This is a genomic window from Nesterenkonia flava (genome assembly GCF_031432335.1).
In the GTDB taxonomy this organism is placed as follows: Bacteria; Actinomycetota; Actinomycetes; order Actinomycetales; family Micrococcaceae; genus Nesterenkonia; species Nesterenkonia flava.
This window is the reverse complement of the sequence record NZ_JAVKGT010000002.1, coordinates 1-115,343: the sequence shown is the minus strand read 5'-3', so window position 1 is coordinate 115,343 and position 115,343 is coordinate 1. Positions and strand designations below refer to the sequence as shown.

At 65.8% G+C, this 115,343-nt stretch carries 90 protein-coding genes, 1 tRNA gene and 2 pseudogenes (1 of these 93 running past the window's edge); 68 read left to right on the top strand and 25 right to left on the bottom strand.

Annotation, left to right across the window (positions count from 1 at the left end; translation table 11 throughout):
* Positions 1–1,740 carry the 5' portion of an AAA family ATPase gene (locus RH857_RS01390; protein WP_310536185.1) on the bottom strand. It extends 33 nt beyond the left edge of the window, so only the first 1,740 of its 1,773 coding nucleotides appear in the window; it begins with the start codon at positions 1,738–1,740; the stop codon falls past the left edge of the window.
* 669 nt (positions 1,741–2,409) lie between these two features.
* On the opposite strand from RH857_RS01390, the gene RH857_RS01385 reads away from it, so the two are divergent.
* The 6 genes from RH857_RS01385 (at position 2,410) to RH857_RS01360 (ending at position 8,395) form a co-directional block, all read left to right on the top strand.
* Entirely contained in the window at positions 2,410–2,682 is a 273-nt protein-coding gene (locus RH857_RS01385; RefSeq protein WP_310536184.1) for a hypothetical protein, read from the top strand.
* 119 nt (positions 2,683–2,801) lie between these two features.
* Positions 2,802–4,112: a 5-(carboxyamino)imidazole ribonucleotide synthase gene (locus RH857_RS01380; protein ID WP_310536183.1), complete on the top strand. Its 1,311-nt coding sequence runs from the start codon at positions 2,802–2,804 to the stop codon at positions 4,110–4,112.
* An 89-nt stretch (positions 4,113–4,201) separates the two neighbouring features.
* Positions 4,202–4,759 (top strand): 5-(carboxyamino)imidazole ribonucleotide mutase, encoded by a 558-nt coding sequence (gene purE / locus RH857_RS01375; protein WP_310536217.1) that lies wholly within the window; start codon positions 4,202–4,204, stop codon positions 4,757–4,759.
* A gap of 7 nt (positions 4,760–4,766) precedes the next feature.
* Positions 4,767–6,464 (top strand): LCP family protein, encoded by a 1,698-nt coding sequence (locus RH857_RS01370; protein WP_310536182.1) that lies wholly within the window; start codon positions 4,767–4,769, stop codon positions 6,462–6,464.
* A gap of 96 nt (positions 6,465–6,560) precedes the next feature.
* Entirely contained in the window at positions 6,561–7,802 is a 1,242-nt protein-coding gene (gene manA / locus RH857_RS01365; RefSeq protein ID WP_310536216.1) for a mannose-6-phosphate isomerase, class I, read from the top strand.
* A complete protein-coding gene (locus RH857_RS01360) occupies positions 7,799–8,395 on the top strand; it encodes a GtrA family protein (RefSeq protein WP_310536181.1) in 597 nt (198 codons plus the stop codon). The genes manA and RH857_RS01360 overlap by 4 nt, the downstream gene beginning before the upstream one ends.
* A 32-nt stretch (positions 8,396–8,427) precedes the next feature.
* Here RH857_RS01360 and RH857_RS01355 read toward each other — a convergent pair whose 3' ends face one another.
* Entirely contained in the window at positions 8,428–9,261 is an 834-nt protein-coding gene (locus RH857_RS01355; protein ID WP_310536180.1) for a TIGR03089 family protein, read from the bottom strand.
* A gap of 232 nt (positions 9,262–9,493) precedes the next feature.
* On the opposite strand from RH857_RS01355, the gene RH857_RS01350 reads away from it, so the two are divergent.
* The 6 genes from RH857_RS01350 to ahcY all read left to right on the top strand — a co-directional run bounded on the left by RH857_RS01350 (position 9,494) and on the right by ahcY (position 18,268).
* Positions 9,494–10,090, top strand: a complete 597-nt coding sequence (locus RH857_RS01350; RefSeq protein WP_310536179.1) for a WhiB family transcriptional regulator — start codon at positions 9,494–9,496, stop codon at positions 10,088–10,090.
* The gene (locus tag RH857_RS01345) at positions 10,036–13,704 is read left to right on the top strand and encodes a glycosyltransferase family 2 protein (RefSeq protein WP_310536178.1); all 3,669 of its coding nucleotides are present in this window, start codon (positions 10,036–10,038) and stop codon (positions 13,702–13,704) included. The genes RH857_RS01350 and RH857_RS01345 overlap by 55 nt, the downstream gene beginning before the upstream one ends.
* The gene (locus RH857_RS01340) at positions 13,701–15,926 is read left to right on the top strand and encodes a DUF5719 family protein (RefSeq protein ID WP_310536177.1); all 2,226 of its coding nucleotides are present in this window, start codon (positions 13,701–13,703) and stop codon (positions 15,924–15,926) included. The genes RH857_RS01345 and RH857_RS01340 overlap by 4 nt, the downstream gene beginning before the upstream one ends.
* 129 nt (positions 15,927–16,055) lie before the next feature.
* A complete protein-coding gene (locus RH857_RS01335) occupies positions 16,056–16,520 on the top strand; it encodes a DUF3499 family protein (RefSeq protein ID WP_310536176.1) in 465 nt (154 codons plus the stop codon).
* 90 nt (positions 16,521–16,610) lie between these two features.
* On the top strand, positions 16,611–16,796 hold the full coding sequence (locus RH857_RS01330) for a Trm112 family protein (RefSeq protein ID WP_310536175.1): 186 nt from the start codon (positions 16,611–16,613) through the stop codon (positions 16,794–16,796).
* Entirely contained in the window at positions 16,793–18,268 is a 1,476-nt protein-coding gene (gene ahcY / locus RH857_RS01325) for an adenosylhomocysteinase (RefSeq protein ID WP_310536174.1), read from the top strand. Before RH857_RS01330 ends, ahcY begins: the two co-directional genes overlap by 4 nt.
* Positions 18,269–18,391: 123 nt before the next feature.
* Here ahcY and RH857_RS01320 read toward each other — a convergent pair whose 3' ends face one another.
* Positions 18,392–19,204 carry an RDD family protein gene (locus RH857_RS01320; protein ID WP_310536173.1) on the bottom strand — a complete coding sequence of 271 codons (813 nt, stop codon included), beginning with the start codon at positions 19,202–19,204 and terminating at the stop codon, positions 18,392–18,394.
* A 19-nt stretch (positions 19,205–19,223) separates the two neighbouring features.
* On the opposite strand from RH857_RS01320, the gene RH857_RS01315 reads away from it, so the two are divergent.
* The 3 genes from RH857_RS01315 to RH857_RS01305 all read left to right on the top strand — a co-directional run bounded on the left by RH857_RS01315 (position 19,224) and on the right by RH857_RS01305 (position 22,573).
* Complete coding sequence (locus tag RH857_RS01315) at positions 19,224–20,213, top strand: stage II sporulation protein M (RefSeq protein WP_310536172.1); 990 nt, start codon at positions 19,224–19,226, stop codon at positions 20,211–20,213.
* 156 nt (positions 20,214–20,369) lie between these two features.
* Positions 20,370–22,025, top strand: coding sequence for a lipoprotein intramolecular transacylase Lit (locus RH857_RS01310; RefSeq protein ID WP_310536171.1), 1,656 nt, complete (start codon positions 20,370–20,372; stop codon positions 22,023–22,025).
* A 101-nt stretch (positions 22,026–22,126) separates the two neighbouring features.
* A complete protein-coding gene (locus RH857_RS01305) occupies positions 22,127–22,573 on the top strand; it encodes a hypothetical protein (protein ID WP_310536170.1) in 447 nt (148 codons plus the stop codon).
* Between the two features lie 29 nt (positions 22,574–22,602).
* Here RH857_RS01305 and RH857_RS01300 read toward each other — a convergent pair whose 3' ends face one another.
* Positions 22,603–23,508, bottom strand: coding sequence for a hypothetical protein (locus RH857_RS01300; protein ID WP_310536169.1), 906 nt, complete (start codon positions 23,506–23,508; stop codon positions 22,603–22,605).
* A 289-nt stretch (positions 23,509–23,797) separates the two neighbouring features.
* Between RH857_RS01300 and RH857_RS01295 the strand changes: the two genes are divergently transcribed.
* From RH857_RS01295 to RH857_RS01275, 5 genes are all read left to right on the top strand, one after another.
* Positions 23,798–24,514 (top strand): inositol monophosphatase family protein, encoded by a 717-nt coding sequence (locus RH857_RS01295; RefSeq protein WP_310536168.1) that lies wholly within the window; start codon positions 23,798–23,800, stop codon positions 24,512–24,514.
* 49 nt (positions 24,515–24,563) lie between these two features.
* Positions 24,564–25,997: an N-acetylneuraminate synthase family protein gene (locus RH857_RS01290; RefSeq protein ID WP_310536167.1), complete on the top strand. Its 1,434-nt coding sequence runs from the start codon at positions 24,564–24,566 to the stop codon at positions 25,995–25,997.
* An 11-nt stretch (positions 25,998–26,008) separates the two neighbouring features.
* A complete protein-coding gene (locus tag RH857_RS01285) occupies positions 26,009–28,021 on the top strand; it encodes a tetratricopeptide repeat protein (RefSeq protein WP_310536166.1) in 2,013 nt (670 codons plus the stop codon).
* Between the two features lie 70 nt (positions 28,022–28,091).
* Positions 28,092–29,573 carry a 3-deoxy-manno-octulosonate cytidylyltransferase gene (kdsB, locus tag RH857_RS01280; protein ID WP_310536165.1) on the top strand — a complete coding sequence of 494 codons (1,482 nt, stop codon included), beginning with the start codon at positions 28,092–28,094 and terminating at the stop codon, positions 29,571–29,573.
* A 10-nt stretch (positions 29,574–29,583) separates the two neighbouring features.
* Complete coding sequence (locus tag RH857_RS01275; protein ID WP_310536164.1) at positions 29,584–30,903, top strand: glycosyltransferase; 1,320 nt, start codon at positions 29,584–29,586, stop codon at positions 30,901–30,903.
* Positions 30,904–31,044: 141 nt separating this feature from the next.
* Here the strand turns inward: RH857_RS01275 and RH857_RS01270 are convergent, their stop codons facing one another.
* The 3 genes from RH857_RS01270 to RH857_RS01260 form a co-directional block, all read right to left on the bottom strand.
* Positions 31,045–32,826, bottom strand: a complete 1,782-nt coding sequence (locus RH857_RS01270) for a glycosyltransferase family 2 protein (protein ID WP_310536163.1) — start codon at positions 32,824–32,826, stop codon at positions 31,045–31,047.
* 7 nt (positions 32,827–32,833) lie between these two features.
* Complete coding sequence (locus RH857_RS01265) at positions 32,834–35,938, bottom strand: glycosyltransferase (protein ID WP_310536162.1); 3,105 nt, start codon at positions 35,936–35,938, stop codon at positions 32,834–32,836.
* Between the two features lie 96 nt (positions 35,939–36,034).
* The gene (locus RH857_RS01260; RefSeq protein ID WP_310536161.1) at positions 36,035–37,165 is read right to left on the bottom strand and encodes a glycosyltransferase family 2 protein; all 1,131 of its coding nucleotides are present in this window, start codon (positions 37,163–37,165) and stop codon (positions 36,035–36,037) included.
* Positions 37,166–37,274: 109 nt separating this feature from the next.
* Here RH857_RS01260 and RH857_RS01255 point away from each other — a divergent pair, with 109 nt between their 5' ends.
* From RH857_RS01255 to RH857_RS01215, 9 genes are all read left to right on the top strand, one after another.
* Complete coding sequence (locus RH857_RS01255) at positions 37,275–38,294, top strand: glycosyltransferase (protein ID WP_310536160.1); 1,020 nt, start codon at positions 37,275–37,277, stop codon at positions 38,292–38,294.
* 5 nt (positions 38,295–38,299) lie between these two features.
* Positions 38,300–39,658, top strand: a complete 1,359-nt coding sequence (locus RH857_RS01250; protein WP_310536159.1) for a polysaccharide pyruvyl transferase family protein — start codon at positions 38,300–38,302, stop codon at positions 39,656–39,658.
* A 2-nt stretch (positions 39,659–39,660) separates the two neighbouring features.
* The gene (locus tag RH857_RS01245) at positions 39,661–41,166 is read left to right on the top strand and encodes a tetratricopeptide repeat protein (protein WP_310536158.1); all 1,506 of its coding nucleotides are present in this window, start codon (positions 39,661–39,663) and stop codon (positions 41,164–41,166) included.
* Positions 41,167–41,253: 87 nt separating this feature from the next.
* Complete coding sequence (locus tag RH857_RS01240) at positions 41,254–42,369, top strand: hypothetical protein (protein ID WP_310536157.1); 1,116 nt, start codon at positions 41,254–41,256, stop codon at positions 42,367–42,369.
* Positions 42,366–43,370: an ATP-grasp domain-containing protein gene (locus tag RH857_RS01235; protein WP_310536156.1), complete on the top strand. Its 1,005-nt coding sequence runs from the start codon at positions 42,366–42,368 to the stop codon at positions 43,368–43,370. Before RH857_RS01240 ends, RH857_RS01235 begins: the two co-directional genes overlap by 4 nt.
* 19 nt (positions 43,371–43,389) lie before the next feature.
* Entirely contained in the window at positions 43,390–44,139 is a 750-nt protein-coding gene (locus tag RH857_RS01230; protein WP_310536155.1) for a histidine phosphatase family protein, read from the top strand.
* Positions 44,140–44,238: 99 nt separating this feature from the next.
* On the top strand, positions 44,239–45,984 hold the full coding sequence (locus RH857_RS01225; protein WP_310536154.1) for a hypothetical protein: 1,746 nt from the start codon (positions 44,239–44,241) through the stop codon (positions 45,982–45,984).
* A 12-nt stretch (positions 45,985–45,996) separates the two neighbouring features.
* Positions 45,997–47,964, top strand: coding sequence for a hypothetical protein (locus RH857_RS01220; RefSeq protein WP_310536153.1), 1,968 nt, complete (start codon positions 45,997–45,999; stop codon positions 47,962–47,964).
* 38 nt (positions 47,965–48,002) lie between these two features.
* Complete coding sequence (locus RH857_RS01215; RefSeq protein WP_310536152.1) at positions 48,003–49,679, top strand: tetratricopeptide repeat protein; 1,677 nt, start codon at positions 48,003–48,005, stop codon at positions 49,677–49,679.
* 9 nt (positions 49,680–49,688) lie between these two features.
* On the opposite strand, the gene tagD (RH857_RS01210) is transcribed toward RH857_RS01215, so the two are convergent.
* Positions 49,689–50,210: a glycerol-3-phosphate cytidylyltransferase gene (gene tagD / locus RH857_RS01210; RefSeq protein WP_310536151.1), complete on the bottom strand. Its 522-nt coding sequence runs from the start codon at positions 50,208–50,210 to the stop codon at positions 49,689–49,691.
* A gap of 21 nt (positions 50,211–50,231) precedes the next feature.
* Positions 50,232–50,726, bottom strand: a complete 495-nt coding sequence (gene tagD / locus RH857_RS01205) for a glycerol-3-phosphate cytidylyltransferase (RefSeq protein ID WP_310536150.1) — start codon at positions 50,724–50,726, stop codon at positions 50,232–50,234.
* Between the two features lie 233 nt (positions 50,727–50,959).
* Between tagD (RH857_RS01205) and RH857_RS01200 the strand changes: the two genes are divergently transcribed.
* Positions 50,960–52,045 (top strand): LCP family protein, encoded by a 1,086-nt coding sequence (locus tag RH857_RS01200; RefSeq protein ID WP_310536149.1) that lies wholly within the window; start codon positions 50,960–50,962, stop codon positions 52,043–52,045.
* Between the two features lie 57 nt (positions 52,046–52,102).
* Positions 52,103–53,959 carry a variant leucine-rich repeat-containing protein gene (locus RH857_RS01195; protein WP_310536148.1) on the top strand — a complete coding sequence of 619 codons (1,857 nt, stop codon included), beginning with the start codon at positions 52,103–52,105 and terminating at the stop codon, positions 53,957–53,959.
* 178 nt (positions 53,960–54,137) lie between these two features.
* Here RH857_RS01195 and RH857_RS01190 read toward each other — a convergent pair whose 3' ends face one another.
* Together RH857_RS01190 and RH857_RS01185 are read right to left on the bottom strand one after the other, a co-directional pair.
* The gene (locus RH857_RS01190) at positions 54,138–55,277 is read right to left on the bottom strand and encodes a CDP-glycerol glycerophosphotransferase family protein (protein WP_310536147.1); all 1,140 of its coding nucleotides are present in this window, start codon (positions 55,275–55,277) and stop codon (positions 54,138–54,140) included.
* Between the two features lie 87 nt (positions 55,278–55,364).
* On the bottom strand, positions 55,365–56,009 hold the full coding sequence (locus RH857_RS01185; RefSeq protein ID WP_310536146.1) for a VOC family protein: 645 nt from the start codon (positions 56,007–56,009) through the stop codon (positions 55,365–55,367).
* 103 nt (positions 56,010–56,112) lie between these two features.
* On the opposite strand from RH857_RS01185, the gene RH857_RS01180 reads away from it, so the two are divergent.
* The 9 genes from RH857_RS01180 to RH857_RS01140 all read left to right on the top strand — a co-directional run bounded on the left by RH857_RS01180 (position 56,113) and on the right by RH857_RS01140 (position 68,163).
* The gene (locus RH857_RS01180) at positions 56,113–56,991 is read left to right on the top strand and encodes an SURF1 family protein (protein WP_310536145.1); all 879 of its coding nucleotides are present in this window, start codon (positions 56,113–56,115) and stop codon (positions 56,989–56,991) included.
* Positions 56,984–57,574 carry a DUF3817 domain-containing protein gene (locus RH857_RS01175; protein ID WP_310536144.1) on the top strand — a complete coding sequence of 197 codons (591 nt, stop codon included), beginning with the start codon at positions 56,984–56,986 and terminating at the stop codon, positions 57,572–57,574. The genes RH857_RS01180 and RH857_RS01175 overlap by 8 nt, the downstream gene beginning before the upstream one ends.
* A 184-nt stretch (positions 57,575–57,758) precedes the next feature.
* A complete protein-coding gene (locus RH857_RS01170; RefSeq protein WP_310536143.1) occupies positions 57,759–58,766 on the top strand; it encodes an SMP-30/gluconolactonase/LRE family protein in 1,008 nt (335 codons plus the stop codon).
* Positions 58,763–60,400 carry a glycoside hydrolase family 43 protein gene (locus RH857_RS01165; RefSeq protein WP_310536142.1) on the top strand — a complete coding sequence of 546 codons (1,638 nt, stop codon included), beginning with the start codon at positions 58,763–58,765 and terminating at the stop codon, positions 60,398–60,400. Before RH857_RS01170 ends, RH857_RS01165 begins: the two co-directional genes overlap by 4 nt.
* Before the next feature lie 188 nt (positions 60,401–60,588).
* On the top strand, positions 60,589–62,139 hold the full coding sequence (guaA, locus tag RH857_RS01160; RefSeq protein ID WP_310536215.1) for a glutamine-hydrolyzing GMP synthase: 1,551 nt from the start codon (positions 60,589–60,591) through the stop codon (positions 62,137–62,139).
* Positions 62,140–62,180: 41 nt separating this feature from the next.
* Entirely contained in the window at positions 62,181–66,530 is a 4,350-nt protein-coding gene (locus RH857_RS01155; protein WP_310536141.1) for a DUF4011 domain-containing protein, read from the top strand.
* 67 nt (positions 66,531–66,597) lie between these two features.
* On the top strand, positions 66,598–66,753 hold the full coding sequence (locus RH857_RS01150) for a hypothetical protein (protein ID WP_310536140.1): 156 nt from the start codon (positions 66,598–66,600) through the stop codon (positions 66,751–66,753).
* Positions 66,754–67,395: 642 nt separating this feature from the next.
* Positions 67,396–68,007, top strand: coding sequence for a Flp pilus assembly protein CpaB (gene cpaB / locus RH857_RS01145; protein ID WP_310536139.1), 612 nt, complete (start codon positions 67,396–67,398; stop codon positions 68,005–68,007).
* 18 nt (positions 68,008–68,025) lie between these two features.
* Positions 68,026–68,163 carry a hypothetical protein gene (locus tag RH857_RS01140; protein ID WP_310536221.1) on the top strand — a complete coding sequence of 46 codons (138 nt, stop codon included), beginning with the start codon at positions 68,026–68,028 and terminating at the stop codon, positions 68,161–68,163.
* A gap of 14 nt (positions 68,164–68,177) precedes the next feature.
* On the opposite strand, the pseudogene RH857_RS01135 reads toward RH857_RS01140, so the two are convergent.
* From RH857_RS01135 to RH857_RS01125, 3 genes and pseudogenes are all read right to left on the bottom strand, one after another.
* Positions 68,178–68,318 (bottom strand): annotated as a pseudogene (locus RH857_RS01135) (FmdB family zinc ribbon protein); the annotation flags it as partial.
* 43 nt (positions 68,319–68,361) lie between these two features.
* Positions 68,362–69,069, bottom strand: coding sequence for a 5-formyltetrahydrofolate cyclo-ligase (locus tag RH857_RS01130; protein ID WP_310536138.1), 708 nt, complete (start codon positions 69,067–69,069; stop codon positions 68,362–68,364).
* Entirely contained in the window at positions 69,066–70,832 is a 1,767-nt protein-coding gene (locus RH857_RS01125; RefSeq protein WP_310536137.1) for a dolichyl-phosphate-mannose--protein mannosyltransferase, read from the bottom strand. Before RH857_RS01125 ends, RH857_RS01130 begins: the two co-directional genes overlap by 4 nt.
* A 55-nt stretch (positions 70,833–70,887) precedes the next feature.
* On the opposite strand from RH857_RS01125, the gene rsmI reads away from it, so the two are divergent.
* From rsmI to RH857_RS01090, 7 genes are all read left to right on the top strand, one after another.
* Positions 70,888–71,832: a 16S rRNA (cytidine(1402)-2'-O)-methyltransferase gene (gene rsmI, locus RH857_RS01120; protein ID WP_310536136.1), complete on the top strand. Its 945-nt coding sequence runs from the start codon at positions 70,888–70,890 to the stop codon at positions 71,830–71,832.
* 43 nt (positions 71,833–71,875) lie between these two features.
* Positions 71,876–73,738: an AMP-dependent synthetase/ligase gene (locus RH857_RS01115; RefSeq protein WP_310536135.1), complete on the top strand. Its 1,863-nt coding sequence runs from the start codon at positions 71,876–71,878 to the stop codon at positions 73,736–73,738.
* 193 nt (positions 73,739–73,931) lie between these two features.
* On the top strand, positions 73,932–74,858 hold the full coding sequence (locus RH857_RS01110) for a hypothetical protein (RefSeq protein ID WP_310536134.1): 927 nt from the start codon (positions 73,932–73,934) through the stop codon (positions 74,856–74,858).
* Between the two features lie 167 nt (positions 74,859–75,025).
* Positions 75,026–76,093, top strand: a complete 1,068-nt coding sequence (locus RH857_RS01105; protein WP_310536133.1) for a 2,3-butanediol dehydrogenase — start codon at positions 75,026–75,028, stop codon at positions 76,091–76,093.
* A 103-nt stretch (positions 76,094–76,196) separates the two neighbouring features.
* A complete protein-coding gene (locus RH857_RS01100; protein ID WP_310536132.1) occupies positions 76,197–77,252 on the top strand; it encodes a TatD family hydrolase in 1,056 nt (351 codons plus the stop codon).
* A 7-nt stretch (positions 77,253–77,259) separates the two neighbouring features.
* A complete protein-coding gene (gene rsmA, locus RH857_RS01095; protein ID WP_310536131.1) occupies positions 77,260–78,252 on the top strand; it encodes a 16S rRNA (adenine(1518)-N(6)/adenine(1519)-N(6))-dimethyltransferase RsmA in 993 nt (330 codons plus the stop codon).
* Between the two features lie 108 nt (positions 78,253–78,360).
* Positions 78,361–79,365 (top strand): 4-(cytidine 5'-diphospho)-2-C-methyl-D-erythritol kinase, encoded by a 1,005-nt coding sequence (locus tag RH857_RS01090; RefSeq protein WP_310536130.1) that lies wholly within the window; start codon positions 78,361–78,363, stop codon positions 79,363–79,365.
* 44 nt (positions 79,366–79,409) lie between these two features.
* Here RH857_RS01090 and RH857_RS01085 read toward each other — a convergent pair whose 3' ends face one another.
* Positions 79,410–80,171, bottom strand: a complete 762-nt coding sequence (locus tag RH857_RS01085) for a TSUP family transporter (RefSeq protein WP_310536129.1) — start codon at positions 80,169–80,171, stop codon at positions 79,410–79,412.
* 169 nt (positions 80,172–80,340) lie between these two features.
* On the bottom strand, positions 80,341–80,982 hold the full coding sequence (locus tag RH857_RS01080) for an MBL fold metallo-hydrolase (protein ID WP_310536128.1): 642 nt from the start codon (positions 80,980–80,982) through the stop codon (positions 80,341–80,343).
* A gap of 37 nt (positions 80,983–81,019) precedes the next feature.
* Between RH857_RS01080 and RH857_RS01075 the strand changes: the two genes are divergently transcribed.
* From RH857_RS01075 to RH857_RS01050, 6 genes are all read left to right on the top strand, one after another.
* The gene (locus tag RH857_RS01075) at positions 81,020–81,409 is read left to right on the top strand and encodes a hypothetical protein (protein ID WP_310536127.1); all 390 of its coding nucleotides are present in this window, start codon (positions 81,020–81,022) and stop codon (positions 81,407–81,409) included.
* Positions 81,410–81,551: 142 nt separating this feature from the next.
* A complete protein-coding gene (locus tag RH857_RS01070) occupies positions 81,552–83,507 on the top strand; it encodes an ABC-F family ATP-binding cassette domain-containing protein (RefSeq protein ID WP_310536126.1) in 1,956 nt (651 codons plus the stop codon).
* A 185-nt stretch (positions 83,508–83,692) separates the two neighbouring features.
* Positions 83,693–84,097 (top strand): hypothetical protein, encoded by a 405-nt coding sequence (locus RH857_RS01065; RefSeq protein WP_310536125.1) that lies wholly within the window; start codon positions 83,693–83,695, stop codon positions 84,095–84,097.
* 30 nt (positions 84,098–84,127) lie between these two features.
* Positions 84,128–87,055, top strand: a complete 2,928-nt coding sequence (locus RH857_RS01060) for a prealbumin-like fold domain-containing protein (protein ID WP_310536124.1) — start codon at positions 84,128–84,130, stop codon at positions 87,053–87,055.
* A 99-nt stretch (positions 87,056–87,154) separates the two neighbouring features.
* On the top strand, positions 87,155–88,555 hold the full coding sequence (locus RH857_RS01055; protein ID WP_310536123.1) for a serine/threonine-protein kinase: 1,401 nt from the start codon (positions 87,155–87,157) through the stop codon (positions 88,553–88,555).
* 12 nt (positions 88,556–88,567) lie between these two features.
* Positions 88,568–89,758, top strand: coding sequence for a serine/threonine-protein kinase (locus RH857_RS01050; RefSeq protein ID WP_310536122.1), 1,191 nt, complete (start codon positions 88,568–88,570; stop codon positions 89,756–89,758).
* On the opposite strand, the gene RH857_RS01045 is transcribed toward RH857_RS01050, so the two are convergent.
* Entirely contained in the window at positions 89,742–90,680 is a 939-nt protein-coding gene (locus RH857_RS01045) for a hypothetical protein (protein ID WP_310536121.1), read from the bottom strand. The two genes, RH857_RS01050 and RH857_RS01045, sit on opposite strands and share 17 nt — an antisense overlap.
* A gap of 75 nt (positions 90,681–90,755) precedes the next feature.
* Positions 90,756–92,186, bottom strand: coding sequence for a hypothetical protein (locus RH857_RS01040; RefSeq protein ID WP_310536120.1), 1,431 nt, complete (start codon positions 92,184–92,186; stop codon positions 90,756–90,758).
* Between RH857_RS01040 and RH857_RS13640 the strand changes: the two are divergent.
* Positions 92,162–92,215, top strand: a pseudogene (locus RH857_RS13640) (hypothetical protein); the annotation flags it as partial. The gene RH857_RS01040 and the pseudogene RH857_RS13640 overlap by 25 nt on opposite strands.
* Positions 92,216–92,343: 128 nt before the next feature.
* Here RH857_RS13640 and RH857_RS01035 read toward each other — a convergent pair.
* Positions 92,344–94,413 (bottom strand): vWA domain-containing protein, encoded by a 2,070-nt coding sequence (locus tag RH857_RS01035; RefSeq protein ID WP_310536119.1) that lies wholly within the window; start codon positions 94,411–94,413, stop codon positions 92,344–92,346.
* 285 nt (positions 94,414–94,698) lie between these two features.
* Here RH857_RS01035 and RH857_RS01030 point away from each other — a divergent pair, with 285 nt between their 5' ends.
* The 6 genes from RH857_RS01030 to pth all read left to right on the top strand — a co-directional run bounded on the left by RH857_RS01030 (position 94,699) and on the right by pth (position 99,340).
* Positions 94,699–95,220: a helix-turn-helix domain-containing protein gene (locus tag RH857_RS01030; protein WP_310536118.1), complete on the top strand. Its 522-nt coding sequence runs from the start codon at positions 94,699–94,701 to the stop codon at positions 95,218–95,220.
* A gap of 187 nt (positions 95,221–95,407) precedes the next feature.
* Positions 95,408–95,478, top strand: a tRNA-Gln gene (locus RH857_RS01025).
* Positions 95,479–95,529: 51 nt separating this feature from the next.
* A complete protein-coding gene (gene glmU / locus RH857_RS01020; RefSeq protein WP_310536117.1) occupies positions 95,530–97,005 on the top strand; it encodes a bifunctional UDP-N-acetylglucosamine diphosphorylase/glucosamine-1-phosphate N-acetyltransferase GlmU in 1,476 nt (491 codons plus the stop codon).
* Positions 97,006–97,012: 7 nt separating this feature from the next.
* A complete protein-coding gene (locus RH857_RS01015) occupies positions 97,013–97,993 on the top strand; it encodes a ribose-phosphate diphosphokinase (protein WP_310536116.1) in 981 nt (326 codons plus the stop codon).
* Positions 97,994–98,088: 95 nt separating this feature from the next.
* Entirely contained in the window at positions 98,089–98,733 is a 645-nt protein-coding gene (locus tag RH857_RS01010) for a 50S ribosomal protein L25/general stress protein Ctc (RefSeq protein ID WP_310536115.1), read from the top strand.
* 28 nt (positions 98,734–98,761) lie between these two features.
* The gene (pth, locus tag RH857_RS01005) at positions 98,762–99,340 is read left to right on the top strand and encodes an aminoacyl-tRNA hydrolase (protein WP_310536114.1); all 579 of its coding nucleotides are present in this window, start codon (positions 98,762–98,764) and stop codon (positions 99,338–99,340) included.
* A gap of 78 nt (positions 99,341–99,418) precedes the next feature.
* Here pth and RH857_RS01000 read toward each other — a convergent pair whose 3' ends face one another.
* A complete protein-coding gene (locus tag RH857_RS01000) occupies positions 99,419–99,925 on the bottom strand; it encodes a DUF2505 domain-containing protein (protein WP_310536113.1) in 507 nt (168 codons plus the stop codon).
* Between the two features lie 117 nt (positions 99,926–100,042).
* Here RH857_RS01000 and RH857_RS00995 point away from each other — a divergent pair, with 117 nt between their 5' ends.
* Positions 100,043–101,278, top strand: a complete 1,236-nt coding sequence (locus tag RH857_RS00995) for a calcium/sodium antiporter (RefSeq protein ID WP_310536112.1) — start codon at positions 100,043–100,045, stop codon at positions 101,276–101,278.
* A gap of 47 nt (positions 101,279–101,325) precedes the next feature.
* On the opposite strand, the gene RH857_RS00990 is transcribed toward RH857_RS00995, so the two are convergent.
* Both RH857_RS00990 and xseA read right to left on the bottom strand, forming a co-directional pair.
* A complete protein-coding gene (locus tag RH857_RS00990; protein WP_310536111.1) occupies positions 101,326–101,577 on the bottom strand; it encodes an exodeoxyribonuclease VII small subunit in 252 nt (83 codons plus the stop codon).
* On the bottom strand, positions 101,574–102,890 hold the full coding sequence (xseA, locus tag RH857_RS00985) for an exodeoxyribonuclease VII large subunit (RefSeq protein ID WP_310536110.1): 1,317 nt from the start codon (positions 102,888–102,890) through the stop codon (positions 101,574–101,576). Before xseA ends, RH857_RS00990 begins: the two co-directional genes overlap by 4 nt.
* 51 nt (positions 102,891–102,941) lie before the next feature.
* Between xseA and RH857_RS00980 the strand changes: the two genes are divergently transcribed.
* From RH857_RS00980 to RH857_RS00960, 5 genes are all read left to right on the top strand, one after another.
* Positions 102,942–103,865, top strand: coding sequence for a hypothetical protein (locus tag RH857_RS00980; RefSeq protein ID WP_310536109.1), 924 nt, complete (start codon positions 102,942–102,944; stop codon positions 103,863–103,865).
* A 66-nt stretch (positions 103,866–103,931) separates the two neighbouring features.
* Positions 103,932–105,053 (top strand): 4-hydroxy-3-methylbut-2-enyl diphosphate reductase, encoded by a 1,122-nt coding sequence (locus RH857_RS00975; RefSeq protein ID WP_310536108.1) that lies wholly within the window; start codon positions 103,932–103,934, stop codon positions 105,051–105,053.
* 83 nt (positions 105,054–105,136) lie between these two features.
* Positions 105,137–105,901: a TSUP family transporter gene (locus RH857_RS00970; protein WP_310536107.1), complete on the top strand. Its 765-nt coding sequence runs from the start codon at positions 105,137–105,139 to the stop codon at positions 105,899–105,901.
* A gap of 34 nt (positions 105,902–105,935) precedes the next feature.
* A complete protein-coding gene (locus RH857_RS00965; RefSeq protein ID WP_310536106.1) occupies positions 105,936–107,129 on the top strand; it encodes an MFS transporter in 1,194 nt (397 codons plus the stop codon).
* A gap of 119 nt (positions 107,130–107,248) precedes the next feature.
* Entirely contained in the window at positions 107,249–108,919 is a 1,671-nt protein-coding gene (locus tag RH857_RS00960) for an SLC13 family permease (protein ID WP_310536105.1), read from the top strand.
* Here RH857_RS00960 and RH857_RS00955 read toward each other — a convergent pair.
* Positions 108,916–110,148 (bottom strand): DNA recombination protein RmuC, encoded by a 1,233-nt coding sequence (locus tag RH857_RS00955; protein ID WP_310536104.1) that lies wholly within the window; start codon positions 110,146–110,148, stop codon positions 108,916–108,918. The two genes, RH857_RS00960 and RH857_RS00955, sit on opposite strands and share 4 nt — an antisense overlap.
* 182 nt (positions 110,149–110,330) lie before the next feature.
* Between RH857_RS00955 and RH857_RS00950 the strand changes: the two genes are divergently transcribed.
* Positions 110,331–111,011 carry a hypothetical protein gene (locus RH857_RS00950; protein WP_310536103.1) on the top strand — a complete coding sequence of 227 codons (681 nt, stop codon included), beginning with the start codon at positions 110,331–110,333 and terminating at the stop codon, positions 111,009–111,011.
* An 83-nt stretch (positions 111,012–111,094) separates the two neighbouring features.
* Entirely contained in the window at positions 111,095–111,844 is a 750-nt protein-coding gene (locus RH857_RS00945) for a histidine phosphatase family protein (protein WP_310536102.1), read from the top strand.
* 205 nt (positions 111,845–112,049) lie between these two features.
* On the opposite strand, the gene RH857_RS00940 is transcribed toward RH857_RS00945, so the two are convergent.
* Positions 112,050–113,645: a GMC family oxidoreductase gene (locus tag RH857_RS00940; RefSeq protein WP_310536101.1), complete on the bottom strand. Its 1,596-nt coding sequence runs from the start codon at positions 113,643–113,645 to the stop codon at positions 112,050–112,052.
* Positions 113,646–113,780: 135 nt separating this feature from the next.
* Complete coding sequence (locus RH857_RS00935) at positions 113,781–115,262, bottom strand: aldehyde dehydrogenase family protein (protein ID WP_310536100.1); 1,482 nt, start codon at positions 115,260–115,262, stop codon at positions 113,781–113,783.
* Positions 115,263–115,343 lie beyond the last annotated feature (81 nt).

Genomic DNA, 115,343 nt, shown 5'->3' with positions numbered 1-115,343 from the left:
TTCCTCGGCCTTGGCCGGTTCGTCGAACCAGTATTCATCGAGCAGGGGAATGAGCTCGTCTTCGACGACGGAGGTCAACCAGATATCTTCTTCATCCCCAGGAGGGCTAGAGAGATAGCTGTGCCCGATGGCGAAACCCTGCCCAAGCGCTGGGTCCTTGGCAATCGTCTCGTTGAGGTTGATGACTACCTCAACGAGACGATCTAGTATGGGACTCCCAGCATCTTGCTGCCATTGGGCGAACCCGGATGAGTCAAAGCCGGGGGCCATCTCGAAGAACCCAAAACGTCGACGCAGCGCATAGTCAAGTACTGCCAGACTGCGGTCCGCGGTGTTCATCATGCCAATGATGTGAACGTTGGCAGGGACAGAGAAGTCCTCGTTCTTATAGAGGAGGCGCAACGCTTGTTCGCGTTTCCCGGCTTCGATGAGCATGAGTAATTCACCGAAGATTTTTGAGATATTGCCGCGGTTAATCTCGTCGATAATGAAGAAGTACGGCCGGTCATCGTCGTCAGCGCGGGCCGCTTCGCAGAAGCGATAGAACGGTCCCTCAGCAAGGGTGAAACCGCCCGCTTCGGTGGGCCGGTATCCCATCATGAAGTCTTCGTAGGAGTAGCTCTGATGGAACTGGACCATCTGGACCCGACTTGGGTCTTTGACACCCATGATGGAGTAGGCCAAACGCTTAGCGGCAAAAGTCTTCCCCACACCGGGCGGTCCAGCGAGGATAACGTTTTTCTTGCGGGCCAGCAGGGAGCGCAGTCGTTCGTAGCGCTCCTCAGACAGGTAAACCTCCTTGAGAAAGGCCGCTCGGTCGTAGGTCGGAAGCGGCGTTGCCTGGAGAGGTAGCTCTAGCTCGACCTCGCCTGCAACCAGCTCCTCAAGCTGCGCGACGTAGTCGTGATAGGCCGTGATATTGGTGAGCGTCTTGGTCGCGGCGTCCCCCGGGTGCTCCCACGTCCCCGTGTGCGTCCACTTCACTGACCGGATGTGCCGGAATGACGCACGATCTGGCTCGAATCGAGCATCGGAGGTGACCTCCCCTCGCCCGACGATCTCTCTCCGACCGCGTTTAGCGTAGACAATGTCGCCCACCGCGACCTCATTCTGGAACTGCCACAACGCAAGAACCGCGTTCTTCATCGACCCGCCGGTCCCGTCGACATCGAGAGCCTGCCGTATGGCCTTCCGACTCGGATACGTTGCAAGGTCATCGAGCTGGTCCCATCCGATCGCCATGACTCCGCTGGCGGAGAACTCCTCCCATTCTGAGGCTTGCGAGCCTGGGGAGTAGAGCCAGTAGTGCCGGGGGCGTGGTTCAGGCACTTGTGCAGTCTCAACAACTGTGGAGGCCGACTCGGGCTCAGTCGAGCCCCAAAGTTCCGCAATTCCGGGAGACCAGAAATTGAACGGCCCTTCGATTTCCGGAGCCAATGCTGCACGGATCGCGAACAGATCGCGGTCTATCGCGTCAGGGGTGTTGCCAGTCCCACCCCGGATGCGGTCCGCAAGACTGTCGCGGATCTGGGTCTTCATCTTCGACGAGGAGATCGGTTCGAACGCGTATGGGCGGGCCAGGAACTGTATCGCGTTACGGATGTCAGAGCGGTCGTCCCCCGAAGCGAGCATCACGCGTTGTAACTCCCACGGGTCGGTGCGCGCTGCCTCACGCTCGACCTCCGGCAGATCATTCCAGTACTGGACGAATGTCGATGCCCAGATGAGGTGTCGCCACATCGCGCCGTTGTACCATGCCCCTGGTTCAAAACCAGCAGTCCCGGTCGGACGAGCCAACCATGCTGACATCGACTCGGGGATCTCCAAAGGAGAGTCAGAATGAGCGAGAACCCGGTTGACATGCTCCAACCGAGTTTCAGGGCGGGCTGACCGCACCGGATGCTCTCGCAAGAAGACAAGTTCGGCGGCAAGGAGCACCACCTCCCGGGAAGCCCCCTCGAGTTGAAGGTCGAGCTTTTCCCACTGGTTATGCCCGTGCCGACGATGGGGTTGCCGCCGACTCTGGCTTGCAGATCCGCAGCCGCTTCCGCGGTCCAAATCGTCGCCTCAGGATCGATCACGGATCTGCCATCGCCGAGCATATGCGTAATGACCTCGCCAACCTCCTGGGCGATCGCCGTGTCAGCGGGTGGCCTAGACGCTTTGGTCGTTTCGTCTGAGTCATTGTTGAGGCGCGAGCTCGTCATAGCTACATTCTGCCCGTTGGTCTTCCGTAAGCTCGTGAACTCGAAGAATCTTGTCGACCGTCACCTAATCGACGGGACTTCCCCTCCTTCAAGGGGAAGCCTTAAGGGTCAGGCGACTTCCGCTGTGTGAGTGATCACCAGCGGGGAACTCTTGGACTACGAAAGTTGAGCCCGTGGCGGCCTGGCCGATAGGTTGCCCGTGATGGCGCAGACGCATGATGACACCGACCCCGCAGCGGGGAGAACGCCCCCGCGGTGGGTTCGGCGCTTTTACGGGGAGAGAACCAGCTTTGGGCACATCCTCTTCATCAGCATCTGCTTCAGCGTGGTAGGCATTGCCGGTATCTACCTGGCGCTGAGCGCCACCAACCTGGTGGGGCAGGTCTTCGCGATCCTGCAGTCAGCGATGCTGGCCTTTGCTGTCTTCAGTTTTATCGCCGCCGGCCACGTGAAGAAGGCCAGCTCACCGCGCTGAGGCCCCGCCCCTTCTTCCGCAGAACGCCGCGGTAGGCCGGGCCAATTGAGGGGCGCGCTCCTCACCCGCCGGTGTTGCGCATCGTTCCCAGGAGCCAACAGCGCGCATAATGGGGGACTGTGAGTGGAACCCAGAGCGCGCGCAGAACTGACGGCACAGCACCCAGGGTCGGTGTTCTCGGAGACGGGCAGCTTGCTCGCATGATGGCCCCAGCCGCCGTCGAGCTGGGAATCGACCTTCATCTACTGGCCGGCAGCCCCGCCGCCTCCGCCGCCCAGGTCATCCCCGCCACCACCATTGGGGACTACCGCAGCGTCTCCGATGTGCTTGCCTTCACCGAGGGGCTCGACGCCGTCACCTTCGACCACGAGCACGTTCCCTCCGAGGTGCTCACCGCGCTCGCCGACGCCGGCATCACCATGAACCCGGGCCCCGAAGCGCTGCTCTACGCCCAGGACAAGCTGGCCATGCGCCGCGCCGTGGCCGAGCTCGGCCTGCCCAACCCCCTGTGGACCGAAGTGCACAGCACGCAGGACCTCGTCAGCTTCGGAAACTCCGCCGGATGGCCCGTGGTCCTGAAGACCCCACGCGGCGGCTACGACGGCAAGGGCGTGATGATTATCGACGACGCCGCCACCGCCTCCTCCAGCGCAGAGGTCGCCGACTGGCTGACTCGCGCCGCTGAGCAGCAGACCGGCCTGCTCGCCGAACAGAAGGTCCCGTACACCCGCGAGCTCTCCGCGCAGGTCGCCCGCCGTCGCAGCGGCGAGATCGCCGCCTACCCCGTGGTCGAATCCACCCAGACCAACGGAGTGTGCGACGAGGTGATCGCACCGGCACCGCGCACCAGCCCCGCTCACCTGGCCGAGGCCGAACGGATTGCGCGCACCATCGCCGAAAAGCTCGGAGTCACGGGCATGCTCGCGGTCGAGCTCTTTGAGATCTCAGAGACCGCCGGGGCCGACGTGACCCCCGGCATCTACGTCAATGAGCTAGCCATGCGCCCCCACAACTCCGGGCACTGGACCATGGACGGCTCCGTGACCAGCCAGTTCGAACAGCACCTGCGTGCGGTCCTGAACCTCCCGCTGGGCTCCACCGCGGTCACCGGCGGCGCGGGGGGTTACGTGGTGATGAAGAACCTCCTCGGCGGGGCCAACCAGGATCTGCACTCCGCGGTGCCCGCCGCGATGCGCCGCTCTCCGCATTCGAAGATCCACCTCTACGGTAAGGAGCCGCGTCCTGGCCGGAAGATCGGCCACGTGAACATCCTCTCCCAGACCTCCCGGCCCCACGAGGACTTCGACGCCGCCCGCACCCGTCTGGAGCGCAGCCGCAAAGCCGCCGCCGAAACCGCCCGCATCATCGTGGAGGGCCCCGAGACCGGCAGCGCTCCCACCGACGCCACCAGCAAGGAGCCCACCGCGTGAGCACCCAGAACACCCTGGACCAGGGCCTCGAATCGCCCACCAGCCCGGCCGCCGGCAACCCGAGCGGCGGACCGCTGGTGGGGCTCGTGATGGGCTCCAACTCCGACTGGCCCACCATGAAGCTCGCCGCTGAGGCCCTCGAGGAGTTCGGGATCCCCTTTGAAGCCGATGTGGTCTCCGCTCACCGGATGGCCCAAGAGATGATCGACTACGGCAAACAGGCGCACACGCGCGGCCTGAAGGTCATCATCGCCGGTGCCGGGGGAGCGGCCCACCTGCCCGGCATGCTGGCCTCGGTGACCCCGCTTCCCGTCATCGGCGTGCCCGTGCCGCTGAAGCACCTCGACGGCATGGATTCCCTCCTGTCCATCGTGCAGATGCCCGCCGGGGTTCCGGTGGCCACCGTATCGGTGGGCGGTGCACGCAACGCCGGCCTGCTGGCCGCACGAATCCTCTCCACCGGCAGCGACGAGCTCGCCGCCGCCCTGCAGACCAAACTCGTGGACTTCCAGGCCGAGCTGGCGGCGTCGGCCCACGCCAAGGGCGAGGCTCTGCGTACTGAGGCAGCGCAGCTGAGTAGCTACCGTCCCGCACCTGCTCACGCGACCCCGGGCCGCACCTCGGCGGAACACGACGACGTCGCCTGAACCGCCCGTGAATCAGCCGAACATCACCTACCACCGGTTCGACAGTCAGCAGGACGTCGTCCGCAACCCGGCTCTGGCCAGCGACACGGAGCGGACCCGGCGAGCGGTCATCCTCACCGCGCTGACCACGTTCCTCCCCGGCGGGGCACAGATCACCGCCGGTTCCCGCCGCATCGGACGGGCGGCCCTGGCCGTGACCGTGGGCTGCTGGTTGACCCTGCTGCTGGGCGTGCTCATGTACCTCACCATGCGCGGAGTACTGCTCTCCGCGCTCACCCAGCCGTTCATCATGTGGCTGGGCAGCGTGATTCTGGTGCTGCTGGCCCTCGGCTGGCTCTTCCTCTGGCTGGACACCGCCCGCCTGGTGCGCTTCGCGAAACTGGCCCCCGGACTGCGCCCCATCCTCGGGGTCGTGATGGTGGTGCTGATGGTCATCACCTCCGGCGGTCTGGCCTACGGAGCCCACGTGCTCAACCAGTCCCGCCACGCGCTGGCCGGAATCTTCAGCGCGGGCCCGGCCATCGATGCGACCGACGGGCGCTACAACTTCCTGCTCATGGGTGCCGATGCGGGGGAGGGGCGCGAGGGCGTGCGCCCCGACTCCATCCATGTGGTCAGCGTCAACGCTGAGACCGCGGAGACCATCATCTTCTCGATCCCGCGCAACTTCCAGAACGCCCGCTTCTCCGAGGATTCGCCCATGCGGGAGGTCTACCCCGAGGGCTTCAACTGCGGCAACGACTGCATCATCAATTTCCTCTACACCGAGGTCACCAACAACTACTCCCACCTCTACCCGGAGGCAGCCGATCCCGGTGCCGAGGCGATGATGGACGCCGTCTCCGGCACCCTGGACTTACCCGTGGACGGCTACGTGATGATCGATATGGCCGGCTTCGAGCAGCTCATCGATGCCATGGGCGGGGTCACCGTCCAGTCCGACGGCTGGGTGCCCCACCGCGGGCACCGTCCCGACGGCACGTGGGGCTGGGCCTGGTGGGAGCCGGGCACTTACACCTTCAACGGTCAGGAGGCCCTGGGCTTCGCACGGTCCCGCGAGTGGAGCTCGGACTACAACCGTATCCAGCGCCAGCAGTGCATCCAGCAGGCCATGGTCTCCCAGTTCAGTCCCCAGACCCTGCTGACCCGGTTCACCGAGATCATGCAGGCCGGGGAGAACCTCGTGGAGACCAACCTGCCCCAGTCGCAGCTGGGCTCCCTGCTCGACCTCGCGGTCCAGGCCCAGCAGAACGAACCCCAGCGGCTGGTGCTCGGTGCTCCCGACTTCGGCAGCTCCGGGGACCTGTTCTCCACCTACCCGGACTTTGACCAGATCCACGCCCGTGTGGACCAGTTGATGGCCGCCGAGGGCGGGGGCGAGGAGGAGTCCGACGACGAGGCCTCCGCTCCCGCAGATCCCGCACCGGAGGGCGACTCCGGCAGTGCGGATGGCGGCAGCGGCACCGACGGCGGAAGCTCCGGCTCTGCTCCCGGGCCGACCCCTGAGCACAGCGACGAAGCGGTCGCCGGTGACGAGGCCGCAGTGGAGGAGCCCTCGGTCCCGACTCAGCCCGACGGATCCCCGTTGACGGAGGAGTACCTGGTCCAGGTCTACGACGAGGCCCAGGCTCGCGGAGAGTACCTGCCGGAGAACCCCATCCTGCTGGAGGCGGCCAGCACCAACGGCGGCTGCGCCCCGGCCTGAGCGGGCCCGTGGGCGTAGTCCAAGATCACAACCGGAAGCCGCCCCAAACCCCCGGAATCATAGGCAAGCGCTGGTAGGGTTTCTGCAGTGTTCAGGATGATCAACTCCGTGCGCGATTACGCCTGGGGATCCACGACTGCGTTCAGCGAGCTCTTCGACTGGGCGCCGTCGCCGTCCCCTCGGGCCGAGATCTGGATGGGCGCCCACCCCACGGCACCCTCGAAGGTCCTGCTGAGCGACGACGACGCCGCAGTCGACCTGGAAACCCTGCTTGACGGGGAGCTTCCTTTCCTGCTGAAGATCCTTGCCGCGGAACGTCCGCTCTCCATTCAGGCGCATCCCACCAAGGAGCATGCGGAGGCGGGATTCGCCGCCGAGAATGCCGCGGGCCTGGCCGCCGATGCTCCCGAGCGTAACTACGTGGACGCCAACCACAAACCAGAGCTCATCGTGGCGATCACGGAGTTCTCCGCCCTGTGCGGCTTCCGTCCTCACGCCCAGGCCCATGCCGACCTCACCGCCCTGCGCGGCCCGTTGGTGCCGCATCCGCGGGCGCTGGACTTCCTGGATCAGCTGCTGCAGCACATCCGCGAGGAGGACTACGCCGCCGCCCTGGACTGGACGCTGACCACCGCCGCCGAGGACGCGGCGACTGCGGCCAGGCTGCTGGCCGAGCACCTGGCCGGTGAGGCCGATCAGGAGCCGGAGACCGTGACCACTACCGGTATCGCCGTGGTCTCCGGGACACTGCCGGACACCCTGGCGCGCATCACCGAGTTCTTCCCCGGAGACCCGGGACTGTTCGTGGCCCTCATGCTCAACCGTGTTGACCTGGCGCCCGGCGAGGCGCTGTTCCTGCCCGCGGGCAACCTTCACGCCTACCTCGCCGGCGTTGGCGTGGAGATCATGGCAAACTCCAACAACGTCCTGCGCGGTGGACTGACGCCCAAGCGCATTGACGTCGCGGAGCTGCTCAGCGTGGCCGAGACCCATGTGCTGCCCCTGCCGCGGTGCGAGCCCCAGGAGATCGCACCCGGCCACTACCTCTACCGGCCCCCGGTGGAGGAGTTCCAGCTCCATCGCCGCGACCTGGGGACCCAGGGCGGCACCCACCCGTTCACGGCCCAGACCCCGTCGATCGCCGTCGTCGTCTCGGGCGCCATGACCGCTTCCACCGACAGCGTGGGCGAGATGAGGCTCGCCGCCGGCGACTCGGTGTTCCTGCGCCCGGGGGAGGACGTGACGTTCTCCGCCGAAGGCCCAGCACAACTTTTCATCGCCGCCGCCGCGGATGCTGCGCGGCCGGCAGTTCAGCAGAAAGAAGCACCTACTCGATGATCCTGACCCTCTGGAACAAGGCCACCACCCTGGTCCGCCTGCTGTGGCGGGAGGTCGCGAAATTCGGCGTGGTGGGGGGTGTAGCGTTCGTCATCGACTCCGCGATCTTCCTCTGGCTGATCTCCGGTCCCATGGACGATTCCCACGTCAAGGCCAAGGCGATTGCTGTGGCCCTGGCCACCCTGTTCTCCTGGATGGGCAACCGCTACTGGACCTTCCGGCACCGCCGCACCAAGACGCGCAGCCGCGAGCTGGTGATGTTCGTGATCATGAACGTCATCGGCCTGGGCATCCAGTCCGGTTGCGTGGCGTTCTCGTTCTACGTGCTGGGGCTGACCTCGGCACGCGCCTCCTTCATCTCCGGCAGCATCGTGGGCATGATCCTCGCCATGTGCTTCCGGTTCGTGGCGTACAAATTCTGGGTCTTCACCGGAGACGAGGAGACCGCCCGCTCCGCCGAGGTGACCGGCTCCCAGGAGCCGCCGCACATGATCGGTGACGTGGACCTGGCGGCCCCGAAGGCCGGGTCCGGGCAGAGCAGCGCCCCGCAGGCGCCCGCATCGAGCTCCACCGAGGGCGATCCCCGCAGTTAACGGCTGCTCACCGGCAGGCGGTGAGGGACGCGCTAGGCGAGGCCCTCGTTGCGCAGCATCTGCTCCCACACCTCGCCGCGGGGTTCACCGGCAAAGAGCACGACGACGCCTCCGCGCGCCCAGGCGCCCACCATGGCCTCAGCGGTGTCCTGCCCCCAGCCGGAGATCACCAGCGGGTTGGCTGGCTCCACGGACAGCTCCGGCAGCAGCACCTCGGGCAGCCGTACCGTGAGCTGATCGGGGTGCTGACGGACCTCCGCGGAGACATCCAGCACCCACGCCGGCAGCGCATGTCCCGTAGCCTCCTCGAAGGAGGCATCGAGCATCCCGGGGGAGACGGCCGCCAGCTCCGCGTCCGCCAGGGCCTCGGAGTCCAGCCAGGCCTCGGGGCGGTCGGTGACCACCAGGACGGCCGACCCCGACTGAGGCAGCACGGGCGCACCGTCCTCGTCCACGAGAGGCTTCTGGCCCCCGTGGGCGTCTCCTGCGCCGGAGGCGTGGCCGCCGAGCTCATCCCGCCGTGCGACCTCGGCGCTGGCCTGGGGTTCCACGCGTACCCGGGCGCCCATTGCCCCGACCGCCAGCAGCACCGCGGCGGCCTTCCAGTGCGGGGTCATGTCCACCAGGACCTCGTCCCCGGGCTGCAGGTCCTGCTCGGCCTCGAACAGCCCGATGAGCTTCACCGCCCAGTTCTGCAGAACCCTGCCGGAGAGCTCCACGCGCTCACCCGAGGGCGCTCCGGAGGGCGCGGGGCGCCCGTCGTACCAGACCAGTGCCGGCTGCGGGCGGGAGCCCAGCACCTCGAGCAGCTGGCCGAATTCAGTGGGCACACTGGCGGCACCGGATCCCAGGGACAGAGGGCTCATCAGCAGTCTCCAATCGGGGCGAATACAGGGAAAATTCAGGGTCGACGACGACACGCCCGGGCCGTCGTCGAAGGGTCAGCACCACTTGACGAATGGTTACTTACGCCAGTGTAATTAGAGGCAGCACGGCGGCCTGAAGCCTCACGGCCACAGCCGCCATCATCCCACTAACCCACCAAAGAACGCAGCGTGACGCGTCAATACGAGAACCGATTCGGGGGAGGCCCAATCCATGGGGAAGGCACAGCGGCTGAGCGAGGGGAACCTCAAGCTCAACCAGCAGAGCCCAGAGCAGGAGGCACCGACCAGACGGAGCGGACTCGACGTCCCCACCGACTGGTTCGTGGATCCGGCTGACCCGGCCGCCGCCGACCGGCTTGAGCACGGTCTCTCTCTGGAGGACCAGGCCACTGCATTCCTGGCCGCCCACGAGGCCGCCGAGAAGAACGCCGAGGCCGGCGCTGAGGCACCCGTCCAGGGCGCCGCCGAGGTCACGGCGCTCACCGAGGCGCCCTCGCGACGCACCGAGTCCCAGCCCACGCCCGGCCAAGAGCAGGACAACGTGTGGCTGGGCATCCCCACCCTCATTCCCGCCGAACAGGTCGAGGGCGAGCTCGCCTGGCAGGTGGATGCGCTGTGCGCCCAGACCGACCCGGAAGCATTCTTCCCTGAGAAGGGCGGCTCCACCCGCGATGCCAAGAAGGTCTGCGCCGCCTGCAACGTCAAGCAGGAATGCCTGGACTACGCGCTGGCCAATGACGAGAAGTTTGGTATTTGGGGAGGTCTCTCGGAGCGGGAACGCCGCAAGCTTCGGAAGCGAGCGCTCTGATCAGTACCGTCGCCGAGCTCCACATCGCCGCTGTCGTCCTGCACGACGGCGGCGGTTTAACGTCTGCGGCCCGCGCCGCCCTTGAGGCTCAGACTCGGGCCCCAGACACCATCATTGAACTCACGGCGCCCAGCTACTCGGGCCCGCAGGACCTGTCTCGGTCCCTGCGATCCGGACTGCTGAGCAATAAGCGTCACGCCAAGCAGACCGCCACCTCAGGACCTTCGGGTGTGACCACTACGCACCTGTGGCGGAGCCTGGAGCGGCAGCTTCCGGAGGGCTTCACTCCGCGGTACCAGTGGCTGTGGATCCTCCCCGCCGGAGCGGTGCCCGCCCTGGACGCCCTGGAGCGGCTGGAGGACCGGCTCTTCACCGTGAAGGACGAGGCCACCCACGGTGCCATCGAGATCGTCGGAGCTAAGCAGCTGCATTCCGTTGAGGGTGCCGACGACGTCGACGCACGCCTGGTCAATGTGGGCCTCTACCCCGGACCCACGGGCGAGGTGCTGTCGCTGACCGAGCCCAAGGAGCTGGACCAGGGCCAGTACGACGGCCGCGACGCGGTGCCCGCGGTCTCGGCCCACGGAATGCTCGTCCACGCCCCGCTGTTCGGCGACCTGGGCGGCTTCGACCCGAGCCTCAGCGGTGACTATGCCGCGGCGCAGTTCTGCCGGCGCGCCCGGGAGGTCGGCGCGGAGATCGTCATCGCTCCCGAATCCTGCATCTTCCGCGAAGACCCTCCGCGGCGGGAAGCCATCCACCGTTTCGGTGGAGCTCTGTACCTGCCCACCGAGCAGCGCATCGGTCAAATCCGCAGCCGCCTGGGCCAGGCCCGGCCGCTCGCCGTGCCGGTGCTGTGGCTGGGCGAGTGGTTCCTCGCGCTGCTGCGCCTCCTGGCCCTCACGGCCATCAAAGCCCCCGACGCCGGTGCGGCCCAGTTCGCCGCCGCGGTGCGGGCCCTGCTGAACCTCGCGGCGCTGGGCGCGGCGCGCAAGCACGAGAAGATCGGGCGAGGAGCCGCGCTGGCCCGCCTGCTGCGCAGCAAACGCATCAAGGATGAACGAGCAACCCTCAGCGCAGGCCGTGCCGCCCACCGAGACCTCATCCTGACCCGCGAGCGGATTCGCCAGCAGCGGCAGAAGGACCTGACCGCCGAGACGGTCGGTCTGGAACGCCTGAGCCCCGGAGCCGAGGCCAGCCGCGACCGGGACGAGGAAGCGCTGCTGACCGTAGGCTCCTCCGACGGCGAGTTCGACCAGATGCCTGCCCGCCGCTCCGAGGACCGACTCGGCCTCTTCCTCATGCTCGTGGGCCTGGGCGGGGTCAGCCTGCTGGGCTTCCGCGATCTCCTCACCGCCCCGGCACTGGGCGGGGGCGCGGCACTACCCGTCTCGCCCTCGCTGGCGGAGCTGTTCACGAACTCCATCAGCTTCATCGCTCCCGACACCCTGGGCGAACGCGCCGCCGCGGACCCGTTCAACCTGGTGCTGATGCTGCTGAGCGTCTTCTCCGTCACCCACGTCTCGGCTCTGCTGCTGTGGATCACGATCCTCTCGCTGCCGCTCAGCGCCGCCACCGCGTGGTGGGCTGCCGGCTCCTGGACCTCCAAGGGATGGCACCGAGTTCTCGCGGGCCTGCTCTGGGCCCTGCTTCCGGCCTTCCACACCAGCATCGGCCAGGGACGCCTGGGGCCCGTGCTGGCTCACATCCTGCTGCCGGTGGCCGTGGTCGCGGTGACCCGTGCCCTGGCGGCCCGCCGCCGCACCCGGGTCGAGGCCGACCCGGAGTCACCGCGCCGGGTGGCCTCCATCCGCCTGGCCGCCGGCTGGGAGCACGCTGCGGCGGCCGCACTTCTGCTGGTGCTCATCACCGCCTCGGCGCCGGTGCTGCTGCCCGTGGTCGTGCTGCTGTGCCTGGTGGGCTCGGTGGTCATGGGCCGCCCGGGTCGCATTCTCTGGCTGTTGCCGCTGCCCTCACTGGCGCTGTTTGCGCCCATGATGGCCTCATCCCTGGACAATTCCGGAAACATGATCGCCACCCTGCTGGCCGAACCCGGGGTGGTGGTCAGCACCGCCCAGGCGGGCGCACCGGCTCCGGTGTGGCAGCAGCTGCTGGGCTTCTCCGTGGCGTTTGACCCCGCCGCCGGACTGCCCGCCGCTGACGGATCGGCCGCCAGCTGGCTGCCCAGCCTCTTCGCCGATGATCTCTGGGCCGTACGCGCAGCCCTGCTGGTGGGCGGACCTCTGGTGCTGCTGGCACTGCTGGGCATTCTGGCGACCCGCGGCCGCCGCACCCCGGCGGTGGCAGGACTCGTGGCCGTCGTCGTCCTGGTTATCTCCGCTGTGGTCACGGAGTTCGCCGTGGGCGCTGCCGCCGGTCAGCTTGTCCCGGCCTACAACGGGCCACTGGTCTCTGCCGCAGCCCTGGCGCTGATCGCCGCGGCGCTGAGCGGCATCGACTCCATCGGCCGCACCTGGCAGAAGCTGGGTGGCCTCGTCAGCTCCGTGGCGGTGACCCTACTAGTGCTTTCCCTGGCGGCCTCGGCAGTCTTCTGGGCCGTGCCCCGGCTGACGCCCAGCGCAGACCTGAGCGATCAGCCGTTGACCGCCGTCAACCCGCAGCAGACCCTCATCGAGCGTGGTTCCGTGCGCGGCCTGCCGGCCACCGCCGCGGACCAGGGCACCGGCCCGGCCCAACTGCGCACCCTGGTCCTCAGCGCCGGGGACCACGGGGTCACCGCGGAGCTGGCCTCGGCCCGCGGGCGCACCCTGGACAAGGACCGCACCGCGATCGACACCGTGGACCTGCCACGGTGGGCCTCCCACGCCGGACTCTCCCAGACACTGGGCCTGTCCGGGGATCCGGATGCGCGCACACTGGATGACCTCTCGCTCTCGGAGCAGCGGCTGGCCGACCTGACCGCGGCCCTGCTGACCCCCGGCGCCGAAGGAATCCCGGAGATGATGGCGGAGCTCGGCATCGGCTACGTGCTGCTGGAGGAGCCTGCCTCCGCGAGCCTCGCAGAGGCCATGGACACCGCCGGAGGCATGGTCAGCGTGGGCTCCACCGACCGGGGGCTGCTCTGGCGCACAGCCACACCCGATACGCTGCCCGCCGCCGCCCCCGAACTTGCCGGCGCTGCCACCGCCTGGGCACGGATCGTGGACGCTGAGCGCAACATCGTGGCCCTGCTGCCCAGCGAGGACCGCCGCATCAGCACCGACCTGTCCCGGATCACCGACAGCAACGGTGATCCCCTCGACGTGGAGCCGGACCAGGATTACTTCCTGGAGCTTGCCTCGGAGCGGGCCGGGGGCTGGCACGCTGAGCTAGACGGCACGCCGCTGCGAGCCGCCACGGAGACCAGCACCGGGCACCAGCAGATGCCCTGGACCCGTATGTTCCACCTCAGCGGCGAGCACGGGGTGCTCGATGCACAGGACGGACTGCGCGGCGAGCTGACCGTAGAGCACCGTTCCACCTACCAGTACCCGATCCTCTTCGGCGTGGCGGCCTTCCTGCTGCTGGTCGCGCTGATCGCGGTGCCGCTGCCGCGCTCCTGGCGCATCCTGCCTGTGGCGTCCACCGCCGAGCTGGAAGGACGCCCCCTGTGAGCGCCAAGAAGGTCTCCAAGTACATTCGCGAGCAGCGCCGCGAGCGTCGTCGCGCCATCAAAGAGCAGGAGCGCGCCGCCAAGCTGCGCGCCAAGGAAGAGGCGGCCCGCGCCCGGGCGGAGCTGAAGGCTGAGGCGGCCGCCGAACGTGCCGAGCGCAAAGGCACGAAGCCGGCGAAGACCCAGGAGACGACTCAGGCTGCCGCAGGGAAGACGACGACCGGCACCGCCAAGACCGGTGACATCGGGACTGCCGACGCCGGGAAGACCACGGGGGCACGCCGGGGCAGGCACTCCCGCGGAGTCACCGCACCGGCGGGACCACCCGCTGCGGCCGGCACGGACACCGAACCCGAGACCACCGCGGTGAATCTTGCCGCACCCGCACACGAGACCTCACCGCGGGCCGCAGACCATGCCCCCGAGGCCCCAGCCGGCGCCGACAAACGACCCCAGCGCGCGCAGAAGCGTCAGGCCGCCGCCGGGCGCAGCAGGTCGCGCGCCGGCCGGGGACTGGGCCTTGCCGCCGCTGTTGCGCTCATCGGCGCGGGTGCGGTCTCGGCCGCCGTGGACTTCCAACGCCCCGGTGCGCTAGCCGGCGTGCGCGCCACCGCAGAGGCCCCCGGCGTGCAGGTGCCCGCGGCCGAGGCGCCTCGCATGACGGTCTGCCCGCCGCCGGCCCGTCAGCCGGCGAGCGTGACCTCTGAGGGTCTGCTGGACTACCGGGACGTCGATGAGACGGCCTCCACCGGATACACCGCGCTGCTCTTCAGCGATGCCGGGGGCGAACACGGGCACGTGCAGCGGATGGACTTGACGGAGGACGGGCTGGGGGAGCCCGAGGAGCTCACCGAGGCCCCCGACGCGCAGGAGCCGCCTTCCTCCAGCACTCCGCTGACCGAACGCGAGCTGCTCACCCAGAGCGCCACCGAGGTGGATTCGCCCGCGGTGCTGCTGCAGTCCCCGCATCCGGGAGGCATCCCGCCGGCTGCCGGGCAGGTGACCTATCACGCCGAGGCCGGGCCCATCGCCGGACTGGCCTCGGCCGAATGCCTCCAACCCCAGCGCCACCAACTCTTCCTCGCCGCAGAGACCCGCAGCGGAGCCGCCTCCCTGCTGACGCTGTCCAATCCTTATGCGCAGGACGCCACCGTGGAGATCACCACCTACGACGCCGAGGGGCAGCGCGGGGCGACCGGGGCCACCACGCTGCTGGTGCCTGCCGAGACGGTGCGCACCGTCAACATCACGGCCCTCGCGGAGACCGGCGAGCAGCTGGCCGTGGACGTCGCCGCCTCGGGAGCACCGGTGGTTGCCCAGCTGCAGAGCGCCCGAGCCTCCGGCACCAACGGCCTGGGCGTGGAGTACCTGCCCGGACTCAGCACGCCCGAACAGGCCCACCACTTCACCGCGGTCCCCATGCCGGACAGTGAGTCCGGTGAGCCCGAGCGCAGCCCTGCCCAGCTGTGGCTGCACGTTCCCGGCACCGAGACCACCACCGTGGAGCTGCAGGTCTTCGGCCCAGACGGCCAAGTCGCCCTGGAGACCCCCGCCGTCTTCACCGTCAACGGGGGAGAGGTGGACGTCATCGACCTGGAGGGCATGCCCTCCGGGCTCTACACCGTGGTGGTCCGCACAGACCAGCCCTCCTATGCCGCGGTGCGCAGCGCCGGCACGGGCGAGCCGCTGACCCTTTCCGCGGTGGAGCAGCTGGAGACCTACGAGGGCGAACTCATCGATCCCGACACCGGGCTGCCCTACACCGATGAGGACCTGGCTCTGCTCCAGGAGGTGCCCCCGGCACTGGACTTCAGCGTCACCACCGGCGCCCCCGTCCTGGGCCCGGGCTACGGCGCCGTGCTGCCCAGCCTGGGTGAGACGGAGCTGCACTTGTTCACCCCGCCCACCGAGGGGTCCATTGCTCAGGTGAGGTTCCGCCTCGTGGACGCCGAGGGGCAGCTCAGTGATGAGGCTCAGGTGGATCTGCCCAGCGGTTCGAGTGTGGTGCTGGATCCCGAAGAGCTTGCTGAGCTCACCGGGTCCGAGGTGACCGGAGCCGGTGCGGAGGAAGACGGAGAACCCCTTGCCGTGCTCATCACCGACGCCGGCCCAGCAGAGATCTACGCGGGCTTCCGCACCCAGGATGAATTCGGCCGGTTCACGCTGGGGCGGCTCGGGGCCTTTGAGCAGGACGCTCAGCACCTGCGTCTGCACCTGCCCTAGGCGGTCCCCGCCCGTCGCCCTCTGGGGCAAAGTCTTGACTCGGCCGAAGGCGATCCGCGTCCTCGCGTCACGGACACGGCCGCCTCGCCTCCGCACCAGAACCCAGACCCCTAGGTAGGCTGGCTCACCGTGGACTCCAAGCGACGATGCACCAAGACCAGCTGCGACCGCCCCGCCGCGGCGACGCTGACCTACGCGTATAAGGACTCCACCATTGTGGTCGGGCCCATCAGCCTCTACTCGGAGCCCCATACCTACGACCTCTGCAGCGACCACGCCGACCGGGTGAACCCACCCCGCGGCTGGGAGGTGCTGCGTCTGGACTACAGCGGCACCACCCCTGCCGAGGGCGACGACGACCTCCTGGCCCTGGCTGACGCCGTGCGCGCCCCGCGCCACACCGGCCAGCCCCACACCTATGACGACTCCGGCGCGGCGGCACCGCATGACGCCGGCACCCCCGGTTCCCGCCGTCCGATCGTGACCGACCCGCAGGCGGAGCCGTCCACCCCCCGCGCCCCGCGCACACCCCTGGAGCCCCCCGCGGGCGACCCGGGCATCTCGCGCCGGCAACTGCGCCTGATCCGCGAGTAGCTTCGACGGCGGCGCGGTGCGTGACGCCGAATGACGCCGACGCCTCAGTTCCTGTCCCGCACAGCACACACCCGCGATAGGCTGGGACCTATGCCCAGCACGCCCGAAGGCAGCACTCTGCTGCCCGATGAGATCCTGACCATACTGCGCTGCCCCGTCACCGGCAGCCCGCTGCGGCGCGAAGGCGATGAGCTGATCGCCACCGCCGATGAGTCCCGCCGCTACCGCATTGAACACGGCGTCCCCAACCTTCTTCCCGAGGAAACCCCCGCATGAGCTTTGACTACAAGATCGCCGATATCTCCCTGCACGAGGCAGGCCGGCACCAGATCCGCCTGGCCGAGCACGAGATGCCCGGTCTGATGGCCCTGCGCGAGGAGTACGCGGAGTCCCAGCCCCTGGCAGGTGCCCGCATCGCCGGGTCCCTGCACATGACGGTGCAGACCGCCGTGCTCATCGAGACCCTGACCGCCCTGGGCGCAGAGGTTCGCTGGGCCAGCTGCAATATCTTCTCGACCCAGGATGAGGCGGCAGCCGCCGTCGTCGTCGGCCCTCAGGGAACTCCAGAGAACCCCCAGGGCGTGCCAGTCTTCGCCTGGAAGAACGAGACCCTGGAGGAGTACTGGTGGACCGCCTCCCAGATCTTCGCCTGGCCCGGTGCGGATGAGGATCCCTCCAAGGGCGCCAACATGATCCTCGACGACGGCGGGGACGCCACGCTGCTGGTGCACAAGGGTGTGGAGTTCGAGGCGGCCGGCGGTGTGCCCTCGGCTCAGGAGGATGATCCGGAGGAGTACCGGATCATCCTGGAGACCCTTCGGAAGTCCCTCAGCGAGAACCCCCAGCGCTGGACCGGAGTGGCGGAGAACCTGCGCGGCGTCACCGAAGAGACCACCACCGGTGTGAACCGTCTCTACCAGCTGGCCCGCCAGGACGCCCTGCTGTTCCCCGCGATCAACGTCAACGACTCGGTCACCAAGTCCAAGTTCGACAACAAGTACGGCATCCGCCACTCCCTGCCCGACGGCATTATGCGCGCCACCGATGTGCTCATCGGCGGCAAGGTCGCCGTGGTCTGCGGCTACGGCGACGTCGGCAAGGGCGCGGCGGAGGCGCTGCGCGGCCAGGGTGCGCGGGTGATCGTCACCGAGATTGACCCCATCAATGCACTGCAGGCAGCCATGGATGGCTACCAGGTGGCCAAGCTCGACGACGTCATCGAGCAGGGCCATATTTTCATCACCACCACCGGCGGCAAGGACATCATCTCTGCCGAGCAGATGTCTCGCATGCGGGACAAGGCCATCGTGGGCAATGTGGGCCACTTCGACAACGAGATCGACATGGCCGGCCTGGCCGCCACCGAGGGCATCCAGAAGATCGAGATCAAGCCTCAGGTCCACGAGTGGGTCTTCCCCGCGGGCCACTCGATCATCGTGCTCTCCGAGGGCCGTCTGCTGAACCTGGGCAACGCCACCGGGCACCCCAGCTTTGTGATGAGCTCCTCCTTCGCGAACCAGACCATCGCCCAGATCGAGCTGTTCGCCAAGTCCTGGAAGTCCGGCTACACCGGTGAGGACGCTTATGCCTCGGACGTCTACACCCTGCCGAAGGTGCTGGATGAGAAGGTCGCGCGACTGCACCTTCAGGCTCTGGGCGCCGAGCTCTCCGAGCTGACCAAGGACCAGGCCGACTACCTGGGCGTGGACGTGGCCGGTCCCTACAAGCCGGACCACTACCGCTACTGAGCTGAGCGCGAGGGGTAAGACCCCTCAGCACGACGACGGCCCCGCACCGGACTATTCAGTCCCCGGTGCGGGGCCGTCGCCGTCGAGGCGTGCGGTCGCGAGGGCGATCGGCAGTGGGCGGCGTCAGCTGTACGGCAGGGCGTGCAGGCGCGCCGTGAGCCGCGACTGCCGCTGCTGCTGGGCGCTGAGCCGCTGGTACTCGCGGTTGCGCCGCGCGGCCATGACCGCGGCCAAGAACTCCGCGGGCAGGCAGGGCGGTGCGGGAGGGGTGGCGTAGCGGCCCACGTCACGGGCCAACCGGTCTGCCGTAGCCAGCAGTGCGGGCACGTTGCGGGCTTTGCCGCCGGTCTCATAGACCCGCAGCAGCCGGGCCACCTGGGCGGCCAGGGGATCCGGAATCTGGCCGATGTCGGCGATCTCTGCCCAGGAGCGCAGATGCTGGGGGACAGGAAGCATCAGGGGTTCGTGCTTGGCCTGCCGCGTCCGCACGCCGAACGTACCGGCCATCAGGTCACCCAGTCGCTGTCCGCGGCGGGTGAAGACGGCAAACAGCAGGGCCCCCAGTCCCAGGGTGAAGTAGACCTCGCCGATGAAGACGAGTCCGCGGATCAGAGCATGCCGGAAGCGAATGGCTCCGCCATCCTCGCGGACCACACGGATGCCGAAGATCAGTTTGCCCAGGGAGCGTCCCCGCGAGAGCGTCTCCACGGTCACCGGCGCCACGATCAGGCACAGGAAGAAGATGAGGAACAGCAGCGCGGTTGACATGGCCTCGTCCAGGCCCAGGGGGATGCCGAAGAAGCCGAGCAGGATCATGATCACCAGCAGCGCGCCCCAGTAGACCACCAGGTCCACCAGGAGGGCGGCGCCGCGGGTCAGCGGAGAGACGGCTGGAAGATCCAGTTCTACGGCTTCGCCGGTCACCACAGTGCGCATACCGAGTAGCCTAGCGTCTATGGATATCGAGGCTTTCGCGGCGGTGAACCAGCCCCAGTGGCAGCGCCTGCACCAGCTGGCCGCCAGGCGCCGGCTCAACGCTGACGAGGCTGATGAGCTGCTGCACCTCTACCAGCGCGCCTCCACGCATCTGTCCATGATCCAAGCGGTCGAGCAGGACTCCCCGGTGGCGGCGTCGCTCTCTGCCACCATTGCCCGTGCCCGCGCCCACCTGACCGGCGCGGGGGAGAACGTCTTCACCTCGCTGGGGCAGTTCTTCACCCAAACGCTGCCGGTGGCTTTCTACCGGCTGCGCTGGCTGACCGTCATCATTGGTGCGGCCTTCGTTGCCCTGGGCGTCGCCTCCGGAGTCTGGGCCTACCACCACCCGCAGCTTGACCTGCTTATGCCCGAATCCGCGCGGATTGCCTACGCCGAGCATGACTTCGTCAACTATTACTCGGAGCACCCCAACTCGTCCTTCGCCGCGCAGGTGTGGACCAACAACGCCTGGGTTGCCGCCCACTGCGTGGCCTTCGGGGTCACAGGCATTTGGCCGATCGCCATCCTGCTGCTCAATGCCCAGGGCGTGGGCGTCGCCGGAGGGGTCATGGCCGAGCAGGGGCGCATGGCCGACTTCTGGCTCTACATCCTCCCTCACGGGCTGATGGAGCTGACCGCGGTGTTCGTCGCCGCCGCTGCCGGCCTGCGCATCTTCTACTCCTGGGTGGCTCCCGGGCAGAAGCCCCGCGTGATGTCCTTGGCGCAGGAGGCCCGGCGCCTGATCACCGTGGTGCTGGGACTGACGGTGGTGCTGTTCATCTCTGGACTGGTGGAGGGCTTTGTCACCCCCTCGAACCTGCCCTACTGGCTGAAGATCACCATCGGCGCCCTGGTGCTGGCGGCATTCTGGACCTACACCCTGGTTCTGGGCCGCCGTGCCCACCAGGCGGGTCTGACCGGGGACCTGAACAGGTACGACGCCGGCACCCACCATCTCACCGCCTAAGCCACCAGGAGTGGTTCAGGCCACCACCAGCAGACTCCCAGCTCAGGGGCGGAACCGTCCGTAGAAACCACCGACTCTCCGGCCCTGCTGCGGCTCAAATCCGGCGCCCGGCCATAGGCTGGAAGCAAGTTAAGTGGATGTGTCGAGAGGTGAACCATGAGCCAGAATCCTGACCAGCCGCGCCGCGAGAGCACCGATGAGGAGAAGGACTTCGAATCGGGCCTGGACTACGGCGCCTTCGCCTCAGATGAACCTGACTTCCCTGAGGATCACGATCTGACCCCCGGCGGCCAGAAGGCCGCCAGTGACGACGCCGGCACCGCCGCCACTGACGCCGCTTCGGTGTCTCAGTCTGAGGGGACCGGCGCTGCCTCATCCGGCACCGGGTCGCCGAGCACAACCGATGCCGCCCAGCCCGGTAGCCCCAGCCCCGAGGCTTCCCAGCCGGCAGAGTCCCAGACCGCCGCGAGCGGCTCCGGCTCGGGGGAGACGGTCACCAGTCAGAGCGATGGCGAAACTTCTGCCCCCAGCGCAGACGAGGGGACGGGGCCCGCAGTGATGGGCACCCCCGCCGCTTCGGGCTCCCAGCCCCCCGGTCCGCGAGGTGCGGCTGACGAGCAGGAGACCACGGTGGTGCCCGCTGCCGGAGAGCAGAGGACCCGCTCGCTGTCGGAGGAACTCGCCGCCCAGGAGCGTTTCTCCGGGGTGTCTCCCGCTGCCGGCACCGCCGCGACAACCGCCGTCGGCACCGCAGCGGTGACCGGGGCAGGCACGACGTCGTCGGACGCTGCCTCCGGCACCTCCGCTCAGGCTGCCGCGCAGCCAGTCCATGGACAGCCCACCCAGACGCTGTCGAAGAAGGAACAGAAGAAGGCGGAGAAGAAAGCCGCCAAGGAGCGCAAGCGCGCCGAGAAGGAGGCGAAGAAGTCCGGAGGCGCGGCGTCCTCGGAGCAGGGGCCCGCCACCTATGGGAACTACCCGGCGGCCCCTGCGGGCTACCCCCGGGAGAACGAGGAGATCACTGATGCAGACATCGATGAGGAGGTCGCGAAGTCCAAGCGCGGCATCTCGCGGTTCCTGCAGGTGCTGGTGGCCATCTTCTTCCCGGTGCTGCTGATCGTCGCCGCGGTGCGTCTGGTGGGAACTCCCGCGTTCCTCATGGGTGTCTACCGCCGTCCGGGCTTCCCGGAGGATGACTTCGGGTTCAGCCTGGCAGACCGTATCCTCTACGGCTCCTACGGGATGGACTACCTCTTCAACGGCGCCAACTCCCGCTATCTGGCCGAGCTCGCGCCCGGCGGTGAGGCGCTGTTCACCACGGACGAGGTCTCTCACATGACCGACGTGAAACTGGTGATGTGGTACGTCATGCTCGGCGGCCTGGTGCTTCTGCTGCTGACGCTGATCCTGATGTGGATGATCAAGGCATGGCGGCCCGGGGGAGTGGCACGTGCCCTGTTCGCCGGGGCATGGGTGACCATCGGCATGGCTGCCGCCGTCGCCGTTCTGGCCATCCTGGACTGGAACCAGTTCTTCAACCAGTTCCACGAGATCTTCTTCCCGCAGGGCAACTGGCAGTTCGCCTCCGATTCCACGTTGATCCGCCTCTACCCGGCGCAGTTCTGGGTGGATGCCGGCATCACCATCGGGGTACTCGTGCTGCTGGCAGCGATCATTACGCTGATCGCCACGTGGCCCACTAAGCGCCGCCGGGCACGCCGCCAGGCCCGCCTGGAGGAAGTCCAGGACCGGCGCCGTGAGAAGCTCATTCGCGAGCTGAACAAGGACGCGGAGGTGCAGGCCAGCCACTGAGCTGCGTCAGCCTAGTAGTAAGGGCCCGGCCGGAACTGAACTGCTCCGGCCGGGCCCTTACCATGACGAGTGAAAGTCAGTTCTAGGTGCAGGGATGGTTAATGGCGGGGAACAATGCTGGTGCCAGTAGCACTCCGGTTCTGAGTCTCTTCTCCGATATCTTCTTGGCGTTACTTTCGCTGTTCGCCGCACTTGACGCATTGACCATCATGCATGGCCTCGCCTCTGGTGAAGATGAAGATGTATTGATTGACATCATCGGGCATTTTGTATCGGATTCAATTTTCATCCCGATGCTGGCGATTGGCGCCGTTGTGAGCAGCCGTGTCACTAGGGCATTGCAGTCGCCGACGGCTAAGGATCCAGATTCCGCGGCCGGTGTCGGATGGATGGTGTTTGTCGCCTTCTACCTGACCGGTGCCGCGACCTCAGGCACCCTGTACCCCGGATCCGTACCATGGCTTACTGTATTCACTCTGCTGGCAGTTTTGTGCCTCGTTATCGAACCAGCGGTCGAATATGTTGCTGGTGGGGATAAAACTAGATAGCGCCAGCTAACAAGACCAAGCGCCCCAGATCAGCGTGCGGCCTCCACCATGTGGTCAATCATGTGTACGGCTACGCGGCGGCGCTGCCCCAGGACCGGGTACCGGAATTCTGCGATTTCGGCCCCTGGGTCCACGTCGAGCACCACTGCGCCTTCTGCGGAGTCCAACGCGGGGGTGCGGATGTCCACCGCTGCAGCGTTCAGGCCGGGAAAAGCCCACATGGCATCGACTGCCAGCTGCCCGAGAGCGCCGTCGATCTGGCCTTCGAGTTCTACCGTGAAAGAGGCCCCGGGTCCGGTATTGCGGGTGCTGGTGAGGTGGACCACCTGGCCGGGACGGGGAATGTCGGTGGCAGCTCGCATTGTCCAGCGCAAGTAGTTCTCCAGCTGTTCCTGCGAGGGCAGACGGAGGTACTCGTTGGGCCTGAGGAGCTCATGGAGCTCCTGGAAGAGTGCGGAGATACTGTCGCGTCCGTTGCCGACGACGAACAGAGGCAGGCGCAGCAGCGTTCCTACGACTCTCTCTCCGATCACGAACAATCGAAGGTCGAGCCCGGGTTGTGGCTTTTCAAGAACCACGTGCTGATGAAGCGGAGGGAGGATTTCACTGGCCAGAGCGATTTTCTCCCAGGTCCGGACCAGCTGCTCTTCTGAATGGACCAGAGAGCGGGAGCTTCGCCAGGTCCTGCGCGCGCCCGGAAGCACGTACATGGGTTCGTCACGTGCCGCGAGAAACCTGACCGCAGCGCTCATTTCATTGACGTGCAGGATCTTCCGCTCTGGCTGCGGAACCTCGGAGGTCTTGAGATAGGTCTGCATCATCTGCCGAGACGTGCAGGCCTGCCGGGCCTGGTGGCTGGCCAAGGAGCTCATGGAGCGCTCGAAGCTCCCCACCACGCGTCCGGAGTGGAAGAACAGAAAGTGGCCGGAGCTCATTCGCTTGGGCGTGACCTTCCGATTCCTGGAGGTTCGCGCCAGCATTTCTGAGGGCTCCAGCACGTTGTCCCACGCATTGCATTCCTCAAGGCGGGGTACTACCGATTCCAGGAGAAAGCGGTCACAGGCATCGTTCAATCCATGGGTGAGCCCAGGAGACGCCGTTGGGGCGGGTGGTGCGTCAGACGCACGGGGCCGGGATGACATACCTCTAACAATAGCGCTGGCCCTCAACCCGAGGGTGAAGCCTCCACGCTGCTCAAATGTGCCCTCTGTATACTCGCCGCTGATGGAACGGACTATTCAGGCGAGGGGAACCCTCGAAGGGGCATACAGCGTCATCATGGAACTGGTGCCGCGGTTAGACGCCCTGCGGACCGATGTGACACTCAAGGGAGACGACACTCCCGTCACGAAAGCCGACCTTCTGATGCAGCAGGCTTTGGCGGAGTACCTCGATGCTCAATTCGAGGACCTCACATTCGTGGGGGAGGAAGGCAGCTGGGATGCTGAGGCAGACCCTGTGGGCTGGACCGCCGTCGTGGACCCCATTGACGGAACGGAGAACTTCTCCTCAAGTTTGCCGGAATGGGGGGTCTCCGTCAGCATCTTCTATGATGCTGATCACGTGGCGAGTATGATCGCCCTCCCGGACCTGGGACAGCGTCTTATTACCGGAGACAGGGTGACCTACGCCCAGTCTCGTATTACAGCCTTCTCCTCCGGAATATCTGAAGGCCTCGTCCGGCGAATCGCCGCCACGCCGCAGTCAAGGCTTATCGGGGCGGCTGTGTACAATCTCTTCGGTGTCGCCACGGGGCGGTTTACACGATTCATTAACCCGGTAGGGGCTTACTCCTGGGATCTGCTGGCAGGTCTCGCGCTCGCTCTCGAACACAACTGTGAGGTATTGGTAGATGACGAACCCTACGACGGAAGCTATCTCAAGCCTGGCCGCAAGTATCGGGTCGACGTACAGCACCGACACGATCGTCATCCTAGGTAAGGGCCCCTCCGCAGATTCCGTCTCGCCACGAGTTTTCGAAGGAAACCTCGTGATCGGCATCAACGACGCCGAGCGAATCCAACCCGTAGACATCACCATCTTCCACGAGGAATGGGTCGCCGACTCCCTCAAGGACGACGGTCTGCGCTCCAAGGCATACCTGACCGCCATCGATTTCGAAGCCGAGGGCCACGAAGTCGTCAAACTGCCGTATAAGCCCCTGAGCAACGATGAAGAAGACATCATGCTCAGCCGCTTCCAGTCCCGGGAGGAGATCTCCATTGAGGAGGTCATGTTCCTCACCGCCCTGGAGGTCGCGCGGACCGTCGCCGACGTGAAGGGCAAGAACCAGACCGTCTACATGGTCGGCTTCGACTTCACCCCAGAATCCGGAAACGCCCGTGCCGCCAACACGCAGTACACCCCGGCGCTGACCTCGCACCGCAAGGCCGGTGTGGAGCTGCAACAGTACATCCTGCGCAACGCGCTCTACGCGCTCGAGGACTCCAACCTCGAAGTCCACCACGTGGGTACCCACGAGTTCTCGGACCTCACCACCGAGGCGCTGAACGAGAAGTTCCACGTCAAGGTCTCTGAGCCTGCTGTGGTGGACGATGAGGGCGAGGAGCTGGAGATCCCCACCGTGGAGATCACCGCGGAGATCACCACCAATCACTTCGGTGACCTCGATCGCCTAGAGAAACTGGTCCGCGCCGCACACGCCGCCGGTGCCGACTGGGTCAAGGTCCAGAAGCGCGACGTCGACCACTTCTACACCGCCGAGCAGCTTGCGGCCCCCTATAAGTCCCCCTTTGGCACCACCTTCGGCGATTACCGCCATCAGCTGGAACTCGACAAGGAGGGCTTCCTCTTCCTGGACGAGCTCACCAAGGACCTGGGCATCAAGTGGTTCGCCTCCGTGCTGGATAAGCCCTCCTTCGAGTGGATGACCAGCGAGCTGGATATTCCGCTGGTGAAGCTTCCTTCCACGATCTCCCGGAAGAAGGACTACCTGGAGTATGTGGCCAATAACTACACCGGTTCCCTGGTGATCTCCACCGGCATGACGGACAAGGCCTACGAGGACTGGCTGCTGGAGACCTTTACCAAGCAGGACACTCTCTACCTGCTGCACTGCAACTCCGCCTACCCCACCCCGGATGAGCACACCAACATCGGTGTGGTCCGTCACTACGCGCAGCTTGCCGAGCAGCAGGCCTCCAAGCCCGGTCCGCGCATTGTGCCCGGTTACTCCAGCCACGACTTCGGCTGGATGGCCTCTGCGCTGGCGGTGGCTGCCGGTGCAGGCATGGTGGAGAAGCACGTGAAGCTCGGCAACACCGAATGGGCCCACTTCGATGCCGTCGCCGTGGACCTGACCACGGACAAGTTCAAGGAGTACGTGGACAACGTCCGCAAGGCACAGGTCCACGTGGGCTCCACCGAGAAGAAGATCACCGCCTCCGAGCACCACAAGTACTGAGGAAGATCCCCATGGCAGCAGGCCTCCCGTCCACCGTCAAGAAGGCAGTACGAGGCGCTGAGAAGAGCGCCGTCGCTGCCGGTGTCAAAGTCCTGGGGAAGGTACCGTCCGCTGGTAGCTTCCCCGGGGGTGAGATCCTCCTGGCCCGAGAAGCGGTGAACCGGAACAAGGGCTTCGTTCCTCGTGCCAGGGCCCTGATGGAGGGCAAGAGTCGCCGTCAGGGGAGCAGCCTTCCTCTGCTCATTCTTAGCAACCTTCCTCATACCGAGGTTGAGCTGGCGGATGTAGCTGACCGTGAGGGATTTGCTACCCCAGACTTCCTGGACCGGGTAGCGGCCCGGGCAGCCGGCGAAGGCGACCTGGCCGCAGCAGTCCGGCTCCGTCGTCGTGCCGTGGAGCTGGACCCCGAGACGGCCCATCGTCACTTGGCTCTGGCGCAGACGCTCAGCGAGGAGCCCCAGGAGGGCGTGGTTCACGACTGGATCCTGGGCCTGGCCAAGGGCAAGGTGCCGGCACACTCCGCCGAGGCCCTCCAGCATTTCCAGCGTGCTTATGATCTGGCCCCGGAAAATCCCTACGTCATGCACGAATACGGTGCAGCTCTGGTGGCTTCAGGAAACGTCGCCGAGGCCCTCCCGCTGATGGAGATGGCGGTGCTTAAGCGCCCCCAGCAGAACTGGTTCCTGGAGCTGGCGGAACTGTACCGTCGCCCTGACGTGGCCAAGTTCGAGAAGGCCATGACCTACTACGAGCGGGTCTTCGAAAGGGACCCGAAGAACATGAAGGCGCTCTCCGGCATCATCAACGCTGGTACTCGCGGTCCCATGGACTGGGCGCGCATCTGGCGCAGCGTCCGCACCCTGGAAACCCGCAAGAAAAAGAGCCCCAGTCCCTATCACGACCCCGATTTGCGGGATCAACTGGACCAGTTGTTCTGGCGGGATGGCAACCCCGAGCCCGACCAGGTCGAGACGCTCGTGGCAGGTCTCCAGACCCAGGCCAATATCGATTCCAGGCTCCACCCCACAGCCCTCGGAGTGGTGATCGCGAGGCTGCAGTTCGCCAGGTTCTTCGCCGCAGGCTTCGCACTACGCGCCCAGATCGCCGAACAGCGCACGGGCGAGCTGCGCAAACGCCCGGTGGACAGCCCCACCAAGTTGCGCCAGCTGATGAAGGCCCACACTTACCTCGACGACGCCGAGACCGCCGCTGGTCTTGCTGACGCCCGGTTCTGGGGTTCAGAGGATCCCTTTGAGGCTCTGCAGATCCAGAAGATGCATGCGGATGCTGTGCTGATGACCGGAGATGCTGAGCCATACATCAAGTACTCGCGTAAAGCGCGCAAGCGCATGCCGCTGACTGCCGATGACACCATGTCTAAGCTCATCAAGGGCAAGCGCGTAGCGTTGGTGGGTCCCGCGGAGACCGGAGATCGTCTGGGTGAGGTCATTGACGGATTCGACGTCATTGTGCGTCCCCGGTACCAGCCCGAGTTCATCGCCGAGAATCGCGAGGCGCAGGGCAGCCGCACCGACATCACCTACTACTCCGGCCAGGACCTCACCTCGCTCTTCGAATCGATCACCGACGCCGCCGAAGCCGGCGAGGTGAAGGTAGTCAACGCGCGTCCCTTCAGCCACGCGGCCCACGCGCACCGGAACCTCCCCTGGTTGCGGTTCTACCGGCAGGACTTCTCCCTGTGTTTCCACGGCGGATCGCTCGGAATCCAGCGTATGGCCTATGACCTGCTGCAGTTTGAGCCGGCGGAGATCTGCGTCTTCAATTCCGACCTTTACACCGGTAACTCCATGTTCACCACCGGCTGGCGGCAGGGCGACACCTTCGCCCCTTACTCTCATATCAACGACATCGTGATCTCCCATGATGTGAAGTGGGAGTTCAAGTTCATGAAGGCCCTGATGAGCACCGGTATTGTGACTGCGCAGGGACGTGCTGCTGAAGTGCTGGCACAGACCCCTGATGAGTATGTCCGCGCCGTGGAAGAGGCCGGGGTGCTGCGCTGACGCGTGCGCCCGGCCAGTCACAACGAAAGTAGAGGGATCAATGGCGTTCCGAGGCCATAAAGTCATTGCGATGGTGCCCAGCCGTCTCGAGTCCACCCGCCTTCCTCGCAAGGCGCTGGCGGATATCTGCGGCTTGCCGATGGTCATCCATGTGCTGCGTCGCGTGCAGATGTCGCCCATCGTGGACGAGGTCTACATCGCCACCGATTCCGAGGAGATCAAAGCCCTCGTTGAGTCCTACGGCGGCCGGGCTATCATGACCAGCTCGGAGCACACCACCGGCATCGAGCGCATCACAGAAGCCTCCGCAGGCATGGACTATGACGTGATCTGCCTGATCAACGGTGATGAGCCGGCGCTGAACCCGGAGCACATCCAGTCCAGCGTGGAAACTCTCTTGGACTCGGATGCCCCCACCGCTCTGCTGGCCTCACGCTCGACCACTGTGAACTCGCCCTCAGACTTCAAGGTCGTCACCAACCGGGTCGGAGAGGCTATGTACTTCTCCCGGGAGGACATCCCCTCGCCCTCCCGGTCGGGGAAGACGGACTTCCTCAAGGCATACCACCTCATTTCCTTCCGCAAGGGCGCGCTCGATGAGTACTCAGCGCTGGAAAAGACCCCTCTGGAGGCCGTGGAAGGTCACGACCATCTCCGTTTCCTGGAGAACGGGCTGAAGGTGCAGATCGGCGTCGTCGAACATGATTCCTTCAGTGTGGACACCCCGGAGAATCTGGTCGAGATGATCGGGCAGATGAAACAAGACCAGCTGTTTACCCAGTATCGACACGAGGCAAAGCCTCAGCCTGAAACGGCCCCAGCTGTGCGGCGCTGGTCCAGCAGCCCGGTGACCGCGCTCGTGCCCTGCCGGGCGGGTAGCGAGCGAGTGAAGGACAAGAACACCCGGCCGTTCGCTGGATTCGAGGGAGGCCTGCTGGAGCTGAAGCTGCAGCAGCTGGTCAACGTCCCTGAGATCGACAACATCATTGTCTCCACCAATGACCCGGTGGTCATGGACTTCACCCGCAAGTTCGCCGCCACCACCGACAAGCCCATCGAGATCAATGAGCGCCCCGATGAGCTGGCCGACTCTTCCACCCCCATGAGTAAGTTCATCCAGTACGCCGCGGAGCTGCAGGAGGAGGGCACCATGCTGATGACGCATGTGACTCACCCGTTGGTGACCGCCAAAACCTTCTCTGAGCTGATTGCCGCGTGGCGCGAGGCCGAGGCTGCCGGGCACGACAGCCTGATCACCGCCACCCGCTTGCATGCTTTCTTGTGGGATGCTGACGCTAAGCCGTTCAACTATGACGACTCACAGGAGAAATGGCCGCGCAGCCAGGACATTGACCCCCTGTTCGAGATCAACCATGCGGCGTACCTGATGCCGTTCGCCCGCATGCGCGAGGTGGGGGACCGGGTCGGAACCAATCCTTATATCTATGAGATGGATCAGTCCGTAGCCATGGATATCGACTGGGAGCATCAGTTCCACCTGCTAGAAGACATCGTCACCGCGAAGCGTCAACGCGGGCTCGATCTCCTGTAGCCCTGCAGCCATGACACTCTTCCTCGGTCATACGCGTTTCAGCATCGACGCGTTCGGATCTGCCTGGTTCAATGCCACCAGGACCCGACCCGGCGGGTTAGACCTCTTCAGCAGCCGCCAGGAGTATCTGGACTGGCTCTACGATGCCGATCGCCTTGAGCGCCGCACCCAGATCCTTCTGGAGTGGTCTCTGCCGCAACTCGGGTACGCAGTGGAACGGGCGCGCTCACGGGGACACACAGTGCAGCACATTGTCTCCTATTCGCCCACATTGCCGCAGGAGTACCAGGAGCGTCTGCAGCGCGCTGCCCAGAGATATGACTTCCTGGCATTGCATACGGCAGACGACGTCGTCGATGCTTTTCTGCCTCCACACGCACTGGTTCAGCAGTTCCTCGATGAGCAGCACAAGGATGCGGCCGCGCAGTCCGAACTGTTCGCCGCCTACAGGCTCGACGACGACGACGTCCTCTCTGCGGACTATTTCGAACTGCTAGCCCCGTACGTGACAGAGTCGCACATAGGCTTCCGAGTATCACTCGGCCTGGGAATCTCCGGTTTGTGGAGAAACGGCAGGATCTATGCCGCACGGGAGACTTACTACCCGAAGATTTCCATGGGAATGGCGTCGGTGTGTGCACGCAACCCGGGCGGCGACCTGACCGTTCCGCAGCGATTCGTTGACGCGAGCGAGGACAATCACGATTTTGCCGACCGGGGTGCACCAGTCATTACCGATGCCCGCGAAACTGCCTATTTGCGAATCCTGCATGCCACACAATCTGGGGTTCTGCACCGGACGAAGGCGTTGAGCCGGCACTGGTACTCGGATGCCATGAGCCGAATCCATCACGCCCGGCCTGCAGATATGGAGATTGTGGCAGAGAAGTTCCCGGTGCTGGCCCAGCACGTCAGCACGTCCCACGGGGAGCCCGAAGAGACTAGGCACCTGCTGGGGGAGCCGCTGGTGCTGGGGGATCAGCGCGTACCCTTCAGCGTGGATATGCGCGGCCCGTTCATCGTCGAGGTTGACTTCGCCACCGAACAGGAGGCTCTGAGTCAGGACGTCGCGGTGAAGTGGAACGTGGAGGGCCTAGGCGGCTTCGACGTGCACGGAGAGGAATGCGTAGGTCACTTTACGGCCTCAGGAGTCCGATACCACAAGAAGTACGGCTACAGCACATGGTTGCCCACGCACCGTCAGCGGGGCCGTACCCGGTATGCCCTGGTGAACGTGCACTCCCAGACACGTATTAGCTCGCTTGTGGTGCTTTCAAGGAACCAGCAGAAGACAAGTGTGCAACAAATTCGACTGACGGCCATCCCATAGCTGTAGGGTTCTTCGCACATACTGTGGACGGTTTTATCAGACACAGCGATTCGGACGCCACCAAAGAGGGTCAGGTGATGCCAGACTCAAATTTTTAGCGGTAGAATCCCATGTTCAGTTGCACCGTCAACGATGTGGCTATCAGCCCCTGGCAATCGATGTGATTTGCAAGGACGAATCTAAATGAAGCAAGTTAACTACTAGGTCGTCCACATTGTCAGCTGAGCTGTGCATAACTGCACATCGTGCGGAAACCACGCTTTGGACTGAATCACAGAGTGCCAGGGCATCTGCGTCCACGATATGGGCGATGTCGGCTACCGTCTCATCACTCCAAGACAGTAGTTCCACACCTGAGGTCCGCGTGAGGGCAGCCATCTCCTTGCTGACAGTTTTAGCTAAAGGTCTCAAGCCATCGACGTGCAGTAGTCCTACTGTTTTTCCTTCACTCAGTTGTTCCTCAGCAAGAGCGATTATCCTAGCTTCGTTGGGATTGCCTAGGGCGCAATCACCGATGATGAGAGAGTTGACCCTAGTTTCAATCACTGTTTGCTTGCTTTGCTTCAGGCCCAGGGGCGCAGCGTACGGACGAGCCAGTCCTGTGCCTGCACCCATGTATATGCTTGTTCCTATTGCCACGCTACGATCGTGCCATTCAGCGGAGAGCCAGTTCTGCCAGCGCCGCGATTGCTCGCTGTAGCCTTCCCAAACTTCTGCAGAAGAGAGACTTCCATCCCTATCACGCTGGAGCATGAGGGGTGCCCGTCCCTGGTCGCGAGTCAATTTACCCGCCCGATGGACCCTACGAATATACTCGGCGTCTGAATTTCGACGGACCGGGTCCCAGTAACCATGCTCGCTGAATGTAGCGCGGGCAATCATCGTCGACGGGTAACCTCTGCGAATGAACGTAGATGCTCTCCGGACAAACCTTACGTCTTCCGTGACCCTGGCTGCGCGGCACATACCCAATGCGAGACCTTGAGACTCGCTGAACGAAACCTGTCTTTCAATGCGCTCTGGGTGTGACCAGTCGTCGTCGTCTTGGATGGTTACGTAAACCCCTCGAGCGTGTTCACGGACAGCGGCGTTACGGGACGCGTAGGTCCCCTGATTCTCTCGACTGGTAATGACTCTAATTCGTGAATCCATGGAAAGCAGACAGTTAAGCAGGGGTTCGAATTGAGGACCAGAACTATCATCCATGACCAGAATTTCCTGATTACCATAGGTCTGCTGAGTTAGAGAACGCACTGCCGTCCACAGCCACGGTCCGGGGTTCCATGTAGTCAATACAACGGTAACTAGAGGGCCGTCCACGCTGGCTGCGGCACTAGTTGATTCCAGACGGTCGAGGACAGGCGCAGTTCCCGGGCTCAACGTCAGAGGTGCGAGTCCATCCATGGACAGCACAGAATTAAAGGCCTTTAGCCACTCTTCTGAACCCGCTCCGTTACGCGTTAATGCGGCGTTGGCGACAAGTGCTGCAGCGTCTACAGGTGAGTGCTGGGCTACACGCAGGGACTCCACAGCCGCGCCGACGTCATCAGCCCGGCCCGCCCGGTCAAGCAAATCGAGATATACCAGTTGATCTTCCTGCGGAAGAACCGATTCACCGTAAAGCCGCACTAGACATTCGTATATAACCAGCGAATTCCAAAAGTCTTCGGGAAACAATCTCTGACCGGCCACGATACGAGCAAGCAAAACCGCAACTCGAGGTTTCAGCATGACGCGCAAGTGGCTACTTCTGAGGGACCCGATCAGCTCACCATACCCATGGGTGCCTCCGGTAACGATCTTGGCCAAATAATCACGGATAGTAAACGACCGAGTTTGTAACGCCAGAGCTTGCAGGCGCGGTTCTGACAGCTGCGAAAAAGTACCATACAAGGAACTATTGTCACTAGTACCGACACTCATGCTCGGATCACCGCCCATTGGTCATAACTAGTGGACCAACCATCTGGCGGAATAGCGCCATGATGATCTCGGCCCGTGTCATCAATAGTCCCTCTTTGAATACCAACGCATCATTTTTCTGCCGCACGGCGGGAAGGACTCCCTGGTGGGCTGCCCAACACATCTCGGTGTAGAACTTCTGTCCTGCAGAAAGGTCATCGTACGGTGACACATGGGGCGGACGATATTTAGGACGTCCTGCCGCGCGGTAGAGAAGCATAGCCGCGGTTCGTCGACGTAGAGGCGTTCCCGGTTTCCACTCTGGAAGTGGTCCCTCTTCTTGTACCCTGGTTGGGGCCGTCATGATTTTGCGTTCCACGGCCCAGGCGATGGCGGGATCGTTGGGATCGAGATCGCGATAGATTGGCTGTTCGGTCCTAACACTCGGTGTCCCGGCCGTCCTGTAGAGCATGCGAATGAACTCATGTCGGGAAACTGTCCGGTCCCCTTCGAACAGCGGACGATCGGAGGTTTCAATTATACCCGCGTCTAGAGCCCATGCTGCGGGAACGGCGGCCTCATGCGTTACTGGCAGATCCTCGAATATCGGCGTCAAAGAAGGCGCGAAAGGTTGAGCACCCTGTCTTGCCCAAAGAGGCCAACGTCCGTCCTTTTGCCCGTAGTCCTTTACATGTGATTGTTGAGGCTTCCTTCGAGTAGCTGCAGACCGTCCCTTTTCCACTTGCGCAATTAGAGTCTCGAGTTCTTGATGCTGTGCCCGGCTTTCGGACAGGACTCGCTTGAGCTGCGACAGTCCCTTACGCAAAGTAGCATTCTCACGCTTCGCGGTACGCAGTTCACCAGAAACGCGTCTATGCATTTGGCCGTAGAGGCGATAGAGTTCCTCCATCACCGACACAGGAATTGTCATCGTGGAAGATCGGGAAGGATCAGCAGGTCCGTAACCAGTACGTGTCCGGCGATCGGTCTGAACTTCGTCAACTATCGCAAGCAACTGCGCGCTGTAGCTCTCTTTTGAGAACTTTCGCACAAAATCCTGGCCAGCGGTACCTAACTTATTCGCTTCTTCGGCATCATTTAAGAGACCGACAGTCACCTCAGCAAGGTCAGATACCGCACCCCAATTTACAGAAACAATACCAGGGTTCCCAGACACGGTCTCGAGGTACGGTAAGTCGTACATGACCACCGGTAGGCCCGACGCCTGCGCTTCAACCAATGTGAGATTAAAACCTTCAATAGTCGCGGTAATCAAAAAGACCTTAGACGCGCGGTACCAAGCCCCGACGTCGTTGGAGGGCCCTGCGAAAATTACTTGATCGCGTATGCCTAGTCCCTCCGCTAATCGTTCCAGTCGTGCGAGTTCGCCAGGATTCTGCTCCCCCCCCACGATCGCCAGGGTAGTTCCTGGGCGCAGGGCCACGATTTGGGCAAACACTTCGAGCGCGCCGCTAGCATTCTTTGTACTGTCATGTAGACGCCCGAGCCACAGCAGGTCGACGTCGGTCGCAGGCGAGCGTACAGAGACCGACCCATCCTGAACGTGTGCCTCCGCGGCAACGTCAGCAACTAGCGCGAAGTCAGTGAAGTTTGGAAGCGTTCGTACCCTATGGACGCCGGAGGCCTCCCACCACATGGTGTCTGCTTCGGACAGGGTCACCGTCAAGTCATAGTTCCCCGCGACTTGGGGAAAGTGAGCGAATGTATCTCTGAAGTCGAGCATCGAGCGCAGTGCGAAGTTATGGACAAACAGCACACTGGAAGCACACCCTGTACGGGTGATAATTGGAATCCAGGGAAACAGGACGCTGTAGTTGTCGTGGTTCAATACCACCGACGGTCTATGCTCTCGGAGAGCTTCTACCAGGCCGGACACAGCAGCCCCAATATTGCTTCCGGAACCAATCTGGCGGTGGGTAACGCTACTGGGAAACGCATACATGACCTCGTTTGGGTCATGATCGAAGGATAAGACGGTTACAGAGTAACCGGCGCGATCTAGCAATTCAGCTTGAGCAGAAATGATGCGCTGGACACCTCCGGCACCGGCGATGTTTCCTAGAATCGCAACAGACTTCTTGTCCACTGCCGTTTCCCCCCAGCTACTAGCGTGAGTGCGGGGCGTAGTTAGTCTTCGAAACGCTTCCAGGGCTGGCTGTTCCTTGCCGTTGAACTTTTGTGCCAACACCTTAAGAATGGGAACGGATCCCCATTCGCTTACTAAATTTCTAAAAGTCTGGTCCGCGGGTTGAGGTAAACGGAGCCAGTAATTCAACTGATTCTCAATCAGTTGTGCACGAAGTCGATCCAGCATTTCGTCAGTATCGAAATCTTCTGGCGCTAGCCACGCAGCAGGATCTGTGTGCTCCTTGAACACTCTGTAGGTGTGAACTGAAGACAGGAAATGCTGAAAAGACTCGCTGTTTGCAATGTTACCGGACTTGCCCGCGCCAAAGTTATAACGGTAAAGACGCGAATACAATCCGCCATATCGTTGAGCACTAGAGAGAATCAGGAACGTTTGAAATAAATCTTCCGCACGCGTAAGACGAAGCTCTGGGTCGATCTTTGACCAGGCTCTGCGAATCAGCTTTCGTTCATACAGCTTATTCCAGATATTTCCTTCGATCTTAGCACCAGGTTGTCCAAAGGAGCTACGTAGTAGTATCTCTGGCCCGAAAAGCTCCGGTTCGAAAGGACTTAAGGCGCGTTCCCACGAGTCATATTTCGAACCTGTAGTTCCTACAATGGACACACTGAAATGTACAACGTCGTAGCTGCCGCCCTGAGCGAATGCGCTCGCTTCTTCCGCCGCCCGAGGTTCGAGTTCGTCGTCGGCGTCGCAGAACATTATGTAGGTTCCGCGCGCCTCTTCCGCCCCAATTCGGCGGGCTTGGAAAACGGAATGATTCTCATTCAGTGTGATCAAACGGATACGATCATCTAGAGTCTGAGCTTCCCGGCATAACGAATTTGTGGCGTCCGTGGAAGAATCGTCAACTACGATGATCTCGATGTGGCGTAGAGTCTGCTCAACGACACTGTTGAGAGTGCGCACAATGGTAGCTTCGCTGTTATGAGCGGGAATGATGATGCTGACGAGTGGCTTCACGTCGACAGCCTAGCAAGACTCTAGGAGTGTGAGCTGCGTTTGTAGTCGAGATGACGCGGTATCGAAGGGGCAGGGTGCTTTGGTTGCGCCCGGAGGTTACATGGGACTTTCGTCCTTGACTGTTTCTTCGCTATGGGACGAGAGACGGTGGATGGCTCGGTACAGGCGGTCATTTTGACGTAAGTTCGTTCCGTCCAAGGCTTCGAGCACTGCCTCAGGGCCCCAAAGCCGCAATAGTTTCTTGAGTGCATCGTCTGCGGGCGGCTCGAGGCGGACCCAGTAGCTCAACTGGTTCTCGATGAACTGGTCACGAAGGCGTCGTAATAAGACGTCTGTATCGAAACCTGCCGGAGTTGCCCGCTGGTCAGAGTCCAAATGCGTTGCCATAGCGTCATAAGCGCAGGCCGATTCCAGGAAGTAATCGAAGGATTCGAGGGTGCTAATGTTACCGGCCCTTCCTTTTCCGAAGTTGTACCGGTATAGGGGCAGGAACAGCCCCCCGTAACGGGCGGCGTTGCATAGCAGTAAGAGGGTCTGGTATACATCCTCGGCGCGCGTGAGGCGCAAATCGGGATCGATGGATTTCCACGCTGCTCTGACCAGCTCTCGTTCGTAGAGCTTGTTCCATATATGTCCGTTAATTTGTCTTCCTGCCTGCGCGAATGGACTGGCGAGGAAGATGTCATCTCCGTTAAGTTCTGCAGCGAACGGGTCCAGAGCCCGCTCCCACGCGTGGTGGCGGTTGCCGGACGCGCCTACGATCGTTGTGCCGAAATGAACAATGTCGTAGCCACCAGCCCGAGCTAGCACCGAAGCTCGTTCAGCGGCGTCTGGTTCGAGTTGGTCATCCCCGTCGCAGAACATCACATACTTGCCCGTTGCTTGCTCGACTCCGATTCGGCGGGATTGAAATACCGACACGTTCTCTTTCAAGTCGACAAGGGTAATTCGGGTATCTGTCTGTTGCGCTGCCCGGCAGAGTGGCAAAGTGTTGTCAGTTGACGCGTCATTCACTATAACGATTTCGATACTAGTCAACGACTGTGCGGAGATGCTGTCGAGTGTCCTTCTTATCGTGGCTTCGTTATTGTGCGTCGGGACTATGATGCTAACTAGCACATTCACGGTACCGAGGTTATCGCGTGTGCTCTGAGCCCGGTAGAGATACGTATCGGTTACTTGGCGCGTTGGGACGATCTCGGCGTCAAGATTCAGAGGGGAAAGCATAAGGGGGTGCAGTGGCGACGTCGGGGGAACGGTTCAATTCGCAACTGTGTTAGGTCATGTGCTTCGGTAGAGTGAGAGATGCTCGTTTATCAAACTTCGTGGAGGCACCTTGGCACAGCGTGTGGTGGCGTATGCCGCCGGCGACCACCGGATCGTGTTCCCCGCTGTGGTGGCCCTGACATCCATCGAAAAGCACAATCCCGGAAACTTTCACAAACTCATCGCTTTCGATGGCTCCCACCTCACCGACGAGCACTCAGCCCTGATGAGTCGCTACGACATCGAGTTCATCGACGCCCGGACCGTGCCGGACTTCAATCGGGTGAAGTCCATGCCGTTGATGCAGGAAGGGCGGTGGCCGGCAGAGGTCTTTCTCAACTGGGCTATGCCCGAGCACCTGGCTACGCTGGGGCACCGCTACTCCGTCAAGATTGACTATGACGTCGTCTGCGTCGCGTCTTTCCAGAACATCGTCGAAGAAGCCATCGCTCAGGAGCACTATGTCGCATACCGGCGTCTGAAGCCCACTTACAAGGCGCCCACCCCCGAGGTGGCGCAGCAGTTCCTTGCCGCGACTGGGCGGGAGTTCCCGACCATCCAGAAGATCAACGTCGGAGTGGCTCTTTTTGATAACGAAGCGCTCCAGCGGGGCCGCTACTTCGACGAGTTCCTCAAGGCTTACGGAGCCCTGATGGAGATTGCGCCCCAGATGCACGCCACAGAGCAGGTCGCCCTAGCTGCTGTGAGTACGGATTACGGCCAGCACTTTGTTCCGCTGCCGGCAAGCATGAACCGGTTCGCCAGGCCCTTCAAATCCAAGTTTGAACCCGAAGCCGACGTCCGCATCGTCCACTACAACGGTGACTTGAAACCCTGGAAGGTGATTGAGCCGCGTCACCACCGTATGGCTGAAAGGCGCGGACAGATCTCGCCGCTTCTGCTGCGGGAGCTGTGGCTGAAACAGGCGGAGACCGTTGACGGATTCGAGGACTACACCGACGCTCGCTCCGTGGGGCCGATGGAATTGCTGATAATGGCAAGGCGGTTGGAAAAGAACGTCGAATCGCTGAAAGGACAGACCGAGTCAGGAAGCGGCGCGACCGGCGCCGAGGACGAAGCAGGGGATTAACCGAGATGGCCGTCCAATCCACCGACCCTCAGTTGCTGGAGCAGCTCAACAAGACCGCGCGCACCACGCCCAGCCTGATAGCGCTGGGTGCAGAACCAGAGATTGTCTCCAGCCACCACATGGTTCGTTTCCCCTTCAACGTTCCCACCGGCAGCGCCGTAGCTTACCTGCAGGTTCACAACGGTGCGGTGACCCTCAATTTCAAGGGGCATGACAAAGCTACCCGCCAAGCCCTGCGCCGCATCCTGCTGGGAGCAGCCCGTCTCGCCCCCACCCCTGCGGAGCGCCACGAAGTCATCACCTTCGACGCCGGCACCAGTCCCCGGGTGATCATGAAGTCTCTCTCTGCCTGGCTCCAGTCTGTCCAGAACGAAGCCCAGATGCGCCATGACCTAGCCCGTGGCGCTCAGAAGCCCAGCAGTGACGATGTCTTCGGTTTCTGGGCGGACGTCCGCTCGAACTTCGGAGACCAGATCGGCCCGTGGCTGGTGCAGGAGCTGACCGGTAAACGCATCATCAATAGTCGATACTCCAAGCAGGACCATGGACGGATGCTCGCCACTGTGGGCTCGATTATCCAGATGCTTCCCACATCGGCCACTTCCGCTGCAGACATCTGGGGGACGGGCCTCATGCGCAAACCCTCTGCAGAGGAACTCGAGGGCCTGAAGAAACTGCAGGACGTCACTGTTCACGCGGTGCGGGGAAAGCTGACCCGGGAACTGCTGATCGAACACCTCGGATGGGATGTCCCCGAGGTCTACGGTGACCCGGCTCTGCTCTTCCCTCGCTTCTTCACCCCGGACCGTGACCCCGCGCTGGCGGAGAAGGTCGCTTTCGTGCCGCACTTCAAGCACATTGAACACCACTTTGCCAACGCTGCGGAGTTCCAGGAAGCGCTGGGGGAGCGGGCGCACGTGGTGGATGTCCATGCGGATCTGCGGGACGTGATCACCCAGATCGCTTCTGCCCGCGCATGCGTCTCCTCGTCCCTGCACGGCATCATCATCGCCCAGGCCTACGGAGTACCTTGGGTGTGGCTTTACGCCCCGGACAAGAACATCGGCGGTAATCGCTTCAAGTTCGATGATTTCTTCTCCACGCTGACTGACCCTGAGAACGTGGCCACCCATTCAGCGCCCGTGGACGAATTTCCGGCCCTGGACTTTACCGCGCTCGCGGAACAGGCCACTCTCCCCGCCACGGAAATCGACCTCGACGCCCTCCAGCAAGCCTTTCCCCTGGCCCCAGCAAAGACCGCACAAGCGCCGCTGCAACCGCGCTTCCGGTGGAGCCGCTTCTCCGCCGAGGAGCGCTTTATGTCGGACGTTCGCGCGGCCTATCGTCTGACTCACTGCCGTTGAGCGTGACCGAAGATTCTGCGGGTCCGTGGATCACCCAGGACTGGGTGGTCGGACTGACCCGTGGGGAGGCGCCAACCCCTCAGGCCCCGCGAGCGCAGGTTCTCCACGAGCTGGAGACAGCCTCCGCGGCCGACCCCGCTGACCTTGACCTCCTGAAGAAGCTTGCGGAAGTGTACCGACAAGACGGGCAATTTGATGCCGCTATGAGGGCCTGGGAACGTGTCCTGGCCGTCAACCCCACCTACCGACGAGGTCTCTCCCGCCTCGTCTCCGTGGGAGCCCGTGGCTGCATGGACTGGCCGCGCATTTGGTCTGCCGTGCGGCACCTCGAGCCGTTGAAGAAGGGATCTTCCCCCTACCGAAACCCCGCGCTGCGCGCCCAGCTGGACGCGCTGTTCTCTCACCCGCACGCTCACCCAGAACGGAGAGCCATCAGCGCTGAGGAGGCGGAGGCCGTCGTCGCCGGGCTCGAGGATATGGCCCAGGGCGGGCGCCAGCTGAAACCGACCACCCTGACGCTGGTGCTCATGCGGCTGCAGTTCGATGGGCACTTCCGTGCAGGCTTCCGATTACGCGAGTTGGGCGCCCGTCGGCGGATCGCCGAGGCTCTGACGAAGCCGGTCACACCGGAAGTCCGGGCGGTGCGTGACCTGCTGAAGGCGCTGACTTACGTGGGCCAGCCCGCCGCCGCCGCAGAGTTCGCGGGAATGCAGCGCTGGGCCAAGGACGAGCCCCGGGTACAGCAGCGGCTGAACAAGATGCAGGCCGACGCGCTACTCGCAGCTGGCAAGCCCGACCGCTACGTGGCCTACTCCGCAGGGGTGCGTGACGACTTCACCCTGCCGGGGGAGGAGCATATGAGGGCGCTGGTCGAGGGCAAGCGCATAGCCGTCGTCGGCCCGGCTGACACCGGCGATGAACTGGGAAGTGTGATCGACGACTACGACGTGGTCGTCCGTCCTCGATATCAGCCCGACTTTCTCGCCCAGCACACGGCGAGCATGGGAAGCCGAACGGACATCGCCTATTACTCGGGTTTTGATATGGGCGATTTCCTCCACACCGCAGCGGAGGCTGTGGCGCGCGGGGAGTTACAGCTCGTCAACGCACGCCCTTTCACTTATGCCAGCCATCACCACCTCGGGCACGCGTGGCTGCGCTTCTACCGGCATGACTATTCGCTCTGCCCAGCCGGTGGTCAGCTGGGGGTTCAACGGATGATCTACGACATTCTGCAGTTCAGTCCCCTCGAAATCACCATCTTTAACTCTGACTTCTACACCGGGTCCCAGATGTTCACCCCCGGTTGGCGGCCGCAAGACAGGTTTGCTCCTGGCTCACACATCAACGACATCGTGGCAGCCCACGACATCCGCTTCGACTTTCAATTTACCCAGGCGCTGATTCGCTCCGGTAAGGTGACGGCTCGAGGACGCGCCGCAGCGGTCCTGCAACTTAACATGGAGCAGTACCTGGATGCCGTGGAAGCAGCCCGGGTCCTACGTTGATCGCGCGTCGGAACGCCGCCCTGTCGCGCCCATTTGACACTTGCGAGACTCGAACCAGATGTCCGCACTCAAGGAGGAGAACACGAGTTGAAAATCGCCGCCCCGCGCCTGGAGATTCAAGGCGAGCGCCTCGTCTATTCCGCCGAGCTCACCCGGGACAAGGGAGACAAGTACCTGCTGAGATTCGAGGTCCCTGCCGCCTACCAGGACTGGGTGAGTGCCCGCGCCGACGCGGCGCTGCTGACCTGTCTGATGCCGGCTATGCGTCGGGGCGAAGATATTGTGGTCGAGGGCGAGCTCACGGATGAGCTGTGGTTTCAGCTCAACCACGACTACCAGATCCTCTTGCGGCGGCAAAAGCGCAAACTCAATAAGGTCAGTGTTACCGCCGAGGCTCTTGTGCCCGCCGCAGAGCGGGACCAGCGGGAAGTGGTCACGGGATTTTCGGCGGGGGTGGACTCCTGGCAGGTGCTGGCGCAGTACTACTACGCCGATGACGTTCCCGAGAACCTGCGTATCAGCCACCTGCTCTACAACGACCTGGGTTCCCACGGTCGCGGTGGATCCGAACTGTTCGAGCGTCGGTTGAAGAACATCACTGCGCTCGCCGGGGAGGTGGGTCTTCCGGTGCTTCCGGTGCAATCCAATATGGAGCCCCTCTACGGGAGGGAGCGATATGTCAGCACGCACACCATTCGCAACGCAGCGGTGCCATGGCTGCTGTCGGAGAAGGTCCGGCACTTCTACTACGCATCCGCCTACGACTACTCGGCAGTGCGTATCGGCCCCACCCGGGCCATGGCTGAAGCCGATGTGGCAGCGCTCCCGCTCTTCTCCGCCTCGAGATTGACGCTGCGTTCGGTGGGATCTTCCTCCACACGGGTGCAGAAGACCCTAAGCCTCGTGGACATTCCCTCTACCTACGAGGGCCTGGACGTCTGCATTTCCCCGGGGAAGAACAACACCAATTGCTCCCGGTGCTGGAAGTGCCACCGCACCATGCTCACACTGGACATCGCCCAGGTACTGGACCGGTACTCGAAGACGTTTAACCTCAAGCTCTGGGAGCGCACGCGCCGGGACGCGTGGAACTATGCCGTGGAAAAATCGCCGGCCTCCAAGCTAGAAAAAGAGGTGGTTCGGTTTGGACGTCTGCGCAATTACGATCTTGCTCTGGAACAGGCGGAGGAGAACCCGGAGTGACCTTCAGCGACGCCGAGCTGAGCGCTGCCCAGGAAGAGATGACGCGGCACGGGATCCGGAAACGACTTGAGTTGTGGACCGACGTGGCCATCGTCGCCGGTGCCCTTAAGCGCGGCATCGAACTGCAACCATCGCCCAAACGGCACATCGTGCTGCGCCATGCCGGTAAGAACTTCCGCTGGCCCGAAGGCCTGAATGTCCCCCTGGCCCGCCGGGCAACACAGCTGAAAGAAGTCACCAGCCGCCTGCTACGCTCCAAGGGCATCAATGCTCCGGAGAACGCGGTCTTCGGACCCGAGGATGTGGCCCGCGCTCTGGCCTGGGCTGCTCCGATTTTTCCCGTGGTCGTCAAACCCTTTGAAGCCAATATGGGCCGCGGCGTACACGTGAACATCAACAACGAGACCAGCTTCCGCCAGGCCTTCTCTCGTGTGGCGGCCGACTTCGGCCACGTGCTCGTGGAGGACTTTGCCCCCGGGGTGGAGCACCGGGTGCTGGTGGTGGACTACACCGTGGTGGCGGCCACCCGCCGGGTGCCTGCCAACGTCGTCGGAGACGGCGAGCAGAGCGTTGCAGAGCTCGCTGAGATCAAGAGCCAAGATCTTGGTCGGATTCACAAGAAGATCGTGCTTGACGATATGGTCGCCGATTATCTGCGCCGACGGGGCTTATCAATAGATAGTGTGCCGGCCGCGGGAGAGCAGGTGTTCCTGCGCGGGACAAGCAACCTCCACACCGGGGGAGACGCCGTTGACGCCACTGAGCAGCTCAAACCCGAAGAAATAGAGTTTGCCGAGCGGGCGGCCCGCGCGATTCCAGGACTGCGACTCGCAGGGCTGGACCTCTTACTGCCGCGTGGAGGCCAAGGATCTGAGCCCAGCGTGCTGGAGATCAACCCCAAGCCGATGATCTCTATGCATCACTTCCCTCGTGAGGGCACGCCGCGGGACGCCGCAGGCGCGATCCTCGACGTGGTCTTTCCTTCCACTCGGGCACAGTGACGCCGATAGGCTTAAAGCCATGATTCGAGTCATTTGCGTCCGTCACGGTGAGACGGAGTGGAACAAGGCCCACCGGCTCCAAGGGCAGTCGGAGGTGGCGCTCGCCGAGACCGGCATCGCCCAGGCACGCGCCGCCGGACTCTATGTGCGCGGGCAGAACCCCGCGGCCGGCTACGTCTCTCCGCTGAAACGCACCCACGCCACCTTCGCCGAGTTCGGTCTCGGCTTCCAGCCGGTGGAGGTCCCCGGCCTCATCGAGCAGAGCCTCGGTGACTGGGAAGGCATGAAGACCGCCGCGGCCAAGAGCGAGTACGCCGAGCTGTACAAGGCGTGGAAGAAGGGGGAGGGAACTCCGCCGAACGGCGAGGAGCCCGGTGACGTCGTCGACCGTATGACAAAGGCGTTCTTCCAGATTGTGCGGGGTGCGGCCGACCTGGAACCGACCCCCTCGGTGGACACCGACTACGATCTGCGCACCGTGGTGCTCGTCTCCCACGGCACCGCCACCAAAGCCCTGTTGGAGGGGCTAGGCCTCATTGAGCGCTCCAACGTCATCTCACTCACCGCGGCGGCGATCTCCGTGGTGGATGTGCCGCTGCACGGCGGACCGCTCTCCAGCTCGTTGCCGAAGGGCGGCGTGGAGATCGCCGGCGGACCCGAGGCAGAGGCTGAGGTGATCCGCAACCTGACCGATGAACAGATCCGGCAAAACGCGAAGCTGCGCATGTATAACCTCTCGCCCGAAGTGCTGGCTGCCGCGCGCGGCTGAGACCTCACAAGGCTGTTGCGTACGTCATAGGGTGTGTCCGGGCCGGCTCCTAGACTGTGAGCGGAACCAAGGCAGCCAGCAGACGGGAGAGTGAGGATCGTGACACCACGACGACGTCGCCCCCGTGCGCTTTTCCCCGCCGGGATTCTGCTCACCGCCACGCTCGCCACGGGCGTGATGCTGGGCGGTGCGGCGCCGGCGTCGGCCCACTCCAGCCCTTCCGCGGTCCCCAATCCCTTCCAGGACTACTCGGCTCAGGACTATGCCGACGCGCTGTGGAATCTGGAGACCGAAGTCTTCGTGCGCACCCATGAGCGTGAGGAGCACGGAGACTGCGACACCGTGACCTACGAGGTGAGCCATCCTCTGGGCAGCGAGCCCACCAGGACGTTCGCCCACGTGGCGGATCCCGAGAACTGGTGGTGCTTCGGCGAGCAGGGCGATGAGCTCCGCGCCGAGCTGGAGGAGCAGGACGAGGCCAGCGAGCACTTCTTCCACGGCCGGCCCTACGAGAACGTTACCCAGCGGGTGCCCTACTACGGGACCTGGGCGGACGTGAACGGCAACGGCGTGACCTCCCGGGTGGAGATCCACGCCCGAGACCTGGGTAACTCAACCTTCACGGTCTCCGGCACCTACTGGGACCACTACAGCGGCCAGCGCGTCAATATCGGCAGCACCGAGACCCACGGCGAGCACATGATCCCGGTGGGGCACACCTGGCCCGAGATGCAGCACCGCAGCCGCAAGGCTCGGGTGGCCTACTACAACGACCCCATGAACCTCACCAGCACTATCGGCTGGATCAACCGGGAGAAGGCAGGTCAGACGCCGTCGGAGTGGATGCCCTCCAACGAGGAGGCCTGGTGCGCCTACGCGATGACCTGGACCCATATCTCCGCCAAGCACGAGATCTCCCAGTACGCCTCGGACATTGACCATCTGCGTGGGGTCCTCTGGGACTGTCTTGAGGAGCAACTCGAGGGGCACGATGACGCGACCTTGCCCGAGGGGCGCAGCGGTGACCTGGACTGGGCGAGCCTGCCGCCGTCGTCGTACCCGTTGGCAGCCACCGAGCAGGTTGCCCCGCGGGAGGCTGAAGGGGAGGACCACTACACCCAGGCCCTGCGACGCTTGGAGCGCGAGGTGCCGGTACGCAGCGTGGAGCGGGAGTCCCGCGGAGACTGCGACGTACAGACCTTCACCACCCAGCATCCCAGCAACGGGCGGACCGCAACTTATGCGCGCGTCATCTCGGAGGACAACGGGTACTGCGCCGGCTCAGAAGCAGAAGAGTTACGTGCTGAGCTCGATGAGCGGGCCGAGGAAAGTGAGGAGTTCTTCCACGGGAGCCCGTTAGCCGGCCGTAGCCGCGACTACTTCGGGTACTGGACGGATATGGATGGCGACGGGGTCAACACGCGCAATGAAGTGCTGGCCCGGGACCTGCACGAAGTGGAATGGAACAGCACGGAGACTGGCGTGGTGTCAGGGGCTTTCCACGACCCCTACACCGGCGAGTTCATCAGGTTCTCTCCTGAACGGGCAGCGCTGGATCACATCATCCCGGTGCCCCACGCCTGGATCGAGATGGAGCACCGTGAACCCGGCGAGCGGGAGGCGTTCTACAACGACGCTGGCAATCTACTCGCGGTATCGGACGCCGCGCGCCAGGAGAAGGCAGCAGATGCACCGCGGAACTGGATGCCGGAACACGAAGGCTTCCGATGCCGCTACGCGGTGGCCTGGGCGGAGACCGCGGCTGCCCACGAGATCTCGCTCTACGCCTCAGACATTGCCGTGCTGCGCGAAACCCTTTATCGGTGCCTGACAGAGGAGGGATAGACTGGCTCAGCCATGGTGAAACCTCTCTTAGTCGGTGCTGAATTCGGCAGCAAAGCGGTCCGTGCGGCAGGCAAACTCCCGGGAGTAGACGTGCTGCTGGCCCGGGCGATCGTCGCTACCTCCAGCGTGGTCCCCGAAGCCGCTGAGGTGCAGCTGACGGGCGAATCCTCCGGCCTACGGTCTTTCCAGGAACGCGCCGCCACTGTCCTTTTCAGCGCCAATGCCGGTGGCGCAGAAAAGCTCCTCAAGCGACTGGATATCGACTCCATCGACGATCCCGCGTATCTAGAGCGCCTAGCTGCCAGGTACATCAAACTGCGGCACTACACCGCGGCGCTGAAGATGCGGCAGCGGGCCGCCCAGCTTGAGCCCGGCTCCGCCCAGCGATGGATCGCGCTGGCACGCTCGCTCGAGCGTGCCGATTACGGGGCCGTGGTTCACGACTCAGTGGCCGGATTGGCTGAGGGCACGCGAGCTCGCGTCGACGAAGCCAGAGCTGCTCTTGAAACCGCCGAGAAGCTTGAACCCGGCAACGCTTATGTGCTGTACCAGCGGGGTCGCTTGGAGTTTGAATACGGTGACGCCGCGACCGGTCTGGACCTCATGGAACAAGCGGCAACCCAGGCACCCGACGCCGAGAAATGGCTGGCAGTCGCCTCCAGTTACCGCAAACCTCACATCGCAGACTACGACCGTTCTCTGCGGGCCTATGAGCGAGCGCTAGAACTCAAGCCCGCATCGGCCAGCGCCCTACGCGGCATTGTCATCATGGGGTGCCGTGCCGATCAGGATTGGGCGCGCCTCTGGCGCAGCGTGCGGCTCTTCGAAGCCCAGAAGCGACGTAGGAAGGTCCAACGTTTGGCGCTGGTGGATGCCTTGGCCCCGCTTTTCAGCCCCGAGGTCACGGATGCGCAGATCGACGACGCCGTCACCCGTTTGAACCGCGCGCAGGATGGCGGGCTGCGTCTGTCCTGGATCGCTACTTCCCTCATCGTCTACCGACTGCACTTCGCGCGCCGCTTCCGCGATGGATTCCGGCTGCGGGAGGGCCTGGCCGAGCGCACCCTGGCGTGGCTGGGCACCCGGTCTGCAGGCAACGCTCGTCACCGCCAGAAGGTGCTGGCCGCGCTGCTGTACCTGGGGCGGAATGAAGAGGCTCTTTCGCTCATCGAGCCCATGCCGTGGGAACCAAAGGACAAGCTCGAGAAGGAGCGTCTCCAGAAGATGGCGGTGGACGCGCACCTGCTCACGGGTGACCTGCAACCTTATCTGGATTATTCCGCCCAGCGGCAGCGTGAGGTTCCGCTCCCCGGGGATGACAGGATGCGCCGGATGATCGAGGGGAAGCGAGTCGCCGTCGTCGGGCCTGCGGACACGGGCGACCGTTTGGGGGAGATCATTGATGCCCACGACGTGGTCATCCGGCCCCGGTACATCCCGGAGATTCTCTCGGCCCAGGCCGATCAGCTGGGACGGCGCACCGATATTGCCTACTTCTCGGGGCGGGATCTCGGAGAGTTCTTTGAGGCAGCCCGAGAGGCCGTGGATTCGGGCGACCTTCAACTGGCCATCGGTCGCGGTTTAAGTGCCGAACTGTACCGCGACAACGCCCCAGAGTGGTTGCGGTTCTACCGCCACGACTACAGCCTGTGCCACCACGGAGCGCCCCTGGGCATTGCGCGGATCATCTACGACGTCCTGCAGTTCAATCCTTCCGAAGTCTCAGCGTTCAACGTGGACTTCTACACCGGTGCCAACGTCTTCAGCTCCGGCTACCGCAGGGGAAAGGACGCCGCCCTGGGGCCCTACTCCATTGTCAACGAGATCCTCTTGGCCCACGATCTGCTCTTCGATTTCCGTTTGATGAATGCGTTCATCGCCACCGGACGCGTCACTCCCCACGGGGTGTCCGCGCAGGTTCTGGCGCTGGACGCAGAGCACTACATCGACAAGCTCGAAGCCTCACCGGCGCTGCAGTAGTCAAGAATGTTTAGTGATGTGTCGAAGGACCTGCTGACATGGGAGTGAACTTACGTCGCCTGCGCGGCAAGATCGCGGCCGCCGCACTCGTCAAAGGAGCCGCCTTCCAGCTCAGCCGGGTTCCAGGCGGTCCTCGTTTGGTGAGCCGAGGTGCAGCGGCGCTGGGGCCCACGATTGCCGGGGGAGCGGCGGCCGCCGGAAGCTACCGCACACTGTTGGCCCAGCTGCTGCGAGATGTCCTTCCGGACACGGGAAGCGCGATGGTCTACGACTCTATCGCGGGACTGATCCCGGGCACGCAGAAGCCGCAGGCTGACATAGCTGCGTTGGAGCGTGAGGCCAGAGAGGGCGGCAGCGCCGGTGCGTATGTGGCCCTTGCCGCGGCCTACCGCAAGCCCTACGTGGGCCGGTTTGAGGAGGCACTCGGCGCTTACGAGAGAGCTCTGGCGCTGAACCCGCACGATCTCCGGGCAGTCGAGGGCATTCTCAACACGGCGGCACGGACCACCTACGACTGGCCGCGCATCTGGAAGGCCGTCACGGTCCTGCGCCCCTCCGCGGGTCTATTTTCTTCAGACACAGAATGGCAGCGGCTGGGGGGTCTCTTCGCCGCCGAACCCCCGCGGGAATCGGTCCAGCGGGCTGTAGACCTGCTGCAGGAGCACCGGGAGCAGCTTCCCGGCCTTCACCAGCTGCTGCTGGAGGTGCTCAGCGTGCGTTTGCAGTTCCTGGGTCGATTCCGGGCCGGGGCAGAGCTTCGGGCAGCCATGGCGGAGAACCGCATTCGCGAGCTCTCCGGCATCCCCTTGGAAAGTCCGCTGTGGCTCAGACATCTCCTCGGGGCATATGCGCATCTGGGAAGAACCGACGACGCCGCGCGCAAAGCTGCCCGCCCGCTGCTCACCTCCGCAGACCCGCGGACCCGGCAGCAGTTGGAGAAGCTGCGCGCCGACGTCGCGCTACTCAGCGGAGATGCAGCCCCGCTTCAAGAGCAGATCGTTGCGCGAGCCCAGACTCTTCCACTGCCCGGCGAGGCCCGTATGAGGGAACTGGTCAGAGGCCAGCGGGTCGCCGTCGTCGGACCCGCGGACACCGGAGACCAGCTGGGGGATCTGATCGACCGCTACGACGTAGTGGTCCGTACCCGCTATCAGCCTGAGTTTGTCGCCGAGCATGCCGCACGGTTGGGGACTCGCACCGATATCGCCTACTACTCCGGCCGGGACCTGCATTCCATGCTCGATGACGTCAGCGACGCTGCTCGCGCAGGGAAACTTCACCTGGCGGTGGCGCGGCCGTTCAGCGGCCCGCTGCTCAACGAGGGGCTATCCGAGGACGAGCGGGGGTGGCTGCGTTTTGCCCGCACCGAGTTCGGCCTGTACTTCCGCGGTGCGTCTTTGGCGGCTCAGCGGATCATCTACGACCTGCTGCAGTTTGCCCCGGCCGAGATTGCGCTGTTCAACATGGACTTCTTCAGCGGTGCGAACGCCTACGCCGCCAACTACGGCAACCGTGGCTCAGCGTTTGGCCCCTATGAGCCGCTCAATGACGTGGTGGCAGTCCATGACCTGCTCACCGAGTTCCGGCTCACCAAGACTTTCGCGACCACGGGACTCCTCACTGCCCACGGGGCGGCTGCCGAGGTGCTCTCGCTCAGTGATGACGAGTACCTGACGCGGCTGGAGACCAGGAGCCCCCTGCGCGCCTCCGACTGATGCGGCGGTTCAGTCCCTGCGGTGCGGGGGACGGGGCAGGCGAGTCTCCGGCTGGGTGCCCAGGCTGGGCATCTGGGCGGTGCGGACCTCCGCCTCGCGGTGGGCCTGTTCCTCCTTCTTGTACTGCATCGCCTCAAACAGCAGGTCCCGCCGGATCTGGCTGGTGGAGGTGCCCTCCGTGCGCGGCAGATAGGTCACATCGCAGTAGTCCCGCAGGTACTCAAACCGCGGCGAGCCCTCCCAGTCAGAACCCATGACGACGACGTCGATCTCATAGTCACGCACGTCATCGACCTTCTGCTCCCAGGTCACCTCCGGGATCACCAGATCCACGTACCGCAGAGACTCCAGCATCATCTTGCGGATCTCATAGGAGTGGTAGCTGGGCTGCTTGCCGGGCTTGAGCTCATTGAACTCATCGGTGCTCAGCCCCACCACCAGATAGTCGCCGAGGTTCTTGGCCCGCATGAGCAGCCGGATGTGGCCCCAGTGGAGCAGATCAAAGGTGCCATAGGTCAGCACGTGCCTCACGAGCAGGGCTCCAGGGGATGCTTAGGCGGAGAATCGCAGCGCCAAGGGGCCTTGGCGTCGTCGTGCCTCATGGTCTGCCTCTGAAGTGTCCCCGTCCTCATCAGAAGGGAACGTTACCGCATCGGTGAGCAGATCACGGCGGATTTTGGAGGTGGAGACCCCGTCGGTACGCGGCAGGTAGACCAGCTCACAGTAGTCGCGGAGGAACTCGAAGCGCTCAGAGCCCTCCCAGTCGGATCCCATGACCACGGTGTCGACCTGGTACTTACGGATGTCGTTGAGCTTCTGCTCCCAGGTCTCCTCGGGTATGACCAGGTCCACATAGCGCACGGCCTGCAGCATCGAACGGCGCACCTCGTGCGGGTGGTAACTGGCACGGTGGGCCTTCTCCACCACGAACTCGTCGGTGCTGGCGCCGACGATGAGGTAATCGCCCAGCGCCTTGGCCCGCTTGAGCAGGCGAATGTGCCCCCAATGCAGCAGGTCAAACGTGCCGTAGGTGAGTATCCGCTTCATCCTGAAGTCTCGAATCTCCTCGAGGGCGCAGGCGATGAGAGGACGCCTTCGCGTAAAAGTAGAGGTCTGTGTCAAGCAACGTTCTCAGTGTGCGCATCATAGCAATTCAGAGAAAAGGCAATGTTTCAGGCTTCAGTTGAAGCATTATTCCGAACGGGGGAGTCTACCTACGTAATTTACGGTTCTACGGGGCGCATTCGCTGTGATATGGGGATGTGCCCTACCCTAAGAGAGTGACTGACGAGCTGTTCGGCCCCCGCCATGGCGCCCCGGTCGAGGATGAGAAGCCCCGGAAGAGCCGCGGCAAGAAGATCGGCATCATTGTGCTTTCTTCCCTTCTGGTGCTCATGCTGGCCGGCGCAGCCACGGCGTTCTTCTACCTCAACTCGCTGCGCAACGCTTACGAGGAGTCAGTCCACACGCTCGACCCCGAAGAGACCTTCCCCGAGGAGCGCCCCGAGCGGCCCACCCGCACCGAGGTGGACGAGGACGGCAACGAAGTCGAGGTCGAGGACCAGCAGCTGAACATCTTGCTCATCGGCTACGACGTCGGTGGCGGCTCCGGTGAGAGCGAAAACCTCGCCTGGGTGCCCAACGCCGGGCGCGCCGACACCATGATGTGGATCCATATCCCGCACGAACGCGACTCCGTGCAGGTGATGTCGATCATGCGTGACACGTGGGTCACCATTCCCGGCCACGGCGAGCACAAGATCAACGCCGCCTTCAGCCTGGGCGGAACCGCCACCGCGGTGCACACACTGGAGAGTCTCTTCGGCGTACGCATCGACCACGTGGCGGCCGTGAACATGTACGGCTTTCAGGACATCGTCTCCACTCTGGGTGGGGTCACGGTGAACTCGCCGGTGGCCTTCACCTCCCGTGATGGCTACCAGTACCACGGAGGCCCGCAGTACATGAATGCCTCCGAAGCCCTGAGCTTTGTGCGGGAGCGTCGGGCATTCGACGGGGGCGACTACCAGCGCGTGGCCAACCAGCAGGCCTTTGTCCGCGGGGTGATCGGTGAGGTGCTGACCCCGGGTACGCTGGCCAACCCGGCGCGGGTGCACAACCTGGTCTCCGGCTTCAGCCCGTACATGACGGTGGACCAGGGACTGGGCGATGCTGACTACCTCGCTGAGATCGGCTGGGATATGCGCAACGTGCGCAACTCGGACATCGAGTTCTTCACGCTTCCGAACAACGGCATCGGCAGTGCGGGCGGACAATCCGTGATCTGGCCCAACTACGGTGCCATTGCTGAGGCGGGCGAGGCCATGCGCGAAGGCTGGTTCGACGAATACGCCTCCCAGCGCTGATTCCTTCTGCCGGGGTGATTATCAGGGGCAGAAGGGCCGGGGATATGCTGGATGATAATGAGCACCCCCGACTACCACGCATCCGAGCTGGAAGCACTCGCCTCTGATCCCCAGACTGACTGGGATGTGCTGCACTGGATCGCCGAAAACTATCCCGAGCTGCGCCCTGCCGTGGCCGCAAACCCCGGCACCTACCAGGAGCTGATTGAAGCCCTGGGATCCCTGGGTGACCCCGCCATCGACGAGGCCATCGCCCTGCGCGGGACCAGCGGTGTCTACAGCTCCACCGCTGCGACCAACCCCCTGGCTGGTATGTACGACACCGCCACGCATGACTTCGCGCCCCTCTCCGATGAGTACTACGGCGGCTACGACGACGAGGCTCAGGACTACGAGGCTCAGGAGCCCCAGGACTACGAGGCCTATCGGGCTGCCCGCAGCGCACACGAGCGCGAGACCGAGTCCGCCGTTCCCTCCTCCACGCAGGAGCCGGAGACCCATCAGTACCCCGAAGACCATGAGGCGGATGCGCAGACGCACGAGGACCCCGCCTCCGAGGCGGAGTCTCTTCCCGTCCCGCACGCCGGCGAGTTCCGAATGGACTCACGCTCCGCAGAGGCCTCGGGCGGTGATGAGGATGGCCCCGCAGCAGCTTCCGCCGAGACCCCGGCCCCTGCTGCCCCCGTCCCGGATGCGGCAGCGCAAGAGCACCATGTCCCAGTGCCGGAGGACCGTGACACAGTGCCGGCGGAGGGTGGCACAGCGCAGGATGATGTCCCGGCAGCGGACACGGAGGCGGAGCCGTCCGGTCGCGAAGCCGAGGAGGATTCCGAGGACGACGACGTCGTCGCCCCGCTCGAGCGTGATACCGCGGCCGCCGCTGCCGCAGCACCGGTGCCCGTCGCCGCCCCTGCGCTGGAGGTAGCCCAGGGGCACCCGGCCGCGGACCCGGAGCCAGTCTCCCAGGCGCCTGGGGCGGAAGCTCCCGCCCCTGAGCCCGTTGCGGCTCGCGAGCACCGTCCCGCACCGATCCTGGCTGGCGCCGGAGTTCCCCCGGAACCTGAGCAGGATGGAGGAGCGGGAGCGCGCCGCTGGCTGCCGATAGCGGCCGTCGTCGTGTTCGCCCTTGCCGCCATCGGCGTGGTCGCCCTAGTGCTGAATCTGCTCGGCGGCGAGGAAGACCCGGTCGCTGAACCCGGCCCGACGCCCACGCAGGCGCCCGCGCCCTCCCCGGCCGCGGAGGAGACCGATGAGCCTCAGACCTCGGAGGAGGAGCCGTCCGAGGAAGACGCCGAAGCTCTGGTGACCGCCCAGGCGGCACTTGCCGCTCTGCCCGAGGAGTCCTCCTGTGAAGCCCCGTTAGAGGATGGTTCCACCGTCGCCGAGTACCTCGGGCTGGCACAGGGCGAGGAGCTGGATGAGGACCTGCTGGAGGACACCTTCACGGAGCTTCAGAGCTCTTGCTCCGCCACTCACGCTGCGGCGGTCTTCACCGAGGCGCGTACCAGCGAGGCCGGCGGGCAGCTGATGCAGACCGTGGGCACCGACTGGGTCAACCAGCAGATGTCCACCTCGGGTGCTCAGACCATGTCCGGATTCGTGACCCCGGATGGCAACGCCGCCTGCGAGTTTGCCGACGGTCTGCGCTGCACCGTCTTCGAGCAGACCTCCGCGGCACCCGCCGGCTGCGGATCCGGCGCCACCTTCCACATGCCCGTGGACGCCTCCGCCTCCCTGGACTGCGACAACCACCCCATCGATGACAGCGACTTCGACACCCTGGGCTACAACCAGAGCGCGACCGATGGCTTCGCGGCCTGCGTGTCGCTGGATGACCGCATCAGCTGTTTCAACGCCCTCAATGCGCAGGGTTTCGAGATGTCCGAGCGGGACCACTACACCGTCTCGTACTGATACACCGTCTTGTACTGACACGCACCAGGATGTGCCCTCACGCAGCACATCGAGTGGAAAGATCGTTCCGTAATTCCGCCGTATTCCCCGCGATTAGCGGTACAGATCTTCCACTCGATGTGCGGGGGAGGGGGTGGTACCGGGCGGCAGGGGACGACGGCGTCGTCGTCGCGTCCTGCTAGCCCAGCTCGAGGGCGTCCACGATGCGGTCGGCGCAGCGCGGCGGCGTCGCCGGCAGAGACCCATCGGGCTCGGTGACGAAGTCCAGGTGGCGGGAGCGGAAGCGTCGGTAGTCCGGCGTTCTCGGCTTTAGGGCCTCAGAGATGGCCTCAGCGGCTGAGGAGACGATGGGGCCGGGAACTTCCGCCTCGTAGTCCAGGGCCAGCCCGCGGGCATCGATGTACTCATGCATGTCATAGGGCCAGAAGACCAGGGGAATGTCCCGCAGTGTGGCCTCGTAGGTCACCGCGGAGTAGTCGGTAATCACCGCGTCGGCCACGGCGAGCCAGTCCAGGACGCTGATGCCGTTGCCGATGATCACCCCGGGGCCCTCAGGCACCGGCGACTTATCGAACGGATGCGGCAGCAGCACCAGGTTGCCCTGGGCGGGATCAAACCCGGCCGCGAGCTTGGTGTAGGGGATCAGGCGTCCACGTCGGAACGTCGGAATGTAGAGCACCGTCTTGCCCTGTGCCAGCTGGGGGAAGCGCTTGAGGATCCGCTTCCTGCGGGCCGCGTTGCCCTCATCGTCTAAAAGGTAATCCACCCGCGGCATGCCCAGTGGCTGAATCATCGAGCCGGGGATCCCGAAGGCCGCGGTGTAGATCTCCGCCGGGACGGTGCCGGCAGCGCACACGAACGTGTAGTTCCGGTGCATCTTCATGGCCTCAGCGACCTTGGGGTGCGGGCCCTCACGGGTGCCCGAGGCCAGATGGCCGAAGTTCTTGATGGCTCCCAGCGCGTGCCAGATCTGCCCGATACGCAGACCCTGGCGGTGACTGAGGATGCTGACGGGAATGATGTAGCCGTCCACCAGACAGCCGGCGCAGGTGGCCAGGTGGTACATCTCGCGCAGCGCCTTGCCCAGGTACCCTGCGGAGAGCTTCTTGTGCTTGATCACCACGATCCGGTGATCGGGGTATTTCCGCTGGATCGCTTCCTGGATGAGCGTGAAGTCCACGGTGATCTGGCGGGGCTCACGGGTGATGAGCACCACCTTGCGCTGGACTGGGAGCAGCTTGAGCACGGCGTAGATCAGCCGGGCGCCGCCGACCAGCACGCTCAGCGCGTGGGGGAGGACCTTACGCTTCAGACTCACATCCTCCTTGTGCGGGCGCGCAGCGCATGACGGCGCGTGGACTATTTGCCACGGCTACCCTAACGTACGCGAAAAGAATGCTGAGGATTAGATGGTCACGACACCATTGGGGCAGGAGAACGTCACGCTCATCAGCCCCGGGGTGCCGGAGGGTGCTACCCAATCGACCTCGACGTCTTCGAAGGGGTCGGCGTCGGGGGAGCCCAGCCAGTCCGCCACGCGCTGCGGGGAGCCGGCGATCGAGAGTTTCGTCAGGGACGCCTGAGGCGCGTAGGCGCGGGAGGGATGCAGGTGCTCGGTGCCCTGGTCCCAGCGCAGCAGATACGGGACCTGGGGGTCTGCGATGAGCCCCTTGATGCCGATCTGCTGCCAGGTCAGCTCCTGGCCGTCAGGGAACTTGCGGTTGCCCGGCACGGCCCGGCGGCCCAGACGCTCCTCGAACGGAGCCAGGTCATCGACCGTCACGCACCAGCCCATCCATCCGCCGCCGATCTGGGAGCGGTTGCGCACCGCCTGCCCGAACGGAGCCTTGTCGGCGCTGGGGTGATCCAGCACCTCCACCACCTCCAGGTATTGCCGGCGGTCCAGAGGGATGATCGCGTTGCGGGTGCCGAAGCGGGGGTGAATGCCGCCCCGGACTCGCTCCACGCCCAACGCAGAGGTGATCCTCTCCACGGTGGCCTCCATGCCGTCCGGGCCCACTGCGTACGAGACATGGTCCAAGCGCATCATGTGACTATCCTGACACCGAGGCTCCGAGACCCGAAATCGAGGGGAAAACAGCGTCATTTTCTACCAGCTGTAGAAGTTGGCCGCAGACGCGTATTCTTGTGGGGTGCCTTCTACCTCGATGATGGCGACAGCCCGCCAGCCCAAATGGATCGCGATGCTTGCGCTGGCGCTGCTGCTGGCCACCGTGTTCGTGGTCCTCTCCGTCTGGCAGTTCGGTGTCTCCCGCAGCGAAGGCAATCCGGTGCAAGACATCACCGAAGAGCCGGTGCAGCTCACCGAGATCTACGAACCCGAACGCTCCATGAGCATCTACGAGGCCGACCGGATCGTGGACCTCTCTGGTGAGTTCCTGCCGGAGACGGAAGTGCTCATCGACGAGCGGCTTCGCGAGGAGGAATCCGGCTATTGGCTCGTGGCGGCATTCCGCGTCGACGGGGCGCCGGATGACGAGGTCATTCCCGTGGTGCTGGGCTGGACTCAAGACGCTGAAGCCCGCGACGCCGTCTCGGACCTCACCGGGCAGGACCTGCAGATCCGCGGTCGCCTCCTGCCCCCGGAGGCCCCCGGCGTGGGCCCCTACGAACTCCCCGCCGGCGTCCTTCCGACCCTCTCCTCCGCCGAGCTGATCAATCTCTGGGACGTGCCCTCCTACTCCGGGTTTGTGGTGTCCTTTGAGATGACCGACGCCTCTGGGGCAGAGGTGGGAGCGCCCGCAATCGAGGGCCTCGAGCCGGTCTGGGTGGATCCCCAGCCCGAGCCCGGTGCCATCAACTGGCTGAATCTCTTCTACGCCGTCGAGTGGATCGTCTTTGCCGGCTTCGCCTTCTACCTGTGGTGGCGCCTGGTCAAGGACGCCCACCTGAAGGAGCTGGAGGAGGAAGAGCGCCTGGATCGGGAATGGGAAGAGCAGTGGAAGCACGAGCAGCTGGCCAAGCGCCGCGCCGAGCAAGCAGCAAACGGGACTAAGGACAGTGATGACTGAGCACTCCAACGCCGGGCGACCCAAGCCCACCCACGACGACGCCACCTCGTCTGCCCCGGATCCCACCGCGCAGGCCAGCGAGGCCGAACTGGCGGATCTGCCCCCGGCACCTCCTCGGCCCAAGGACTTCCAAGCCGCGCCCAAGAAGCGCCGCTTCCAGGGCACAGTTGCGCAGATCAGCGGATCGCTGACTCTCTATAAGGTTTTCGCGTTCGTCACCGGCATCATGCTGCTGATCCTGGTGGCGAAGATGATCATGGACTACGGCTTCGGCTACGAGCTCTACGCCGGAGGCACCACCCTCGAGGGTGCGGAGAACACCCTGGGCTTCTACCCGAAGGACTCGGTGGCCGACGGCACCGGCATCTCCTACTGGATCGCGGTGATCCACGGATGGATCTACGTGCTCTATGTGATCTTCGGGTTCCGCCTGTGGTACCTGATGAGCTGGCCGCTGGGACGCCTGATCGTCATCGTCCTGGGCGGTGTGGTGCCGTTCTTGAGCTTCATTGTCGAGCGCAAGATCGCCGGCGAGGTGCGCAAGGAGCTTGAGGCCAACCCGCAGGCCGCCCGCCGCTACTGAGCCGGCGCCCTGCGCGCCATGCCGGCATGGCGGAGGGAAAGAGGGGCCGTGCGCCTTGTTTCCGAAATTTGAGTCACCGTGGAGGCCTTCTGGGTCTGAAAATGGCGCCTGCGTGACCCAAAGTGCGGAAGCAATCCGCCGGGCGGGGGTTTCGGTGCGGTGTCACCCGTTCTAGGGTGGCGATATGAGCACTGCATCAGTTGTCACCGGAGAATTCGAAGCCGTAGACCAGCAGCGCTTTGCGCTGAGCGAGGGCTCCCGCTTCATCGGAGCAGAGGCTGCCGCCGCGGCAGGGTTCGCCGAGCAGGCGTTCATCTGCGTGGACATTCCCACCGGCCGGCTGTTCTCCACCACCGGTGAGCCCGGCGCGGGTCTGCACCTGCGCGCCGACCTGGACGTGCCCGTCGGTGCCGCGGCCCGCACTGCCGCCGGGGGCTGGATCGCCGCGGCCGGAACATCAGTCATCCGGCTCGTGCAGGAGGGCGGCCTGCTCCGCGCCGGCCAGACTCTGGCTGAGCTCCCCGTGGCCAACACCGAGGACGGATCAGCCAGCAGCACGGCCCCGGCACAGCGCGTCAACGACGCCGTCGCCGACCCTCACGGGCGCTTCTGGCCCGGAGCCATGGGTCTGGAGGGCGAAGAGGGGTACGGATTCATCACCCGCGTGGACCCTGACGGACAGTGCCGCCGGGTCACCGACGCCATGACCATCCCCAACGGTCCAGCCTTCAGCGCCGACGGCGCCACCATGTACTTCGCCGAGACCAGCCAAGGGCGGATCATGCGCGCAAGCATCGACGTGGCCACCGGGCATGTCGCAGAACCCGAGCTTTTCGCCCAGGTCGAGGAGGGCAACCCCGACGGGATGACCGTCGACGCCGAGGGTTGCCTGTGGCAGGCCGTCTACGGCGGCGGCTGCGTGCTGCGCTACGCCCCCGACGGCAGTCTGCTGGAGAAAATCTCGGTGCCAGCCCGCCAGCCCACCTCGGTGGCGCTCTCGGCCGAGGCGCCCTACCGGGTCATCGTCACCACCGCCGCGCAGGAGCTGGAGTCCCCTAGTGGCCACGACGGCCGCGTCATCACGGCCCCTGTCTCCGTGGCCGGGCGCGTAGCCGACGTGTTCGCCGGCTGCCCCCGGGCTCCACGGGGGAGTGGCCTGCGCCCTGTGATGCGCATTACAGTTCTGGGGTGACTGTCGTTGAGAACCCGCTACTGCGAGGCTGCTACCCGGACCCCAGCCTGTGCCGCGCCGAGGACGGCTACTACCTGGTCGCCTCCACCTTCGAGTACTTCCCCGCCCTGCCCATCTTCCGCAGCAGGGACCTCGCCCACTGGGAACAGATCGGCCACGCTGTGGACCGCCCCGGCCAGATGGACTTCGACGGCATCCCTAGCTCCGGAGGCATCTACGCTCCCACCATCCGCTTCCACGAGGGCACCTTCTACCTGGTCTGCACCCTGGTCAACCCGCGCCAGGGCGCGCCGGGAGGGAACTTCCTGATCACCGCCACTGACCCGGCCGGTCCTTGGTCGGATCCCGTGTGGCTAGACGTGGAGGGCTTTGACCCATCCCTCTTCTTCGACGACGACGGCCGAGTCTGGCTCCACGGCAATCGCCTGGTGGCAGACCCCGAATGGGAGCAGCAGAGTGAGATCTGGCTGAGGGAGCTCGACCTCGTCACCGGACGGGTCTCCGATGAGGAGACCATCCTGTGGACCGGAGCGCTCATCGGCGGCATCTGGTCCGAGGCCCCGCATCTGTTCCGCAAAGACGGGCGGTACTACCTGCTGACCGCCGAAGGCGGCACCGCGCAGGAGCATTCGGTGATGATCGCGGCCGCCGACGCCGTGCAGGGCCCCTACCGAGGAAACCCCGCCAACCCGGTGCTCACCCACCGCCACCTGGGTAAGGGCGCTGACGTCATCGGCGTCGGCCACGCCGATCTGGTGGAGGCCCCCGACGGCTCCTGGTGGGCCGTCGCCCTGGGCATGCGCCCCTACGGCGGTTACCACTACAACCTCGGCCGCGAGACCTTCCTCGTCCCAGTCACCTGGGAGGACGGCTGGCCGGTCTTCGCCCCGGGGCAGGGGCGCCTCCCAGCGGCGGTGGAGGTGCCGACGACGGCAACACACGTGCCCGGGGGCGCCCACACCCCTGCTGTCTCTGCCCCCTCCGCCCAGGAGAGCGCCGGCGGGGTGGCCGGACAGGAGGCCGGCGTCGTCGGCCCTGACGACCTGCGCTGGACCGCGCTGCGCGCCCCGATCGAGAGCTTCGCCGAGCCGCTGCCCGCCACCGGTACGGGTGAGGTCGCCGGCTGGCGCCTGCGGGTGCAGCCGGCCGATCTGACTCAGCCCACCACGCCCTCTTTCCTCGGTATCCGACAGCAGCACATGAGCTTCGATGCGGTAGCCACGCTGGAGCTGAGTGGGCTCGCAGCAGGCGAGCGAGCCGGCGTCGTACTGCGCCAGTCCGAGGATCACCACATCACCCTGTCCGTGCACCGCACTCCGGAAGGTGATGTGCTGCGGGCTGTGCGCCGGCTGGACGGTGACGAGACGGTGATCTCCGAGCACCGGCTGCCTGAACGCATCCAGGAGCAGCAGGAACAGCAGGGACACCTGGTGCGCCTGGGCATCAGCGCCCGCGAACAGGACTACGCTCTGAGCATCGACGGGGAACACATCGCGGCGGTGGACGGGCGGGTCCTGGACACGGTCTCCACGGGCGGATTCCTGGGGCTGTGGGTGGGAGTCTTCGCCACCAGCGACGGCGCCCCCACCAACTCGACCATCACGCTGGAGCGCTTCGAGTACCGACCCGCCTGAGTACCCACACGCCTGAGCAGCGGCCTGTCTGAGGAGCTACCCAGCTGAGGAGCACGCAGCACGGGTTGCTTGGGCGGGGCGGGCGGCGCCCCGTGCCCTGGCCGTGCGGACACGTCCTTTAGGATGGAGCGGTGACATCCGAGACTTCTCAGCCTGCCGCCGAACGTCCCGACAACACCGCACAGACCGTGCTGGTGGTCGACTACGGCGCCCAGTACGCCCAGCTGATCGCCCGCCGCGTCCGTGAGGCGCGCGTGTACTCCGAGGTGGTGCCGCACTCGCTGCCGGCCGAGGAGATCATCGCCCGCAAGCCCGCCGCAGTCATCCTCTCCGGCGGCCCCTCCAGCGTCTACGCCGAGGGCGCCCCCACCGTGGAGCGCGAGCTGTTCGAAGCCGGTGTGCCCGTGCTGGGCATCTGCTACGGCTTCCAGGCCATGGCTCACGCCCTGGGAGGGGAGGTGGCCCGCACCGGCGACCGCGAGTACGGCAAGACCGAAGTCCGGGCGACCAGCGTTCCGCACGGCCTGCTTGATGGCACCGACCAGGTCCAGACCACCTGGATGTCCCACTCCGACTCCGTGCAGAAGGCCCCCGAGGGGTTCGAGGTGCTCGCCGTCTCCGACGCCGCCCCCGTGGCCGGCTTCGCCGACGAGGAGCGCAAGCTCTACGGCGTGCAGTGGCACCCCGAGGTCAAGCACTCGCCCCAGGGCCAGCGCATCATCGAAAACTTCCTCTACGCCGGTGCCGGCCTGACCCCGGAGTGGACCGCGGGCAACATCGTCGAGGAGCAGGTGGCCGCGATCCGCGAGCAGGTCGGCGACGCGCGCGTCATCTGCGGCCTCTCCGGCGGCGTGGACTCCGCCGTGGCCGCAGCCCTGGTCCAGAAGGCCGTCGGCGACCAGCTGACCTGTGTGTTTGTGGACCACGGTCTGCTGCGCGAGGGCGAGGCCGAGCAGGTCGAACGTGACTTCGTCGCCGCCACCGGCGCGAAGCTTTACGTGGCGGACGAGCGCGAACGCTTCCTGAACGCGCTCGCCGGGGTCACCGACCCCGAGGAGAAGCGCAAGATCATCGGCCGCGAGTTCATCCGGGCCTTCGAGGCCGCGGAGAAGGCTGTGCTCGCCGAGGCTGCTGCCGAAGGCGCCAAGGTGGAGTTCCTGGTCCAGGGCACCCTCTACCCCGACGTCGTCGAATCCGGCGGCGGAGAGGGCGCGGCCAACATCAAGTCCCACCACAACGTGGGTGGTCTGCCCGAGGACATGCAGTTCAAGCTCGTGGAGCCCTTGCGTGCGCTGTTCAAGGACGAGGTCCGCGCCGTGGGTGCCGAGCTCGGCCTGCCTGCCGAGATCGTCCAGCGTCAGCCCTTCCCGGGCCCGGGCCTGGGCATCCGCATCATCGGTGAGGTCACCGAGGACCGCCTGCGGATTCTGCGCAAGGCCGACGCGATCGCCCGCGAGGAGCTCACCCGTTCTGGCCTGGACCAGGAGGTCTGGCAGATGCCGGTGGTGCTGCTGGCCGATGTGCGCTCTGTGGGCGTCCAGGGCGATGGCCGCACCTACGGTCACCCCATTGTGCTGCGCCCGGTGTCCTCCGAGGACGCGATGACCGCCGACTGGTCGCGCCTGCCCTATGACCTGCTGGCCACCATCTCCAACCGCATCACCAACGAGGTCGAAGAGGTCAACCGAGTAACCCTCGACGTGACCTCGAAGCCCCCGGGGACCATCGAGTGGGAGTAGGGGTAATCTCCTCCTAATACCTGTACGCGTTGGAGGAATCGGTGAGCGAAAAGTCCGCTGCTTCTGCAGACAGTCCCCAGCAGGCTGCTGTCGAGGAGAACGAGACGACGACGTCGGAGAACCCCACTCCGCAGGGAAACGGCGAGCCTCCCCGCAGCCCCGCCCAGGCGGATCGCGCCGCGGAGGAGGAGCCTGACGAGGCCGGTGGCGCAGAGCGGGTCAGTGACTCTGAACAGGCCGGTGACACTGACCAAGTCAGCGGCACAGGGCCAGCCCGTGAGGCCGAGCAGGCCGCAGAGCCTGAGGCCGACGACGAGCAGCCCACCGGGCCCGTGGATCGCGTGGACCCGGGGAACCGTACCGGCGAGGTGGAGCGAACCGAGGCTGAGGAGCTCTCCTCGGACGAGGACGCCCCTGCTCGCACCGCGACGAGCCCGGTCGAGCTGCGCAAGGCCTCAGGGCGGGAGACCGACTCTCACGGCTCCGGGCAGGAGTCCGGCGGCGCCTCTGTAGCGGCGTGGGTGGAGTCCCTGGGCACCGACGCCGAGAACGACACCATGCTGCGCTTCACCCCCAGCGCGCACAATGCGATCGATCTCACCGACTCCAACGCTTCCGGGCTGATGCAGCTGCTGGGCGGGCGCAAGACGCGTCTGTCCACGCTGCTCAACGACGACGCCACCTTCACCCTCGGTGCCAAGGCCGCGGCGAACATTCGCGCGAAGGTTCGCGAGATGCGTGAAGAGCGCGGCATCGACGTCGGATACCTGGCCGCCGGCGTCGCCTCCTGGACCGAGTCCACGCCTGCCGGCTCTGAGGCCTTCACCGCACCCGTGATGCTCGTGCCCATCAGCCTGCGGGTGCGTCCGGACACCCACGACTATGAGCTGCAGTTCACCGCGCCGGCGCGGCTGAACCCCGCCTTGGCCCGGCACATGCTGCAGCGGCAGGGGGTGCTGCTGGACCCGGTGGAGTTCCACCGCACCGGCTACGTCACCGCGCGGTTTGACCCCAGCCGCACCGCCGATCTGCTCAGCCGCCTGGCGACCACCGCTGCACGGGCCTCGGAGAACCCGCAAACCCATCCGCTGGCGTCCCTGCAGGTGTTCAAGCAGCTCTACATTTCCACCTTCGCGGATCTCGCAGACCTGGGCGACCCCCGCGTCCTGGATCTGCAGCACTCCGTTCTGGGCGCTCTGGCCACCGGCGACACGGTTGAACAGGCCGACGCCGTCCGGGCCGTCGAGTCCCTGCCTCCGCTGGATGAGCGCGCCCCGGCTGACGAGCGTCTGGTGCTCGACGCCGACCCCGACCAGCAGAAGGCCCTGGACGCTCTCGGCGCCGGAGTCTCCGCCGTGATCTCCGCACCTCCCGGCACCGGGCAGACCCAGACAGCGGTCAATGCTGCAGCTCAGGCCGCCTGGGAGGGTAAGCGTGTGCTGGTGATTGCCGAGCGCACCGACACCCTCTCGGAGTTCGCCGCCCGGCTCTCGGCAGCCAAACTGGGCACCCTGGCGGTGCATGTGCCGGCGTCGTCGACCCCGGCGGACCTGCGCGCGCAGGTCGTCCGCGCCATCAAGCGCGCCGAGCGGGCCGAACCCCCGCGGCTGTCCTCCCTGCACTCCAAACTCACCAAGGCCCGCCATCAGCTGCGCGACCACACCGCCAGCCTGCACAAGGTGCGGGACCGGTGGAAGTGCTCGCCCTACCAGGCCATGCAGGCCCTGGCCGCCCTGACCTCGCTGCACCCCGCACCCGCCACCGATGTGCGGCTGAAACGTTCCGTGCTGGACAACACCGTGGACCGCACCACGGTGGCGATCAAGCTCAAGCGCGCCGCGGAACTCGGGGCATTCGCCGCCGAGACCCGCCGCAGCCCGTGGTTCAACGCCCGACTCTCCAACCGGCAGGAGACCAAGGACGCCTACGCCCTGGTCACCGAGCTGCGCGAGACCCTGCCCAAGTTGCAGGAGACCATCACCAGCGCCTGTGCAATGGTCAACGTCCGCCCCGGAAAGTCCTTCTCCGAATGGCACTCGCAGGTGCTGCTCTTCCAGAAGGTGCAGGAGTCCCTGGGCCGCTTCAGCCACGATGTCTACGCCCGCGACGTCGATGACCTCATCGCCGCGACCGCACCCGGATGGTGGCGGCGGCAGCACAACGTGGAGATGAGCTCGATGGCCCGCTCCCGCCTGCGCCGTGTCGCCAAGGAGTACATCCGTCCGGGAGTCTCCATCTCCGATCTGCACGGCTCCCTGGTGGACGTGCAGAACGAACGCCAGGAATGGATGACCTGGGCCGAGGACGGCTCGCTGCCGAATGTGCCCAAGAACCTGGACCGGCTGGCCGATGTGGTCGGCTACGCCCAGTCCCGTCTGGAGAAGCTGGTCTCTGCACTGGCCCCGGTGGGCGAGGACGGGAAATCCCTGTTCGACATGGACGCCGAGCAGATGCTGGCCACCGTGGAGACACTCGCCGAGGACCAGCGCTCGCTGCAGACCCTTCCGGAGCGGACGTTGCTCTCTGAGCAGCTGCGTGAACAGGGCTTCCGCGAGCTGCTCGAGGACTTCGCCGAGCGCGAGGTGCCGGCGTCGCGAGTCGCCGATGAGCTCGAACTCGCCTGGTGGCAGTCGGCGTTCGAGGCCATGGTTTCCGGTGACGAATACCTGGCCATGGGCACCGGTGAGAACCTGCGCGCCGTTGAGGCGGAGTTCGCCGCCGCCGACGCCGCCCATATCAGCACCGGAGCCCAGCGGCTGAACCACACCCTGGCCGTGCGGTGGAAGTCCGCGATCGAGACCCATCCCGAGGCCGCTGCCCACCTGCGTTCCCTGCTGCGGGACACCGAGCCCACCGTCGAGGCGCTGCAGAGCGTGGACCCGGCCATCACACAACCCCTGGTGCCCATCTGGACTACGTCTCCTCTGGGCCTGGCGGAGCACTTCCCAGCCGGCAGCGAGGCGAGCTTCGACGTCGTCCTGCTCCTGGATGCCGAGACCCTGGCGGTGGACTCCGCCTTGGGGGCAGTCTCCCGCGCTGAGCAGGTCGTGGCCTTCGGTGATCCGGTCTCCGGTGCGCCCAAGCCCTTCCAGGTCTCCGCCGATCCTGTGGCTCGGGAGGCTGAGCAGCAGGTGCCCACCTCGATCTATTCGGAGCTGGCCCGCGTGCTCCCCGAGTACCGGCTGCGGCGGGTGCACCGCGGCGTGGACCAGGAACTCACGGTGCTGCTCTCCGAGGCGCTCTACGACGGCGAACTGATACGGTTGCCCGAATCCGCGCAGCTGACCGGCCAGGGGCGCGTCCCCGGTCAGGGCACTGCGGCGGCCAACGGACGCGCGGTACGCGTGGAGCCGGTTGAGGTGCGCGGTGGCCGGGAATCGGTGGAGTCCCCGACTGCCGAGGTCAACCGCGTGGTGGACCTGGTCTTCGAGCACGTACGTCACCACCGCAACCGGTCACTGGCGGTCATCGCCGGTTCAGAACTGCACGCCAAACGCGTGGCCGACGCTGTGGCGCTGCAGCTGGCCAACCACGCCTGGGCCAAGCCCTTCTTTGAGCACGGCGCGTTGGGCGCACCCGGAGGATCCTCCGCCTCCAGCGCGGGTCGTGGGGAGCGCTTTGTGGTGGCCCCGGTGGAGCGCGCCCACGGTGTGGTGCGCGACGACGTCATCTTCTCCCTAGGCTTCGGGCGCTCGGTCAAGGGTGAGGCGCTGCATGAGTTCGGTGAGCTCTCCGGCCCGCGCGGAGCTGAGTTCTTTGCACAGGCGGTCACCCGGGCGCGCTCCCGCCTGACGGTGGTCTCATCCCTGGCAGCCGCGGATCTGGACCCCTCGCGACTGCGAGAGGGCGCAGCCCTGGTCTATGAGCTGCTGCGCATGGGCTCCGGGGAGGCCAGCAACCCCTCGGCCTCCAGCGAGCTGACCGACCCGCTGGTGCTGGACCTGGTGGACCGCATCCGGGCCCGCGGGGGTCGCGTGGAAGACGGCTTCCGCGGCACCCTGGATCTGGCCGCCTGCCCGCGCAAGCTCAGCCCCGAGAACCCGGTCACCCCGGTGGCAATGGTTTCCGACGGCACCGAGAAGTACACGGCGATGAGTGTACGTGAACGCTCCCGGCAGCGTCCGGCGGCGTTCACCGCCCTGGGCTGGGAGTACATGGTGCTGTGGACCATCGAGGTCTTCTCGGATCCGGTGCGCACCACGGAGATGGTCGCAGAGAAGGTCGGGCTGGGCGCCGGTCCGGAATTCGCCGAGCACAGCCGGGGGCGGCTGACGAACACCACCGGCCCGGTACGGTTCGGCGGGGCGGCCGATGCCTCTGATCTGGACTCTCAGCGCATCAACCGCCAGTACCCCTCGCCCAAGGAGCGACTGCGCTCCAGAGGGGACTAGCGTGGGCCGGGAGTCCTCTTACCCCGAGTCCTCCGGACGGCGGCCGCGTCGGGGGAACCGGCGGGTGGTGGCACCTCCGACCTCGGGCCAGCCGGAGGAGGTCGAAGCCGATGTCTACGACCCGCTGAAGCAGACTGCTGTGCCGCAGGAGCAGAGGTCGGGCGCGGAGTCTGACGCCCGGGCCGAGTGGTATCGCCGTGAGCGCCCGCCGCACTGGGGATAGCGGCGCGGTATCCCAGGCCGGAGGAGGTCTACGGAAACGGCGACCTTCCGAAAAGAGTGTGCCGAAACTGCAGCGTCGCGGCCCTTATGGCCCCAGTTGATGCAGTTTCAGCACACTTTGTGATGGGCGGGCGTTCCCCTGGGCGCGGGGACCGTGGTTTCCCCAAGCGCAGGGGTGCGCCCCACGCCGCGCCGGTAGCTGCAGGTGATCGTCGCCGCAGACCCTGGGGCGCCGAGGAGCCCGCAGGCTGGTTCCATGACTGGAGTCCCCGCAGCTGAAGGCTCTGCGCCGACCGTACGACGACGACGCCGGCCCGCTCGGCGCCGCAGGTCCGACGAGCCCTCTCAGCTCCGCGACCCGCGTCCCCGGGACGCGGCACGTAGGAGCGGAGTGGAGCGGGATCCGGAGCGATCCAGACCTTTTCTGCCGCAGGCGCCGGCTCGACGGCGTAGTTCCGAGACATCGCGCCGAACACCTGCCCACCGCGGTCCCGCCCCCTCTGTGGAATCCGGTGTGGGGTTGAGGAGACCGCGCCGAACCGCAGCGGCCGGCAGGGCACGCACCAGCACCTCTCGCGGGCGTTCACGCGGGCGTCCGCCCAAGGTAGCGCGGCGCCTGCGGCCCGGCGGCTGGTACCGGTGGGTGCGTCGGTTCCGAATTCCGCTCGCGATCGCCCTGGGGCTCGGCGCAGCGGCCGCAGCTCTGCTGACCGGCTCGCCCGGGGAGATTGAGACACGTACAGCGGTCCGGGTGACAGCGCCCGTGGCCGCCGGAGAGACCCTCACGGCCGCGGTGCTGGAAGAGGTGCAGGTAGACGCTCACGCCGTGCCGCCTGGACACAGCACGCAGCGCGCGACCTACGAGGGGAAGACGGTGGCCACGGCCCTGCCTAGCGGGGCACTGGTGCATGAATCTCAGCTGGTGGGCCCGAGTCTGCTGGAAGGCCACGCCCCCGGCACGGTCGCCGTGCCCGTTCGGCCCGCAGACACGGCAATGATCGGGTTGCTCTCACCGGGCCAGCATGTCGATGTTCTGGTCTCCTCGGACGCCCCCGGGCGGCAGAGCGGCACGCGCAGAGTTGCGGAGAACGCCCCGGTGCTCTGGATTCCGCGCGGCGACGAGGACAACTGGCTCGGCTCGTCGGGCGAGGGCCAGCAGGTCATCATCCTCGCCGTGGACGCAGCTACCGCCGAGGCCATCGCGCAGGCCGCGCACGAAGGACGACTGCACGTGAGCCTGCGGGGCGGACCGTGACGTCAGCTGGAAGAGGAGGTGCTGGTCGCAGCAGGGGTGCTGGAGCCCGACGTCGAGGAACTCGACGCCGAGGAGCCGGACGCGGAACCCGAGCCGGAAGAGCTAGAGCTGCTGGAATCCGAGGAGCTGGAGCTGCCGCGGGAATCGGTGCGGTAAAAGCCCGACCCCTTGAACGTCACTCCCACATTGCCGAACTTCTTCCGCAGCCGACCCTTGCACTGAGGGCACTCGGTGAGCGAGTCATCGCTGAAGGACTGCACAATGTCGAACGCGTGATCGCAGTCCTTGCAGGCATACGAGTAGGTAGGCATGGGCTCCTCACAAGTCTTAGCACTCGACAGTTTCGAGTGCTAATTATAGGGCGAAGATCCCATTCTCCGTCACCACGTGGCTGGCGCGCAGGTCATGATCCTCCACGGGGAAGTCGCCGGCAGACAAGACCTCTTCCGAATGCACCACCGCCACGATCTGGCAGCGCAGGTCCGGATGCTGCCGCACCGCAGGGATCAGATCCGCCAACGTGGTGTCGTAGAACCCCCCGCCCTGTCCCATGCGGGCGCCCGAAGAATCCACTGCCAATGCCGGGACCAGGAGCACCAGGTGCCCGGTGGGGGAAGCCGCGGTGGCCTGCACCAGCTGAGGCAGCAGAAGCCCGTCCTCGGTGGAGTGCTCGGGCTCGAACATCGGCAGGCGCGAGTGCTTGCGCATCGGATCCCCAGCGGTCCAGGGCACCCAGAGCAGATGACGGCTGCCATCGGTCGGTGTCACCGGAAGATACACACGACCCTCTGTGTCGGCGTCGGGGGTTGTTCCCTGATCTGCCCGGGTCCCCGCTGGTGCATGATGCTTGAGGAAAGGCAGAATGTCCGGCTCGCCGCGGATCGGCACATAGCCGGCGACAACAGCTCCGGGTTCGATGTGTGAAGCCAGAATCTTCTGGAGCCTCACCGCGCGTGCGGCCAGCTCCTCAGAGGAGAGTCGGGCCCGCGCGGACCGCAGCCGGCGTCGGACCCGGGCCTTGGCCGCTGCGATCTCCTCGGGGTTGGTCGGTGCGGGAGTCACAGCCACGAATCCATCCACAGGCGCCACTCCCACTGTTCAGTGGGGATCGGTTCGGCGGTCCACAGGGGCCAGAAGAATACCGACACCGCTAGGCACAGCATCACAAAACACAGCACCAGCACCGAGTTGCGCTGCTGGGCGCTGACGATAGCGGCCTCGCTGCGCAGTTGTCCCTCCCGAGTGCGGGGCCCCGTGCCCAGGCGCAGGACCAGCGCGGCCACGGCGACGAGCGCGAGAATCACGAAAGGATGGAAGCTGATGGTGTAGAAGAAGAACATGGTGCGGTCAGGGAACAGCAGCCACACCGCATAGCCGGCCACGTAGCCGGAGAGGATCGCACCGTAGCGCCAGTCGCGCCGTCCCAGCCACATCAGCACCACAACTACCAAGGCGATCAGTCCGGCCCACCAGATCAGCGGATTGGCCAGGTCCACGATCTGGGAGCGGCACTCCTCGACGGCGCACTCCACACCGGTGTGCTGATAGATCTCTCCGTAGCCGACGCTCTCGTAGTGCATGGACACCGGTCGGCCCATCAGCAGCCAGGTCCAGGGAGAGGAGGCGTATTCGTGGCCTGACTCCAGTCCCTGATGGAAGTCCGTGGAGGCGGTGTGATAGTTCCACAGCGAGCGCAGGGGACCGGGGACCAGGCTGGCCAGACCGGTGGCGGGATGCTCCTCATGCCAGTGCCGACCCCAGCCTCCGCTGGTGACCAGCCATCCCGACCATGTCGCCACGTAAGTCAGCAGCGCCACCGGCACCACGGTGAGCACCGCGGGCAGTCCGTTGCGCAGCAGTCCCGATCGCACCCAGTGCTGGATGCCGAGAGTGCGCCGAGCCTCCAGATCCCAGAGGACCACCATGATGCCGAAGACGGCAAGGAACGCGGCGCCGGAGAGCTTCACGCCCACCGCTGCGCCGAGCAGTACGGCTGCGGCCAGCTGCCAGGGTCGGAAGGCTAGCCACGGACCGTCTCTCCAGGCCGGGCTGCCGCTGGGGGTCTGGGAGGCCCACTGTGCCAGGCGTCGTCGTGTCTGATAGCGGTCCATCAGCAGAGCACCGAACGCGGCCAGCACCAGCAGCATGAGGAAGATGTCCAACAGCGCCACCCGCGACATCACCAGGTGGTGGCCCTCCACCGCGGTGAGGGCTCCCGCCACGCCGCCCAGGAAGACGGAGCGAAACATGCGCTGAGCGATCAGGGCAATGAGCAGAACGCCCAGGGTGCCGGCTACGGCAGCGGAGACCCGCCAGCCGAACGCGGACTCGATGCCGAAGGCGTGGATGCCCAGGGCAATGAGCCACTTGCCCAGCGGTGGATGCACCACAAAACTGTGCTCATCGGTCGGGGCGGGGTCTCCTGCGAGCCAGGCGTCGTTGGCGCCCTCGGGCCACGTCAGCTCATAGCCCGCTGTCAGTAGGGCATAGGCATCCTTGGCGTAATAGGTCTCATCGAAGATCAGCAGGTGCGGGTTTCCGAGCTCCCGCAGCCGCAGTACGCCGGCGAGCACGGTGATCAGCGCAGGGACCACCCAGCCCAGCAAGCCCGGGCTGAATCGATCTGCGCCCAGCCGCAGTTCCAGGCGGGCCTGGCGCTCCCGGGCGGGGGCAGACGCAGCGGGCACTACAGCGCTGTGAGCTTCGCCGGTGAGGTCTGAGTCGGGCTGACGGGTGCTGGTCCCGGCCTCCGCCGCGGCGTCGTCGGCCTCGGCGCGGCCTGGGGCGTCGGAGGCGGACGAGGCGGAGGAGGGGAAGGCGCTCACCCTCGATATGCTAGCCGGGACCCTCAAGCCCCCGGCGGAGAACAGGCGGAGACCCATGGAATCAGCCCAGACCAGCGGTCTGCACCCCGGCGACCCCGCGGGTGCAGGGGCGGACCCCCTGTGGGACGCCCCGATCGTGCTCGCGGCCACCCCCATTGGCAACCTGGGCGACACCACGGATCGCCTGCGCGCGCTGCTTCGGACGGCGGAGATCATCGCGTGCGAGGACACTCGGCGCACCCGCCACCTCATGAGCGCACTGGGAGTGAGTACCACCGCCAAACTGGTCAGCCTCCATGAGCACAATGAAGCCTCGCGCGCCGCAGAACTCGTGGAGCAGGCCGCCTCCGGGACCCGGATTCTGGTGGTCTCCGACGCCGGCATGCCCGCGGTCTCAGACCCCGGCTTCCGTCTGACCGCCGCCGCAATTGAGGCAGGGGTCAGTCTGACCGTGGCTCCGGGAGCCTCGGCGGTCACGACAGCACTGGCGCTGTCCGGTTTGGCCACGGACCGTTTCACCTTCGCTGGCTTCGTGCCCCGGAAGCAGAGCGAGCGGATGAAGCTTCTGGAACGGCTCGCCGGTGAGGAGTGGACCACGGTGCTCTTCGAGTCTCCTCACCGCATCACCGCCACGGTCAGCGAGTTCTCCCAGCACCTGGGAGCTGGACGCCGCGCCGCCGTCGCCAGGGAACTGACCAAGAAGTACGAGGAGGTCCTGCGCGGAAGCCTCGGCGAGCTCGCCGAGGAGCTCACCCGCCGCAGTAGTGAGTCGACACTGCGAGGAGAATTCGTGTTGGTGGTTGGCGGCGCCGCGCCCGGCGATCGCAGCGCCGATGGCCAGCCGGAGCAGGTGAGTCTTGTGGAGGTCGCCGCCGTCGTCGTCGAACGTGCCCAAGCGGGGGAGAAGCTGAAAACAGTGGCCAAGGAGCTGGCTGCGGCCCACGGTCTGCGGGCCGGGGAGGTCTACAACGCGGCCATCCAGCAGCGCTCTCAGGGCTAAACCCCGTAGAAGTTACTGAGCGGTACCTGGTTAGACTGGGCCCGTGACTACTGAGCCCACCGCCGCGTCTACATCCATCACGGAGACCACCACCGAGCAGCTCATCGCGCTGCCCCAGGACACCAACGTCACCGACGGCGTCCTCGCGCTGGCCGACCGTGTTCCGGACCAGGCCGTGTACGCCGTGCGCAACGGCTCCGGCGGTTGGGTCGACATCTCCATCACCACGTTCGTGGAGCAGGTGCGCAGCGCGGCCAAGGGACTCATGGGCCTGGGCGTGCGCCCCGGGGACCGGGTCGCGGTCATGTCCGCGACCAGCTACTCCTGGGCTGTCATTGATCAGGCCATCTGGTTCGCCGGCGCCGTCTCGGTGCCCATCTATGAGACCAGCTCCGCCCACCAGGTCGCCGCTCTCCTGGAGGACTCCGGGGCGTCGCTGGTGCTCATCGGCGAGGAGAAGCTGCGCGGCACGGTGCAGTCCGCGGCGGCAACGGCCGGCATCGACGTCGAGATCCGAACCATCGGCAGATCCGCGGACCTCTACGAGCTCGCTGAGTCCGGCGCGGAGATCACTGATGACCAGCTGGAGACCGCGCGGTCAAGCCGCGGGCTCGACGACGTCGCCACGATCGTCTACACCTCCGGCACCACCGGTACGCCCAAGGGCGTGAAGATCAGCCACCGCAATCTCGCCGAGGGCGCGGCTAACCTGCTCATCTTCGCCGAGGAAATCCTGGGCGAGGGCGAATCCCGCACTCTGCTCTTCCTGCCCCTGGCCCATGTGCTGGCACGGGCCGTGCAGGTGGCCTGCCTGCACCGGGGCATCCAGGTTGCCCACACCGGCGACACCACCACGCTGCTGGAGGACCTCGCCAGCTACCGGCCCACCTGGCTGCTGGCCGTGCCCCGCGTCTTCGAGAAGGTCTACCACTCGGCGGCCGCGAAGGCCCAGGCCGAGGGCAAGGGCAAGATCTTCGACGCCGCACGCCGCACCGCCATCGAGTACTCCCAGGCGCAGGAGGCCGCCGCCCACGGCAGGGGTCCGGGACCCTCGGCCGGTCTGCGCGCCAAGCACGCGCTCTTCGCCAAGCTCGTCTACTCCAAGCTGCTGGCCCGCCTCGGCGGCTGTGTGACCCACATGGTCTCCGGAGCCTCCCCCCTGAACACGGAGATCGGCCACTTCTTCACCGGCATCGGCGTTCCGGTGCAGGAGGGCTACGGCCTGACCGAGTCCACCGCGCCCATCACCCTCAACGTTCCCGGCGCCACGCGCATCGGATCGGTGGGCCTGCCGGTGCCCGGGAATTCGGTGAAGATCGCGCAGGACGGTGAGGTCCTCCTGAAAGGCCCGGTGGTCTTCTCCGGCTACTACAACGCCGAGGAGGCAACCTCCGAATCCTTCGACGACGACGGCTGGTTCCGTTCCGGGGACCTCGGGTCCCTGGACGACGACGGATACCTGACCATCACCGGACGTAAGAAGGAGCTGATCGTCACCGCCGGCGGTAAGAACGTCTATCCCACTCCTCTGGAGGAGTCGGTGCGCGTACATCCGCTGGTAGCCCAGGTCGTGGTGGTCGGCGACGGCCGTCCCTTCGTCTCTGCGCTGGTCACCCTCGACGCCGATGGCGTGGCCGCGTGGTCCAAGAACAACGGTTACGGCACGCTCGGGATTGCCGAGGCCCTTGCCCACGGCGAGGCCGCCCGCGCCCTGCGTGCCGAGGTCCAGGTCGCCGTCGACGGTGCTAATGAGAAGGTCTCGCGTGCTGAGTCGATCCGTAAGTTCGAGATCCTCGAGACTGAGCTGTCCGAAGCCTCCGGTCACCTGACCCCCTCGATGAAGCTTCAGCGCCACAAGGTGATGGAGGACTTCGCCGAGGCCGTGGAGAGCCTCTACACCTCCTGACTGGAGGGCCTGTGCCCACTCTGCCGGAGGCGATCCTCCGGCGTCGCCCCCTCCCCGTGTTGCTTGGGCGTTTGGTGCGTTCTCAGGGGCTCGCAACCGGCTGAGAGCGCACGAACTGCCCACACAACGTGTAGGGGCGCGGCGCTTGTGGAAAACGTCAGCGAGTTCGCGCGGCCTCGGCCAGACTGGGCTCGTGCGCTACACGTTCCCACTGCCCGCAGCGCTGCGGGCTCAGACGGTGACCACCCAAGCGCTCCGCGAGCTCGATATCAGCCGCTTCCGGGCCCACCGTCGGGATATGACTGCTGTGTCCCGCGGTATTTACCTCTGGACGCCGGATCAGGATCAGGCGGGGGAGCTCCAGCGACTGCGGGCTCTGAGTAACAGCCTCCCACAGTGCTGTGTCTCGGACTCAACGGCCGCGAAAGTCCACGGTGTGACGCTGCCGTGGGAGATCGCAGACGACGACGCCGTGCACCTGACCCAGCCTGCCGGCACCTCATCGCGCATCCGACGCCCCGGGATTACCTCACACCGTCGCGCCATCGATGCTCACGATCTTGTCTTGCGGCATGGCCTGGTGCTGACGACGCCGGCTCGCACGTGGTTCGACCTCGCGGAAGTCTGTTCGCTGCAGAGCTTGGTGCAGCTCGGGGATCACCTGGTGCGCCAGCCCCGGTTTCGATTCGAAGGCAGACACGTGCCCCACGCCAGCCTTCAGGAGCTTCAGGCCGTCGTCGACCGTGCCGGGCGGGTCAAGGGCAAGCGCAAGGCCAAAGAAGCCGTGACGCTGATCCGGGTGGGTGCAGACTCCTTCAGAGAGACTGAGGCCAGGCTGAGGATCATCCAGGCGGGCCTGCCGGAGCCGCAGCTGCAGGTCCGCCCGTTCCCCGGGTGCCCCTATCCCGCGGACATGGGGTATACGGAGTGGAAGATCGCGATCCAGTACGACGGCGGCCACCACTTCACCCCGGAGCAGGCCCGGCGCGACCAACAGCGGGACAACGCGTTCTTCTCCGCCGGGTGGGTGCTGCTGCGATGGAATGCCGAGCACGCACGAGACGGTTTTGCCACCGGTATCCGCCAGCTGGGGAGCCTCCTGCAGCAGCGGCGTAGCTGACCCCTACGTTGTGTGGGCGGTTGGTGCGTTCTCAGACGCTCACAGTGGGCTGAGAACGCACCAACCGCCCAAGCAAGCCGCCGGTGAGCCAGCGTTCAGCGTTTCTGACTAGCCTCCGCACTGCGGAGAACCGCGTCGTCAGACCCGCTCTCCTCTGGAGGAGAAGCATGCGCGCAGCCCGTTACTACGACCGCAAAGACCTCCGCATCGAGGAGATCGAGGAGCCTGAGCTGAAGACGGGGCACGTCGCCATCGACGTCGCCTGGGCCGGCATCTGCGGCTCAGACCTCCACGAGTACCTCGAGGGCCCCATCACCATCCCAGCCGCCGGGTCCCCGCACCCCATCTCGGGAGAGTCCGCGCCTATCGTGCTGGGCCACGAGTTCTCCGGCACCATCACTGCGGTCGCCGACGACGTCGAAGACCTCAGTCCCGGCCAGCCCGTGGTCATCGAGCCCTACATCATCGGCGACGACGTCCCTACCGATGACCCAGACGTGGACTACCAGCTGAGCCCCAACATGAACTTCATCGGTCTGGGCGGCCGCGGTGGCGGCTTCAGCGAGAAGGTCGTGGTCCAGCGCCCCTGGGTCCACCCCATTTCCGACAACGTGGGCCTGGACAAGGCAGCGCTCATCGAACCCCTAGCGGTCGGCTACCACGCCTATCGGAAGTCACGGGCCCAGGCAGGAAACGTGGCCCTCATCGGCGGTGCCGGGCCCATCGGTCTGCTGACAGCCGCGGTGCTCAAGGCCAAGGGGCTCACCGTCTACATCTCGGAACTGAGCGAGGGGCGGAAAGCCAAGGCTCGGGAGACCGGTGTGGCCGACCAGGTATTCGACCCTCGCGAGGTCAGCATCGCCGATGAGATCCGGCGTCTGACCGACGGCGCCGGTGCAGACGTTGCCTTCGAATGCACCTCCGTGGCCGCGGTGCTGGACACGCTCATCGACGCGGTTCGGCCCGGTGGCGTCGTCGTCAATGTCTCCATCTGGGGGCATAAGCCAGAGGTCAACCTGCAGTCTCTGGTGCTGAAGGAGGTCGAGCTCATCGGCAGTGCAGCCTATGCCCATGACCACCCCGCCGTCATCGAGATGGTCGAGGACGGCGAGATCGACTTGGCTCCCTTCATCACCGGGAAGATCGGGCTGGATGAGCTGGTCAGCCAGGGCTTCGATCAGTTGATCAACAACAACGACGAGCACGTCAAGATCCTGGTGGATCCACGCGCGTGAACAACTGAGCCTCCGCGCGCCGGCAGGGCGGCCTCAGCGCCGCGCCTGCGCGCGGAGCACTCCTGCCGCCCTCCGAGGTCCGGCGCACTACACTTGTGCGGTGATGAGCAGCGCACGAGTGATCCCCGGCCAGACGCCCCCGGCCTATCTGCCTGAACCAGCAGCAACCGAGGCGCCGACCCGCGAGTCTCAGCCCAGCACCTCTCAGACGCCCGGGGAGGGCCCGCAGCAGGCGGCGGCGCGTCCTGCGCTGGAGGGCGTGAGTCAGGCGGCGCAGGACGGTCCCGTGCGTAGCCCCGCCGAGGAGAAGTCAGGCAAGAAGCGCCGCCTGCAGTATCCGCCGGCGCCCGAACCGCTGCCGGTGCCGGTCATCGACAATCACGCCCACCTGGACTTTCGCGATGGCCTCGTCAAGGTCAGCGTCGCAGAGCACCTGGACACCGCGGAGGCCCTCGGCGTCAGCGGGGCGGTGCTGGTGGGTTATGACGTGGCCAGCTCGGAGTTCGCCGTGGCGGCCTCGCAGCAGGAGCACCGCGCCAAGGCCGCTGTAGCGCTGCATCCCAATGATGCACCGCTGCTGGCCGAGCAGAACGCCTACGACGACTCCTTCGCCCGCATTGCAGAACTCGCCCAGGACCCGCAGACCGTAGCTGTCGGGGAGACCGGACTGGATTACTTCCGCACCCGAGAGTCACGGCGCGAGGCCCAGCAGCAGAGCTTCCGCGACCACATTGCGCTCGCCGCCGAGCGGGGGCTGGCCATGCAGATCCACGACCGGGACGCCCACGCCGATGTGGTCTCGGTGCTCCAAGACGCGGCAAATCTGCCGCCCTCGGTGGTCTTCCACTGCTTCTCCGGGGACGCAGAACTGGCCCGCATCTGCAACGCCAACGGCTGGTACATGAGCTTCTCCGGGACGGTGACGTTCAAGAACTCCCACGATCTGCGCGAGGCCCTGGCCGTCGCCGACCCGCGACTGATCCTCGTGGAAACCGACGCGCCGTTCCTTACCCCGCATCCCTACCGCGGCCAGCCGAATGCGCCCTACCTCATTCCCCAGACCATGCGGCTGATGGCCGAGGTCCGCGAGGCGGAGCTGAGCCAGCTGTGCCAGCAGGTCATGCTCAACACCCACCAGGCCTATGGACAGTGGGTCTGAGGGCACCATGACAACGAACAGCAGTTCCCAGACCCCCACGCACGACGACGGCACGGCTCCCGCGGTCTCCGGTGCAGCGGGAGGAGACCTGCCGGGTCTGCTCTCCGCGGCCCACATCCGGGACCTCGCCGACGGGCTGGGCATCCGTCCCACCAAGCAGTGGGGGCAGAACTTCGTTATCGACCCCAACACCATCCGCCGCATCGTCGGCCTTGCTGAGCTCGACGGCACCGAGCATGTCCTGGAGGTGGGCCCCGGCCTGGGGTCCCTCACGCTGGGCCTGCTGGATGAATCTGCCCACGTCACGGCGGTGGAGATCGATCCCAAGCTCGCCGCCCAGCTGCCCTCTACCGTGCAGACCATGCGCCCGGACCTCGCCGAGAATCTCACCGTGGTTCAGCAGGATGCCCTGAAGCTCACGCCGGGCGCGCTGGCCTCGGCTGAGCGGGGAGAGCCCGCCGTCCTGGTGGCGAACCTGCCCTACAACGTTGCGGTGCCGGTGGTCCTGCACCTGCTGCAGATCCTGCCGAGCCTGAGCAAGGGCCTGGTCATGGTACAGGAGGAGGTCGCCGATCGGCTGGCCGCAGCACCGGGGTCCAAGATCTACGGCGTGCCCAGCGTGAAGGCCGCATGGGACACTCGCATGCGCAAGGCCGGGGTGGTGGGCAAGAAGGTCTTCTGGCCCGAGCCGCGCATCTCCTCGGGACTGGTGCGCTTCGACCGCCGCGACCCGGCCTCCGACGAGGTCACCCGGGAAGAAGTCTTCGCCGTCATCGACGCGGCCTTCGCGCAGCGCCGCAAGACGCTACGGGCAGCCCTGGCAGGCCTGGCCGGGTCTCCCACGGCGGCCGAGCAGGCTCTGCTGGCTGCCGGCGTCGCACCCAGCACCCGCGGCGAAACTCTGGACATTCACTCTTTCACGAAGATCGCGGCAGCACTGCAGAGTTCCGATTCTGACGGTCCCGCCGCGAGCACTGAGCCCGACGCGCCAGCCGCGTGAGACGGCCTCACGCGACACGCTCCATCAGGACAGCCGGCACGTCACAGCCCGCCAGTAGTGTGTGCAGAAACCGCCGGATCGATCAGCCCCACGGCAAGGGAGGCCCCCATGCGCGACAGTGAGTTCTTCGGCCACGTCACCGCACTGGCCCCCGGCAAGGTCAACCTGAGCCTGCGGGTGGGTCCGCTGCGACCCGACGGCTATCACGACGTCGCCACGCTCTACTGCGCCGTCTCCCTCTACGAAGAGGTCACCGCCGCCCCCCGGGAGGACGGCGCCATCACTGTGAGCCTGTCCGAGCGTTCGGCCTTCACCGGCGTGGAGTACACCGACGAGACCACCGGAGAGACCCTCCTGGCCGAGGTGCCCCTGGATGAGGGCAACCTCGCCCACCGCGCGGCGGTGCTGCTGCGCGAACACCTCACCCGCACCGCCGGAGTCGACGCTGCGACGCTGCCGGGCGTGGATCTGACGATCACCAAGAACGTGCCGATCGCCGGGGGAATGGGCGGAGGTTCTGCCGATGCCGCCGCGGCGCTCGTGGCCTGCTCGGCACTGTGGGAGGCGGGCCTGTCCAAGGAGCAGCTCGCCGAGCTCGGGGCCGAGCTGGGGGCGGATGTGCCCTTCGCCATCCTCGGCGGAGCCGCGGTGGGTCAGGGGGTGGGGGATGAGCTTTCTCCGCTGCTGACCCGCGGTGAGCTGCACCTGGTGATCGTGCCCGCGAGCAGCGGACTGTCCACACCGCAGGTGTACGGAACACTGGATGAGATGCGGGAGAGGGCCGAGGTCGAGGTCGATGAGCCGGTGCTGGACCAGGACTTGGTCCGCGCAGTCTGCACGGCGGATGCGGAGATGATCGCAACCCTGATGACCAACGATCTGCAGGCACCGGCGGTCTCGAAGCTGCCGAGCCTGGAAGACATGATGGACGCCGGGATGATCGAAGGCGCCCTGCAAGGCATGGTCTCGGGCTCCGGGCCCACCGTGATGTTCCTGACCAGGGACGCGGAATCCGCCGCTCAGCTGGCCACCGGTCTGCAAGAGCGCACCGATGTGTGGGCCATCCCGGTTACGGCCCCGGCACCCGGAGCTCGGCTGCTGGGCCACAGCTGAGCCCCTGGTGACCGTGCCCGGAGTCGGCGCGGCTGCGAGTCTGCTCAGCTGCTGAGGGTTGTCTGAATCCCCGTCGCCAGGGAGAGCAGGGCACCGACGAAGGCGACGCCGATGACGACTTTGCGCACGGTCTCGTGCGGCACCCGCCGCTGCACCCGGCCGCCGATCCAGATGCCCAGCACGATGGAAACCAGGCTGGCCGCCCAGGCCCACCACGGCAGCGCCGGCATCTGGTTGCCGGTGAACGCCCAGCGGCTGGCCACAGCGGTGATGGACATCAGGATCCACAGCGGCTGAAGCGTGGCCGCGAAGCTGATGACGTTCCAGCGGGACAGGACCGAATAGACCGCCATGGCTGGGCCGCCGACGCCGGCGAGCACCGCCCCGGCGCCTGACCCCATGCCCGAGAGCACCTTGGTGACCGGGCCGTCCACGGTGCTGCTGATCCTGCTGACGATCAGGGAGGTCGACAGTCCCAGGATGACCAGGGAGGCCACCACAATATAGAGCGGTCCCACCGGGGACAGATGAGCGATCCACGCCGCCCCGGGCATCACGATCAGCGCCGAGGGCGCCAGCCAGAAGAAGCGTCGCCAGTCGATGTGCTTCCACACGACCGGGAGCATGATCAGCGGCGCGATCGTGGCCAGAACGTTGGTCAGCATGACCCCGCCGTGAGGGCCGACCATCACCACGAAGAAGGGCGCCGCGACCATCGCGAACCCGAGTCCGGTGATGCGCTGCAAACCTGCCGCGAGCAGTACCAGCCCAATGATGGCCAGTGCCATCGCAGTCTCAGTTGTCATCACACACCAGCCTAGACCTGTTCAGTCGTGCTCAGCTCCACGCCAGCCGGTTCCATCCCGCGCATCGAGTGCTGCGGTTTTCGTCGGAACTTTCGTTCTTACCGACGACAACAGCAACACTCGATTCCGAGGGTGGGGAGTGCCAGCCCCGAGCCCGGAACCCGGAGCCTCAGAATTCCCGGCTGGCGCCGCCGCGCAGCGAGACGATCTCGGTGCCGGTGAGTCGGGTGATCTGCCGGCTCAGCAGAGCCCGGCCGCGGTTGGAGAGCAGCTCGTCGTGAATGGGGATGCTGATCTTTGGCACGCCCAGGGCACGCACAAACTCCACATGCTCCTTCATGGCGGCCCATGGACCCATGAGGGGAAGGGCTAGGACCTCAATGCCTGCGGGCGCCGTGTCCAGGGAGTCCCCCGGGTGGAAGAAGACGGGGGACTCCGGTGCCCGGAACACGTAGCCGATGTTGTGCACCCGGGGGATGTCGCGGTGAATGATCGCGTGATCGCCGCCCACGGCCTCCACCTCGACTTCGCCGATCCGGAACCGATCCCCGGGAGAGACGGTCTGTGCCCGGGGCAGGGAGACGGCCTGGGCGACGTCGTCGGCGGTGTAGATCGCGGCCTGGGGGTTGGACTCCACGAGCGCTGGGGCATGCTCAGGGTCCACGTGATCGGCGTGCTGGTGGGTGATCAGCACAGCGTCGAGGTTCTGCGTACCGTGCCAGGCTCCGGAGAAGGCTCCGGGGTCCAGGAGAATGCGCTTTCCGGCAGTCTCGAGCAGGACACAGGCATGACCAAGATGTGTGATCCGCATAACCCCACGATACTGGTTCGCCGGTACTGTGTGGGGTATGGAAGCGGTCCCCATCATCTTTGGTCTGGTCTTTGCCCTGCTGTTCCTGGTGGGTGGCCTGGTGGTCATCTCGCACCTGCCCGAATGGGTCAGGGGCGATGCCAAACCGGTGCTGAACACCGACTCTCTGCTGCAGCTTCTGGCCGATGTCACCGCTGAGGCTCACGCCCAAGGCAGTGAGGCCCAGCGTGCGGTGGAAGAGCTGCGCGACCTCGCACCCCAGCTGAGCAGGGAGCAGTGGCAGCTGTTCGAGGAGCGGTACCGGGAGACCCTGGAGGTCTTCTCCTCGGGCCAGTCCGAGATCCAGGCTCAGATGGACCACCTGGAACGCATCTTCCGGCGGGACCGGGTGATCGGCCAGGCCCGCCGCGAGCTGCGCGAGGACTAAGCCTAGGACGACGCCGCCCAGCCCGGACTGCCGCCCCCGCCGCGCCCCCCCCGGGCTGCCACTCCCGCTCGGGCCGCCGCCTGGTCAGATACGTTCCGCCGGCCCAGCGACCGGCCACGGCGCCCGGTAGTCTTGTGTCCCTATGGCTACTCAGCAAGGTCTGCATCTGCTCGGGGCCGAGGGCCTCACCATCACCTTCGGCACCCGCACCGTCTTAGAGGACATCACCCTCGGCATCGACTCCGGGGACCGCATCGGCATTGTGGGACGCAACGGCGACGGCAAGTCCACGCTGATGCGCATCCTCGCCAAACAGATGGAGGCCGACGCCGGCCGCGTCACCTGGCGGGGCGGCGTCTCCGTGGGATTCCTCGACCAGCAGGACATTCTGGACCACGGCCACACCATCCGCGAAGCAGTGGTCGGGGACCTGGCCGACCACGAGTGGGCCTCCAGCCCCCGCATGCGCGACGTCGTCGACGGGCTCCTGCCCGGGCTCGACTGGAAACAGCCGGTCGGTGCCCTCTCCGGTGGTCAGCGCCGCCGCGTAGCCCTAGCCAAGCTGCTGATGGGCGAGCATGACGTGATCATGCTCGATGAGCCCACCAACCACCTTGACGTCGAGGGCGTGGCCTGGCTGGCCAACCACCTGAAGACCCGTTGGAAGAACGACGAGGGCGCCTTCCTCGTGGTCACCCACGACCGCTGGTTCCTCGACGAGGTCTGCACCCTGACCTGGGAGGTCCACGACGCGACGGTGGATCACTTTGAGGGCGGCTATGCGGCCTACACACTGGCCCGCGCCGAGCGCGACCGGGCCGCGGCGGTGAAGGAGCAGAAGCGCCAGCAGCTGGTCAAAAAGGAACTGGCCTGGCTCCGACGCGGAGCACCGGCGCGCACCACCAAAGCCAAGTTCCGGGTGGATGCCGCCAACGCCCTCATCAACGACGTGCCCGAGCACCGCGATGAGGTCCAGCTGAAAAAGATGGCCACCGCCCGGCTCGGCAAGGACGTGCTGGACCTGGAGCACGTCTCCTTCAGCGTCACCAAGTCCGCAGAGGACTCCGCGGGCGACGACGCCGTCACCCATCAGATCTTCGACGACGTCACCTTTCGGCTGGGCCCGGGCGAGCGAGTCGGCGTCGTCGGGGTCAACGGTGCGGGCAAGTCCACGCTGCTGCGCCTGCTCGACGGCACGGTCGAGGCCGAGGCTGGGCGAGTCAAGCGCGGCAAAACCGTGAAGACCGCGATCCTCACCCAGGAGGTGGAGGAGCTGCGCGCTCGTGCCCATCTGCGCGTCCACGAGGTGATGACCGAGGACAAGAACGTCTTTGAGGTGGGCGGCAAGGAGCTCTCCGGAGCCCAGCTGCTGGAGACTCTGGGCTTCAGCCGCGCCCGGCAGTGGACGCCGGTGGGGGATCTCTCCGGCGGTGAGCGCCGACGTCTGCAGCTGCTGAAGCTGCTCACCGGTGAGCCCAACGTGCTCATGCTCGATGAGCCCACCAACGACCTGGACACCGATACCCTCGCCGCCATGGAAGACCTGCTCGACGGGTGGCCGGGCACGCTGATTGTGGTCTCCCATGACCGCTACCTGCTGGAGCGGGTGACCGATCACCAGGTCGCGCTCCTGGGCGATGGCAAGATTCGTGCGCTGCCCGGGGGAGTGGACCAGTACCTGCGCATCCGGGAGGGCAAGGAGCCAGTCCCGGGGCTGCGCGACACCTACCGGGGTCAATCCAGTGCCGCCGCCGCAGCGGTGCCCGGTGGTGTTCAGCAGGGTGCCGGTGTCAGGACCGGTGGCACCAGCTCCAGCGCTGCGGCGCGTTCGACCACGGGCGGGTCGGGCGGCGAGCAGTCGTCGTCGTTCTCCGAAGCGGATAAGCGCCAGGCGCGGAAGACGATGCAGCGCGTCGAGAAGCAGATGGAGAAGCTCTCCGCTCAGCAGGAGGAGCTGCACGCGCAGATGGCTCAGGCCTCGGAGGCCATGGACCTGGGTGCCCTGAGTGAGCTGCAGAACCAGCTGGACGCAGTGGACGCCGAGCTTGCTGAGGCTGAGGAGGCCTGGCTGCAGGCCAGTGAGGTTGCCGAGTCCTAATCGGCGACTCCTGCCACGCGCCCCGCGACTGACGTGCGATTTTACCAAAGAGTTCACGTCGGAGCCCTAGTGCTGAGGGTCCGCTGACAGTAAGCTCGTGCCAACGAATCAGAGGACCAAGGCACGCCTGAGCGCGATTCAGGGGTGTCTTACACCAAAGAATCGACGGCGCGAGGAGCTGGCCCGTGGCTCAGCAGCAGACTCACCCGACCTCGCCTCACCCCCGCGCGTCCCGGTTGACGGCGATCATCCTCATGAGCGTGCTGGTAGGTGCCGGCATCGTCCTGAGCATGGCCCAACCGGCCGCCGCCTCGGGCACGCTCTCGCTCTTCAAAGCCATCGAGAACCTCGACACCGGTGCCAGCGAAGGCGACCGCAGCAAATGGGGTGTCCGGGCGGTCAACATCGAGACCGGTCAGGTGTTCGAGGGTGACGGGCTCAACGGTTTCCAATCCCGTCGCATCCCTGCCGGGCAGTACCGGATCTCAGAGTTCGGCACGGACCGTACCCCGGCTGGTTACGCGTTCCGCGACTGGCGGTGCGGCGGCCAGACCTACACCGATCCGCAGCCGACCGTGACCCTGGGGTAGAACCAGAACCTCACCTGCACGGTCACCAATGTGGCTCAGCACTCGACGCTCACGCTGCACAAAGACGTGGTGGGCGGCACGGCGGCACCCTCTCTCTGGCAGCTGCGCGCCATGGACGGACCCACCTACGTGGGCGGCCAGGCCAACTCCGCCGCAGTCACCAATCAGCGCATTCGGCCGGGAACTTATCGCCTAACCGAAGAGGGCGGACCAGAGGCTTATGAGCAGGGTGAGTGGGGCTGTCAGTACCCCGGACCCGACGGCACGCCTCAGCAGCTGCCGGTCAATCAGAACGCTCAGGTGAGCATCAGTCTGGGGCAGCAGGTCACCTGCACCGTGGTGAACACCGCACCCGATGACTCTAGCCAGCTGACGTTGGTCAAAGCGCTCGACGACGCCGAGGGCCCGCTTCACGGGCTGGATGACTTCACTCTGACCGCCGCCTCGGAGGAGCAGACCCTCAGCGGTGTCACGGGCGACCTGGAGGTCACCCACGCGGAAGTCGAACCCGGTGTGGCCTATGCGCTGAGTGAGGATGGTCCCGCCGGCTATGAGTCGCAGGGATGGAGCTGCCAGGCCGAATCCGGGCAGCAGTTCTCCCTCGAGGATGGGGACGGTGCATCTCCCGCCGTGACGCTCGACGACGGCGCGGACGTCACCTGTACGGTGACCAACGCCTTCACCGGAGGCTGGCTGACTCTGGCCAAAGAGGTGGAGGGCAGCTCTCAGCCCCCGCAGAACTGGACACTGACCGCCACCGGCACCGGAGCGACTGAGGGCACCACGCTGGAGGGAACCACCGGTGGAGCTGCCGTAACGCAGATCCCCGTCCCGGCAGGCGAGTACGCACTCGAGGAGGCGGGCCCGGGTGGTTATCTGAGCGACGGGTTCCAATGCAATGGCGGAACCCCCGGAGATACGGTCACCGTGGGGGAGGGGGAGGAGATCACCTGCACCATCACCAATACCCGCGATCCGGACATCACCCAGCTGACTCTGGCTAAACAGGTGGACAACACCGGCGGCGGGCCCCTGCCCGCGACGGCCTGGGGGCTGCGCGCCGAGGGTCTGGGAGAGGGTCAGCGCAACATCGCCGGGCTGACCGGCCAACGGCAGATTACCTACGCCATTGTTGAGCCCGGCACCTACGAGCTGATCGAGGAGGAGCGCGGTGCGGCGGGCACCGCCGAACAGTTCGACGGATACACGAACGGGGACTGGGTGTGCACCGCCGGCGGCCAGGAACTCGACGTCGTCGACGGCCAGGTCACCCTGGTGGAGGGCACGCAGACGCATTGTGAGGTGACGAATACCTGGAGTGGGTCCACGCTGACCTATACCAAAGAGCTCCGCGGCGAGGGCGTGGCGCACGCACCCGGCGACTGGTACCTGCGGGCAGTACCAGATCCCCTCGGCGAGGGTGAGGCGGTGGCCGGCGCCGGCGACGGTGAGATCACCGCGCAGGCCGTGGCCCCGGGGGAGTATGAGCTGGAGGAGGAGGGGCCCGACGGCTACCGGCAGGCGTCGCTGCAGTGCGCGGACCACGACGGCAACGCGGTACCTGTGGTCGAGGGCACGGTGAGCATCCCGGCGTCGTCGGACATCACCTGCACCGTGACCAACGAACCAATTGAGCCGACCCTGACCCTGCAGAAAGTAGTGCACAACGACGGCGGCGGTACGGCTGAGGCGGAGGATTTCATCCTCATGGCACGCGGACCGGGCGATGTGGCGCTTGCCGCCCCCATGGGCGACCCGAGCGTCACGGGCGTGCCGGTGGTGGCCGGGGACTACGTGTTCCAGGAGGACGGTCCGGAAGGGTACGCCGAGGAGTGGACGTGCGATGCGGGATGGGACCCCGAGACTGGTGTTGCCTCCATCGGGCCGGGGGAGAACGTAACCTGCACGGCCACCAATACCTTTGTTCCGGAGGAGACGCCGTCGCCCACCGATATCACCACCACCCCGCCGCCGACCGAGCCGGGGACTACTGAGCCCGGGACAACGGAGCCTGGAACCACGGAACCCGGGACGACCGAGCCGGGCACAACAGAACCGGGGACGACCGAGCCCGGGACGACGGAACCGGGGACGACTGAGCCCGGGACAACGGAGCCTGGAACCACGGAACCCGGGACGACGGAACCCACCACTGAGCCTCCCACGGAACCGGGCACCACAGACCCGGCAACAACAGAGCCTGCGACTACACCGCCGGGAACCGAGTCCACTCCCACCGGCCCCGGCGAGACCGAGGAGCCGCCCACCGAGGGCCCCGGCACCACTGAACCTGGCGCTACGCCACCGGAGACCACCGAGCCCGGCACTACGCCGCCTAGTGTGACAGACCCCGGAGAGCCCGAGCCGAGTCCCACCACCCCGGGGGAACCCACGCCGACCACGCCGCCGACCGGCGGAGAGGCGGATCCAGGCCCCACGGAACCTGGGCCCACCGAGCCGGGGGCGACCGAGCCAGCTCCCACCGGCCCGGGGGCTACTGAGCCGGGCAGCCCAGACCCCGATGGGACGGATCCAGCCACTGACCCTCCCACCGACCCCACAACGCCCGGAGGAACGGGGACCGAGACCCCGACGGAACCCGACCAGACGGGTGAGGTTCCCGTCCCGCCGGAGACCCCCGGAACCGAGACGGCGCCTCCGGGGACCGCAGCGACCGATCCCGAGGAGACGGTTCCGCCGGGTACCGGTGACCCGGATCAAGGCGACGGGGAGGCTCCGACCACCGAACCGGGTCCCGAAGGGGTCGACCCGACGGGCACTGAACCCCCGCCGAGCCCTGGGGGCGTTGAGGAAGATCCACCCACGGACGCGGGCGGCGGGCTAGCGGTCACTGGAGGCAACCTCTGGCCGGCGCTGCTGATGGCGCTTGCCGCGCTCGTCGGTGGTGGTGCCATGCTGCTGACGCTGCGCCACAGGGAGCAGAACACCCGCAGATAAGATGGCACACCGGACCGGGCACACCACGCCCGCATCCGACGCCGTGCGGAGCCTCCCCTTCGCTGTGTGCACCCACAAGTACCGCTAGGCTGGAGGCCAATGGGAGACGTATTCGCAGGACGGTACGAGCTGGTCGACCCCTTGGGGGAGGGCGGGGCCGGCGTGGTCTGGCGCGCCTGGGACCGTAAACATCACCGCTACTGCGCAGCCAAAGTCCTTCGGCAGACCGATGCCTCCAGCCTCCTTCGTTTCATGCGCGAACAGTCCATGCGACTGGACCACCCCCATGTGCTGGCTCCCACCGGCTGGGCCGGGGAGGACGACAAGGTGCTCTTCACCATGCCGATCGTCCGGGGTGGCTCCGTCTCCACGCTGCTCTCCGACTTCGGCCCCCTGCCCTCCCGGCTCGTCGCCGTACTGCTGGACCAGCTGCTCACGGCACTAGAGACCATTCATGCCGAAGGCATCGTTCACCGCGACGTCAAACCCGCCAATCTCCTCCTGGACGCTACCGGGCAGCACATTCCGCATCTGTGGCTGGGCGATTTCGGCATCGCCGCCGGCGACGACGCTCCCCGTCTGACACAAGGCCCCTTTGCCATGGGCACCCCCGGCTACGCCGCACCTGAATGCCTGCAGCGCGGGTGGCAGCCCGATGCCCGCGCCGACCTCTACGCCGCCGGGATGTGTGCGGTAGAGATGCTCACCGGCATGGCCCCCGAAACAGAGACGGAGGCCAGGCTCGTCGTCGAATCCGCACCTCGGGAGGATGCCGTTCCCGAAGAGCTGGTCGATCTCATTGCCCAGCTCGGTGATCGTGACCTGCGCACCCGTATCCGCACCGCCGCCGATGCGCGCGAGGAACTGCGCGCCAGCGGCCTGCTGGAGTTCGCGGAGCCGGCAGAGATCCTCGGTGACGTAGAAGTCTTCGACCACCTGCCCGAGCTCCCCGAAGGCTGGGACGACAGCGGTCCCACACGGCCCAGTCCGGCAGAAAAGACGACGGCGGCTGCCGTGCCTACCGCCGCCTCACCCTCGCCGCCCCCGTCGGCCTCCTCACCCGGGATCGTCACCGGGCCGCAGCAGGCTAGCGCCGCGGAGTCCTGGAGTCAGGCTCCAGGAAACGGGGAGACCCAGCCCCGGGACGTCCCCACCCTGGACGTTCAGACGCAGGCGATGGTTCCGCCGGCTGCACCCACCAGCGCTCTGCCCTACGAGCAAGCCATGCCCGTGCCGCCCCTGGGTGTCCACGACCCCCACACCCAGGCGACGCCGGTCCGCAGCGCACCGTCACCACAGTTCACTCCGCCCGGCATCCCTCAGTACCAGCCCTCTGCGCCCTATCCCTCCTACGGTGCCCCGCAGTATCCGGGGCACTCCGTGTCCGGGGCACCGACCAGCACCCGGTCGTCGAAGACCGTGGGACTGTGGGTGAGTCTGCTGCTGCTGGGCGCTGGTCTGCTGACTCTGGCCTTCACCCTCTGGCTGGCGCTGGGGTAGGAACCAACCAGGATGGGGGATGTGTTCGCAGGCCGGTACGAGTTGGTTGACCCACTCGGTGAGGGCGGTGCTGGAGTGGTGTGGCGTGTCTGGGACCGCCAGGAGCGCCGCTACTGCGCCGCCAAGGTGTTGCGCCAGACTGACGCCGCGAGTCTGCTGCGCTTCATGCGCGAACAGAGCTTCCGGCTGGACCATCCTCACGTTCTAGCCCCTACCGGTTGGGCGGGGGAGAACGACAAGGTGCTCTTCACCATGCCCATCGCACGCGGGGGTTCGGTGGACGGCCTGGTCGGCGACTTTGGACCACTGCCCGAACCTCTGGTGGCCCTACTGCTGGACCAGCTGCTTGCTGCGCTAGAGGCCATCCATGCTCAGCGCATCGTTCACCGGGACGTCAAGCCGGCGAATCTCCTGCTGGATGCCACCGGGCAGGATCTCCCGCATCTGTGGCTGAGTGACTTCGGCATCGCAGCGGGGGAGAACGCCCCGCGATTGACCCAGGGGCCTTTCGCCATGGGCACCCCGGGGTACACGGCGCCGGAATGCCTGCAGCGAGGCTGGGAACCGGATGCCTCGGCAGACGTCTACGCCGCAGGCATGTGCGCGGTGGAGATGCTCACCGGTCTACGTCCCCAGCCCGACACCGATGCTCGCGCCGCACTGGCCTCCGCATGCGGTGGTGACGCCGGGCGTCAGGAACCCGTGAGTACGGCGTTCACTGAGATCATCGCCGGCATGACCCACCCGGAGATGGGGCAGCGCACCGGCAGCGCCGCCGCGGCCAGAGCCGCTCTGCGCGAGGCAGGGCTGGTGCCAACCGAGACGACATCACCAGCGGTGGACGCTGATCTGCTGGGCGACATTGAGGTCTTTGACCACCTCCCGCCCCTTCCGGAGGGTTGGACAGCTGACGGTCCTGTGCGCGGTGCGCCCTTGCCTCCGGAGCCCCCTGCTCCCGTGCCGCCGCAGCGCCCGGCAGCACCGCGGCCTTCAGCGCCGCGCCCGATGCCGGAGCCTCCAGCGCCGCCGAAGCCCCCGCGCCCTGCCCGACCCCTGCCTCCTGCCCCCTACGCGAGTTCTTCCCCCGCACCGTCGGTGTCAAGGAGTCGCTCTGATCGGGCGAAGGCGGCAGGAGGCCTGGTTCTGGCCGGCATCGGCCTGCTCCTCCTGGCGCTGGCAATTCTGCTCAGTCAGAGTCAGTAGCGGATCCGCTGGATGACGGGTCGCGGTGGGAGCCTCCGCGACCTCCGGCGAACCACCAGATGAGTCCCGCGACAATGAGGGCCCCTCCTATGCCGGCGAGGACCACTGTCCAGGGGTTGTTCTCCAGCTGGGGCCGGTAGCTGCTCGGAGCTTCGCTCTCCTCGTCATCGGGTGCCTCCGAGTCCTCGGCGCCGGGGGAGTCATCGTCCTCGCCGTTGCCGCCGGGCCCGGGCGTGCTGGTCGCGCCGTCAGTGCCGTCTCCTGGCGCCTCGCCCTCTGCGGGCGGGGTGGGCCAGACCTCATAGTGGGGAGCAGGCTCGCCCTCTTGGGTAGCCTGCCAATCATCGACCACCACGTTGGCCAGGGTCCAGTGATGGATCTCGCCGTCCGGATGGGTGATGACCACCGCGTAGGAGCCTGTGTAGTCGATATCGCTGCTGGAGACCAGAAGCTCGCCGAGCTGTGCCGAGCCGTAGTAGTCCCCGGCCTCCTCGGCCTGGTGGCTGCCCAGGAAGAGCGCATCCTCACCCAGGGGTGGAACGAGCCATACGTCGAAGGTCTCCCCGAAGTCCCATTCCAGTCCGCCGTAGTTGACCAGAAGGTAGTACCAGCCGATGTCGACCGGAATGCCGGGTCCACCTTCCGGCAGGGCTCCGTGGGGACCCTGGTCCTCGATCACCACGGACTCCACGGTGGGAGGGTCGTAGTCGGGCAGGGCTGCGGTCGGCGAAGCGCTTGCCGGCGCCGGGCCGCTGAGCAGAAGGGCGGCGGTGGTGGCCAGTGCGGTCAGCGCGCCAGGGCCGTACCGCGACACTGATCCGAAGGGGCGCGGGGTGGTGATGGCGCTGGGGGATGTGTGTGTAGGGGACTGAACGGAGCCCTGCTGTGTCAGGGAGGTGTGAAAAGGTGCGGTGTTGTGCATAGCCCGACCGTAATATTGTTTGCAGCTGCAATTCAATATTAGCGGGCGTAAAGTTTGGTGACGATTTGGTAACGGTCAGTGGCGGCGCATGGTACGCGCCAGGAACAGTCCGCCCGCCGCCATGAGGAGCAGGCCGAAGGCGCCCAGGCTGATGAGGATCCCGGGGGAGTCGCCGATGCTGCGCAGCCGCTCCACCGCAGTGGGCTCCTCACCGTCGGCCGAGGCTTCCTCGTCCTCCGAGGTCGAGTCACCATTGCCAGGCTGCTCAGCCCCAGCGATCTGCGGAGTGGAGGTGGTTCCCTCGGGGTACTCGGGGGTAGGGGCGCCGTCTTCTTCGTAGGTCTGCAGGGTCAGGCGGTAGGGGATCTCGGGGGAGTCGCCGTCGTCGTGGGGGTCTGCGGCCATCACCAGGTAGAAGTCCCCCGCGAGAGCGGTGGAGTTCCCGCCGCGTGCGAAGCGGCTGTTCCACCACACCGGAGAGGTGTGGGTGCGCAGCTCGGTCGCGCTGCTGGTGGATACGGTGCTGAAGTCTCCGTGAGCCATTCCCCGCATGGGGCTGAAGGCGGCCAGGGAGACGGAGCCCATGCCACTGAGCTCCTCGGACAGGCTGTCCCCGGGTTCGGGGAAGAATGCCTCTGCCTGCAGGCGTTCGTTCCACTCCACCGGGACACGGAAGACCTGGACTTCGCCAGGGCTGATCGAGGAGTCATAGGTGGTGCCAGGATCCAGGGCCGGGGCGTCGTCAAAGGATGCGCCGGGGGACACTGGCTGGGCGCCAGAGACATTGCGTCCCATATCGGTCCAGTGGTGGTCGTACTCGGGAGCCTCGGCATCAAAGTCCTGCGCGTTGATGGGTGAGGGCTCTTCGAAGACGGCGATCTCGAAGTCCTCACCGATCAGTCCGGACTCAGGGTCGAAGGGGGAGATGCTCAGCACCAGCTCGCCGGCCTCCCCGCAGGGATCCTCTGCCGGTTCCGCATCGGGATCCGTCTCCTGCTCGGGCTCCAGGAGAGTCTCGGGCTCGGGGCCGGCGATGAGGTAGGTGCTGCCGAGACGGTCACGGGTGTTCATCTCGGCGGTGGAGACCGAACCGCTGGCGCAGCGAGTGCTCTCCCAGGTGGAGAGCTGCACATCGGCTCCCATATAGTCGGGCTCCTCGCGCTGTTCGCCGAAGGCGACGCTGACGTGGAGCGCCGAGCCCTCATGCTCCTTGGGAATCCGGTAGTACAGGGTGCCGGAGCTCAGGGTGTCGAGGTAGGCGGCACCCGGGCTGAGCGGGTGGGCATCCCCGGCATTGCTTCCTCCGGTGACGCGCTCGCCGCTCAGCTGGAGTCCCTGCCCGGCCTCATCGACTGAACCGTCCTCAGACTCGGCGGGTTCGGCGGCCTGGGCCAGCGGAATCAGCCAAAAGGCCAGCAGTCCGGTGAGGGCGATCACGGCCATGAGGCGGTAGGGGCACTTCAGGACGAACTCCCCGCGAGATGCCGTCTGGTCCTGTGCGTCCATGGTGTTCAGCTCCTTTGAGTCCTTCAACGTCTCAGTATTGCCGATCCTGTGGATCTCTGACGGGTGCATCTGCGGGGAGTCCATCCCTTAATTCCGTTCCTTTGTGCCCGGAGCCCGTGATGATGCTCCGGATGTTGTTGGTGATCAGGTGCGTGCTTCAGGCGCGTGGCTCGACGACGTCGTCCTCGTCGTCTTGCTCGTCCCTCGAGTCCTCGTCGCCATCCGAGTCCTGCTCATTGCGGTCCTCGTCGTCGCCCTCGGGTGAGGTCTCGTCCTCGTCGGAGTCCTCATCGTCGCGTTCGTAGATCACGGCGGGGGAGGAGTCCTCCATGCCCTCGGGGTATTCGGGGGCGCCCTCACTGGCCTCGCCGAAGGTCGCGACGGTCAGGCGGTAGGGGACGGTGAAGGAGTCGCCGTCGTCGTGGTGATCAGCGACCAGGACCACGTACTGGTAGCCCGCATGGTGGGTGTACTCGACGTCGCTCTGGTTCGATCCCCGGTTGTTCCAGCGCACCTCGTGGGACTGAACCTGCAGCTCGGTGGACATATTGCGCCACACGGAGTTGAAGTCGGAGTCGATGATCCCGCGCATCGGTGACATGACGGTCAGGCCGGAAGAGATGCCGCTGCCGGAGAGGTTCTCGGAAAGCTCCTCGTCAGGCTCGGGGAAGTAGGCCTCAGCCTGCAGGGTCTCGCCCCACTCGACGGGAACGCGGAAGACCAGCGCCTCACCGGGGAGGATGTCGCCGTCGTAGGTGGTGCCGGGCTCCAGGATCGGAGCGTTGTTGAAGGAATTGCCGCCGTAGACCTCCACTGCGCCCTGGGGGTCGCGGCCCATGTCGGTCCATTCGGTCTCGGCGCGCTCGGTGGCCTCCGGAAGGTCCTCCTGGTTGGCCGCCTCGGGCTCCTCGTAGATGGTGATCTCGAAGGGCTGGCCCACGGTCTCGGGGTCATCGCCCTGGAACTCGACGGAGAGCACCAGCTCATCGTCCTCGGCGCAGGGGTCCTCGCCGGCCTCCTTCTCCAGGTCGCGGTAGGCCACCAGCTGGGCCGTGCGGAGGAAGTCGCGGGTGGAGAACTCGGTGCCGATCATGGAGTCGCGGTCACAGCGATCCTCATGCCAGGTGCTCAGTTCCGCCTCCACCCAGTCGGCTTCGCCCTCGGCGTTGTGCGTGGTCAGGGCGACGTGCAGGGACGAGTTCTCCAGCTCACGGGGGATCCTGTAGTGCAGCTTCTCCTCGGAGAGCTCATCGATGTACTGGGCGTTGGGCGACAGTTCGGGGGCATCGCCCCAGTTGGCCCCGCCTTCGACGCGCTCGCCCTGCAGGCTGAAGGGCTGATAGGCCCGCTGGGAGACACGCTCCAGAGTGTGGGTGAGGGTCTCGGCGTCCTCGGCATCGAAGTACTGACCGCCTCCGGCCTCAGCGATGCAGCGCAGCTGCTCGCGGGCCTCCTCGGCCTCGTCCTCATCGATCTGGAAGCCGACGGTGTGGATCTGCAGGTCGATGCCCTGCTCGGCGATGGCTTCGGCGGCCTCGCAGGGATCCGGCACGCAGTTCTCAGCGCCGTCGGAGACCAGCACGATGGTGCGATTGCCTTCGTCGGAGAGGTCCTCCGCGGCCTGCTCGAGGGCGTAGGCCAGGGGCGTGGCGCCTCCCACCGCCTTGTAGGAGTCGATGGCTTCACGAAGATCGTCGATGTTGTCGGTGTCGATGGGCACCGCGAGCTCTGAGTCGGAGCAGGCGGCGGCGTCGGTGTAATCCTCCACTTCGGAGGCGAAGACCCGCAGGCCCACGTGGTGGTCGCCGTCCTGCTCCTCCAGGGTGTCCACTACGGAGTGCAGGGCGTCCCGGGCGGCGTCGATTCGGGTCTGCCCGCCGGCGTCATCGCTGAGCATGGAGCGGGAGGCGTCCATCACCAGCAGCAGTTCGCTGTCCTCATCCAGGTAGAGGTCCGCACCGGGTGCCTCGCCCTCGGGCTCGTCCTCGGAGTCACGATCATCGGCGTCTCGGGAGTCGCCGCCTGCGGAATCACTGTCTGCGGAGTCGCTGTCCGCGCCCGAGGCCGGACTGGTGGCCGCCCCTGCGCCAGGAGCGGAGAACGCCGCCAGGGCGACGGCGATTCCCATGGCGGTCAGGGTGCGTCCCACGGGCATGGTCCGGGTGCAGCGTGGGGTGGGGGTGTCTGACTCGGTGGGGATGTGCGGGGTGTTCTCGAGCGGTGTCATGATGTCCTCCTCGGGTGATAGCTGCGCTGCCTTTGCTGATGTTTGCGAAAGCAACGTTTACAAGTGCGATGCTAATAAGTTTGCGGCAGCAAAGTCAAGAGGCTATCCGAGAGAATTTTTGCGGAAGCCCAAAGGGTGCTCTGACCTGAGGTGATAAGCGTTTGGTCCGGGCGCTGTGTCCGGCACGGTGGCGTTGTGATGCGCGTTTACTCTTTGCTGGTGCACAATAGGTGCCATGGCGTCGACCTGGCGCCGTCGGCTGGACGGTCAGAGAGAGGAGCATCAATGAGCGTGGAGGCGAACCGGGAGGCCCAGCGTGCCGCCTACGGCGAACCGCTGGGGGAGACGTTTGGGCGGCTCAAGCAGGCGCTGGGGCTCAACCAGGCGGGTCTGGCCAAGGTGCTCGGTATTTCTGCACCGATGCTCTCGCAGCTGATCAGTGCGCAGCGGGTGAAGATCGGCAACCCTGCGGTGCTCGGGCGCGTCCAGCGGCTGCACGAACTGGCGGAGGCGGTGGGAGCCGGTAAGACTCCGCCCGAAGAGGTGCCCGCACTGCTGGAGGAGATTCGCAGCGCCCAGTCCAACATCACGCGCACTACCCAGCTGGCCCCGGCCGCAGAGGACGGGGCCGTGGTGGCGGGTATTCGCAATCTGCTGCGGGCCGTGGCCTCGGGTGCGGAGCTGCGCGCGGCCGCTGAGACGCTGGAGAGCGATCACCCCCGCCTGGCTGAAGTGATCCGTCTCTACGGCACCGGTCCCCTTACCCCGGCCGCAGAGCACTACACCGCGCATAAAGACCTCTTCTGAGCCCAGCCCCGGTGCAGCCAGGCCGTTGCTTCTGCAGTTGAGGTCACCCGAGAGGGCTTTTTCGGCCATAAGGCGCTCCGCGGTGGCACGAACTGCTTAAGCAACGCTGTCAGCGGTCCAGGACCCCCGGGCGGGGCGTTCGCGGCTCGGTGCCTTCCGTTATTGGTAGGCTGGTGGGGCTACTTCATCCGCCATGGTGTAAGGGCAGCACACCGGTTTTTGGTACCGTGAGTCTAGGTTCGAATCCTAGTGGCGGAGCGACATAGGATGAGGAACGCTCATCCCATCGGTGCCTAGGAGAACGCCTTCGTGACTCAGTCGCTTGATCGTCCCACCGCCGTGATCGTCCTGGCCGCGGGGGCAGGCACCCGCATGAAGTCGGAGACCCCGAAGATCATGCACACCCTCGGCGGTGTTTCCATGATCGGTCATGCGCTGAACACCGCCCGGGCGCTGAACCCCGAGCATCTGGTGGCTGTGGTCCGCCATCAGCGCGACCGCGTGGCCGAGCACATCCTCTCCCACGACGACGACGTGATCCTCGCCGACCAGGATGAGGTCCCGGGCACCGGACGGGCCGTGGAGTGCGGCCTGGAAGCGCTGGCCGCCGCCGGTCATGCCGCCGACTCCGGCACCGTAGTGGTGACCTACGGAGACGTGCCGCTGCTGACCCCGGACCTCGTCACCGAACTGGTCACCACCCATGAATCCCAGGGCAATGCCGTGACGGTTCTCACCGCGCTGCTGCAGGACGCCACTGGCTATGGCCGCATTCTGCGCGACGACGCCAACCCCGAGGCTGTCGTCGGCATCGTCGAGCACAAGGACGCCACTGACGCGCAGCGCGAGATCCGCGAGGTCAACTCCGGCATCTACGCGTTCGACGCCGCCACACTGATCTCCGCACTGGCGCAGGTCACCACGGACAACGCCCAGGGAGAGAAGTACCTGACCGACGTCCTGGGCCTGGCCCGGGCCGAAGGTGGACGCGTAGCCGCCGTCACCACCGAGGATCGCTGGCAGGTCGAAGGTGCCAACGACCGCGTCCAGCTGGCAGCTCTGGGCAAGGAGCTCAACCGCCGCACGGTCGAAACTGCCATGCGCGCTGGCACCACCGTCATCGACCCCGACACCACCTGGATCGACGCCACGGTCACGCTTGAGCCTGACACCACCATCCTTCCGGGCACCCAGCTGCACGGCCTGACCCATCTCGCCCGCGGCGCCGTGGTCGGTCCGGACTCGACTCTCACGGACGTGACGGTGGGGGAGGGCGCCACGGTGACCCGCACCCACGGCAGCGGCGCAGAGATCAAAGCCGGCGGCGTCGTCGGGCCGTTCACCTATCTTCGTCCGGGCACGGTGCTGGGTGAGGACGGCAAGATCGGCGCATTCTACGAGACCAAGAACGTCCAGATCGGCCGCGGCTCCAAGCTCAGCCACCTCGGCTACGCCGGGGATGCCACCATCGGCGAGCACACCAACATCGGCTGCGGCAACATCACCGCCAACTACGACGGCGAGAACAAGCACCGCACGATCATCGGCTCTCACGTGCGAACCAGCTCCAACACGGTGTTCGTCGCGCCGGTGGAAGTGGGTGACGGCGCCTATACCGGAGCGGGCGCCGTCGTGCGCAAAGACGTCCCGCCCGGCGCGCTGGCACTGTCCGTGGCCCCGCAGCGCAACAACGAGGGCTGGGTAGAGACCAAGCGACCAGGATCGGCCGCCGCACAGGCTGCCGCGCAGGCGCTGGAGACCACTAACAACGGCAAGGGGAACTGAGCACACCGTGGATGAGATCAAGGTCAGCACCGAGAAGACGATGGTCATTGCCTCCGGGCGTGCCCATCCCGGGCTCGCTCAGGAGATCGCGGAGGAGCTGGGCACCGAGCTGCTGCCGCTGAGCGCCTACGACTTCGCCAACGGAGAGATTTACGTGCGCTCCGGAGAGTCTGTGCGTGGCAAGGACGTGTTCCTGCTGCAATCCCATCCTGCGCCGCTGAACAACTGGCTCATGGAGCAGCTGATCATGATCGACTCCATGAAGCGCGCCTCCGCCAAGCGCATCACGGTGGTCTCGCCGTTCTACCCCTATTCCCGGCAGGACAAGAAGGGTCGCGGCCGCGAGCCCATCTCCGCGCGTCTGGTGGCGGACCTGTACAAGACTGCCGGGGCTGACCGCATCATGACGGTCGACCTGCACACCGCCCAGATCCAGGGCTTCTTCGACGGTCCCGTGGACCATCTCTTCGGTATCCCGCTGCTGGCCGACTACATCCGCGACCAGGTCGCCGACGACGACGTCACCGTGGTCTCCCCGGACACCGGCCGCGTGCGCGTCGCCGAGCAGTGGGCCGACCGTCTGGGCGGCGTACCCCTGGCGTTCGTGCACAAGACTCGTGATCTCACCCAGCCCAACAAGGCGGAGTCCAAGCGCATCGTCGGTGACATCGAGGGACGTACCTGCGTGCTCATCGACGACATGATCGACACCGGCGGCACCATCTCTGGCGCGGTCCAGATCCTCAAGGACGCTGGGGCCAAGGACGTCATCATTGCCGCCACTCACGCGATCTTCTCGGAGCCGGCTGCGGAGCGGCTCGCTAACTCCGGGGCGCGCGAGGTGGTCGTGACCAACACCCTGCCGATCCCGGAGGAGAAGCGCTTTGAGCAGCTGACGGTGCTCTCCATCGCGCCGATTCTGGCCCGGGCCATCAAGGAGGTCTTCACCGACGGCTCGGTGACCACCCTGTTCGACGGTAAAGCCTGAGCTGCCGTATAGTTGACCCTTGTGCCAACCGGCACTTTTAGGCGAGGGCGCGGCTGATCCAGGTCGCGCCGTTATCGACGACGTAAAGGAACATCATGGCTGACAAGCTTGTCATCTCCGCCGAAGTCCGCAGCGAATTCGGCAAGGGCGCCGCCCGCCAGGCCCGTCGCGAGGACAAGATCCCCGCTGTCATCTACGGCCACGGCGAGGAGCCCCGCCACGTGCTGCTGCCCGGTCACGAGACCATGCTGGCTGTCCGTAACCCCAACGCTCTGATCACCCTGGAGATCGAGGGTGATGAGCAGACCGTGATCCCCAAGGACATCCAGCGCGATCCGCTGAAGCCCTTCATCGTCCACGTGGACCTGCTGGCCGTGCGCAAGGGCGAGAAGATCGTCGTCGACGTGCCCGTTGAGGTCATCGGCGAGCCCGCAGAGGGCTTCGAGTACCTGCTGGATCAGCCCACCGTGGCGATCGAGGCCGACGCTCTGGACCTGCCCGAGTCCGTGACCGTGGACATCACCGGCCGCGACGAGAACGCTCTGCCCGAGCACATCAACCTGCCCAAGGGTGCTGCTCTGGCTCTGACCGACCTGGAGTCCCCGGTCGTCTCCATCTACGAGCCGCAGGAGCAGGACGTTGAGTCCGAGGCTGACGGCACAGCTGATGAGGCTGCCGAGGGCGAGGAAGCCGCTGCCGGCGAGGAGTCCGCAGAGGCTGAGGGCGGCGACGAGGAGTAAGACTCCGGCCTTTCGATAGGCTTGCCGTATGGCAGAAGATACCTGGCTGATAGCGGGTCTCGGGAATCCCGGGACCCGCTATCGTCATACCCGGCACAATATCGGCCACATGGTGCTCGACGAGCTGCTCGAGCGCATGGGAGCCACCTACACCCGCACCAAAGTCGGCGCCAAAGCTGTGGGCGCACGCCTGGCTCACGGGGGTCCGAAAGTGATCTTCGCGATCTCTGAGGGGTACATGAACCACTCCGGTAAGCCGGTCAGGGGGCTGATGGACTACTTCTCTGTGGATCCCGCGCACCTGGTCGTCGTCCACGACGAGCTTGACATCGATTTTGGTCGACTCAAGCTCAAGCGCGGCGGCTCCGAGGGGGGCCACAACGGTCTGAAGTCGATCACTCAGCACCTGGGCGGAAACCGGGACTATCTGCGCGTGAGAGCCGGAATCGGTCGCCCCCCGGGACAGATGGAGACTGCCGACTATGTCCTGCAGGGATTCTCGGAGGCCGAGCGCAAGGAGCTGCCCGGCTTCATCGACCGCACGGCCGATGCGGTAGAACTGCTGCTGACTGAAGGGCTCACCGCCGCACAGAACAAGGTCCACTGAACGCCCCAGCCACAATGAAGAAGCCCGTCGATGACCGCAGGGATCGTCGACGGGCTTCTTCTGAGCAGCTGCGGGGACTCAGGCCTTGTTCTGCTCGATGAACTTGGCGACTTCCTTGGACTGCAGCTCGACGAACTTCTTCATGTAGGGCTCGGCTGCCTTCTTGATCTTGCCGCCGATCAGCGGGATCTTCACGTCCACATCACCGCGCACGGTCGCTTTGGTCTCGGCGGCCCCGCGAGCATGCAGAGTCTGGGAGGCCACGGCTTTGACCGGCGCACCGTGGATCTTGACCTCGGTGTCGGAGCGGCGGGAGCCGTCAGCATCGGGGCCGGACCAGGTGTCCGTCACGGTCACGGTGACGGTGCCCTTGAGGACCTTCTGGGCAATATCGGGCAGCTTCTCGGCGTTGATCGCCTGCTCGGAGACGATGGTGTAGCCGCCGTCGGGCCGAGCGCTGGAGTCGAAGCTCTTCAGCTGGGAGCCCACCTTCCCAGCCAGGTGCTCATGGAACTCCTTTGAGGTGTAGGCGGCGATGATGTCATCGGCGCTGTGGGTGATGACGGTCTCAGCTTCAAGAGCCACGTAGTTCTCCTTGCCGTGTGAGGGTTCTGGCAATCCACATCCTACTCGGGCCTCCGGGGCAGATTCCCGGCAAATTTTTGGTCTACTTTTGGCTAATGCCCAGGTAGAATATGGACAGTGACTCTCCTTAGCATCCTGCAGCTGATCGGCGGCTTTGTCCTTCTGGTTCTGGGAGGCGAGGCGCTGGTGCGTGGGGCCGCGTCTTTGGGCAAGACCGCGGGCCTGTCCTCGCTGGTCATCGGCCTGACCATCGTGTCCTTCGCGACCTCGGCGCCGGAACTCGCGGTCAGCGTCGGTGCCTCCATCAGCGGCTCGCCCGGACTGGCGGTCGGCAACGTGGTGGGCAGCAACATCGCGAACATCCTCTTTGTGCTCGGCCTGACCGCCATCTTCGGCTCGCTCTTTGTGCGCATCCAGCTCATCAAAGCCGATATCCCGGTGATGGTGGGCATGTCAGTGCTGGCTCTGCTGCTGGCTCTCGACGGGGGCTTCTCCACTGTCGACGGCGTCGTTCTCCTCGCCCTGCTGCTGGTCTACCTTGTGGGCACCCTGCTGTGGGCCCGGCACCAGAAGTCCCGAGGACAGGAGCCGGAGCTCGGCGTCGAGGAGGTCCTGGCCGATGGTACGGGCAAACTGATGGCCCGCCTGCGAGCCACCAAGCTGCGTGCCACCACGGTGGACGTGATCCTGATCCTCGTTGGTGTGGGCATGCTGGTTCTTGGGGCTCAGCTGCTGGTCGCGGCCGCGACGACGATCGCTGCTTCGCTGGGGGTGAGTGACCTGATCATCGGTCTGACCATCGTGGCCATCGGCACCTCTCTGCCGGAGCTCGCCACGAGCGTGATCGCCGCCATCCGCGGAGAGCGTGACATGGCGGTGGGCAACCTGGTGGGTTCCAACATCTTCAACATCGGTGCGGTACTGGGCCTGACCGCGATCGTCTCGCCAGTGGGCGTGAGGGTCGACCCCGCCGCGGTGAACTTCGATCTGCCGATCATGATCGCGGTGGCTCTGGTGCTGCTGCCGCTGGCGTTCACCGGCCAGATCATTGCCCGCTGGGAAGGCTTCCTGCTGGTCGTGATGTACCTGGCCTATGTCATCTACCTGGTGCTCTCCTCCGTGGACCATGCCGCCCTGCGGCCCTTCAGCACGGCCATGTTGTGGTTCGTGCTGCCCATCACCGCGATCTGGCTGCTGGCGCTGGCCGCTTACGAGCTGGGCCTGCGCCACGCCAAACGCTCGCCCTCGGGGGCATCGGCGCAGGAATCCGCAGAAGACGAGACCGCGAAACCTCGTCCCCGGGCTCAGCAGCAGCCGGCTGATTCCGCCGGTCTGCCGTCCTCACGCGGGTGATGTAGAGAGCCGGGAGCCTAGGCCCCGTCGCCGCAGAGCCTCACGGCCTAAGCCTCAGGGCGCTGCAGAGACTCCTTGACCTGCTGCAGCCGAGCGGCTGCTCCGTCCAACCAGCGTTCGCAACGATCCGCCAGCGCCTCACCGCGTTGCCACAAAGCCAGCGACTCCTCCAGCGGGGCCCCGCCGGTCTCCAGCTTGGTGACCACGGCGATGAGCTCCTCGCGAGCCTGCTCATAGGACATCTGCTCGATGTCATCCAGCTTCGCGGTGCTGAACTGGTTCTCGGTGGTCTCGCTCATGCCTGTCCTTCATTCGGTTCGTGATCGGGGTCCGGGTGGACCGCGGTGACCTGGGCTTCGAACTCGCCGGCTGCGACCATGACGCGCACGTCATGACCGGGGGAGAGGGTTCCGGCGTCGCGCACAATGCTGGTGCCGACCCCTGGTGTGCTGACCTGGACCACCGCGTATCCACGGTCCAATGTGGACTGCGGTGAGAGCCCCGTGACGCGTGCCCTGGTGTGCTGGACCCAGTCCCGGGCGCGGGTGACAGAAGCCTCCGCGGAGACCAGCGCCCGACGTCGCAGTCCCAGCAGATCCTCACGGCGCACGGTGAGCATCTCCTCCGGTCGGGCCAGCACCGGGCGAGTCCGCACGCTGCGCAGCCATTCGCTCTCATTCTGGAGCCGGCGTTCCAGTCCCTGGGACATCCGGGCCCTGGCCTGAGAGATGTTCTCGCGCTCGAGCGCCTCATCAGGCACCAGCAGCTTCGCCGAGCCGGTGGGGGTGGAGGCCCGGACATCGGCAACCTCGTCCAGCAGGGGGCGGTCAGCCTCGTGCCCGATGGCGGAGACGACGGGAGTCCGGGCGGCGGAGACCGCGCGGATGAGGCGCTCGTCCGAGAACGGCAGCACCACCTCCTCCAGTGCACCGCCGCCACGGGCGATGACGATGACGTCGACCTGGGGATGGGCGTCCAGATCCTGCAGCGCAGCGGCAACCTCCATGGCGGCCATCGGACCCTGGGTGGCGACTTCGCGTATCTCGAACTGCGCAGCGGCCCACCGGGAGTGCACGTTGCGCACGATGTCCTTCAACGCATCGGAGTCACGTCCGGTGATCAAGCCGATGCGCGTGGGAAGCACCGGAAGCGGAATCTTGCGGGAGGCATCGAAGAGACCCTCTGCGGCCAGCTGCTGTTTGAGCTGCTCAATACGTGCCAGCAGGTCGCCAAGGCCCACTGGCCGCATCTGCTGGGTAACCAGGCTCAGGCGCCCGCTCTTCTCATAGAGACTGGGCTTGACCAAGGCGACCACCCGCGATCCGGGGGCGACGACGCCGTCGAGCGTCCCGGCCACGTTGCGCCAGGCCACCGCGTTGAAGGAGACCTCCTGCTCCAGGTCCCGCAGCGTCATCCACGCGGTGCCGTTGCGCATGGTGAACTCCACCAGCTGACCCTCCACCCATGTGGGGGTCACACGATCGATATGAGCACGCAGCTTGCCGGAGAAGTGGCTCAGCGGCCACGGTGTCTCGGCCGAGGTGTCCTGGGAGGACGGCGGAATCGTCGCCAGAGAAGGGCGGTCTTTGGCGTGCGGCTCCTGGTAGTTCATACTGCCTAACAGACTAGTCCTCTGGCGAGCAGAGAAGAAAGGCCCCTCACCGTGCGCAAGCTTTTCAGTGTGCTCTCGCTGCTGCTCGCGGGACTGCTGGCTGTAGTCTCCCTCAGCGGCTACCAGGTCAATCAGCTGCTGCGCAGTGAGGAGCCGGTGCGCTACATCGCCGGGGAGCTGCCGTATCAGGAGGAATTCTCCGATGCGGTCTCGGAGATGATGATCAGCGAGCTCGCCCAGCGTCTGCCCGAGGAAATCTCCCAATACCTGGGGGAGTCCGTGGAGGACTGGGTCAGCGGGCTCGTCTCCGGGATCCTGGACAACGAACGCACGCGTGCGGCCTGGGACGAGACCCTCCAAGTCACCCGAGAGGACTACACCGGACAGTTAGAGCGCCTGTTCCACCGCGGGCCCTCCGGCGACGGCGACGATCTGGCGCTCTCGGTCGACCTGTCTCCGGTGGCCGACGCGACCACGCAGCCCGTGCGCGAAGCCCTGGACGAACACCTGAGCTTCCTGCCGTTCGTCGACGCCGGCAGCTTCACCTTCCTCTCCCCAGAGATCGTGGTAGACGTCGAAGCCGCTGCCGAGGACGGGGCAGACCCCTACACGTGGGCCACCGTTGCCGGACTGAGCCAGTACTGGTTTGGCTTTGCGCTGGCCGCCGGAGCCCTGCTGGTGCTCGGCCTCCTGTTGGGCCCCGGGCGATGGCGCTGGATCGGGCTGGCTCTGGGAGCAGGACTGGCCGCCGCCCTCGGCGCGTGGATGGCGCTGAACGCCGCATCGCCGAGCTTTGATGAACTCGAAGGTGCTCCCGAGGCGGCACGCCTGCTGGTCACCCATGTGGAGACTCGCATCACCGAGTGGGCCCAGCCATCCTGGTGGGTGTTCACCACCGCGGCCGGTTTCGCCACCCTCCTCGGCGCAGTCGGGGCACTGGTCGCTCCTACCGCGCGCCGCCGCGAAGGCGTCTGAGGCGCTGCTCTCATCACAGGGCCGGAACGTGCTCGTGTTCAGGTCTTCCCGGTAGACTCTGCGCATATGACCACCACCGCCGAAGCCCCCTCGTCTGCGCGCCGGAAGCATATTTCGGTGCCCACCCCGCAGGTGCCGCGCAAGCGGCGCAGCCCTGAGGAGATCGCCGCCGCCTCTACCTTCGAGGGCGAGCGACGGGTGTTGCTGGCCGCCCCGCGCGGCTACTGCGCCGGCGTTGACCGCGCCGTGGTCGCGGTGGAGAAAGCTCTGGAGCAGCACGGTGCCCCCGTCTACGTCCGCAAAGAGATTGTGCACAACCGTCACGTGGTGGACACCCTCACGGAAAAGGGCGTCATCTTTGTCGAGGAGGCCGACGAGGTGCCTCCGGGCGAGCTTCTGGTCTTCTCTGCCCACGGCGTATCCCCGGCGGTGAAGAACCTCGCCAGCGAGCGGGGCCTTCAGACCATTGATGCCACCTGCCCCCTGGTGACCAAGGTGCACCGTGAAGCGGTGCGGTTCACCACCAAGGACGACTTCCACATCCTGCTCATTGGGCACGACGGCCATGAAGAGGTCGAGGGCACCTTCGGCCACGCACCGGAGTCCACCACGATCGTCAACGGCCCCTGGGAGGTGGACCAGATCGAGGTGCCGGATCCGGACAAGCTCATCTGGCTCTCGCAGACCACGCTGTCGGTGGACGAGACCATGGAGACGGTTAACAAGCTGCGCGAGCGTTTCCCGAATCTGCAGGATCCGCCCAGCGATGACATCTGTTACGCCACATCCAACCGGCAGGCTGCCATCAAGAAGGTGGCCCCGGAGGCTGACCTCGTGATTGTGGTGGGTTCGGCGAACTCCTCCAACTCTGTGCGCCTGAAGGAGGTCGCCAAGGAGTACGGCGCCAAGCGCGCTGAGCGCGTGGACTTCGCCAACCAGGTGGACGAGCAGTGGTTCACCGAGGCGGCCACCATCGGCGTCACCTCCGGCGCTTCCGTGCCCGAGGTGCTGGTGCAGGACGTGCTGCGTCTGCTGGCCGAGTACGGCTATCACGACGTGGAAGAGATCGTCACCGCGGAAGAGGACATCGTCTTCTCCCTCCCGAAGGAGATCCGCAAGGCGCTGCAGGAAGCAGGCCATGCCGACGTCGGACGTGGAGGCCGCAAGCGCACCGCCTGCAGTGACTGATTGAGTCCAGGCAGCTTAGGTCGTCAGGACCGGACGGTGTGCGCCGGCGCTTCGCCTTAAGGGTGCGGCATAGGATGAGCGTCATGACTCTTGCGGGCACAGTTGCCGTCATCGTCGTCGCGGTGCTCATCGGCACCATTCTCCAGCGGCTCTCCGGCACAGGAGTCGGCCTCGTGGTCGCGCCCGTCCTCTCCATTCTGCTGGGACCCGCCTTGGGCGTTCTCGTCACGAATATGACCACTGTGGTCTCCGGGTTCCTCATCATGCTCAGCGTCTGGGGCAGCATCAGCTGGCGGCGCTTCTGGCTCATCATCCCCGCAGCCGTGCTCGGAGCGGTCCCCGGCGCGTGGCTGGTGGCTCAGCTCAGTGCGGGGTGGCTGTCCATCATCCTGGGCAGCATCGTGGTGCTGGCGCTGGTGGTGACAGTCAGTCTCCGCCGGCTCCCTGAATGGCCGGGACGAGTACCCGGCGTCATCGCCGGCTTCCTCGGGGGCTTCTTCAACACCACCTCCGGGGTAGCTGCCCCCGTGATGGTCATCTACTCCAGGCTTTCCCGCTGGGAGCAGATCAGCTTCGCTGCCACCCTGCAGCCGATCTTCATGACGATGGGAGCTGCCTCTGTCATCAGCAAGCTCGCGATGGGTTCCGTGGACACCCGCGCCGGAGACGGCCTGCCGCTGGTATGGGTCTTCCCTGGGATCGTGGCCACAGTCATCGTGGGAATCGCGGTGGCGACTCTCTTGTCTCGCCGTGTGTCGGCCTCGGCAGCACGCAGGCTGGCGCTTGTGCTGGCAGGGCTCGGCGGAGCCGGTGCCATCATCCGCGGGACCATAGAAGTCCTGGCCTGACGCTGACTGGGCTCCGCGCGTAAGCTGGATCACTGTGAACGACGACGCCGCCGCAGGACTCCAGCCGGGCAGCGTCCCCTACCGCCGGCTTCTGCTGGCCCTGTTCGCCATCGGGGTGGCGACGTTCGCCCAGCTCTACTCTCCGCAGGGTCTGCTGCCACTGATCGCGGTGGAGCAGCAGATCACCGCCGATCAGGCAGCTCTCATGGTCTCCGCGGCCACGCTCGGCCTGGCCTTGGGGGTCATCCCCTGGTCCTACGTAGGTGATGCCGCAGGACGTAAGCGCGCCATGATGTGGGCCATCAGCCTGGCCTGTCTCTTTGCGGTGCTGACAGTGGCGGTCCCCACCTTCTCGCTGGCCTTGGGCATGCGCTTCTTGGAAGGGTTCATGCTCGGAGGAGTTCCGGCTCTGGCTGTCGCGTACCTCAACGAGGAGGTCAGCTCCAAGGTCGCTGCCGCGGCGGCGGGCACCTATGTTTCTGGCACAACGGTGGGCGGGCTTCTGGGACGAATCGTGGCGGCCCCCGTGGGCGAGCAGCTGGGCTGGAAACTGGGGATGCTGGTGGTCACCGCCACTGCGATCGTCTGTGTGGTGGTGTTCTTGCGGCTGGCGCCCGCGGCTGTGAACTTCACGCCGCGTCGGAGCAGCCTCGGTGAGGCCGCAGGCGCCCTGCTGGGCAACCTGCGTTCGGGGGCTCTGTGGGTGATCTATCTGCAGGGTTTCCTGACGATGGGCGGCTTCGTGGCCATGTACAACTATCTGGGCTTTCACTTGGCCGGCCCGCCCTACATGATGCCCGTGTGGCTGGCCTCTCTGGTGTTCCTGGCGTACCTGGCCGGCACGTTCTCCTCCCCACGGGCCGGCCGAATGGCCTCCAGGTTCGGCAGGCGGCCGGTGCTGCTGGCCGGAAACCTGATCATGATGGCCGGGGTGGGACTGACCCTGGTACCCCAGATCTGGGTGATCATCCTGGGGATGGCTGTGCTGACCGGAGGGTTCTTCGCCTCCCATGCAGTGGCCTCGGGCTGGGCGGGCTCGCGAGCGGTGGCGGGGCGCTCGCAGTCCGCATCCCTGTACAACCTGGGCTACTACGCGGGGTCCTCGGTGTTCGGCTTCCTAGGAGGCACCTTCCTTCACCTGGGCGGTTGGGGCGGCACGGTGGGAATGGTGCTGGCGCTCACCGCAGCATCCACCCTGCTGGCGGCCGTGGTGCTTCCACGGGACTGAGGCTCCTCCAGCATGCGGCTCACTTTTCTGCGGTGCTATTCTCCCACTCATGACTGTGGCGCCTGACACAGGCGCTGCCCACCGAGCTGACTTCAACAGATGCGAACGGAGTGGTTGCAATGATGCCCCCACGATCGAAGGTGACGGGTGCTCACCTTCAGCAATACGATCCCACAAGTCAAGCGAAACAAGAGGTCGAACAGCTCTCCGCCGGACACCGCGCGGAGGGCTTCGAGAAGCCGACGCTGTTGCGCCGGCTGATCGGACTCTTCGGCGGGATCGGCCTGGCGCTGCTGGTCTACCTGGTGATGCCGGCAGACCTTGAGGTCTGGCCTCGACTGACCGCTGCGACCGCAGTGCTCATGGCTGTCTGGTGGATGACGGAGGCGATCCCCATTCCCGCCACGGCCCTGCTGCCGCTGATCATCTTTCCCGTGCTGGTCCCGGAGGGCGATGCGGGCAGTGCCGAAGAGCCGGTGGGAGGAGTCTCATTCGACGACGTCGGCGCCTCCTACGGCAACAACATCATCTTCTTGTTCATGGGCGGGTTCATGCTGGCGCTGGCGATGCAGCGGTGGAACCTGCACCGGCGCATTGCTCTGGTGACCCTGCGGGCCATGGGTTCCAAGCCGGTGAATCTCATCGCCGGCTTCATGATCGCCACCGGATTCCTCTCCATGTGGGTCTCCAATACGGCGACCGCTGTCATGATGCTCCCGATCGGCATCTCCGTGCTCATGCTGGTGCAGAAGATCCTCAAGGGCGAGGACCCTGCTGCGGCGGATGTGGACAGCGAAGAGGCCCAGGAGGAGGGCAAGAAGGAAGCCATCAAGTCCAATTTCGGGACAGCTCTCATGCTCGGCATCGCTTACGCGGCCTCGGTGGGATCCCTGGGCACCATCATCGGCACCCCGCCCAACACTCTGCTGGCCGGGCACATGAGCACCAACCACGATCTGACCATCGGCTTCGGCCAATGGATGCTGGTGGGTGTACCCATTTCTGTGATCATGCTGGCGATCACATGGTTCCTGCTGACCAAGGTGATCTTCCGTCCGGAGATCGACCACATTCCCGGCGGTTCGGACCTGATCAAGGGCGAGCTGCGCAAGCTCGGACCGATGAGCGCGGCAGAGATCCGGGTGCTGCTGATCTTCGTCGCTGCGGCCGTCGCGTGGGTGACCATCCCGCTGGAGGCAGATCTGCGCGACGCGGATCCGTTCATCTCGGATGCCGGCATCGCCATGGTGGTCGGGCTGCTGCTTTTCCTGTTGCCGGCAGGCGGTACAGCGAATAAGGGCGTGCGGCTGCTGGACTGGGAGTACGCGGTGAAGCTTCCCTGGGGTGTGCTGCTGCTGTTCGGTGGAGGCCTGGCCCTTTCGGGACAGTTCGGTACCTCCGGGCTGTCCACCTGGCTGGGCACCCAGATGGAGGGCCTGGCCGGCATCCCGGTCTGGGTGCTGGTGCTGATCGCCGCGGTAGGCGTGCTGCTGCTCACGGAGATGACCTCCAACACGGCGACGGCGGCGACCTTCCTGCCGGTGGCCTCCGGCGTGGCGATGGGCACCGGGGTGGATCCGCTGGTGCTGGCGGCACCCGTGGCACTGGCCGCGACCTGTGCGTTCATGCTGCCCGTGGCGACACCACCGAATGCGATTGCCTACGGTTCGGGCTATGTGACGATCGGGCAGATGGTCAAGGGCGGCATCTGGCTGAACCTGGCTGCGGTCATCATCATCACCCTGGCGTCGATGAGTCTCCTGGTCTGGGTCTTCGGCCTGGCACTTTAGGGGTGTGGGGCTTCCCGGCCCTTCTCTAGGCGAGGCCCCAGCGGGTTGACCTCTGCCGTCACCGGAGAGGCCCGGAGGGTCTCTCCGAGGTCCTGCAGTGATGCCGGTTCTGCGTCACTGTCGGTGACGTGGAGCCGGCTCATGGCGTCCACCTTCGGCAGGACTTGGCGTTCAATATTGCCGATGAGTCCGTTGTATGCCTCCACCGCCTGCCGGAGGCGGTCTCCGGTGCGGCTGAGGTGGTCGCTCATCCTGGTGAGCCGGTGATGCAACTCCCGCGAGTGCTCCACGACCTCGGCGATATTGGACGCCAGCTTCTCCTGGCGCCACGCGGCGGCCACCGCTTTGAAGGAGGCCAGCAGGGAGGCAGGGGAGACCAGTGTGACGCCCTTGGACAGCGCGTCATCGAGAAGGGCGCCGTCGGCCTCGAGTGCCGCCGAAAGAAGAGACTCGGCGGGCACGAAGCAGAAGACCACGTCGGGGGAGAGCGCTACGGAGTCCCAGTACCTCTTCTTGGACAGCTCATCCACCCGCTGGCGCAGGGCCCGTGCCTGCCCCTGCGGGTCTGTGGTGTTCAGAGGCGCTTTGGCGTCCACCACCAGCTGACGGCCCCCCGGCAGGTGCACCACCATGTCAGGCCGCAGAAGCTCTCCCTGCTCCGTACGGTGGGAATGCTGCTCGGTGAAGTCCACATGGGGCAGCATTCCCGCAGACTCCACGACCCGGCGCAGCTGCACCTCGCCCCAGTGCCCGCGGGCGGAAGTGGAGTGGAGACTTCCGAGCAGGGCCTGGGTGGAGCGCAGGATCTCGGCGTCGTTCTTGGCGGCAGCGCTGAGCTGCTCAGACAACTGTGCCTGCTGGGCGCTGCGCTCACGCTCCAGCTCCGCGACCTTGCGCTGCACCTCGGTCACGCCCAGGCGCACCGGATGCAGCATCTCCACCAGTGACTCGCGCTCCCGCGAGGACTCAATCTCCTCGCCGCGCCGGCGCTGGATCTCCTCGAGACGTGCCTCAGCGGCGGCGAGCTGTTGCTGAGTCCACGAAAGCTGGTCTCTGAACCCTGCGACCTCTCGCTGTGAAGCAGCAAGATCCCCGCGGGCGGAGTCGAGCTCCTGCCGCAGCAGCCCTGCGGCGCCGTCGTCGTGCCGGGCCCGCACCCACAGGGCAGCGAGACCAAGTCCCAGCAGCAGACCGAGGAGCAGTCCAAGAAGCAGATGAAACCAGTTCATGACTCCAGACTGCCACCGGGGTAGGACACTGCCGCGGACCGACGCCGACTGCCGTGCCTGCAGCGTTTGCAGGCGGCTTTCAGGCGCCACTGCGCATGTCATCAGAATGATCCGGTTAAGTAGTGACGGTGCGCATCGGCGCAGAAGAGTTCACCCCGCGACCCGAAAGAACAAGGAGAAACATGGCCACCCCGCAGACGCTGATCGCCTCGATCCGCACCGGTGTCACGGTGCTGGGGGCGGCAGCGTTAGTCACCGCGCTCACCGGCTGCGCGGCCGGGGATGCGCAGGACGATGCGGGACCAGCAGAGTCGGGCCCCACCGGCGCCGAGGAACACAGCAGCTCCGCCTCAAGCAGCGATCCCTCAGCTCCCGAAGAGGTCACCCAGACGGAGCTGGAGGAGTCTCCCGAGGTCCAGGAGACCGACGGTGCGTCCAGCACTGATGCGGCCGAGGCCCACGCCACCACTCCCGATGCCGGGCAGGTAGAGGGGGCCTGTGCGCTGCTGAGCCCGGATAAGCTCTCTGAGGCGGTGGGTGAGCCGCTGAGTGCAGGACAGCCCGATATCACCGAATCACCGTTCGATACGTGCTTGTGGAGCCACCCGACCAATGACCAGCAGGGCGCTAGTCTCTACGTCATCGCCGATGAGCAGCTGCCCGCCGAAGAGCTCTTCCCCCAGCTCGCAGCCGAGGGCGAACCGGTGCAGGTCGAGGGCGCCGTGGAGGCCAGCTATGACGCGGCACGGGAGAACATCGTGGTGCGCGGGCAGCAGGAGGTCTTCCAGCTCTACCTCTACGCGTTCGACGCCGAGGAGGAGGACTTCGTGCGCTTAAGCGAGATCATCGCCGCCAATCTCTAACGTCACCGCCATGGCATAGGGTGTGGGGCGGAGAAGTTGCCCGAACACCCGGGCTGGTTGCTGAAGTCTGAAGGGACGCGTTGATGATCCGGATCCTGCTGGTACGCCACGGAGAGACCGAGTGGAACAAGGAGCACCGCCTGCAGGGCCGCTCAGACATTGCACTGGCCGACTCCGGGGTGGAGCAGGCACGGATCACCGGCAGCTTCATCCGTGCCCAGAATCCGACCCAGGGACACGTCTCCGCTCTGATCCGCACCCAGCAGACCTTCCAGCAGTTCGGGTTGGACCTCACCCCGCGCATCTGGGAGGAGCTCATGGAGCAGAACCTGGGGGAGTGGGAGGGCCTGCGCGGTGCTGAGGTGCGCGAACGCTTTCCCGAGGAGTTCGAGGGCTGGCGGGCCAAGAGCTACACCCCCGCCGGCGGTGAATCCCACGCGGAGCTGCTGGAGCGCATGCAGCGCGCGTTCTTCGAGATCGTGCGGGGGACCGCCGAGACCCAGCCCACCGAGTCCGCGGACCTGAGCTTTCCGGTGCGCACCGCTGTGGTGGTCTCTCACGGCGCTGCGCTGCGCGTGCTGCTGGAAGGCCTGGGCCTGATCACCCGCCGGGCCTTCATCCCTCTGACCCCGGCGGCTGTGACCGTGGTGGACATTCCCCTGCACACCGGGGAGCTGTCCACCTCCCTGCCCCACGGGGGCATCACCGCCGACGACGATGCCGGGTTGATCGCCTCCCTCACCGACGAGCAGATTGCCGACCGCGTGCGGCTTCGCCTGATCAACCTCTCCCCGGAGCTCCTTAACCCCGCCGCCACCTCCGACGCCCTTTAGGACAACCCGCCCCTGGCGGGCCGCGGTCAGGACTCCTGCTCGGCCAGCCAGTCGGTGAACGTCAGCTGGGCCAGCTGGGCATCGGGTCCGGGAAGGCTCATGCTGTGGCGACCTCGTGCATCGCGGAAGGACGGCGCAGAATTGGGGGCGGGAGGCGTGCCCTAGCGGCCGCGTCCCGCCCCCGCACCGGGAGCTGCGTGAGCGCTCAGGCCCCGCCCTTGATGAGGTCGGCGCAGCGCTCGCCGATCATCATGGTGGTGATGTTCGGGTTCACGGTGGTTAGCTCCGGCATCACGGAAGCATCGGCCACGCGCAGCCCCTGCACACCCTTGACCCGCAGGTCCGGGGTCAGCGGGGACATCACATCATCTGCTGCGCCCATCCGCACGGTGCCCGCCGGGTGATACACGGTGTTGTGGGTGCGCTGCACGTAGTCGGCGATCTGCTCATCCGTCTGCACCTCCTTGCCGGGGAACAGCTCCTCACCGGCCCACGCCGCCATGGCTGGCTGCGCGACGATCTCACGTGCCAGCTTGATCCCGGCCACAGCCACACGCATGTCGTGGCCCTCCGGATCGGTGAAGTACTGCGGATCCACCATGGGCTTGTCCCGGTAGTCACGGGAGCGCAGCCGCACGGTGCCCCGGGACTTGGCGTGGGTGATGTTCGGGGTCAGGCAGAACGTGTTGTCGCTGGTGGGGTAGCCCTGGCGCAGGGTGTGCATGTCAAAGGGCACGGAGCCGTAGTGCATCATCAGATCTGGACGCCCCGGACGGTCTGAGGCGCCGGTGCCCTCCAGGGTGTCGGCGAAGATGCCGATCTCCCACCACTGGGTGGAGTCCTCCACCATTGGCTGCTTCGCCTCCCAGGCGATGACCGCCTCCGGGTGGTCCTGCAGGTGCCGGCCCACGCCGGGGGAGTCCACGCGGACTTCGATGCCGTGCTCCTGCAGGTGCTCGGCAGGGCCGATGCCCGAGAGCATCAGCAGCTTGGGGGAGTCGATCGCGCCCGCGCTGATCACCACCTCTTGGGTGGCACGGATGGTGGAGGCGCGGCCGAAGGCGTTGTTCACCACGGAGACTCCCGCGGCCCGGGGCGTGCCGCCGTCGTCGTCGAAGAGAATCTCCTTCACCCAGGTGTCGGTGAGGAGCGTGAAGTTCTCCCGGTCCATGATGGGATGGATGTAGGAGACCGACGACGACGCCCTGGTGCCGTCCTCGCGCCGGTTGACCTGGAAGAAGTTGGCCCCCTTGACCACCGTCTCACCGGTGTTGAACTGCACGGTGGGGATGCCCTGCTGCTCGCAGGCCTGCAGCAGGGCCACACCGCAGGGGTCCTTCGGCGGGATCTGCATCAGGTGCACCGGGCCGGAGTCGCCGTGGATGTCTCCGGGCTCGCCGGTGGCCTGATCGTTGGTCTCCAGGCGCTTGAACAGCGGGTAGGTGGACTCCGCGTTCCAGCCTTGCGCGCCCAGCTCCTCCCATTCATCCATGTCCTCCTTGGGCGCCCAGAAGGCGATGCAGGAGTTGTGGGAGGAGCAGCCGCCCAGCACCTTGGCGCGGGCGTGGCGCATATGGCTGTTGCCGTTCTTCTGCGGCTCGATCGGGTAGTCCCAGTCATAGCCGGACTCCAGCAGCTCCATCCAGCGGTTCAGCTGCAGCACCACGTCTTTGTCCACGTCGGTGGGGCCTGCCTCCAGCAGGGCAACGGTCACCTCCGGGTTCTCGGACAGGCGTGCGGCCACCGCGGCACCGGCGGAGCCTCCGCCGACGACGACGTAGTCGAAAGTCTTCTCAGTCACTGACGTCTCCTTCTTCACTACAAGTCAGGGGGAAAGTGTGCCGAAACTGCAGCAACTGGCGGCTGCAGGGCCTCTGAGCCACAGTTTCGGCACACTTTTTCGGGGAGAGGGTGGGGCGAGGCGAGCGGGGGTGGCTCAGCCCTGGTTCGGCATGCGGAACCAGCCGGTCACCGCGGGGCTGGTGTTCTCGTAGATGTGCTTGGCCTCGCGGTACTCCTCGAAGCCTTGGTGGCCCAGTTCTCGGCCGACGCCGGACTGCTTGAACCCGCCCCACTCGGCCTGGGGCAGGTAGGGGTGGTAGTCATTGATCCAGATGGTTCCGTGGCGCAGGCGGGATGCGACGCGCTCGGCGGTGCCGGCGTCGGAGGTCCACACGGCTCCGGCGAGACCGTAGATGGTGTCGTTGGCAGTCTCGATGGCCTCCTCCTCGGTGGTGAAGGTCTCCACGGTGATGACCGGGCCGAACGCCTCTTCGGTGACCACGTGCATGCCGCGCGTGACGTTGTCCAGCACGGTGGGCGCGTAGTAGTAGCCGTTCTTGTGCTCTTCACCGCCGAAGTGACCGCCGGTGCGCAGCACGCAACCCTCCTCGATGCCCTTCTTCACGTACTGGGCGACCTTCTCACGGTGCTCCGCGCTGATGAGCGGGCCGGTTTCGGCATTCTCATCAAACGGACCGCCCATGGTGATGGACTCGGCGCGTCGGACCAGCTCGGTGACGAACTTCTCCTTGATGGACTCCTCCACGATCAGCCGGACACCGGCGGAGCACACCTGGCCGGAGTCGACGAATCCGGCGTTGAGGACGTTGTCGACGGCGGCGTCGAAGTCCGCGTCGGCGAAGACCACGTTCGGGTTCTTGCCTCCTAGCTCCAGGGCCACCTTCTTCACCGTCTCAGAGGCGGCGGCGGCGATCTTGCGGCCGGTGATCAGGCCTCCGGTGAAGGAGATCATGTCCACGTCCGGATGGGAGGACAAGGGAGCACCGGCTGTCGCTCCGGGGCCGGTGAGCAGGTTGGCGACACCGGCGGGCAGCCCCAGGGAGTCGAACACGTCCATGATGAGGATGGAGGTGTGCGGGGTCAGCTCAGCGGGCTTGAGGATCAGGCTGTTGCCGGCGGCCAGCGCGGGGGCCAGCTTCCAGGCGGCCTGCAGCAGCGGGTAGTTCCAGGGGGTGATCATCCCGCACACGCCCACCGGCTCGTAGACCACCCGGGAGCGCACACTAGGGTCTCCGGCGTCGATCACGCGGCCGGCGTCGGCATCGGCGAGCTTCGCGAAGTGCTTGAAGCAAGCGATGATGTCGTCCATGTCGATCTCGGCCTCGACCAGGCGCTTGCCGGTGTCCAGGGCCTCGGCACGGGCGAACTCGTCTTTGCGCCGGGTGATCTCTGCAGCCACGTTCAGCAGGAACTCACCGCGCTCGGCGGCAGGGGTGTCCGCCCATACGCGGGAGTCGAAGGCCCGGCGGGCGGCGGCGATGGCGGATTCGGCGTCAGTCTGGCCGGCCTCAGAGACCACACCTACCTCGGTCCCGTCGGCGGGACAGAAGATAGTGCGGGTTTCGCCGGATTGGGCGGGAACCCACTGGCCGTCGATGAACAGGGTGGCGGTCATGATTGCTCCTCGAAAGTCGCGTCGATGGGGGGTGCCTCTATGGTTTTCGTCAAGCGGCCAGGGCGTGCCCGGTGCCGCCTC

Coding starts and splice junctions, on each gene's coding strand:
- RH857_RS01385 (WP_310536184.1), top strand. CDS start 2,410: ATGGCGCAGACGCATGATGACACCGACCCCGCAGCGGGGAGAACGCCC.
- purE (WP_310536217.1), top strand. CDS start 4,202: ATGGGCTCCAACTCCGACTGGCCCACCATGAAGCTCGCCGCTGAGGCC.
- manA (WP_310536216.1), top strand. CDS start 6,561: ATGATCAACTCCGTGCGCGATTACGCCTGGGGATCCACGACTGCGTTC.
- RH857_RS01360 (WP_310536181.1), top strand. CDS start 7,799: ATGATCCTGACCCTCTGGAACAAGGCCACCACCCTGGTCCGCCTGCTG.
- RH857_RS01355 (WP_310536180.1), bottom strand. CDS start 9,261: ATGAGCCCTCTGTCCCTGGGATCCGGTGCCGCCAGTGTGCCCACTGAA.
- RH857_RS01350 (WP_310536179.1), top strand. CDS start 9,494: ATGGGGAAGGCACAGCGGCTGAGCGAGGGGAACCTCAAGCTCAACCAG.
- RH857_RS01330 (WP_310536175.1), top strand. CDS start 16,611: ATGCCCAGCACGCCCGAAGGCAGCACTCTGCTGCCCGATGAGATCCTG.
- ahcY (WP_310536174.1), top strand. CDS start 16,793: ATGAGCTTTGACTACAAGATCGCCGATATCTCCCTGCACGAGGCAGGC.
- RH857_RS01320 (WP_310536173.1), bottom strand. CDS start 19,204: ATGCGCACTGTGGTGACCGGCGAAGCCGTAGAACTGGATCTTCCAGCC.
- RH857_RS01315 (WP_310536172.1), top strand. CDS start 19,224: ATGGATATCGAGGCTTTCGCGGCGGTGAACCAGCCCCAGTGGCAGCGC.
- RH857_RS01310 (WP_310536171.1), top strand. CDS start 20,370: ATGAGCCAGAATCCTGACCAGCCGCGCCGCGAGAGCACCGATGAGGAG.
- RH857_RS01305 (WP_310536170.1), top strand. CDS start 22,127: ATGGCGGGGAACAATGCTGGTGCCAGTAGCACTCCGGTTCTGAGTCTC.
- RH857_RS01300 (WP_310536169.1), bottom strand. CDS start 23,508: ATGAGCTCCGGCCACTTTCTGTTCTTCCACTCCGGACGCGTGGTGGGG.
- RH857_RS01295 (WP_310536168.1), top strand. CDS start 23,798: ATGGAACGGACTATTCAGGCGAGGGGAACCCTCGAAGGGGCATACAGC.
- RH857_RS01285 (WP_310536166.1), top strand. CDS start 26,009: ATGGCAGCAGGCCTCCCGTCCACCGTCAAGAAGGCAGTACGAGGCGCT.
- kdsB (WP_310536165.1), top strand. CDS start 28,092: ATGGTGCCCAGCCGTCTCGAGTCCACCCGCCTTCCTCGCAAGGCGCTG.
- RH857_RS01275 (WP_310536164.1), top strand. CDS start 29,584: ATGACACTCTTCCTCGGTCATACGCGTTTCAGCATCGACGCGTTCGGA.
- RH857_RS01270 (WP_310536163.1), bottom strand. CDS start 32,826: ATGAGTGTCGGTACTAGTGACAATAGTTCCTTGTATGGTACTTTTTCG.
- RH857_RS01260 (WP_310536161.1), bottom strand. CDS start 37,165: ATGCTTTCCCCTCTGAATCTTGACGCCGAGATCGTCCCAACGCGCCAA.
- RH857_RS01250 (WP_310536159.1), top strand. CDS start 38,300: ATGGCCGTCCAATCCACCGACCCTCAGTTGCTGGAGCAGCTCAACAAG.
- RH857_RS01230 (WP_310536155.1), top strand. CDS start 43,390: ATGATTCGAGTCATTTGCGTCCGTCACGGTGAGACGGAGTGGAACAAG.
- RH857_RS01220 (WP_310536153.1), top strand. CDS start 45,997: ATGGTGAAACCTCTCTTAGTCGGTGCTGAATTCGGCAGCAAAGCGGTC.
- RH857_RS01215 (WP_310536152.1), top strand. CDS start 48,003: ATGGGAGTGAACTTACGTCGCCTGCGCGGCAAGATCGCGGCCGCCGCA.
- tagD (WP_310536150.1), bottom strand. CDS start 50,726: ATGAAGCGGATACTCACCTACGGCACGTTTGACCTGCTGCATTGGGGG.
- RH857_RS01195 (WP_310536148.1), top strand. CDS start 52,103: ATGAGCACCCCCGACTACCACGCATCCGAGCTGGAAGCACTCGCCTCT.
- RH857_RS01185 (WP_310536146.1), bottom strand. CDS start 56,009: ATGATGCGCTTGGACCATGTCTCGTACGCAGTGGGCCCGGACGGCATG.
- RH857_RS01175 (WP_310536144.1), top strand. CDS start 56,984: ATGACTGAGCACTCCAACGCCGGGCGACCCAAGCCCACCCACGACGAC.
- RH857_RS01170 (WP_310536143.1), top strand. CDS start 57,759: ATGAGCACTGCATCAGTTGTCACCGGAGAATTCGAAGCCGTAGACCAG.
- rsmI (WP_310536136.1), top strand. CDS start 70,888: ATGGAATCAGCCCAGACCAGCGGTCTGCACCCCGGCGACCCCGCGGGT.
- RH857_RS01105 (WP_310536133.1), top strand. CDS start 75,026: ATGCGCGCAGCCCGTTACTACGACCGCAAAGACCTCCGCATCGAGGAG.
- RH857_RS01100 (WP_310536132.1), top strand. CDS start 76,197: ATGAGCAGCGCACGAGTGATCCCCGGCCAGACGCCCCCGGCCTATCTG.
- rsmA (WP_310536131.1), top strand. CDS start 77,260: ATGACAACGAACAGCAGTTCCCAGACCCCCACGCACGACGACGGCACG.
- RH857_RS01090 (WP_310536130.1), top strand. CDS start 78,361: ATGCGCGACAGTGAGTTCTTCGGCCACGTCACCGCACTGGCCCCCGGC.
- RH857_RS01085 (WP_310536129.1), bottom strand. CDS start 80,171: ATGACAACTGAGACTGCGATGGCACTGGCCATCATTGGGCTGGTACTG.
- RH857_RS01080 (WP_310536128.1), bottom strand. CDS start 80,982: ATGCGGATCACACATCTTGGTCATGCCTGTGTCCTGCTCGAGACTGCC.
- RH857_RS01075 (WP_310536127.1), top strand. CDS start 81,020: ATGGAAGCGGTCCCCATCATCTTTGGTCTGGTCTTTGCCCTGCTGTTC.
- RH857_RS01070 (WP_310536126.1), top strand. CDS start 81,552: ATGGCTACTCAGCAAGGTCTGCATCTGCTCGGGGCCGAGGGCCTCACC.
- RH857_RS01055 (WP_310536123.1), top strand. CDS start 87,155: ATGGGAGACGTATTCGCAGGACGGTACGAGCTGGTCGACCCCTTGGGG.
- RH857_RS01050 (WP_310536122.1), top strand. CDS start 88,568: ATGGGGGATGTGTTCGCAGGCCGGTACGAGTTGGTTGACCCACTCGGT.
- RH857_RS01045 (WP_310536121.1), bottom strand. CDS start 90,680: ATGCACAACACCGCACCTTTTCACACCTCCCTGACACAGCAGGGCTCC.
- RH857_RS01040 (WP_310536120.1), bottom strand. CDS start 92,186: ATGGACGCACAGGACCAGACGGCATCTCGCGGGGAGTTCGTCCTGAAG.
- RH857_RS01035 (WP_310536119.1), bottom strand. CDS start 94,413: ATGACACCGCTCGAGAACACCCCGCACATCCCCACCGAGTCAGACACC.
- RH857_RS01030 (WP_310536118.1), top strand. CDS start 94,699: ATGAGCGTGGAGGCGAACCGGGAGGCCCAGCGTGCCGCCTACGGCGAA.
- RH857_RS01010 (WP_310536115.1), top strand. CDS start 98,089: ATGGCTGACAAGCTTGTCATCTCCGCCGAAGTCCGCAGCGAATTCGGC.
- pth (WP_310536114.1), top strand. CDS start 98,762: ATGGCAGAAGATACCTGGCTGATAGCGGGTCTCGGGAATCCCGGGACC.
- RH857_RS00990 (WP_310536111.1), bottom strand. CDS start 101,577: ATGAGCGAGACCACCGAGAACCAGTTCAGCACCGCGAAGCTGGATGAC.
- xseA (WP_310536110.1), bottom strand. CDS start 102,890: ATGAACTACCAGGAGCCGCACGCCAAAGACCGCCCTTCTCTGGCGACG.
- RH857_RS00975 (WP_310536108.1), top strand. CDS start 103,932: ATGACCACCACCGCCGAAGCCCCCTCGTCTGCGCGCCGGAAGCATATT.
- RH857_RS00970 (WP_310536107.1), top strand. CDS start 105,137: ATGACTCTTGCGGGCACAGTTGCCGTCATCGTCGTCGCGGTGCTCATC.
- RH857_RS00960 (WP_310536105.1), top strand. CDS start 107,249: ATGATGCCCCCACGATCGAAGGTGACGGGTGCTCACCTTCAGCAATAC.
- RH857_RS00955 (WP_310536104.1), bottom strand. CDS start 110,148: ATGAACTGGTTTCATCTGCTTCTTGGACTGCTCCTCGGTCTGCTGCTG.
- RH857_RS00950 (WP_310536103.1), top strand. CDS start 110,331: ATGGCCACCCCGCAGACGCTGATCGCCTCGATCCGCACCGGTGTCACG.
- RH857_RS00945 (WP_310536102.1), top strand. CDS start 111,095: ATGATCCGGATCCTGCTGGTACGCCACGGAGAGACCGAGTGGAACAAG.
- RH857_RS00935 (WP_310536100.1), bottom strand. CDS start 115,262: ATGACCGCCACCCTGTTCATCGACGGCCAGTGGGTTCCCGCCCAATCC.